Consider the following 115,343-nt stretch of genomic DNA (forward strand, 5'->3'; position numbering starts at 1 on the left):
AGATCTGGAGAGCCTGGTGCAGATAACTCTGATTTTTTTATAAGAGGCTTAAGCACCTTTGGGAGTGGTAAGCGAAATCCTTTGATCCTAATTGATAACATTGAGTCAACATCCACCGATTTGGCACGTTTGCAGCCCGATGATATAGATACCTTCTCTGTCCTTAAAGATGCGGCAGCAGCTTCAGTTTATGGAGCTCGTGGGGCTAATGGGGTGATTCTAATAACTACAAAAAGTGGGAAGGCCGGAAAAGCGAAGTTTAGTGCAAGAGCAGCATCTCGAGTTTCTACAAACACAGATAATTTTCAATTCGCAGATAATATAACTTATATGAATTTAGCTAATGAAGCAGCACTTACCCGTGATCCATTAGCAGCATTGCCCTATTCTCGAATAAAAATAGATCGAACTGCAGCAGGGGATAACCCGTATTTATATCCCAGCAATAATTGGATAGATCAGATTTTAAAAGATTATACTATTAACCAAAGTTTTAATATAAGTGCTAGTGGAGGTTCAGAACGTGCACGCTATTATGTTTCAGGTACTTATAATGTTGATAATGGAATCCTTGATGTAAATTCTATTAATAATTTCAATAGCAATATTAAACTTCAGAATTATTCGCTTAGAAGTAAATTAGATATTGATCTTACATCAACAACATCTGCAACGGTTAATATTTATGGGCAGTTTGATGATTATAATGGGCCTATTGCAAATGGGGGTGATATTATTGCTTCTACAGTAAATGCAAATCCTGTTGCTTTTCCGGCGATTTTTCCTTCAGAATTCTATCCTATTGCAGAGCATCCTTTGTTTGGTAATGCTCCGTTATCGTTATCCAGTAATGCTTTGTATGTAAACCCATATGCAGAGATGGTGAAAGGATACCGTACAACCAAAAATTCAACGGTACAGGCACAACTTTTAATAGATCAAAAACTTGATTTTATAACTGAAGGTCTAAAAATAGGTACGATGAATTACATAAGGCGCTATAATACCTATTCCATTAGTCGTGCTTACAATCCGTTCTATTATCAGGCCTCGCGTAATCCTGTAGATAACAGTGTTATGTTGAGAGTTTTGAATGATGGTACGCAGTCTTCGATAGGTTTACCAGGAACTGAGTTTCTTAATCTGGCAGGCGGAGAAAATCAATCTAACTCCAGACTTTATAATCAATTTACACTTAATTATGATAAAACTTTTAATGAGAGGCACGTGGTATCAGCTTTCTTGATAAATGTTTTACAAAGTTTTGAAACGACCGACTATAGTAACCTGCAGCAATCATTACAGTATCGTAATCATACATTTTCAGGAAGGTTTACTTACGCATTCGACAGAAGATATATCGCAGAGTTTAGTTTTGGATACAATGGTTCGGAGCGCTTTGATCGTACCAACAGATATGGTTTCTTTCCTTCCTTTGGTGTAAGTTATATATTATCTAATGAGGCATTTTTTGAAAAATGGAAGGATACCTTTACCAATCTTAAATTGAGATTTACCTATGGTAAAGCTGGTAACGATGAGATTGGAAATGAAGATGAAGACCGTTTCTTCTATTTATCAAGAGTAAACCCTAATAGTGGAAACTTCGGAGCTGTTTTTGGTCAGGATTACAATTATTACCGTCCAGGTGTTTCTATTGATCGCTATGCAAACTCAAACATAGGATGGGAGATTTCGGAGCAGTATAATTTTGGTATTGATATAGGTTTATGGAGAAATCTTAATATTACCGCTGAGGTATATAGGCAAAAGCGCACGAACATTCTTCAAAGACGTACAGAGATAGGAGATGTGATTGGTCTAACTGCTGATCCTCAGGTAAATTTTGCAGAATTAGAATCCAAGGGTATTGATTTGTCTTTAGATTACAATAAACAGATTAATCAGGATTGGTGGACGCAGGCAAGAGCGACGTTGACTTTCGCTACGAATGAAGTTAAGCAAACTAACGAGCTCAATTACCCTGATGAGTTGAGTTACCTTTCTAAGGTAGGTAACAATGCTTCTCAAATGTACGGTTATCTTGCTGAACGTTTATTTACGGATCAGGAGGAAGTGAATAATACACCTACTCAATTTGGTAATTATACGGGAGGGGATATCAAATATCGTGATGTGAATGGTGATGGAGTTATAACTCCATTGGATCAGGTCCCTATTGGTTTACCAACCACTCCTGAATTAATCTACGGTTTTGGAGGTACTGTAGGCTATAAAGATTTTGATCTGAGTATTTTCTTTCAGGGGTCAGCTCGATCCTCATTTCAAATTGATCCAAGAGCAATTTCACCATTTGTTTTAGGTACGGGGGATGATACGGGAAGACAAAATGGATTGCTTAAAGCTATTGCAGACAGTTACTGGTCTGAAGATAATAGAGATTTATATGCCTTTTGGCCCCGTCTAAGTTCTACCATCATTGAAAATAATGTTCAAAGCTCATCATGGTGGCTGCAAAACAATGATTTTTTAAGGTTAAAAAATCTTGAGCTAGGTTATCGTGCATCAGAGAAATTAACAGAGTCTTTAGGATTACGTTCACTACGTATTTATGCGAGCGGTATTAATCTTGCCGTTTGGAGTAGCTTTAAACTTTGGGATCCAGAAATGGGAGGTAATGGATTAGGATATCCTATTCAATCTACTTACAACCTCGGGGTTCAATTTGACTTTTAAAAAACTGAAAAATGAAAAATATACTATTTAAAAAATCAATGAAGCGAAAGTTAGTTCTGGTATTGCTACTGCCGATTGTAATGATTTATAATGCCTGTGATGACTACTTGGATGTAGTACCGGATGGTTTAGCAACAGTTGATAAGATTTTTAATTTAAGACAAGAAGCCGAAAAATACCTATTCACCTGTTATTCTTATATGCCAAGACTAGGTAATCTACGCCGAAACGCAGGATTTCTTGCCGGCGATGAAATGTGGGTGCCAGACAATCGTGAAAACGGGGATTATTTCGCGTTAGAAATTGCTTTAGGAAGGCAGCGTGTTGCTAATCCTTATTATGATGTATGGCAGGGAGAGTATCAGGGTGGTTTACCTTTTGATGGATCCGAAATTTGGGATGGTATAAGACACTGTAATATTTTTATACAGAACATGTCTGATCCTAGTAATGTTCCTGACATTACACCAACTGAGCGTGAGCGATGGATTGCAGAAGTTAAGTTTTTAAAAGCTTATTATCATTTTTATCTAATGCGTCATTATGGAGCTATTCCTATTATAAAAGAAAATGTTTCTGTAGATGCACCTACACCTTCTTTTGATGTGTCTCGTGATCCTTACGATGAAGGTATCACCTATATCATAGGACTTCTGGATGAGGCTGCAGCGGTATTGCCTCCAGTAATAGCAGATATAAACACAGAGTATGGGCGAATCACATCTGTGATTGCTAAATCTTTAAAAGCGAGAATTTTGGTAACTGCCGCTAGCCCTTTATATAACGGTAATCCAGACCTTTCAGTAATGATAAATAAGGATGGCACTCCTTTATACAACACTGCTTTTGAGGCAAGTAAATGGGAAATTGCCGCAGATGCAGCAAAAGAAGCTATAGATGCTGCTGAAGCAGCTGGACTTCGTTTGTATAAGTTTAATAAAGCAAGTACCGGTTTTAATCTTACAGATACCACCGTGACTAAGTTGAGTATTCGCAATGCAATTACAGACCCTGAAAGTTTTGAAGTTATATGGCCAAATACTCAAAGTTTGACCGATGGTGCAGACGGCCTTCAGGCCAGTGCTATGGCTCCCCTTGAAGTAGGTCATAATACCAGAGTGGCTCGAAAAGTTATTTCACCCACAATCACGATGGCAAAATTGTTTTATACTGATAATGGGGTACCTATTACCGAAGATAAAGCATATGATTTTAACGATATACTTGAATTAAGAGAAGCTCAACCTGATGAACGCTATAATATTGAAGAAGGATATCGTACCTCAAGATTAAATTTTGATCGTGAACCTAGGTTTTATGCCGACTTAGGTTTTGATGGAAGTATGTGGTATAAGCGTGACGCGCTAGGAGATGAGACCAAGTGGCATATAGAAGGTAAGTTTGGGCAATACTCAGGAAGCGATCATCCGTTCTTTTTTAATGAGACAGGATATTATTGTAAAAAACTAGTAAACTGGAGAATGACCTTTAGTAATGACGGCGGAACTTTTGAAAACTATGCATGGCCAGAAATGCGCCTTGCAGATTTGTATCTGCTTTATGCTGAGGCTCTCAATGAAATACAAGGTCCTACAGCCGAGGTTTACTCCTATTTAGATCAAATAAGAGAACGAGCAGGTTTAGATGGTGTCGTAGAATCCTGGGCAGCACATTCTAACAATCCAAGTAAGCCATTATCTAAGGAAGGTCTAAGAAGTATTATACAACAGGAACGTATGATAGAACTTGCCTTTGAAGGACAGCGATACTGGGATCTTTTGCGCTGGAAACGTGCTGTACAGGAATTTAATGACAACGTTCAGGGGTGGAATATTAAAGGTGATGATGAAGCTTCCTACTATCAGATACGCACTATCCATATTCAAAATTTTATTTCACCTCGTGATTATTTCTGGCCATTAAGTGAAACTTCTTTAATACGTAACACAAACTTGGTTCAAAACCCAGGTTGGTAATAAAAAATTATAATTATGAGAACAAAAATCATGAAATTATTCATTTTGTTAGGGCTCTTGTTTGTCGTTATCGCCTGCTCAGAAGAAATAGAACAAATGCCATTAGAGTCAAACAATATAGCACCAGAACCAGTAAGTGACTTGAATGTTGAAAATCTTCCAGGTAAGGTGAAATTAACTTTTACGTTACCTAAGGATCAGGATTTATTGTATGTAAAGGCTAATTATATACTTCCCACTGGAAGAGAAATGGAGGTAAAATCATCATTATATTCCAATTCGATGACATTACAGGGGTTTACGGGTAATGATGATGTAGTTGTTGATGTCGTGGCTGTAAATCGCAGCGAAGTGGAGTCTGAGCCTGTATCAATCAATGTTAATCCATTGCCTTCTCCTATTTTTGATGTTTACAAAAGCCTTAATGTGGGCAGTGCATTTGGTGGCATTTTTGTCAATGCTTCCAATCCTCAGCGAGAGGATCTAGCTATTTTGATTCTTACAAAAAATGATGAAGGCGATTATGTAGCAGACCCCAACAGTGTTTATACGTCTACAGATAACATACGTCGTACAGTTAGAGGGTACGACACTATATCAAAAGAGTTTGCCTTTACCATCCGAGACAGGTGGCTAAATTATACAGACACTTTGGTGACTTCTATAACACCACTTTTTGAACAGGCAATACCAAAGTCAAGCTATGGGGATTTGCGCTTACCTAATGATGCTCCAGGGCACAACTCTACTCCTAAATCCGGTATGTGGGATAATGATATTATCAATTGGCCTAGATGCTATCTTACTCAAGGTAATTTTATAGCAGATACCCACATTACGAGTTTTGATATAGGAGTGCTTACGAAACTTAGTCGCATAGTAATATGGGATTATCCTGAGTATTTCAATAGCGGTAATGGTACTGGTAGAGCTTATTATTATAATGTTTGCATGAAAGAATTTAAAATCTATGGTTCTGCAGAATTGGAAACTACGGGGGACTTAGATAAGTGGACTCTTCTGGGTACATACAAGCAAATTAAACCGTCTGGACTGCCTTATGGTCAAAGTACTGGTGAAGATTTCGAAACAGCAAATGCCGGTTTTAGTTGGGATATTGATGCCAGTGCCGAACCGGTACGCTATATACGCATAGAGATGATAGATAACTGGGCAGGCACTTATGCAATGGGTATTTCTGAGCTCCAGGTTTATGGCAATACAGAATTTTAATCTCAAATAAATAGAAGATGAAAAATTTACATTTTTATATATATACAGCTATATTCAGCTGTGTTATGATCCTTTGGTCTTGTTCAGACCAAGAATATGATGATTACAAGAAATTTGCCGAGGGTGGTGAAATAAATTATACTGAAAAAGTGGATTCATTGAAAGCCTTTTCTGGAAAAAATAGAGTAATGCTTCAAGGAATTATAGATGCAGATCCTAAAATAACAGAATTCCGTGTGTTTTGGAACGATGGGAGAGATTCTGTATCTGTGCCGGTTAATCGTAGTGGAGGGGTAGATACACTCAGCGTAACCATAAATGATATTCCCGAGAATATTTACAATTTTCAAGTACGCACTTATGATGCTGAGGGTAATAAATCTTTGGTTTCAAATGTGACTGGAGCAGTCTATGGAGAGCGTTATCAGAATACATTGTATAACAGACCGGTACTGGCAAACGACTTGGTTGGTGGCTTATTATCTATTTCCTATGCAAGTATGGACCTTACAACTGGTGTAATTGGAACCGAAATTCTTATGGATGGGCAATCCGACCCAATATTTATTCCCATAGACTCAGATAAATATGATATTTCAAATTATGAAGTAGGTGATAGCTACAAATACCGAACTCTCTTTTTACCTGAAGAAACCGCAATAGATACTTTTGTTACGGATTATGTTTCTTATACCCCAGTGGCTAAGCCCATTTTGGAAAATGCAGCCATCCCATTTAAAGCGTCTTCGAAGTCTGGAAGATGGGGGATTTTAGAAAACTGGACTACCACTGAACCTGTGTTGGTTCACGGTGGCTATGGTGGCTGGGATGAATGGAATGGTAATATTTTTAATATAGAGTCTGGTTGGGGGGCTTCTGCTATTAATAATGGAAAAATATATCAAACAGTTCCAGGTGTACAGGAGGCCTCCTATGTATTAAATGTCTTAATACGCAATACAAATCATCAGCTATCAGATCCAGGTGGTTCTTACTTTGTAGTAGCTAAAGGTAGCACACTTCCAGATGTGTCAGACGTTGAAACCGCAGAGGAAGTTTTAGCCTATAAAAGGATTAATGTTGATTTAGGCAGTGAGTATACCTATAGATTAGAATTTACGATTGATGAGGGAGCAACAGATATTACTGTAGGCCAGATTACCACTCAGGCAGATGGTGATCCGGGACGTTTTTGTAATGTTAGATCCTGGGATATCGTCGTAAAATAATCTCTCACAAATTTTATAAATATCTGAGGGTGAAAGTTCTTTCTCTTTTACCCTCAGTCTATAAAAGCACTCTTCTATTTTTTTTCATTAAATTATAGTAAATCACATGCTTATTACTTGCTGTAGAACTTTATTGAGTATGGAGTGAATATTTCAGTTGCATATTGTTTTACAGGATAAGCTATTTAAAGATCCCGGACTGTCCCCCTAATTAGTTTATAAACTTTTTATTTAAGGATCTAAAGGTTCTGTAGGGTTTTGTTGTAATGAATTTTTAAGCGGTTGAAATTCAATAGTAGTGTCATTAATTCTACTCATAATTAGAGCTGGTAAATACCCTAGCTCTTCTATACATCGATTCTTGAAGTTGTTGCTACTTACGTATTGACTATGACTGTTATTTGTAACGACCAGATGCGCTTTATCCAAAGGGACATCATATTTTGAGTATAATCTACTGGCATTCCTTAGGTTTGTTGTAGTATGCCTGGCATGGGGTTCTATAATAATTCTGTTTTCAGGAATCTGATATTCTTTCATTAGTTCTTTCTTCATTTCTATGGCTTCACAATATTTTGCCCTAAAAGGATGGGCATGTCCTCCAGAGACCACAATCAGTGGTGCCTTGACCTCAAGGTACGCTTTTACACCAAGCTTTATATTCAATTTTCCTAGAGCAGACAAACGATCTGTATAATTTTCAGGACCATTACCTAAAATTAAAATGGAAGCATATTTGAAATGAGCAAAATCAATATTCTTTATATGTTCCACTGTTTTTCTGTTTTCCAATTCTTCAAGAGGTTCATATCTGGCAGCTTCATCGCGATGATTCAGATAAAGTAAGGATAATGCAAAATTTAGGGAAGGATTAAACCAAAGATCTTTTTCTTTTACTTCCAGAGCCATATGATCACTCCACATCGCTATTGCCCCTTTATAATAATCAGATTTTACATTATAGGAAACCGAATCTATAGCGGCATATTGTGGATGTTCGCCCATTCCGTAGACTTTTAGAATATGGTTAATCCCTTCAGCATTAAGGCTCCATATATTTTCAATCAATTCTTTTGCTTTTAGTTTATCATATAAAATATAGGCGCCTGAATTTCGAATATCATTTTCTATAAAATTTTTAAATTTGGGAGATTCCTTATAGATACGATTTAAATGATCGCTTATTTTTTTAGAATCTTCCTCGCTTATTAAATAAGGATAGATAAGACTGTGCAGATCATTTTCTTTCTTTTCTAGAGTTTGGGCTATCTGCTTTTTTTGTTCCGATAACAATTTTGAAAGCGATCTATCCTTATTCAATACTTCTTTTACCTCTCTATTATTTTCAATAGCGTGTAAAAAGTAAAAGTTTTTTTTAGATAAAGTATGGTAAACCTCAGGATTTTCCTGAGCAAAACTACCCGTATAATTAAGTAATAAAGCTATAATTAAAATGTATTTCGTCATACCAATAAATTTAGGTAAAACATTTACTTTTTGTTAAGCATTTGTCCTACCGTTTCTAATTCTACAATAAGATTCGATGAATATAAAATAAAAACAGGGGCCTGTTAAAAACCCCTGTTCAAATCAAAAATAAATCAAACTAATACCCTTTATTCTGGGTAACTAAACCCTCTTCAATACCATCGATATACGCTTGTGGTATTGGCATATATTCATTTTTATCTGATGTAAAACTGGCATTGGATAAATGTGTTCTTCGGGTTTTTTCTACCTCAAGGTAATCGCTAATTACTTTATCGGCAATGCCCCAGCGAACAAGATTAAAAAATCGATGACCTTCTAAAGCTAGTTCTAATCTGGACTCTGTTCGTACCGCATCTCTGGCTACACTTTTATCGGTCCATGGTGTCTTATAAAGTTCAATTTCGTAATTCGCAGCATCATTAGAACCGTCTAAGGTTTTTACGTAAGCTGAGTTTTTAGCTCTTTCCCGTATTTGATTTATCAATTGGCGTGCTTCTTCGAGCTTTCCTAATTCTACCGCGGCTTCAGCTCGCCAAAGAATAACTTCTCCAAACCTAATGATGTAATAGTTTAGTGCACTAACATAAGGCCAAACTTCTAAGTGATAAGGAGAGTTGGCAGAAACAATTCTTTTTTTAGGCCCAAATGCTCCATAGGTGGCCAGATCTCTGGCCCAATCTGCCTGGTAAAGAATATCAAGATCCTTATAAGGTATATCCGGTCTACCAATTGTAATATCTATCCTCGGATCCACAGGATCGGTATCGGTTAAATTTTCGTTACTGTTTGCGGGTAAACCCTCAGCAGTAACTTTAAAAGCATTAACCAGGTTTTGTGACGGTCTGTGAAATCCGTACTGCGCATAAAACGGTCCTCCCGGAGCTAATAGACGATCACCTATACTTCCGTTATAATTGCTTGGCTGCCCATCATTAATACTCTGTTGAACTGCAAAAATTACTTCTTTATTGTTATCATTTTCAGGTAAGAATAATTCCTGAAAATCGTCCATCAGTCCATAATTACTATTCATAACAGCGGTGGTAGCATCGTAAGCTAATTGCCATTCGCCTTGAAACAAATAGGTTTTTGCTAAATAAGCCTGAGCAGCAATATTGGTAGGCCTTCCTACTTCAGTTTGAGTTTCAGGTAAAACTTTACCTGCAGCTTCAAAGTCGGCTTCAATTTTATTCCATAATTCTTCAGAAGTAAATTCGGTATTTGATTTTGCATAATCTTTTACTTCTGCTGCCGTCTCATCAATATAGGGAATATGATTGTAGATTTTTTTCAGTTCAAAATAATAATGTCCTCGCAAGAATCGTAATTCAGCTTCACGTTGAATTCTTAGGTTTTCATCAAAATCTTCTGAAGCCGCTAAAAGCCGCATGGCCTCGTTCACTCTTTTTACACCTTCATATAATGCCATCCATTTACGTTCGATATCCAGTGTGGTAGGATTGGTATTGAAAATTTCCATCTGATGAATATTGTTTTGGTCACCAGTACCTCCACCACCTTTATAAGCATCGTCCGAAATAACATCACCAAAGCTCCAATTTGAAGCCGGGGAGTTATAAGCATTTGAAGCACCATCAAATTGTCCGTTTAGGACGCTGTAGGCTGAAATGATAGCTCGCTCCACATTGTCGGGATTGGTCATTTCATCAGGGGCAACTTCCCCATAAGTTACTTCATCCAAATAATCGTCAGAGCAGGATAGGGTGCTTATACTAATAAAGACAAGCACGAGTTTTAAAATTCTAGAATTAATTTTCATTTTTTGTGCTTTTTAAAAGTTTAGGTTAAATCCGAATACGAATGTTCTTGAGGGTGGATAGATTCCGCGGTCTACCCCAATATCCAGGTTACGGCTGCTACTCGAGTAATTTTGAAGTCCGATTTCCGGGGTCATTCCACTATAGTCGGTGATTGTAAAAACATTACTTGCCTGTACGTACAATCTTAAATTCGCAACGCTTAACACATATTCAGGTAGGGTAAAGCCTAATTGTAGATTGTTTAGTTTTAAATAAGAACCATTTTCTACATAATAGGAAGATGGCCGTATATTGTTGTTAGCATCATCTAAGCTTAATCTTGCAATGTCTGAATTTGGATTTTCTGGTGTCCAGGCTCCTAGCAAAGAAGAATCTTTGTTGTAGGCTGACTGGTTAAAGAATTGTGTTTTATACTTGGTAAGATTATAGATATCATTACCAAAGCTACCATTAAAGAACATCCCCAGATCGAAGTTTTTGTAATTTAGTTTTACATTTAAACCTAAAACAAGATCGGGATGAGGTGATCCTACATAGGTACGATCTTCATCGTTAATCACACCATCGTTGTTGATGTCCCTAAATCGAATATCACCCGGTTGAGCATTTGGTTGGAGACCATAAGCATCTACTTCCTGCTGACTTCTAAATAAACCATCGGCTTTGTAGCCAAAGAAAGAAGCTATAGGTTCACCAACGGTACTTCTGGAGACTTCCTGATCAAAATTTACATTGTGTAGAGATGAGCTTGGAATTCCTAAATAAGCAACACTATGTAATTCGGTTAATTCGTTTTTATATCCAGAAAGGTTTAAACCAAAATTATAGCTAAAATCTCCCTTTCGATCACTATATTCAATATTAAGTTCGTAACCTTTGTTTTCCATTTTGCCATCATTGATCCACTGGCCATCATTGGTCCCTCCATAGGTAAGCGGTACCGCGTTGTACACAAGAATATCTTCGGTCACTTTGGTATAAACTTCAGCAGTGACATTCAGTTTATTATTAAAGAAGCCAAGATCAACACCTACTGAAGTTTGTGTAGTGGTTTCCCATTGTAAGTTAGGGTTAGGTACCCGTGTTTGTGTTAAACCGGTAGAAACTGAATTTTGTCCGCCTCCAATCGCGTAGTCACTATAATTAGTGTTATTGCTATAACTATCTACTGTAGAGTAAGATGGTACTTGCTGGTTCCCTGTTTGTCCCCAGCTGGCCCTAAGCATCATACTTGTTAAACCATTACCAAGATCAAAAAAGTCTTCTTTATCTAAGCGCCATCCGGCAGAAAATGCCGGAAACGTTCCCCAATTATTATTGGCTAGCCTTGAAGTCCCATCACGTCTTACTGTAGCGGTTAGTAAATATTTTTCATCGAAATTATACTTAACACGGCCAAAATAAGAGTTTAATTTCCATTCTCTCGCGTCACCATTATTTAGCTGGTTTTCTGTGCCAAAACTTAAGTATCTAAAATTAGGATCTTCATAGAGGAAGTTTTGGCGTGATCCTGCAAAAGCTTCCTGGTAATATTCGATAGCTTCCTGGCCTACTAAAATATCCAGGTTATGATCATCAAAAGATCTAGCATAATTTACGGTGTTCGTAAAAGTGAACTGGTAATTATAACTATTCTGTGTACTTAAGTTATTAATGGTATTTTGGGCAATGATTTCATTATAAACCGGACTAAAATTCCTGTAGTTGAAATTATTATAATCAAGACCAAAAGAAGATTTAAATTCAAAATCCCCAAAATTAAGACTGGCAAAAGCATTACCAAAAGCCCGAACATTTTTTTGATCATTATCTTTACTTCTGTACAGGCTTCCTAGTGGATTGCTAATATCGTTTATAGGATTTCCGGCAAATTTTCCATTAATATCTTTTACGGGGACGATGGAAGGAAACTGAAAAGCATTATAAACTATACTGCCCAAAGCGCTATTAGTACCCACAGCAACTTCTTTAGTATAGGAACCAGAGAAATTTTCTCCAATAGTTAGCCAGTCGGTAATATTATAACTGGAATTAAATCTGGCTGAATATCTTGCAAAATCGGTATATTCGATAACTCCTTCCTGATCGTAATAGCCAAGGGAAAAGGAGTGTTGCCCTTTTTCAGAACCTTTTTGGATCGAAATATTATAGTTTTGAATTAATGCCGGACGCATAATCTCGTTTACCCAATCTACATCACTACTGGGTATGGTTTGTTCGTTGTTTAGCCAGGTTGGTATTTCAGGCTGGTTGGGATTATTACCATAAATATCATGTGCCGGGGTTTGGCCGTCATTTCGATAAGCCTGCCATAATAAATCACCGTATTGTTGCGCATTTAGCATTCTCGGTAAGTTAAATGCCGACTGGATACCGGCATAACCATCCATACTTACCGAAAAAGAATCTTTATTAAGCCCTTTTTTTGTAGTAATCACAACCACACCGTTTGCTGCACGTGATCCATAAATCGACGATGAGGCTGCGTCTTTCAAAACCTGTAAGCTTTCGATGTCTTGGGGGTTGATACTACTTAAGCCATTTGCAGTAGGTACGCCATCAATAATTACCAAAGGATCATTGTTGTTTATAGTACTAAAACCCCTAACCCTAAGAGAAGTGCCCCCTCCGGGACGATTATCACTCATCACCTGTACCCCCGGCATTCTGCCCTGTAACATTTCGGTGACATTTGCTTTTGGTAAAGATTGGATGTCTTCAGGAGCTACTGATGAGATCGAAGCGGTAATGTTTTCTCTTTTCTCTGTACCATAACCAACTACCACGATTTCATCTAGCGTATTGGTATCTTCCTGTAGCGTAATATTGAATTCAGACTGATCTGTAATAGGGACATCTGCTCTTTGATAGCCCACAAAAGTAATACTTAAGGTTTGCGCATTTGCAGGAATAGTTAAGCTGAAGTTCCCATCAAAATCGGTTGCGGTTCCAATATTGGTACCTTTTACAAAAACACTGGCACCGGGTATGGGCATGTTATTGTTATCTTTAATAATGCCTTTGATTTCGCGCTCTTGCTGATTATTTGCAGCTGTTTCTTTTACCAAGATGCTATCGTCAGAGATTCTGAATTGCAACGCAGTAAGTCGCTCTAATTCTGCTAAAGTTTCCTCAAGATTCGCGTTATTAATATTTATGCTGATGTTTCTTTTTAAATAGGCTTGATCAGATCGATAAATAAATTTTTTCTGGGCCTGAGATTCGATAATTTTAAAGACTTTTTCTACACTAACCTTTTTAAGGTTAAGGTTTATGCTAGTTAAAACCTTGGAGCTGCTAGCCTTATTTTGTTCATTTTCACTAGCCTTTACAGGAGTAACCAGCGGAAATGTAGCAAGAGCGAGGAGTAAAATTTTGCGTTTCATTTTTTTGATTAAAGCGTTATTTATCTTGATTAGTGATTGGTTCAATGAAATTGTTTTAGCCCTTTGCTAATGTATTTCATTGCAAGAGCAATATGATTTTCTACGGTACGGGGAGATATATCCATTATTTCTGAAATCTCATGATACTTAAAACCGTCAATTCTACTTAATTCAAAAATTTGTCTTGATTTTTTAGGAATTGAGTTTAGAATAGACTGAATAATCTGAGCATTGATTTCTTTTTGTTCCTTATCTATAATCTCATCTTCAGTACTTGGGGAGAAAAGTATATTGCGTTGTTGTTGAGTATCTATTGAAAAGATTAAATGCGATTTTGCAGGTTTTTTAAGGCTGTTTTTTGCGATTACATAGATGTAAGATTTTGGTTTTTCTATTTGATTTAATTCTTTTCGTTTGTTCCATAAAAGGATAAAAACATCAGAAACTTTTTCTTCGATAATATTGATATCTTTTTGATAGCTTAGACCAAAGCGGCAAAGAGCATTATAATATTTATTAAATAATAACTCTAAAGCAGCATATTGGCCCTGGGATATCTGTTGAAACAAATCCAAATCTTCCTTAAGCGCATTAGGGTTGCTATTGGGAAGGGGTAGTGACTTTTTAATTTTCATTTGAAGCTATTATTAGGTAATGATGAGGTTTCTTTGTGATCACCTTTACATTGGTGATAAACTCCATAGAACTTATAAACTCTTCAATGTTTTGATCTTTAAAAGCTCCTGTTATTCTTTGATTTTCGAGGGTTTTATCTATAATTGAAAATTGCACTCCAAAAAAGTCATTGATCTTTGGTAGGGCATTTTTTAGCGAAAGATTATCCAATAGAAGAATGTTTTCTTTCCAGGCCATTGCCTTTTCAGGATTAAAATTCTGCTTCGTTATTTCGTGTGTTGTGGCACTGTAGGTTAACTGCTCGTTAGGAAGCAGATTTACTTCATCATTAGAAGCTTTTAAAACTACATTTACCTTTCCGGTAGCTAAAGACACGGTTTGCTTTTTGGAAAATGTATTAATACCAAAACTGGTTCCCAGCACTTTTATCTTCATATCGCTGGTGTGAACAATAAAAGGACGTTCAGCATCTTTGGTTACCTCAAAAAAGCCTTCTCCTTCCAACCACACTTCTCTGGGGTTATCAAAAATTTGAGTGTATTTTAATTTTGAACCCGAGTTTAAAACAACTTTACTGCTGTCTGGTAGTTTAAACCGTAGTCGCTGTCCAGCTTCGGCAATTTTAATATTGGTATAGTTGGATTCGCCTGAAAAAAAGAAAATACTGAATCCAGAAAGAAGTACTATGAGAAGAACAGCTGCATAAGTGTAAAGATTTTTTGAAGATGGTTTTTGTTTTATTTTACCTTCAATTTTTTGCTGTATCATTTCGTGATGCAGTTCCAGATCATTGGCAGGATATGCCTTCCAAATATTTAAATATTCAAGATATAATGCTTTTAGTTCGTTATCAATGCTAAGCTCAATTTCAAACACCGATCGGTCTTCTTTAGACATCTCGTTGGTTAGATATCTAATACATTTTAATTCTCTAGGAGTAATGTCCTGCATTTTCAATTTCCTTGTTTACTCGATAATCGAGATTTAATCTTCAAGGCTTGCCTTGAAGTAAAAAATAATATCCAAATAAATACCTCGTGGTTTTGTCTGAGGTTGTTTATTATTAGGAGTATGAAAATTGAAAAATCCCCTAGTCATGAATGTCAACAAAAGGTAAAATGAAAAATAAATTTCTTAATAGTTCTTTAACTTCTATATTCAACAAACCCAATGAGGATTTAGTTCTTTGATCCTGGTAATTACTGGGCTAAATAGGTAAAGCTTGAAATTAAAAGAACTTTCTGATTCTGGCGAGAAGTTTGCCCCATATCGAGAGATGTCAATTATTTTAAATTCCTTCGAAAGAGAATAAGGTTTTATAATAAAATAAAGCTGTATTTAGCTTTCCTATGAACCTGTAAAATCTAGGTAGAAAATAGCGGATTTTTACGGCTTTTATACCAATAGCGAAACAAGGAAAAAAAGGAAGTAAAAAACTTTGTATTGAATATTTATAAGTTACTAAACTATCGGAAGATACATAGTCACAATTTTTTGTATTTCAGCGTTAAATAATTTATAAATGAAAGAAAAATGGATCTTCCTGATTTCAGTTTTAATTATCTTCAAAATAAAATAAAAACAACCAAAGAAATGGCGATAAGAGGATCATTAATTAAGAGTTTGATTGATTTAAGAGGCACGATAGTTTCTGAACCTGATGCAGTAAAAGCACAACGCGAAGTGCTTAAAAACCTATTGGAGAAAGCTAAGGATACTGCCTTTGGTAAATTTTATAAATTTAATGAAATACTTAAAGCTGAAAATATAGAATCTGCTTTTGCTAAAGATGTTCCTTATTTTGATTATAACATATTAAATGAACGTTGGTGGAGTCAAATTCAGGAAGGAGCTGAGGATATTACCTGGCCGGGAAAACCACATTATTTTGCATTAAGTTCTGGTACTACCGGTAAATCGAGCAAAAAAATACCTGTTACCAAAGAAATGATAGAAAGTATCCGGAATGCTGGTATAAAACAGGTGGGCGCTTTATCGAATTTTGATTTGGAACCCGAATTTTTTGAAAAAGAAATTATGATGTTGGGAAGTTCTACGGATCTGCATCACGAAGGAGACCATGAAGAAGGTGAAATAAGCGGAATTAGTGCCAGTAATATTCCGTATTGGTTTCGCAGTTATTATAAACCTGGAGAAGAAATTGCTCAGATAGAAGATTGGGATGAGCGAGTAGCACGAATAGCTGAAAACGCTAAAAATTGGGATATAGGAGCGTTAAGCGGTATTCCTTCATGGATGGAGCTTATGCTTAAAAAAGTTATCGAATATCATAACGTAAAGCATATTCATGAGGTATGGCCAAATTTACAAGTTTATGCGAGTGGAGGAGTAGCGTTTGAACCTTACGAGAAAAGCTTTAATGCATTACTGGGAAAGCCCGTTACGGTAATAGATACTTACCTGGCTTCAGAAGGATTTTTGGCCATACAGGATCGTCCTGATACCCATAGCATGAAATTGATACTGGATAACGGTATTTATTTTGAATTTGTGCCTTTTGAACCAGAGTATATAAATCAGGATGGTTCCTTAACAGAAGATGCTCCGGTAGTCCCTTTAAGTGATGTTGAGGAAGAAAAAGACTATGTACTCCTTATTAGTACAGTGTCTGGTACCTGGCGTTATATTATTGGGGATACCATAAAATTTACCAATAAAGAAAAGCACGAAATTAGAATCACCGGCAGAACAAAGTTTTTCCTGAATGTTGTAGGATCCCAACTTTCTGTAAATAAAATGAATGATGCCGTACAGGAACTTGAAGAAAAATTTGACATTAAAATCCCTGAATTTACGATTGCTGCCAAGCGTTTTGAAGATGGAGAGTTTTATCATTCCTGGTACTTAGGAACAGACACTGAAACCAGTGAGGATGAATTAGCGGAAGCTTTGGACGAAAGTCTTAAGAATGCAAATAAGAATTACGACGTAGCAAGAAGTAAAGCTTTAAAAGGGGTAAAGGTAACCAAAGTGCCAGCAGCAATTTTTCCTGAATGGAGTGGTGCCAATAAAAAGAAAGGCGGACAGGTAAAAATGGAAAAAGTAATGAACGAAGAAAAATTCGCTGAATTTGAAGCCTTTGTTAAAAAAGAGCTTAAAACAAACAAATATTAGTACGAATCTTTTTCCTTAGATTCTTCTCGTAATTCTTCCAGATCATCTACAAGCTCTACGATTTCTTCCTGAGATAAGTAGAGCTTTTTTATTCTGTTTTTGTAATTCTCAGAAAGATTAGACTGGTTTAATATAAAATCTTTAGTAGCGATGATATAATCTCCAAGACCATGATTTACGGCATAGGTATCAGCCGCCCGTTCAGCCTCTCTAATATAATTATGTGAAGTAAGGTATCTCACCCCAAACCAAAAAAGGTTGATCCCACTTCGATTTCTATAATCCATCACGTGACCTAGCTCATGGCCAATCCAACCAATAATTACTTCAGATGGTGCAGAGGTTACGGTAAAAACTTCATCTTCTATTTTTATTTCTTCGTTTATGAAAATAAAATAAGCCCTCTTTTTGCGATTTTTGAAAATACCCGAAAAACTGGGTTGCGCCTGCATAAAGGACTTCTTGATATTTTTTTTGAATTTAAATGTTATTGGGGTATCCTTCAATTCGGGGTAATGAGATAAAGCGATGTAAGCTTCTCTCCATATCTCATCGGGAACCTGCTTATTGGTTAATTTTAGACTGTCTTTTTGCTTCATGTCCTGGGCTTCACAAATACTATAAAAGATACAGCATAAAAAGAATAGCGAATATGTGACCTTCGTAATTTGTGACTTCACAATTTAATTTTATGTGAATTTACATAAAGCAGCCTTTGGTTGAAAACAGACGCTGTTAAATTGCGTTTAAAATTCAATTTAAACTTTAAAATAGCCCATAAAAAAAGCAGCAAATCCAAATTGCTGCTTTAAATTATATAATTTTAAAGGAAATTATCCTTGACCCTGTTGCATCATTTTTTGCAAACGAGTTTGTAATTCCTGGTCAGATTGTAAGGCCGCCACTAATTTTTGATAACGCTCTACTGTTAATCCCTGATCCTTAATTGTAGTTTCCATTTTTTTCTGAAAATCACCTTGCATACCTTCAATCTCAGCAAGAATAGCTTTATGCTTTTTAAGCTCTTCTTCAGTAGCTTCTACTTCTTTATTAGGATCCTGGCTAGCCTGATGTATTTCATTAAATCGTTGAACTTCTAATCCGCCATCTTGTACGGTCTTCATCATCTTTTGATTTACCTGCTGGTTCATCATTCTTAATCCCTGATATGCTTTGGCAAATTTAGAAAGTTCAGCATCACTTACATCTATATCTACTGTTTGCTGCTGTGGCATAGTGGGGTTTTGAGCCATTGCAGCGGACCCCATAATAAGGGTGAAAACAAATAATAGACCTGCAATTTTCTTTGACTTAAACATAAATCTTTTCGTTTTTTCTATAATTAATATCCTGTAAACCTATCATTTAATCATTGGCCTGCAAAACATATTTTGTTAAGACTTGCTAATTTTACATGATCTTAACAGCTAACTGCTATTTGATGTTAAACCGGCCTTTGTAAACAATAAATTTATCTTTTTTAATTTGCGAATTGCAAATTGCAATTCATTATAGCTATTTCAATTTTAATGCCAGGGATTAATTTGGTGCTATAAATTTCTTATTGTCAAGCTTTACTAATTATGGGTATCAACGAATGTGGTTAATAGTGCTATACTGATAGTTGATGAATACCTGGAAAGTTTAAAAAATATTAGATTTTATAGCTCATTGGCGTATCCCGAGGTTTTTGAAGCTGAAGCTTCAGCGTTGCTAATATTTTCTTTTAATCCGCGTTGCAGTTTAAAAACACTAATAACTTCGATTACAAAAAACAGTACAATTATGATTTTTGCATATTCCCAAATCATAGTACTATACGTCATATTTTTAAATGCGGTGATTATGATCGCAGAAATAAATACAATACTGCCCAGAATAGCCAATGGAGTTTCAGGATAAAACCTGAGATTAGCTCTTTTAACCAGCTTTTCAAAATCTTCGTTATATGCTGAGCTGATTTTAAGCTTTTTCAATAGAAATTTTTCATGTTTAATCAACTGGATCTGGCTTAAGATCTTTGAGTAAAATGTAAGCGCTACTATTGCCATCATTACCAATACGCCCGCTTCCTTCCATACAAGAAGAGTAGAATTAGAAACTAAATTCATTACAATGGTGAAAAGGATGAGCGACCAGGCAAGCACGCAATAAAAAATGATAAAGTAGGACCATATTTTTAGTCTTTTTATTTTTTTATCATAATCATCAATTTGTTTTTTATTGAATCTAAAAATGTTGATGATGTCCAGTCGTTCCTGCATGTTTTTTAGGTTAAGGCGCTTATTCCAAAGATAATATTAATAAGACGATCTAAATGGAGCGTTGCTTTAAAATTTCGTAATGCGGTATGCAATCTCTTAAAAGTGGTTTTAATTGATTTGGAATTTCTTTTTCTTTAGGTTGATATTTATTAAAACCGTTTGAGTTATGCACATTACTATACCAGTGTTCTGCCCAAACACCATCTTCAGGAATTGGGCCAGCTTGCCAATTCAGCATATTTTTTTCAAAAGGTATTCCTATAAAATCACATAACTTTTTAAGTTTAGCTTCAGGATCTTTTAAAGTTTCGGTAGCATCCAAAACAATGGTTTTAGCTTTTAAATGATCTAATTTTTTTAGAATCTGGGTATGCGCCAGATACCCAACATCCTGCATTGTCGGATTTTTAATTACCTGATGAAAAGACGGAATCATATCTCTGGGATCGCGGGTAAGTAAAACATTAGTTACTTCTTTTAAAAATGAAGTATCCAGATGGAGTAAATGATGAGTCATATTTTTAAAAAACAGTACGGGTTTATCGCTAGTATTTAGCATCATGTCAATAACTTTTTCTCCGTCACATTCCATACTATCCATAATTTCTTTAGCTCCTGGATGATAGGTTGCGGCACTGGTTTCTTTTAGGTAATAGCCGTAAAGGGGTTCATCGAAAACCTTGGTGTCGCTACGTTGTGCAAAAGAATACATGGTAGCCGTAGATATATTTCTAGGGCAGGACCAAAGGCATATTCTTTTGATATTCTGCTTAGTCATAATCATTTATTATGTACACTCTTCTTCGATTAATTGCTCGTAAAGGCCACTCAGTTTTTTGGTAAAATCACCATATTTACCTTGACCAATAATTCGGCCATCGATTTTGGTAACCGGTGTTAATCCGCCAAAAGTTCCGGTCACAAAAGCTTCATCGGCGCTATAAACATCAAATAAAGAGAAGTTTTTTTGTTTGCAAACAATTCCATGTTTTTTACATACCCGTATTACATTTTGTCGCGTAATACCATTCATACAGTATTCTCCGGTAGAAGTCCATATTGCATTATCGCGAATTATAAAGAAGTTAGTAGCATTGCAGGTACTAACAAAACCGTTAATATCCAGCATTAAAGCTTCATCTGCTCCGGCTTCTATAGCTTGTATCAAGGCTTGCACTTCATGTAATTTTGAATGGCAATTTAACCGCGGATCTAAATAATCTGGGCTCCCGCGTCTTATCGTACTGGTAAATAATGTAATTCCTTTTTCTTTGCTATGCTGGCTTGCTTTTTTATGCTCAGCAATAATCACAACATTTGGTCCGCTAATGGTTAATCGCGGATCTTGCGAAGGAGTTTTTTTTATCCCACGGGTGATCATTACCCTAACATGAACGTGATCCTCCATGTGGTTAGCTTCTATCACCCTCCAAACTTTCTCCAGTAATTCTTTTTTGCTAAAGGGAAACTTCATTCCAACGCTGGCAGCGGCACTCCATAGGCGGTTTAGATGCATATCTGCAAATGCCAGGCTTCCTTTATGCAATCTAAAAGCTTCCCAAATTCCGTCGCCAACTAAATAGCCACTATCAAAAACAGAGATTTTGGCATCCTTGCGGTCATACAATGTATCATTAATCATAATTTGTATGTTCGCATTTTTGGGGTCTTCTATGGCGTTATGGGTTCCGTGGATCATATTATTCAATCTTTATATTGAAACTTTGTAAGAGTCCGTTTAAATTATCCGAAGCAAAAATAGCTTTTGAGATTTGATTTTCTGTGGGATGAATATTGAAGTTAGTAGCCGACTTAAAATCGCATTTCTGTAATACGGTATTTTGGAAAATTGCTCCCTGTAAATCGCAATTACTAAAGACTGATGCTGTAAAATCACTGTCACTAAAATCCACTTCTTTTAAAGAACAACTTTCAAAAAAAGTATTTTTTAATTTAAGCTTGTAAAAGGAAGAAAAATCTAAAGTAGATTGGAAGAACTGAAATGAAAGCAAAAAATCATTACAAGCATCAAACTGCAAGCCTATAAGTTTACAACTTTCAAATTTTACCTGATTAAATTGAGTATTGGTAAGGATTGCATTGCTAAAGTCACAGTTTAAGAATTCGCATTCTAAAAAGCTAACAGCCGATAAGTTTACAGTATTAAAATTGCAGTTTTTAAAGGTGCAGTATTCATATTCGACTTTATTGAAAACTGTCTCTTGAAAATCAATATTAATAAATTCTTCTTCCTCATGGTAATACCCCGTAATCATGGTATCTTTTATTTGGTTAGTAAGATATCCGCTAACAATCCCATCAGTATGAGTTTTACAACCTAGATGTTTTATCTAGGCTAAGGTTTACTACCTACAGATGTATAGTTAATCTGATGTGAAATTTAATAAATCTAAATTTGTAAAAGGAAAAATTATAAAACCTTTTTAAAAAGTGGGATGAAAAATAAACTAATTCCCAAACCAAGTAGAGCTCCAGACAATAATACAAGATCTCCGCTTTTATCCAATTCGAAGATTATAAAAGAGAATATAAGCGCTACAGTTCCTAATATTCGTTGTTTTTTCATACGTGGCATAGCTTGCCTGTTTGATGGTTAAGTTGTGAGGTAGGACTCACCACTACAAATTATTAGAGAGGGCTATATTCGGAATGCTTGCAATATATATTTATTTTAGGGAAAATATTTATCAAAAATGTTAATATAGGGATGTTATAAATTAGGGGGGGGGATAAAAATTATTCCATTATTCTTTCAATTTTCATATGCTGTAAAAGTATAATAGTTTTGGCATCGATTATTTGTCCGTTAAAGATCATATTGTAGGCTTCATTAAAATCGAATTCTAAAACTTCTATTTCTTCACCTTCCTCTTTTAATCCACCCCCTTTGGTTATCTTCATAGACTCATTGTATGGAGCTATAAAGAAATAAATAATCTCGGTCACCGCACCAGCTACCATATAAGAGTGAAACAATCTTTTAGGCGTTTCAATTTTGTAACCTGTTTCCTCTTCGGTTTCTTTCACTACGCACTCCTCAGGGGTAAGTCCGTCTAAAAGGCCGGCACAGGCTTCGATCATATAACCGTCATTATTGCCATTAACATAGGTAGGAATTCTAAATTGTCTTGTTAAAATAATCTTATTGGTTTCTTTGTTGTAAAGGATGATGGCAGCTCCATCCCCTTTATCGTAAACTTCACGATTTTGAATTTGGGTGGTCCCGTCATTGCGTTTAAAACTATAGGTATATTCGTTTAAAACAGCCCATTCTTTAGAAAGGACTTTCTTTTTTAATATTTCTATTTTTTTCAAAATTTAAACTTTTAGGGTAAAGTTAGTTTTTTTGATTTCAGTAAAAAACTGTTTTAAGAGGATTATAATAAAGTGAATCATTGAAGACTATTTTAAAGTTGAATTCAAATTATAAAAAATCAAAATCTGTTATCTTGCATTGCAGAATGGAATAGCACTATCAAGAACTTGAAATTATGGAAACTCAAAATAAATTTGGTTTAAAAAAAGATCACGATGCCTTATTAGTGGCCAATCTGGAAGTTTCGCTGCAGTTTTATCGTGACATATTAGGATTTAAAGAAATTTATAATGCCGGATTGGGAGAAAAATTTAAATGGATAAAAGCGGCTAACGATGTACAGATTCATTTAATTGAAAGTGAAGAGAAACCCGAAAAAAATAAAGGTGTTCATTTGGCCTTTAACACCCCTAAATTAGATGATTTTATAGCGTTTCTGCGTAATAATAATGTGGCCTTTGAAAACAGTAATGGAACTACGGATACTACAAATACAAGACCTGATGGCGTATTGCAGATTTACTTTCAGGATCCGGATGGTTACTGGATTGAAGTAAATAACAGTAAGTTGGAAGATTTTTAAAATAAGTATTGAAATTAATATGCTAAACCTGAAATTATAAAAAACTAACTTCTATTTTTGAAGGTAACCAAATTAAAAGACGAATGAGAATTGAGCAGGATTTAAAACTTGGGTTTAAAGATGTAATGATACGCCCTAAAAGGTCTACGCTAAAAAGTAGATCACAGGTTAGCTTGGAACGAGAATATACGTTTTTGCATAGTAATATGAAGTGGACAGGGGTGCCAATAATGGCTGCAAATATGGATACTGTAGGAACTTTTGAAATGGCCAAAAAACTTGCGGAAAAGACATTGTTTACCGCGGTGCACAAGCATTATTCTGTTGCAGAATGGACTACTTTTTTAAATGAAACTTCTGCAGAACTTAAAAACAGTATAGCGGTAAGTACCGGAACCGGAAAAGAAGATTCTAAAAAACTGAAAGAAATTTTTGACCTGTCTGAAGACCTTAAATTTATTTGTATTGATGTTGCCAATGGTTATTCTGAACATTTTGTGAAGTTTGTGAAAAAGACCAGAGAACAATATCCCGATAAAGTAATTATTGCGGGTAATGTGGTAACGGGAGAAATGGTTGAAGAACTGTTAATTGCAGGGGCAGACATCATTAAGGTAGGAATAGGCCCTGGATCGGTTTGTACCACCCGTGTTAAAACAGGTGTGGGATACCCGCAATTGTCTGCAATTATCGAATGTGCAGATGCCGCACATGGTTTAGGTGGGCAAATAATCAGTGACGGAGGCTGTGCCATTCCCGGCGATGTTGCAAAAGCATTTGGTGCCGGTGCGGATTTTGTAATGTTAGGAGGAATGCTTGCCGGTCATGATGAGAGTGGAGGTGATGTTATTGAAGTAAAAGGCGAAAAATTTAAACGTTTCTACGGGATGAGCTCTTCTACAGCAATGGACAAGCATGCCGGGGGGGTAGCTGAATATCGAGCCAGCGAAGGAAAAACAGTACAGGTACCCTATCGGGGGCCGGTTGAAAATACCTTACAGGATATTCTGGGAGGTATACGAAGTACCTGTACCTATGTAGGTGCGGGCAGACTAAAAGAGCTTACCAAAAGAACCACTTTTATTAGAGTGGCAGAACAGGAAAATACAGTTTACAGTAAATAAAAAAACTCTCGCTGCGAAGCGAGAGTTTTTTTATTGGTACCGCCAAAAAAGCTATAACAACATGATCCCATCAACTATTGGGATGTTTTAAAGTTTTAAGTGTTTTTGAATCAAGAACCTGGGCTCCCGCAAGGACTCTTGATTCGAAAACGATATCGTTTGTTTTAAATATTAGATTGAATTTCTGTATTTAAAGCTTGTTCTCTTCCGATTGATAGATAAAGAAATGATCCTACTATAGGAAGAAGGATAACAACTAAAGTCCACATCAACCGCATTTTCTTCTTAAATGAATTAGAATTCCTTATTATACTCATGATACAAAATGCCGGAAAAATTACTGCTAATAATCCTAAAGATTGAAGAATAAAGAACTGTAATTCTTGATCTATAAAATTCATAATACGAGGTTAAAGCGTTTGGTCTTACGAATATAATAAAATTATAGAACAAAATTAAGTTTATGTTAATTTAATTCTACGTAATTATTAAATATGCATATGTAGTGAAACCTGATTAGCTTCGAATGGAAGCAATAATGCGGGATCAAAGAAATTCATATGAAAATAACGGTGTTAAATAATTTTTAATTTAACATGAAGAACATCTGTAAGCGTTAATAAGGAACAAAAAGTTACCAAATAAAATACCTGAATTTCAATGCTTTTGTTCCTTATTCTTCTTTACTACAATAGTAATGATCTTTATATCCTATGATCAAATCTATTTTTGCTTTTTCTCTGTAAAATCTAATGCGATTTGATGTCTCAACAGATCATCAAATGTTTCTCGTTCTCTAATAAGGTGCGCTTCTCCTTTATACCATAAAACCTCGGCAGGGCGAAATCTAGAGTTAAAGTTGCTGGACATCGAGTAGCAGTAAGCCCCTGCATTGCTAAATGCAAGAATATCACCTTCTGTAATTTCTGTAATCCTGCGGTTTGAAGCGAAAGTGTCGGTTTCACAAATATAGCCAACAACAGAGTAGAAGCGTTGCTTGCCATTAGAGTTGGAGATGTTATTGATTTCGTGATGAGAACCATAAAACATTGGTCTTATCAGGTGATTGAATCCAGTGTCAATACCAGCAAAAACAGTAGAAGTAGTTTGTTTTATAACGTTTACTTTAGCCAAAAACTTTCCAGATTCACTAACGAGGTACTTCCCGGGTTCGAAAGCCAGGGTAAGTTCTTTGCCATATTCAGTACAAAATGCTTTAAATTTTTCAGATAATTTTGTGCCCAATTCTTCAATATCCGTCTCTATATCCCCTTCTTTGTAAGGCACTTTAAATCCGCTTCCAAAATCAATAAATTCAAGATTTTTGAAATTTTTCGCGGCATCAAACAAAATTTCTGAAGCCTGAATAAATACCTGTATATCCAGAATATCACTCCCGGTATGCATATGAATCCCATTAATAGTCATTCCGGTATTCTCTACGATACGCTTTAATAAAGGCATTTGATGAATGGATATTCCAAACTTAGAATCGATATGCCCTACTGAAATCTTTGAATTTCCTCCGGCCATTACATGCGGATTAATCCTAATACAAACCGGAGTTTTAGGATGTCGGCTTCCAAATTGCTCTAAAATCGAAAGATTATCAATATTAATCTGAACGCCAAGTTTTGCAACTTTTTCAATTTCTTCAAGAGAAACTCCGTTTGGCGTAAAGATAATTTTAGAAGGATCAACACCTGCTTTAATGCCTAGTTGCACCTCCTGTATACTTACCGTATCCAGACCACTTCCTAGTTTGTCTATAAATTTAAGAATAGAAATGTTAGACAATGCTTTTACAGCATAATGTATTCTTAGTTTTTTAATACTGCTAAAAGCACTGGTAAGACGCTTATATTGCGCTTCAATTTTTTCAGCATCATAAACATAAACCGGGCTGCCATATTCAGCAGCAATAGCAAGAAGATCTTGATTTGTCATTTCTATTCTATAATTTTTTCTAGAGCCAAAAATACAGGCCTATTTGTTTTCTTAACAAAAGAATACTAAAAAAATAACGAATTCAAACAAATTGTTATTTCTGTAAGTTTAGTAGAGAAATGGTATCAATTACTTTGATGCCCTTAGAGCTTTTAAACTAAGACCCCTGCAATTAAAAATCATTTCTAATATTTGCTTTTAGGTGTTTTAGGTGTGCGCTGTTGTAATAGCCTTTTTATTTTTCTTCCTGATATAAATTACAATAAAAGTAATGACAATACCGGCACTTGCCATACCCGCACCAACAAGATCTGCTGAAGTATAAGCATAACCTGCAGCAATCGGTAAGCCCGCTAAATAGGCTCCAGAGGCATTTCCCATATTAAATGCGCTTTGGTTTAGCGAAGAACCTAACATTTCAGATCCTTTTGCCGAATTGATTACTGCCATTTGTACTGGTGTAGAAAGACAAAAAGCAATGGTACCTATTAAAAAGGTCATCACTAAAACGCCAACTTTATCGTGAGCTAAATAGGTATTTGAAACTAAGGCGATAACCATTAAAATTAAAGCGATTAAAACCGCATAGATAGGAGAGAAGTTCTCAGCTAATTTTGCACCTATAAAATTACCGGTTACCATTCCCAATCCAGCTAAAATCATGGCATAACTTACTACGGTTTCAGGATGTCCGGCAACATCTGTAATTAGCGGAGCGATATAGCTATACCAGGCAAAGAAGCCTCCCGTGCCAATAGTGGTAAGTAAAATAACCATCCAAAGCTCTAATTTTTTGAGTACTTTAAAATCTTTAACGATTCCATCTGGTGAGCTTTTGGGCAGTTCGGGCATCCAGAATTTAATCCCTAATATGGCACAAATACCAACAATACCTACCAGCATAAAAGCAACATTCCAACTAAAATTATGTCCAAAATAAGTCCCAAGAGGCACCCCTATCACATTGGCCAGGGTAAGTCCCGTGAACATGGTGGCAATTGCTCTTGCTTCTTTTCCCGGTTTTGCCAGCTTACTGGCTACAACCGCACCAATTCCAAAAAACGCACCGTGAGGCAATCCAGACAAAAATCTGGAAATTAATAATAAGTGGTAACTATTGGCAAAGGCTGATAAGGAATTAAAAACCGTAAACCATAACATTAAAAAAAGTAAGGTTTTATGTGCCGGCCATTTTCCGCCAATACCAGTTAAAAGTGGGGCGCCAATAACGACCCCAAGTGCGTATGCTGAAATAAAATGACCTGCCTGCGGAATGCTAATGTCTAATGCGGTAGCTACATCTGGTAAAATACCCATAATTACAAATTCGGTCATGCCTATACCAAAGCCACCTATAGCCAATGCGACCAACCCCTTATTCATAAGCAATTATATTTTTTAGTTTCTTTCAAGGAAGTTGTTAGTGTTTTTTATAAACTCGATTTTACCAAATTATTGCTTTAAAAATAAGCATTCAATTTGGTTTGAAATAAAAAGGCAAAAATAGTGGAGAAACCTCAGAAATTAGAAAATACCAGGTATTATTTACGATAACCTTATAGCCTGATTCAAAACATAGTGTGATTTCTTAATTGATCTATGGATTTACCAGGCTTCATTTGAATGTTTAAGGAAAATTTGTTGGTCTAATACTTTTACATTTGTTACTTTTGTGTACCATAATTAAAACAGAAGAAATACCTGATTATGAACATACACGAATATCAAGGAAAAGAGATTCTAGGTAGCTTTGGAGTACGTACTCAAAGAGGGATCGTAGCCCAAACTGCAGAAGAAGCTGTAAAAGCCGCAAAAGAACTAACAGAGCAAACCGGGACCGGATGGCACGTAATCAAAGCACAGGTTCATGCAGGTGGTCGTGGTAAAGGAGGCGGCGTTAAGCTTGCAAAAAACCTTAAAGAAGTAGAGCAGATTGCCGGAGAAATCATAGGGATGAATTTGGTAACTCCTCAAACCTCTGCGGAAGGTAAAAAAGTGCACCAGGTATACGTAGCAGAAGATGTTTATTACCCAGGAGATAGCGAACCAGAAGAATATTATATGTCGGTTTTATTAAACCGTGCAACAGGTCGCAATATGATTATGTATTCTACGGAAGGTGGAATGGATATTGAAACCGTTGCGGAAGAAACACCGCATTTAATTTTTACCGAAGAGATTGATCCTGCCACAGGACTTTTACCTTTCCAGGCCAGGAAAATTGCCTTTAATCTAGGTCTTAGTGGAACAGCTTTTAAAGAAATGACAAAATTTGTCACCTCTCTTTATACTGCATTCGATAAATCTGATTCCTCTTTATTCGAGATTAACCCGGTACTTAAAACAAGTGACGACAAGATTTTAGCAGTAGATGCTAAAGTTACTTTAGATGACAATGCACTTTTCCGTCACAAAGACTACGCAGAGATGCGTGATAAGCGTGAAGAAAACCCTACTGAAGTAGAAGCAAAGGAAGTAGGTCTTAACTATGTGGATCTAGACGGTAACGTAGGTTGTATGGTTAATGGTGCTGGTCTTGCTATGGCAACCATGGATCTTATTAAACAAGCTGGTGGTGAGCCTGCAAACTTCCTTGATGTAGGAGGTACTGCAGATGCTAAACGTGTAGAAGAAGCTTTTAGATTAATTTTAAAAGATGAAAAAGTAGAAGCCATTCTTGTGAATATTTTTGGAGGTATCGTACGTTGTGACCGTGTGGCACAAGGTATTGTAGATGCTTATAAAAATATGGGAGATGCAATTAAGGTTCCTATTATTGTAAGATTACAAGGTACCAATGCCGATGTCGCGAAGAAACTGATCGACGAAAGTGGTCTGGCAGTTTCCAGTGCCGTACAATTTAAAGAAGCAGCAGATAAAGTACAGGCTGTGCTTTCTTAAGCTGTTAATCATATTTTTACTAGTAACTTTCTTCTGGGCAATCCCAGGCATTTAAGTTCAAAAAATATATTTTATAAACGAGATAAGATATTTGAATCTCGATTACAGACTAAAGCCCGCCAATTGGCGGGCTTTTTTGTTTATTATAATCATGACCTTTAATGTATAAACGTTAAAAACATCTTAAAAATCAGTGTGTTGTGTAACAATCGCTGTTTTACTACCGTCTTTTTAGTGTATTAACTTTTTAAACATTTTTTATCATGAAAAAATTCAAATCTTTATTGCTAGCTTTAGCAATCGCGTTTTGCAGTACAGTAGCTGTAAATGCAAACAATCCAGAGAAGGCTATCAAGCCAGATCCAAGAATGATGAGTATCGAAATTTCTTCTTTACTAAAGCACCACAAACTAAATCTTAAAAAAGATATCAGGGCAAATGTTCTTTTAGCGATAAATAAGGATCACGAAATCGTTGTGTTATCTGTAGAGGCAGAAAGCGAAACTGTAAAACGCTTTATTAAGGAAAAACTTAATTACAAGAAAATTCACTGTACAGTTAACCCAGATGTAGAAGAATTTAAATTACCTGTTACCCTTAAGGCAAACGCCTAACCAGCCCTTTTCTAAAGATCAATCAATAAACGTAGAAAACTACAAAGGCTGTGAGCACATCAACTCACAGCCTTATTTTTTGCTTAAAAATTAAAGTAAAACGATAAAATTACATTTCTGGATACCAGTCCAGTAAAATAACTTCAATACTATCGTTCTTTTCCTGAACTAAGGATTTAAATTTTTCAACATCTGCTAGTCCATCTTTGCCGCGATAGTGATAAGGATACACTTTTTTGGGAGCAAAGGCTAAAACACCTTCAGCAGCTTGATCTACCGGCATGGTATATGGAAGGTTCATGCAAACTAATGCTGCATCAATATTTTTAAGATTACGCATTTCAGGAATATCTTCGGTATCTCCAGAAATATATAAACGTTTACCGTTTTTCTCTAACACGTAACCATTACCACGACCTTTTATGTGCATGGCGTCATCCACTTCAGGAAGATTATACATTGGTAAGGCTTCAATAGTAAAGCCTTCTAATTGCATACGGTCTCCATTGGCCATGACCATTAGATTGGCCTGTAAAGTTTCTGGTAATTGTTCTTTAACCGCTTGTGGAACGATAATTTTTGTGTCACCAAGTTCAAGACCTTCCAGGGTTTCGGCATTCATATGATCGCCATGAATATCTGTAATTAAAATAAAATTTGGCTTATCCATTTCTGTAAACAATTCGGCACCGCCAACAGGATCGGTGTAAAACACCGCATCATCCCAATTAATTACAGCCGTCGCATGAGACACGGGTTCAATATTAATATTTGCTTCCTCCTGTTCGTTCATGTCGTCATTCAATGCGGTACTTTCTTCTGCAGGGATCATTTCTCCCGGTTCGGCATCAGACTTATTATTTTTACAGGCTGTTAAAGCCGCTATCGTAGCAAGGCTAAAAATCAGTTTTTTCATTGTTCCAAGATTTTGATTGGAGTATAAAATTACAGAAGACAAATAAAACAAAAGCTTGTTTTACAAAGATTTAAGACAAACGGAGTTTCATTTTAATATCTCCACGTGCATAAGGATTATTTTCTTCTATCGGGATTTCCTGAAAACCGAATTTTCGATAGATATGAATAGCATTTTCTAGCTTCCTGTTACTATAGATAATGAGTGATTCCCAAGGTTGGCTTTTCGCAAAATTGATGGTATGCTCCATAAGCTTTTGACCAATCTGTTTGCCACGGTGATTTGGTGAAATAGCCATTTTGGTTAATTCGAATATATTTTCTTCGATTTTCATCAGTGCTACACAACCAATAATTTCTGTGTTGTCTCTTACCAGGAAAATATGTCCGCCGGGTTTAATGATATATTTTTCAGGTTTTCCCAAAACTTCTTCATCATGAGGTTCTACCCAAAAGAAGGCTTCTAACCATTGAATATTCAGCTTTTTAAAGTCGCCACGATATTGGGGTTCAAATGCTATAATTTCCATACTTCTCTTTTTTAGCAAATGTACTATTTTACTCGATTTTCCCATAAATATCCCCTCATGTGGGTATGTTACTGCACTATTGTTTTAACTACAATTGTAAGGATCAAACCATAATCTTAAAATGAAGCTTTTTAAATCTTTAGGTATTTTAGGTATTATTCTTTTTCTGGCCTGCAGTGGAATATCAGGAGAAGAAAATATTAAGACACTTCCACAAAATCAATTTAAGAAGCAACAATTAGATTCTGTGCAGTTTTATAACCATCGCTCACACCGAATAAAAAGAGGGCAGAAAGCAATAATACGATATTAACTTTCCTAAAGTTATTGATCTTATCTATATTTATATTCCTTCTAATTGAATCGAAAAACTATGATAAGACTGTATCAAAACTTACTTTATGTTCTTATAGTGGCTTTAACTTTTGTAGCTTGTAAAGAAGAGCCAAAACAAGAAATAACCAGGGAAGAGAAAAGAATTGTCATTTTACCTCCTGAAGAATTGTATGCTGATCTTTTTTACGAAATTCAACAAAATGAGAACTTGTTTAGTGATAGCAAAACCTTTGTGGATGCTATTCCCGAAAATTCGTTGGATAGTATAAAACGGGAATATGAAAAAATTAAAAATAAAGGAGATTCAGCGATGTTTAAGTTTCTAAGGGATAATTTCCAGTTACCCGGAGAAGAAACCTCGCAGGGCTATCAAACAGATTCTTCTGATATTGCTACACATATAAAGAAGTTATGGTCGGTTTTAAAACGACCTGCTGATGAGAAGTTAAGTGGAACTTTAATTCCTTTACCGTATTCATATATAGTTCCTGGTGGGCGCTTTCGTGAAATTTATTACTGGGACAGTTATTTTACCATGCTGGGCTTACAGGTTGATGGCGAAGTAGAAACCATACAGCACATGATCGATAATTTTTCCTATTTGATTAATAAATTTGGATTTATCCCCAATGGAAACCGTACTTATTATTTAAGTAGGTCGCAACCGCCGTTTTATTCACTAATGATCGATGTCTTAGCCGAAGAAAAAGGCAACACGGTATATGCCAAATACTTACCAGAATTAGAAAAAGAATATCAATTTTGGATGGAAGGTGTTAAGAATCTTTCTGAAAGAGATTCGGTTTTAAATAGAGTGGTACGAATGCCAGATGGTAGTATCCTTAACCGGTATTATGATAACAAAAATACACCGCGACCAGAAAGTTATCGGGAAGACATCAAGACTGCTGAAGAAGCAGTGAATCACAATCAAGAACGTAGTGAAGAGGAAGTCTATCGGGATTTAAGAGCAGCAGCCGAATCGGGCTGGGACTTTTCCAGTAGATGGATAAAACCAGATAAAAGCGGAAGCTTTAATTTATCTGCCATTCATACTACAGATATATTACCTGTAGACCTAAATAGTTTGCTCTATCACTTAGAAAAAACCATTGCAAAAGCCTATCTCATCAATGAAAATCCAGATAAAGCAAAAGCATATAAAGAACTTGCTGTAAATCGCAGTGCAGCCATAGAAAAATATTTTTGGGATACTGCTACTGGTTTTTACATGGATTATGATTTTAAAATGGGGCAACATACTCCGGTAATTTCTGTAGCCGGAGTTTATCCTTTATTCTTTGAGATCGCTACAGATGATCAAGCACAAAAAGTAGCCGAAGTTATCGAATCTCGATTATTAAAAGAAGGCGGAGTAGTGAGTACTTCCAATCATACCAGGCAGCAATGGGATGCACCAAATGGCTGGGCACCCTTACAATGGATTACTTATAAAGGACTTCAACATTATCAAATTTCAGATCTGGGCAATACCATTAAAGAGCGATGGACAAGCTTAAACGAACAAGTGTATGAGCGAACCTATAAAATGACCGAGAAATATAATGTAGAAGATCTTTCTAAAGAAAGTGGAGGAGGTGAATATCCCACCCAGGACGGATTTGGGTGGAGTAATGGTGTTTATAAGAAATTAACGTCTGAATAACATATTTTAGATTACAATTCGGCTAACTTTAAAAGAAAAAAGGAAGTTATGCAGAAACCTAACCAACGATTAAAAGGTCAAACTTGTATAGTAACAGGATCTAGCTCTGGTATTGGCAAAGCTGTGGCTATTGCCATAGGTAAAGAAGGCGCCAACGTAATTATTAATTATCATTCCAGTAAAGAGGAAGCTGAAGAAGTAGCACACGAAATTAGCGAATGTAAACTTAGCGGTGATTCCATAGTGGTAAAAGCAGATGTAAGTAAGGAAGACGAAGTAAAGAAGATCTTTAAAGCTGGTATAAATAAATTCGGAACCATAGATATTTGTGTGCCTAACGCTGGAATGCAGCAGGATGCTGCACTTCACGAAATGACATTAGACCAATGGAATGCAGTTATCAATATTAATCTTACGGGCCAGTTTTTAGCATGTAGAGAAGCTATTAAAGAATTTATGCGCCGTGGGATGCGTCCGGAAGTTTCTAAGTCTTTAGGTAAAATTATTCATATGAGCTCGGTTCATGAAATAATACCATGGGCTGGTCACGCTAATTATGCAGCTTCGAAAGGTGGAATAGAAATGCTTATGAAAACTATTTGCCAGGAGTACGCTCCAAAAAAAGTACGCTGCAATAGTATCGCACCCGGAGCCATAAAAACAGATATTAATAAGGATGTTTGGGAAACTAAGGAAGGTAGAGAACAAATGAAAAAAGTGATCCCTTATAATAAAATAGGGGAACCAGAAGACATTGGTAGCGTTGCAGCATGGTTAGCTTCAGATGAATCTGAATATATTAATGGAGCAACCATTTTTGTTGATGGAGGAATGACCTGTTATCCGGGTTTTACCAATAATGGATAAATTCTAGTGTAAAATTGTATCTTTCTACTGCATTTTCAGTCTACATAGAAAACCTATGGATATGAATGATTGCGAATGTACCCAGTGTGAATGTAACAACTGCGATTGTGAGAATTGCGCAACTACAAGTTGCCCTTGCGAGAATTGTAAATGTGATTGCACTTGTTGAGTTTAGAAAGGATAATTTTATGGACACCAAAGAGATTTGGAACAAGTATCAGGAAGAGTTTTATTTCTTTATTCTGAAACGAACAAGGAATGGAGATTGCGCAAATGACATTTTACAAAGTTCATTTTTAAAAATCCATAAGAATTTGGATAAACTGAAAGATCCGGGAAAATTAAAATCCTGGGCCTTTCAGATTATTCGAAATGAGATCAATGATTATTTGAATCGTTCGATTTTTGACATAACTGATGCTAAATTGCAGTGTTTAGATGAGGATTTGAATCCATTTACTGAAGTTTGCTGTTTTGATAAATTTTTATCGGACTTGCCAAAGGAATACTGCGATGTTATGAAGCTTGTGTATATTGATGGGAAACCACAAAAAGAAGCCGCAGCATGTATGGGCATATCACTCGCAAATACAAAAGCCCGTATTCGGCGTTCAAAAATAATGATGATAGATCGCTTTAAAGAATGTTGTAAATACGAAACGAATATCGATGGGAAACTAGTAGGCCAGGCTAAATGCACGAACTGTGAATCACCAAATCTTTAGATGCTTTCCAGAACATAACGATCGCCAATTTCACTAGTCAAGATGAGTTGATCATTTTTGAAAATGAATGTCTATCAGCATTAAGAATTAAAGACCAGTTAAATTCAATGATCCAAATACGTTGGTTAGAAAAATGTAACTGTATGAAACCCTTATTTAGGAATTAAATCTCTATAATTTTTTCTTCAGAAATAAAATCACAAACCAGGTAGCTTAAGGCTTTGCCTACCTGTCCAAGGTTTTCTTTGGAAGGCGCCGCTTCGCATAAGTGCAGATACTGACAATTGCTGAAATTATAGGTTTTAAGAAAGTTTCTTATTTCTTCCAGCTTAATTCCCGAAGGTGTTTGTGCACTGCTCGGGAAATCTTTAATACTGTCACAATCAATCTCTAGTCCGCTTTGAGATTGGAAAACAAAATCTGCAGCTGATTTTAGTGATTTTTGAACGAATTTGGAATCTTTTCCCATTAAATATTCAAACAACTGAAATTGGATGTTTTTATCAGATATTATTTCTTCAAAAATATATTGAGGCGTGTAATTTTGGTGCAAACCGAAAATAAAATAGCGGTTTAGAAAACCTTCAGATTTAGCAAAACTGAATCCATTACCGCTATGCCGGTGTTCCAGTTTTCGTAAATCGGTATGCGCGTCGATATTCAATACATTTATAGCAGATTTTAGAGCTTTAGAAGCTCCTTTTATATTTCCGTAGGCATTATTATGACCGCCGCCTATGATGATCGGGATTTTTCCGGAGGCAACAATGATTTCGATCACTTCTGAAATCCTATGATCTATTTCTTCAACCAGTTTACCCAAATTTGTGAAATAATCAGGACTATTTTTATCCAAATTTGATGCTTTTTCCATCAAATCTTTTACGGTTAATTCACCTAAAATCGCAATGTTTGAAGGATAGGTATACTCGTTTACCTGAATATTTAAAAATGAATTTAGAAAAGCTTCCCAGGCTTTAGAAGTCCCGGGTTTACCATGGTTGGCGCGAACGCCAATATCTTCAGGAATTCCTAGTAGAATATACCTTTGTTTTAGATTCGATAATTCAAATACATTTTTTACAAAACCTATTTTTTCTCCGAATTTGGTTTCTCCAGGTCTACCCGAAATTTTATGTTGAATCTCATCAAAATTATAAAACTTAACCAGTAGCATTAGTCAATTGCTTTTCCGTTGATGTAAACCGTATCGATATTATTACTTCCAAAGGCATAAGGAAGAAACGTGTAGGACGGAATTTTTTTTGTCATAATCAAATTCGCTTTTTTTCCTTTGGTGATGCTTCCAACAACGTCGCTAAGTTCCATAGCGTAGGCACCGTTTATAGTTGCTGCGTTGATGGCCTCTTCTGGAGTCATTTTCATTTTTATACAAGCCAGGGAAAGTACCAGGTTCATATTTCCGCTAGGGGTGCTGCCGGGATTAAAATCTGTTGCCAAAGCGATGGGTAATTGGGCATCCAAAATTTTTCGTGCAGGGGTGTAAGGAATACTTAGAAAAAGTGAGCAGGAGGGAAGCGCCACCGGCATGGTTTCAGTATTTTTTAGGCTCTCTATATCTTCATTCGTCATCACTTCTAAATGATCTACGCTTAAGGCTTTATGTTCAACTCCCGCTTTAATTCCTCCAATAGCATGAAACTGGTTGACATGTATTTTGGGTTTCATGCCATACTTCTTGGCAGCACTTAAAAGTTTATGGGTGTCCTCGACAGAGAAATAACCTTTTTCACAAAAAATATCGATATATTCTGCTAAATTTTGATTGGCAACTTTGGGCAAAATTTCATTAATCACCAAGTCCATATATTTTTCGGGATCACTTTGGTATTCAGTAGGAATCGCATGTGCACCAAGAAATGTCGATTTTATCGGGATATCATAATGTTGCTGAAGTTTTTTAATGACGCGAAGCATTTTTAATTCGCCCTCTTCGGTTAAGCCATAACCCGATTTGATTTCTACCGCACCCGTACCTAGTTTCATGACTTCTTCTAATCGGGCAGCCGATTGTAGATACACTTCATCTTCTGGAGTTTCCTGTAATGTTTTAGCGCTATTCAATATTCCGCCACCACGATTCGCAATTTCCTCATAAGATAATCCATTTATACGATCTGCAAACTCTAATTCACGGTTACCGGCATATACAATGTGGGTATGAGAGTCGCACCAAGCGGGTAGAATAAGTTTTCCCGAGGCATCAATAATTTTAGCCGTATTGTTTTCAGGAAAACTTTCCATACTCCCAAAATCAACAATTTTATCATCTTCAATAAGTAGCCAGGCATCTTTAATAGATGGTAGTTCTTTCATTTCCAGGCCATCAACTTTTTTAATTTCAGGATCACGAATTTGTATTAATTCCTTGATATTTTTGAAAAGGGTTTTCATTGATGTATCGTTTAAAGCGAAAATAAAAAGATTATGAAGAAATCAAATTATAGTACGAAAGAGGCTAATATCTTCTGAACTTCATAAATATCGACGCTTTTATTAAAACGTTTGCTTATCGATGGTTGCTGCTCTCCTGAAATCCAGATCTTAAGCTCGGCATCAAGATCAAAACTACCCGCGGTTTCCACACTAAATCTAGAAATACTCTTGTAAGTAGCAGAAAAGTATTCTATTTTTCTGCCGGTTAATCCCTGTATATCTACAAGAATTAATCGTTTATTGGTGAAAATAAAAGTATCTCGAATTAGCTGAAAACCTGCTTCAATATTTTCAGATGGAATTAATAATTTATGATATTTCTCCTGTAATTGTTCTTTACTTATTGCTCCTGCATTTCCTAATAATGATGAAAATAGACTCATGATTTTTTGAATTTAATGAATAAAAAAGCTGCCGTTAAGTTACAAATCCGTAGAGTATAACTTAAAAGCAGCCTTAATAAATATTTGTTATAATTTATCGAATATTGATTCGATGTAGAGAAGCTTTCATTAATTTTTAAGCGATTGCATATCGATTACAAAACGGTATTTCACATCGTTACTGGTCACGCGATCGTAAGCTTCATTAATATTTTGCATGTTGATCATCTCTATATCTGAAACAATATTATGTTCGCCACAAAAATCTAACATCTCCTGCGTTTCTCTGATACCACCAATAAGCGATCCGGCCAGGCTTTTTCTTCCCATTATTAATCCACCTCCGTGAAATTCCAGTGGTTCTATTGCTCCAACCATCACCATGGTAGCATCTCTTTTTAATAAACCAATGTATGGGTTTAAGTCGTGTTTTACGGGAACGGTATTTAGAAGAAAGTCAAAACTTCCTGCATTTTCTGCCATTTGTTTTTCATCTTTGGAAATTAAGACCTCATCTGCTCCTAATTTCTTCGCGTCTTCGCTCTTACCGGGAGACGTAGTAATCATGACCACTTTAGCACCTAAAGCATGCGCAAACTTAATTCCCATATGTCCAAGACCACCAAGACCAATGACCCCAACTTTATCACCCTTTTTCACATTCCAATTTCTTAAAGGTGACCATGTAGTAATCCCCGCGCATAAAAGAGGTGCAACTGCTTTGGTATCTAAATTTTCAGGAACATTAAGAACAAATTTTTGATCGACTACAATTTTCTCTGAATATCCACCAAAAGTATGCCCACCAAGATGCTTATCTTTTCCGTTATAAGTACCTACCATACCGTTCTCGCAGTACTGCTCTAAGCCTTCTTTACAAGATTCGCATTGCTGGCAGGAATCTACCATACAACCAACGCCTACAAGCTGCCCTTCTTTAAATTTCGATACGTTTTCACCAACACTTACCACTTTACCTATAATTTCATGTCCAGGGATAACGGGGTATTTAGAACCACCCCAGTCATTTCTTACGGTATGGATATCACTATGGCATACGCCACAATATAAAATATCGATTTCAACATCTTCTGCAAGTGTTTCGCGACGATTGATTTGAAGTTGCTCTAAATCTGATTTTTCAGTTTTAGCGCCAAACGCTTTTACTTCTGTACTTTTCATATATTCACTTTTTTGACAAAATAGCTGAATTGAAACGCAATTAAATCGCGCACGTTATGTTTAACTCGTTTTTAACTGAGTTTCTTAACCTGGATCAATTTTTTAGATCTAAAATATTTCTTTGAGATATTTCATGTCTGATTTTGCGGTATCGATCACTTCAGCTGTTCTTCCGTTCAGCATCATTTTACCCATTGTTTTTGCAAAACCTTTAATTTGTTCAAAGTTAATTTCGGGTGGCATAGCAAGAGCATCGGGATCGGTAAAAATATTTACAACTGCGGGCCCGTCATGGTCAAAGGCTTCCTGTAATGCCTGTTGTATGTTTTTAGGATCTTCAACGACCCAACTATGAATATTCATGGCTTTAGCAATCAAGGCAAAATCGGGATTCACCATATCTGTTTGCCATTCTGGATAACCTTCCACCTGCATTTCTAATTTTACCATTCCCAGGGAACTATTATTGAAAATGATGATTTTTGCCGGAATTTTATATTGGCTAATTGTCATTAGATCGCCTAAAAGCATGGAGATTCCTCCGTCACCACAAAGAGCAATCACCTGTCTCTCTGGATGCCCTAAGCCTGCTCCAATAGCCATGGGCATGGCATTAGCCATAGAACCGTGATTAAATGAACCGGTTAAATATCTATTTTTCTTTCCTTTTAAATATCTGGCGGCCCAAACAGCACTCATTCCGGTATCTACCGTAAATATAGCATCGTCACTCGCTATCTCATCAATTACCGAAGCAACATATTCTGGATGAATTTTCTTAGCATCACCTTTGTCTTTAACATAACTACAGTACTTTTCTTCTACTTCTTGATGAAGCGCTCTCATTTCATCAAGAAAATCAGTTTCTGTTTTGGTTTCTAAAAGAGGTAGAAGTGCTTCTAAAGTATCTTTTATTTTGCCATTGTAACCAAAATTTACTTTCGCACGACGACCAATACGTTCTGGCTTTTCGTCTATTTGTATAATTGTATTTTTTTCGGGGAGAAAATTAGTGTAAGGAAAATCTGTTCCTAAAAGGACCAGAGCATCAGCTTCATGCATGGCTTTAAAGCCCGACTTGGTTCCTAGTAAACCGTTTAGTCCAACCGCATAGGGATTATTTTCTTTATCGAAATATATTTTTCCTCGAAAACTAAAGCCCATAGGAGCATTTAGTTTCTTAGCTAACTGCATAACTTCATCTTGAGCGTCTTTGCAGCCGTGACCACAATAAAGCATCACTTTTTTGTTTTCATTGATCACCCGGGCCAGTGTTTTCATTTCCTGATCACCTGGTTGTAATTTAGAGCTGGTAAAGTAGTTTTGTTCTGAAGTAGAAATATGGGTGGCATCTGCAGAAGCTACATCGCCCGGCAATCCAACAACACCTACACCTTTTTGATGTATGGCATGCTGAATTGCACTTTGGAAACCATGTGCGGCCTGGGCCGGGGTATTAGCCATAAAGCAGTATTTGCTGCAGTCATCAAATAATTTAGTTACATTGGTTTCCTGGAAATTTTCTGTACCTAGTTTATCCGTTTCTACGGTAGAAGCTATTGCAATCACAGGATTTCCTGCACGATTGGCATCATAAAGTCCGTTTACCAGATGAACGTGTCCCGGGCCACTACTACCCATACAACATCCAATTCCGTCTAATTCAGCATCCATTGATGCTGCGTAAGCACCAGCTTCTTCGTGCCGTACATGAATCCACTGTAACCTGCCATCACGTCTTACGGCGTCGTTAACAGGATTTAGACTGTCACCGGTAACTGCATAAACACGTTTTACACCAGCTTCAACAAGCATTGTAACCAAAAGATCTGCAACTTTTCTTCCCATAATTTTATGTTTTTTTTAAGTAGTTTAAAGATAATGCTAAAGCATTGATTTTGCTGTTAAATCAGTGGTAAAGCACTAATTAAATTTCCAAATGATTTTATAAAATTTTAAGGGTTTTAAGTGCTAATTCGATTTCGAATAAAGTTTTCTTTAAGACTTCGCAGCAGAAAGGGTTTTAATCTATAGTATTTAAAAGCTGAAGTTCTTAAATTAGTCGCACTAAATAAAAAGCTTGATGGATAAAAAATATAAAGGCATTAATACCATTTGTACACATGCCGGAGAACTGGAAGATACAAAATTTAAAGGAGCAGTTTCACCGTTATATATGGCTACTTCTTATGCATTCGAAGAGGTAGAAGTTAAACGCTATCCAAGATATTTTAATACCCCAAATCAGGTAGCTTTAGCAAAAAAGATGGCGGCATTGGAACATGGCGAGGCCGCACTTATTTTTGGGAGTGGAATGGCAGCGGTAAGTACTGCGCTGCTTTCTCATGTTCAGTCTGGTGATCATGTAGTCTTTCAAAATACATTATATGGAGGAACAAGTAATTTGATTACAGAGGAATTCGATAAATTTAAAATAGAATATAGCTTTACAAAAGATGCAAGTCCAGCGGCGTTTGAGGCTGAAATTAGAGAAAATACCAAGTTAGTTTATATCGAAACACCGTCAAACCCGTTACTTACCATTACCGATGTGAGCGCTGTTGCCCAATTGGCAAAAAAGAAAGGCCTGGTAAGCATGATCGATAATACCTTTGCCTCCCCGGTAAATCAAAATCCAATAGATTTAGGCATCGACATCGTAATTCATTCGGCCACCAAATATATGGGAGGACATAGTGATATTCTTGCCGGAGTGGTAATTTCTTCTGAAGATAAAATTAATACGGTATTCCAGATGGCCAAAAATCTGGGCGGAAATTTAAGTGATTATACGGTTTGGCTTTTAGAGCGCAGTTTAAAGACGATGGGGCTAAGGGTAAAAGCGCAAAACGAAAATGCACAGGTCCTTGCCGAATATCTATATGCAAATAATAAGGTAGCCAAAGTATATTATCCGGGTTTAACATCGCATCCTGAACATGAACTGGCAAAAGCTCAGATGAAAGGTTTTGGGGGAATGCTGTCTTTTGAACTTATAGAAGGCTTAAACGCCGACGAATTTCAGAAAAAATTACAATTGATAAAATCTTCGATGAGTTTAGCGGGAGTAGAAAGTACTATTCTTTCTCCATCAAAAACTTCTCATGGTTTGTTAACTCCTGAAGAGAGAGCAAAGCAAGGCATCAAAGACGGATTGTTAAGATTTTCTGTGGGAATAGAAGAACCAGAAGATTTGATAGCAGATATAGAGCAGGCTTTAAAAGCTATCAGTGAAAATTAAAAATAATCGGGGGAATACCCCAATTGCAATATTTGAAATAGAAAAATGATGAAGTTAGATATTTTGGCCGTGGGAGCACATCCAGATGATGTAGAATTAAGTTGTTCTGCCACTTTGGCCAAAGAGATAGATCGTGGTAAGAAAGTAGGGATTTTAGATTTAACACGTGGAGAATTAGGCACACGGGGCACTGCAGAAATAAGGGATAAGGAAGCTATCGATGCTGCTAAAATTTTAGGAGTGCATGTTCGCGAAAACCTAAGTTTTGCCGATGGATTTTTTACAAATGATAAAGAACACCAATTAGAAATTATAAAGATTCTACGAAAATATAAACCAGAGATCGTTTTTTGTAACGCGATAGACGATCGGCATATAGATCATGGTCGAGGTTCTAAACTGGTAAGTGATGCCTGTTTTTTAAGTGGATTACGCCGAATTGAAACTTCTAAAGACGGTTTAAAGCAGGAGGCATGGAGACCAAAACAGGTTTTTCACTATATCCAGTGGAAAAATATAGAACCAGATGTGGTGGTAGATGTGACCGGATATATGGATAAAAAGATGGAATCTGTAAAAGCTTATCAAAGTCAGTTTTACGATCCTGATAGCGAAGAGCCCAAAACACCCATCTCCAGCAATAACTTTTTTGACAGTATAATTTATAGAGCACGAGATTTGGGCCGAATTATCAATACCGAATATGCTGAAGGTTATACTGTAGAACGCTATGTAGCAGTGAATTCGATATTTGATTTAATTTAATTGGAATTTTTTCTTTGTGGAATTGTTTAAATAGTTTACATTTGCAACCGCAATTTGAAATGGTGGATGTAGCTCAGTTGGTTAGAGCGCTGGATTGTGGTTCCAGAGGTCGCCGGTTCGAACCCGGTCTTCCACCCTTATTTGTGAAACCCTGCTTTTTTAAGCAGGGTTTTTTGTTGTAGCCAATTTCCTAAAATTTTATTTCCCGGTTTTTAATCAAACTATTATTTTTTTAAATTTAGCTTCTCTAAGCAACCATAGATGATAACTAAAAATAAGATTAGGCGTATAGAAAATTTTCTTGCTGCTCATGAAAAAGTAAAGGCAAAACTTGAGTTTTCTTTTCCGTTGCCAAAATATGAAAGTCTTGTTATTATTTTAAATAGTTATGCCGAGTTAGAATTATTTTCTGGTTATTTTGAAGATTTTGACTTACCTACGGAAGAAGAATATGAAGAGATGTGTAATTCTAATAATTATTCGGTTTCTGCTTACCCTAAATTTAATCTTTATGCAATTTAGATAGTTGAATATGGGGAAAATCACCCTATTTTGTAAAAAATACGGTTTCAGATATAATAATATTTAAATTTAGCGGTTATCAATATAACTTTTAATGGTATGCGGAGCTACCGCACTTCATTTAAAAAGTTGTTTATAGCCACAAGAAGGATGATGCGAAGGCATCATCCTTCTTATTTTAATCGATATCTAGATTAAATGCTACAGTTCTATCCCAATAATTATGAGTATCATGATGTCTTGAAATTAAAAATAACTATTTAGAACCCTTATGGTCTTGCCTTAAGGTAGTTTACGATTGTTTTCTATTCTTCATTGAGTTCATAAATTGCTTACGCAACCTTTTTTGGTTTTTAGGATCTAATTAAAAACCTTTATACATGACAAAATATATCCTAGTATTTGCAGTATGCTTGCTTAGCCTTTATGCCTGTGACAATAATGAAGATGAGATAGAAAGTTTGCCTTTAGTAGCGATAAACAGCGATACATTAGTTGGAGAGTGGAAACTTGTAGAATCTAAAGTGAGCTCGGGCGGACAAGTATCATGGTCGCCGGTATCACAAAGTTATACCATAAAATTTTTAGCTGATGCTACTTTTATAAAAAATGACGGTAATTGTGAAAGAGGAACTTATCGTGTTGTAGCACATCCAGAATATGAGGCTAAGCAAATGATAGAACTTACTTATTCTTGTGAAGTGGATCAGGCCATTTATCCCGATAATAAATCCTATTGGGGCGTAGAGGCTTTAAATGATAGGTATTTGGTTTATCATCCTACTTATAAAGGACCAATATGTACAGAAGGCTGTTCTTATAAATTTAAGAAACAATAAATTAAGGAAATCTCCCTAGTCTTCCTAAAGCTAATATCGTATTTTGGTCTTTTAAAAAGATCATATGAATTCCAGAGAAGAGCAGCTAAAAGCTTTCGATAGATTACTTACTATAATGGATGAACTTAGGGAAGAATGTCCCTGGGATCGTAAACAAACTATGGAAAGTTTGCGACCTCTTACCATAGAAGAAACCTATGAACTTGGTGACGCTATTTTAGATAAAGATATAGAAGAGGTTAGAAAAGAGTTAGGGGATTTGTTGTTGCATCTTGTTTTTTATGCGAAAATAGGAAGCGAAAGTAATGATTTTGATATTGCTGATGTTGCGAATGGAATTTGTGAAAAGCTGATTTCAAGACATCCTCATATTTATGGGGACGTAAAAGTTGAAAACGAAGAAGACGTAAAAAAGAACTGGGAAAACCTGAAACTAAAAGAAGGGAAGAAAAGTGTTTTAGAAGGGGTTCCAGGATCTTTACCGGCCCTGGTAAAGGCCAGTAGAATACAGGATAAAGTGGCAGGTGTGGGATTTGATTGGGAAGAACCGCAACAGGTGTTTGAAAAGTTAGAGGAAGAGTTACATGAACTTCAGGAGGAAGTAAATATTGCTGATAAGGATAAAATGGAGGCGGAATTTGGAGATGTTATGTTCTCTATGATCAATTATGCCCGTTTTCTTAAAATTAATCCTGAAAATGCCTTAGAACGAACTAATAAAAAATTTATAGCTCGTTTTAAATATCTTGAACAAAAGGCTGCTGAAAAAAATATAGCTTTAAAAGATATGACTCTTGCTGAAATGGATGTCTATTGGAATGAAGCTAAGAAGTTATAGGGATAGTTGATAACAATTGTAAATAATCATGGATGATAATGTTTTTTATTGGGATATAGATCCGGTTTTGTTTTGGATTACAGATACTTTTCCATTAAAATATTATGGTCTCTTGTTTGTAACCGGCCTTATGCTAGGTTATCTAATAGTAAGAAGTATTTACAAAAAAGAGCATATTCCTACAGAAGACCTTGATAGTTTATTATCCTATATTATATTGGGAACGGTAATAGGAGCAAGATTAGGCCATTGTTTATTTTATCAGCCAGAATATTTCTTTTCACATCCTTTAGAGATCTTCTTACCTATTCAAAGGATTGAAGGAAGTTATCAATTTGTGGGATACCAGGGATTGGCAAGTCATGGTGGTGCTTTAGGTGTTTTTATAGCCATTATGTTGTACTGCAGAAAATATAAAGTAAAGCTATTATGGGTACTGGACAAAGTAGCTTTAGGAACACCAGTAACAGGTGCTTTTATCCGTTTTGGTAATTTTATGAATTCTGAAATTTACGGAAAACCTACTAATGGCGATTGGGGAGTAGTATTTGTTAGAGATGATATGATTCCCAGGCATCCAACACAGCTTTATGAAGCTATTGCCTATTTATTGATCTTTGGGATTTTATTCTATCTATACCCCAAAATGAAAGGTAAAAATGGTCAAATTTTTGGACTATTCTTAGTTTTATTATTCTTAAGCCGATTTTTTATTGAATTTTTTAAAGAAAATCAGGTAGCATTTGAGAGTGAAATGACTTTAAATATGGGGCAGTGGTTAAGCATTCCGTTTATTGTTGTTGGCTTTTTCATTATCTTTTTTTTAAATAAAAGGAAGGGGCACCTACAAATGTTTTAATCTTTTATTGGAAGTTTAAGTAATCTATAAAGAATCTCATTGGTCCAGGATTATAAAAAGTTTTTTTCTAGTAATAACGCCAGGCTTGCTTTAAGCTTCTAAGTTTTTGTACTTAAATAAACTAATCTATCCTATAGGTATTGCATTATTAGAAGATTATTTTTATTTCGATACCTCTCGATTGTAATCTGGACAGTATTGGCACAATTCATTTTGCTTGTCGATTACAATAAAAAAAACCGCCAGAAGGAAAAGCTGACGGTTTTTTATTGCATTTTAACCAGAACTAGTAAAGTGATTTTACTTTCTTCAGTTTTTCTCGCCAAACTTTTAGTTGGGCTTTGTGATCTTCAATATTTTTGTGTACTTCCTGTACCAGTGGATTATCGTCGTTTACATTAGAGAAAAACTGTAAGTTGTTTTCTAACTGCCTAATTTCAGCCTGTGTTTCTTCAATCTTCTTAGAAAGAAAAAAGTGTTCATTCCTAATCTTATGATCATCATCGGCATCATTAAGTGCCTGGATTTTATTTTCATATTTCAGCATTTCTGCTTTTGTACGATTAACATCCAGTTTTTTGAATAGTTGATCCAGAGCCTTATTAAATTTCCCCTCAATAAATCGTTTATTAAAGGGTACCCTACCCAGGGTCTTCCATTCGGCAATAAAAGATTTAATGGTTTTAAGATCTTCTTCTTTATCACCGGAATGTTCGAAAGAACGGATTTTATCAAGAAGCTCTTTTTTGTTACCAAAAGCTTCCATCTCTTCTTTATTCTCTTCACTTCGATTTTCGTGCAAGCGTTCAAAATAATAGTTACAGGCAGCTTTAAATTGTTTCCACACCTTATCACTATCCTTTCTTGGTACGTGCCCGATATTTTTCCAATCAGACTGGATTTTTTTCATCAAAGGTGTGATGGTTTTAAAATCATCACTATCCTTATTATCTTCAGCAATCTGGATCAGTTCTTTTTTCTTTTCCAGATTATCGTATTGCTGTTTTTTAAGATTCTTGTAAAATGAATTTTTCTTGCGGTTAAAACGTCTTACCGTTTCTTTAAAATCAGCCCAGGTTTCTTCGTTTTTACTTTTTGGTACTTTACCGGCTTTAAAGAATTCTTCACGTAGAGCTTCAATTTCTTTAATCTTTTGCTGCCATTTATTATGACTGCTAAAATCCTGATCAGCTATTTCCCGAATCTTTTCGATAATTTGCTGCTTCTTTTCCCAGTTTTTTTCAAATTCTTTATCCAGGTTTTCGAAATATTCCTGGCGGCGATCATGGATAACTTTCGTAGCATTGCTAAAACGTTCCCAAATTTCTTCACGATAATCCTTAGCTACAGGTCCCAACTCTTCTTTCCACATCTTATGTAGCATCTGTAGCTCTCTAAAGGCACGATTAGTGTCCTCTTCCTGTGCTAGTTCTTCAGCACGATCAATAACCTTAAGCTTTTGATCTAAATTATGCTTAAAGTCCATATCCCTAAATTCACGATTTAAGTGAAGAAAATCATAGAAATTCTCTACGTGGTGGTGATAAGTATTCCATACATTGTTGTACTTATCGCGAGGGATTGGTCCCGCCGTGCGCCATTTATCCTGAATGTCTTTAAAGTGATTGTAAGTGGTATTGATGTTTTCCTCCACATCAAGTAACCCCTTTAATTCTTCAATAATTTCAAGACGTTTATTAAGATTTGCGTTAAGATCCTGCTTTAATTGCTGATAATATTTATTTCGTTTTTCGCGATAATCGAAATACAGCGAATTAAAACGGTTTTTAAGCGGAGTAGAGTAATGAAAGTCGATGATATTACCGCCGTCGGCAAGAAAATCTTCTTTCTTTTCCTCTAACTCCTCATCGAATTTAGCGTTGAATTCTGTTCGAATTTCGATGACATGTTCTTTAATTGCCTGTATTTTCTCATTTTTGAGCAATCGCTCTAACTCATCGGTTAGTTGCTCTTTGCTCATCGAATGATAGTCTTTTTTAGGGATAGTATGGCGCTCTGTGGCACTTTCATCTTCGCTATCCTCGGCAAGCGAATCATCTACACCTTTCTTATGCTCGTCGATAATGGTCTCTTCATGATCATCATCTTCGATATCGATGTCCTCAGCCTTGGCTTTTTTATGATCTTCGGTATCCTGAACAAAAGTAGATTCGGCTACCATAGCCTCTTCAAGCTCGTTAGTTGTAGCTTTTGGATGCTCAACCTCTTCCGAAAAAGATTCTTCTACCTTCTTTTCTTCTGTTGTACTTTCTGAAGTGGTCTCCTGGTGCTGACTGTTTTGAGTAATCTCAGGAGTCTCTTTTTTGGAAAGTTCTTCTTTCTTGTTTTCGTTATCTGATTGAGACATATCTTTCAATGTTAAAGTTCTGAGTGTTATTAAAGCTGAAAGATAACAACTACACGAAAATTGGGCAAGCAAACCAAATCTTTTATGAAAAAATAAGAATGAAAATCCTCAAATTTTTAAGAATTCCATATTGCCCAGGCTGCTTCGGCTTGTAATTCGAGCATTTTATGCCCGTTTACCGCGACAGCCCCATGGTTCTTACTGTTACTCATAAATTTTGTTTCCGCCGGATTATAAATCAAATCGAAAACAAGATGATTCTTAGTCATAAACCGATACGGAATTTCAGGACAGTGATCAACGTTTGGAAATGTTCCCAGGGGGGTGGTATTAATGATCAAAGAATATTTTAGGATAATCTCTTCATTTAACTCTGAATAGGCATATTGCTCCTTACGAGGTGATCTGGAAACGAACTTGTATGAAATCCCCATGGTTTTTAAAGCATAGGCTACGGCTTTAGAAGCACCGCCGGTTCCCAAAATCAGCGCATGGGTGTGTTGCGGTCTAAGATGAGGTTTTAGAGAATCCCGAAAACCTGTAAAATCGGTATTATGACCAATTAGTTTTCCGCCGTTTTCAAACTTGATTACATTTACAGCATCAATTTCCTCAGCATCTTCAGAAAGATCGTCTAAAAATTTCATTACTTCCAGTTTATAAGGAATGGTAACATTCATTCCGGCAAGCGCAGGATTTTTAGTGATTATCATTGGGAAATCTGTGATTTCTGGAATATCAAAATTGACATATTCGGCGTTAATTTTTTCATTTTCAAATTTATCGTTGAAATATTTTCTTGAAAATGAGTATGCTATATTTTTTCCTAAAAGTCCGAATTTCTTCATTTTTTGGTCTCTTTTTGAATATTTATTCCATGTATTATCCTCAAAAAAATTTTTTAAGTTCTTATTTTGGATCTCTGGCGATCTTCTTTGCGTGTGCTCTTTTCTCGTAAAGGGCAAGCCCCAAAACAATAAAAATGCCCACCAAAATAAAGAATATGGCTAAATAGGTTTCACCATTTGTAAAGTCTGGAAAAAATCTATTATAATTATCTATAACCTTTTCACCGTGACTATCCATTAAAAAATTACCAGCTTCATCAGTCTTATAGGTTTTGATTTTCCAGGGCCAAACTACGCCCAACGAACCTGTAATAAAACCAATGATAGTTGCAAAAGTATCTTTTTTGTAATGCTTTAATACAAATCCGAGTAAGTGGGAAAGGGAAACCAGACCTGCCAGTGATCCCAACGCGAAAATGATCATAACCTGTAGCAAATGCATCCTGGATTCGTTAGTAGTAAAACTAAAGTCCAAACTAAGAATATCGGCTAAGGTATCATATAATGCATTAACAGAATCTACCAATAACAACACATAATTTCCCAGTAAAATAAGGATAAAAGAACCACTTAATCCTGGTAATGTCATCCCGGATACACCAATCATACCGCAAAAAAAGACAAACCATAAATTGTCGTTTTCCCGTGCAGGTTCTAACATACTAATAGCAACGCCAAAAGCAATTCCTAAAGTTACAAAGAGAATACTGCGTCGGCTCCATTCATCAAAATCTTTACTGATGTAATAGATCGATCCAATAATCATCCCAAAAAAAGCAGACCAAACGTAAAGTTCGTAATGAACTATTAGATAATCCAGAATTTTGGAAACACTGAAGTAACTAATAAGCATCCCCAAAATAAGTAAGCCTAAAAACTTCCCGTTTACATAATGGTACAGACTGCGAAAACGACCGGCAATTAAAAGTTTACCTGCCTTAATATTTATCTTTTGTAAGGAATAAATAAACTCTTCGTAAAAACCGGCAACAAAAGCTACAACACCACCAGAAACCCCGGGAACTTTATTGGCAGCTCCCATGGCTAGTCCTTTTAATATAAGGAATAATTTATCTGTGAATGTTCTAGTTTGTTGCATTAGACTCTTCGGGTTGGTTGCCTGCTAAGCTTTCCAGAAGAAAAATGAGTCCGAATCCCGCTAACATCAGAACCACTGAGAATAATAATTGAGAATCGCCCTCAAAATTCCATGGCAAGACGGAAGTCTCATTAATCACAATTTCTTTATCATCAAATCTAGCCACTTCTAATACCTTTTTCCATGGCCATATTTTATTTAAAGAACCGGCGATAAAACCGGTTAAGACTGCCAAAGTAATACTGGTATAATGTGTAAAAAGCCATTTTAAAATTTTGGAGAAGCTAAGCAATCCAAAAACAGCACCGGCACCAACTATAGCCAAGGTTTTAATATCAAAATTGTGGGCAGCTTCGGTTACCGGGCGGTAAGCACCAAGTAACACTAATATAAACGCTCCGGATATTCCCGGTAAAATCATCGCACAAACAGCAATGGCACCGGCAATAAACATAAAAAATGTACTTTTAGAACTTCCCATGGGCGGTAATGATGTTACATATAATGCTACGGCAGCTCCAAGAATTAGCGCGATAATGATTTTAAAATTCCATTTAGGGATTTGTTTGGCCACATACCAGATACTTGCCAGCACCAGTCCAAAAAAGAATGACCAAATCAAAACGGGATGATTTTGTAGCAAATAATTTGCCAATCGCATTAGCGTGAACACACTAATAAGAATTCCTAGAAAAAGGGAAACGATGAAACCGCCGTTTAATTGAAGCCACATGGCTTTAAAACCTTCATTTTTCCAGGTTTTTAAAAGAGAAAGATCTACACCGCTAATGGTAGAGATCAATTCTTCATAAATTCCTGAAATAAACGCGATCGTACCTCCCGATACTCCGGGCACAACATCGGCTGCTCCCATAGCCATACCCTTTAACGTAACGCTAAGGTATTCTCGTAAGCTTCTTTGCATATCCTAAAAATTAGATTTGCCCAAAGTTAGGAAATTACTATGAAGCCTTTTGATAAGAATCTATTAATTGTTTAACACTTTTTCTTTTAAAGATATCAGGGAAAAGTTCTTCAATGATAATATAATATTCCGCATCAGCTTTTAAGCCTTTTTCAAGATGCCTGTAAGCAAGATCTGCATTATTCAGCATAAAATATAATCCGCTTAATCTATATTCAATCTCAGCAATACCGGGATAAAATTCATTAGCCTGCAGTAGATTTTGTACCGCGGTTTCCCATTCCGCAAGATTGATTAAAATATCACATCGTCTAATCCAGGTTTCCAATTCGTAATTTCCCAGATCTAAAGTTTTACGATAGCCCCGTTCAGCTTCTCTGTTTAAATCTAATCGGTTATTGATTTTTGCATAACGTTTCCAGTAGAGCACGTTTTCTTCATCAATATTAATCGCTTTATTAATATAATATAGCGCTTTTTTAAAATTTTTCTTCTTGATATAAAAATCGGTAATAGCGATCCAGCCTTTGTCTAAAAGTGGATCCTCATGTACCGTTTTTTCAAAATTTGAAAGAGCAAGCTTATCGTTACCCAGTTTTTCGAAACATTTACCAATTCGTAAATAGGCGAAAGAAGTAGGATCGTCTAACTCTAAAGTGACGTTGTAATTTTCTATAGCCTCGATATAACGTTCCAGTTTTTCGAGTACTTTTCCTTTTTCCAGGTAAGCCCCTATAAAATATTCGTCACTTATGATGGCAAAATCGAAAGCGGCTAAAGCTTTTTTATAGTCCTTTAAATCAAAATACTGCTTCCCAACCTGATGCCACGCTACCTCGCAGTACGGATTTTTATCCAAATACATATTCAGGTATTCTATAGCTTCTTCTTTTTGACCGAGAAAATCGAAACAATACATTACATTATATAAGGCAGAATAATCTTCTTCATCGGCTTCAAGGCAATTCATAAAATTGATCTTGGCATTCTCAAAATCTTCAAGAAAAAGATATTCCATACCAATCATTGAGTAGATTTCAGCAGCTTCATCTGTAACATCTAAAGCTAGTTCTAGAACTTTGATTGCCTGTTGATGTTCATCCCGTTTCGAAAAGATTTGCGCCTTCTGAATATATACCTCTTCGTTGTTAGCTTCCAAATCCTGCACTTCGGCCAATAAACCATCGGCAAGATCTAATTTATCTTCAAAAACAAGAATTTCAACCTTAAGAAGTTTAAGGTTGATAGACGATGGATGCTGAGAAAGCCCTAATTTAACGGCCTTTTTAGCAAGATTTATCTTTCCGATTTCTAAATAATGATGAATAATATTTTCGAATTCGTTAGAATCAAAGAATAAAACATCATTGGTCTTAAGCATTGATTCGAAACGTGAAAGCGAGAAATTATTATCTTCGTTATGACTTAACTGCATAAGCAAGTTGTTACTGGATTGCTACTTTACTAAAGTTAAAAAAGGATTTAACCGAGTATCGCAGATGCTTTAATTGTTGTTAACAAAGTAATCAACAACCTAAGCTTTGTTTTTTATTTTATTTAAAACGTCAATTATAATGCCACAACCTTCTTCAATCTCTTCAATAGAAATAGTTAGCGGCGGCGTAATTCTTATAGCTGTTTTTTCGAATAGCAGCCAGAATAATATTAGTCCTTTTTCTTTACAATTTATGATGACCTGATTAGCTATATCCTCTGATTCGACAATAGCTGCGAGCATTAATCCTTTTCCTCTTACTGCTGTAATTAAAGGATGAATGAGCAATTCTCTAAAGCGTTTTTCTTTTTCTAAGGTTTCTGCCATTAATTCAGTTTCCAGGATGGTTTTCAAGGTGGCATGACAGGCCGCTGCCACCAATGGATTACCGCCAAAAGTGGTGATATGTCCCATCTTTGGATGATCAGCAAGTAGATCCATCAATTTTTCTGATGCTACAAAAGCACCTACCGGTAAGCCACCGCCCATTCCTTTTCCTATAGCCATTATATCTGGAACAACATCATAGTTTTCGAAACCAAATAATTTTCCGGTTCGTCCAAAACCAGGCTGAATTTCATCTAAGATCAGCAAGGCGCCTACTGCTTCGCAATGGTCTTTTACTTTTTTTAGATAATCATTCTGGGGTTCAATAAAACCAGCACCACCCTGAATGGTTTCTAAAATAACCGCAGCTGTCTTTTTTGTGATGCGGTTTAAATTATCGTCATTGTTAAATTCAATAAAATCAACATCACCAATTAGCGGTCTAAATGGTTTTTGGCGTTCCTCAAAATTCATTAAACTTAAAGAACCCATGGTATTCCCATGATAGGCATTTTTAGCCGCCAGTATTTCTGTTCTGCCCGTAGCACGTCTGGCTAATTTTAAAGCACCCTCAATTGCTTCTGTGCCAGAGTTTACCAGGTATACTTTATTTAAAGGATCAGGAAGGCTTTTTGCTAAAAGTTTCGAAAAATCTACAGCAGGAGCCTGGGCATATTCCCCATAAACCATCACATGCAAATATTTATCGGCCTGTTTTTTTATCGCAGTGATTACTGCAGGATGGCAATGTCCTAAACTTGTAGCCGAAACACCGGCTACAAAATCCAGATGTTTTTGCCCATCTGAGGTATAAATATAAGACCCCTTGGCATCAATAACCTCTAAGCCTAGAGGGTGTGGCGTTGTTTGTGCCTGATATTTTAAAAAATCTTTATTCAATTTTAGGGGAGGCATTTGGAGATTCAAGGCTATCTTTTTTAGTTTCCGATTTTATTTGAGATGCTCTGATTGTTCCTTCAGATGGGCTCGTGGAAACAGGATTTACCTGAACTCCCTGCGGAATTGTCGATTGTACAGAGGGAATGCTGTCCTGTGTCTTATCTTTTAGGTCTTGTGGTTGTAATCTGGAGTTTTCATTTAACAGCATATCACCATCTTCACGTTCATCAAAGAAATCATCAATAGGTTCAGGTAATGGGATTCCCTGAATTTTGAACAATTCAGGAGGCACCTTACCTTTAAACAAATCTTGTTTTTTTTCCAGTCTTTCGTCGCCGCGCCAGTTAAAACCTTGCAAGGTTCGATTACTTTTTAATACTTGCTCTTCAGGCTTTAAATTTCCATCAACCGCCTGATAATAATATACATCTTCGATCTGCCGTTCTTTAAAATAAACTTCAATTCTGCTCGATAGCGTTTTATTGATCCCTATAAGATCTTTATTTTCGGTGCGGCTGTAATACAAAGTTTCTGTATTTTTATCAATATTCACCTTATAGAGCTCATTTTCCTCAAATAGTCCAATCAGTAATTGGCCTTTAATTTGATTATAACCTTCAATACTATCCTTATTGATGAGGAAAGCGTTATTAAAAACTCTTAAGCTGTCTAATTGCTCTGTTTCCTTATTGCTTATAAGCTGAATGGTATCTCCAGTCATTTGATTTAGGCCAGACCATAACACCGGATTCCTTTTTACTGAGGTTGCCGAATTTTCTCCCGGATTAATATTAATGAGTCTGGTAATACCCGCTTGTTGATCTACAAAAATGGAATCACTTTTACCGCTCATATCATTTTTGTACATTCTAACATCATAAAAACCGCGAAGGATACGATTTTCAGGTTTACCGGTAACTAGTAGTGTATCACTGTGAATAAAAACCGAATCCTGATCCTGAAGACTGGCTGCTACAGGCCATTTAGTTATAATTACCGAATCTTTTTCTCGAAAAACTTCAGCATAATGTCCCGTGACTTTGCTATTATTTGCCGTATCGATTACCTGAATATTATTGGTAGCCGAAGCAAAACTTGTATTGCGATTAAAATAAAGGCTGTCTCCCAATACCGTGCGGTTATCGTAATCTATTTTTGAGTTTTTTACAAAGTAACCGGTATCACCCCGAGTGTCATAAAAACCGCGTTCGCAATAAACCGTACTTTCTTCTCCCACTATGGTTGATGGGCCATAAAGGTAGGCATGACCGCTTTCAGAATAAAAATCAATATGATCTGAATTTACGATATAATCGGGATTTGTAATTTTTACATTTGATAAAAAGGTGTATTTATCTTCTTCAAAATAATACCTTCCAATAGTGCTGGTTAGTACACTGGCAGTATCGGTAACTTTTCCCCCGCTTCTATAATAAGCTTCTTGTTTTATACGGTCAAAAAATAAAGAGTCTGTTTCTAAGGTTGTTTGTGGACGTTTCATTTTTACCGTGCCACTTGCGAAAGCAAATTGGGTATTACCGTTATATTCAGCATAATCACTATTCATACTAACGGTATCGCCCTGTTTCATTCTAACTTCGCCATAAGCTTTAAAAAAATTATCACTTTCGTAAAACACAGCATTATTACACCATACTTCTATTCCCTGATGTATAAAATGAACCTGGTTATTTACTTTACTCATTACTAAAGCACCCGGATATTTTTCTTCATCTCTATACTGCCGATCGTTCTCATAATCGATTTTTCGGCCGCTATTATTTTCTTGCGCATTTACGTACGGGAGTGTAAGTAATAAGAATACTATATATAAGAAGCTTTTCAATAGTCAAAAATTTATGCAAAAATAGCGAAAATGATTGGATCGCTTGATGCAAGTTTTATCGGTATTATAACCTTTGAAATTTACATAATCTCAAAATAGAGCGGTAAACATTGCTAAATTATTTCTTAACGGATAAGAATTATTTCTAAAAATTAGGAATAATTAAGATTTCGAAAATCGCTTTAGTAAAATATTAACGAATTAAAAAAATCCAAAGTGCAATTCGCTCCGTATGTTTAACGTAAACTAATAAGATTTAATTATGAAAAAACCAGTTGTTAAGGTGGAATTCGGAGACAAAAAAGGTCAGGGAAATTCCAGAAGAAGATTTATTAAAATGAGCGGTTTGGCATTTGCTGGATCAACTCTACTATATGCATGTAGCGAGGATGATGATTTTAATCCAGGAATGGAACCGGAACCAGAACCTACACCAGACCCAGATCCAGAAGCTTTTGATTTAGGAAGTGGAGATGTTGGTATTCTTAATTATGCTTTAGCTTTAGAACAACTAGAAGCAGCATTTTATCAAATGGTGTTAGATGGTGATTATTTTGCAGGCGCTTCTGATGAAGAAAAAACAATCATGACCGATCTTCGAAACCATGAGGTAATTCATAGAGAAGTTTTAAGAACGGCCTTGAATTCTGTTGTCGATGAGGATATGGTTATTCCTGAGTTGGAATTTGACTTCAGTGAAGCAAATGTTGATTTTAGCGACAGAACCTCAGTATTAAATACTGCATTATTACTAGAAGATACCGGAGTTTCAGCATATAATGGAGCGGGGAAATTAATTTCGAATGCTGATTATTTACTTGTAGCTGGGCAAATCGTATCTGTTGAAGCGAGACATGCTTCTGCTATTGCAGACCTGATTAATCCAGGGTCTACGGATTTTGCCAGAAATGACGTATTGGTTGATTTGGGAGGATCTGGATTAGCTTATGATAAAGCACAAGCGCCTTCTGAAATTTTAGAAGCCGTAGTTGGATTGGGTGTAGTTCAAACACCTTTCACTGCAAACAATTTACCAACTGAATAATCAACTTAAAAGAAAAAAATTATGAGTTTTATAAAATTATTAGATAAGTTATCTAACGAGGAGGTTTTAAATGCAAAAACCTCAAGAAAAGATTCGTTTAAAAAAATGAAGAACTTTGGAAAAGGAGCTGCTTTAGCTTCTATTCCATTTGGTTTAGCAGCGACAAGCAATAAAACAAAAGCAGCTACAATGAATATGGCTTCAGCTGCTTTTCAGGCGTCTCCAACAGATGTGCTTAATTTTGCTTTAACTTTAGAATATTTAGAAAGAAATTTCTATCAAATGGGGCTGGATACCGATGGATTAATTCCGGAAGAAGATAGAGATGTTTTTGGTTTAATTGCAGAGCATGAAAGTGACCATGTTGATTTTCTTGTTGCAGCTCTTGGAGATGATGCCATCGCAGAGCCAGAATTTGATTTTACAGGAAAAGGACTTAACTTAGATACTTTTAGCAATTACGCAACATTTATGGCTTTAGCTCAGGGATTTGAAGATACTGGAGTAAGAGCTTATAAAGGACAGGCCGGGGCATTAATCGATAATAATGATTTATTGACGTATGCACTTCAAATTCATTCTATAGAAGCTCGTCATGCTTCTCAGGTAAGAAGGATGAGAGGCGAAAAAGGATGGATAACCCAAAACAATAATACTTTACCTGATGCTTTTAATGCAATTTACGCAGGTGAAGAAAATCTAACTATTGGAGGATTTGATCTTTCTAGTGTAGATTTTAGTGCAGTAGGAGGCAACGATGCAGTTACTGAAGCTTTTGATGAGCCTTTAACTATGGATGAAGTAAATGCTATTGCGACTAATTTCATCGTAACCAATGATAATTAATTAAATTGGTTTTACTTATAAGTGTACGAAAAAAGGCTGTTGAAAAACAGCCTTTTTTTATATCAAAATCGATAAAATATTGATCTATTTTCTTGTAATTGTCTGGGTTCTATCAGGACCTACGGAGACTACAGAAATTGGTACATTCAGTTCTTTTTCCAAAAAGGCTACATAATCATTAAACTCTTTTGGAAGTTGCGAAGCTTCTGTCATTCCGGTAAGATCTGCAGACCATCCTTTTAGTTCGGTATAAACCGGAGATACATTTTGCTCTTCAATATTGTAAGGAAGATGTTTTATTTCTTCTCCGCGATATTTATAAGAGGTACAAACCTTTAAAGTATCAAAACCACTTAAAACATCACCTTTCATCATGATAAGCTGGGTAATCCCATTAACCTGTACGGCATATTTAAGTGCTACTAGGTCCAGCCAGCCACATCTTCTGGGTCTCCCTGTAGTTGCTCCAAATTCGTTACCAACTCGTCCCATTGTTTCTCCAACTTCGTCAAAAAGTTCGGTAGGGAACGGGCCACTACCAACACGGGTTGTATAAGCTTTAAAAATACCAAAAGCTTCACCAATTTGTCTTGGAGAAACGCCAAGTCCAGTACAGGCTCCGGCAGCTGTAGTATTTGAAGAAGTAACAAACGGATAAGTGCCAAAATCAATGTCTAAAAGAGATCCCTGTGCACCTTCAGCTAGAATAGTTTTACCGCTAGCCTGGGCTTGTTGTAAGTATTCTTCACTATCGATAAACTGAAGTGATTTTAAGGTTTTAACCGCTTCAAAAAATTCTTTCTCTAATTCACTAAGATCATATTGTACATCTGCATCGTAAAAATCGATCATTTTTACATGCTTATTTGCAAGGTTTTGGTAGCGTTCTTTCCAGTCGTCTAATTCTAAATCACCTACTCTAATTCCGTTTCTTCCGGTTTTGTCCATGTAAGTAGGACCAATTCCTTTAAGGGTAGAACCTATTTTGGCTTTACCTTTAGAAGCTTCAGAAGCTGCATCTAATAATCGATGTGTAGGTAATATTAAATGTGCTTTTCTTGAAATTAATAATCGGCTTTTATAATCTACATTATGTTTTGCCAGATTATCTAGTTCTCTTTTAAAAATTACAGGATCAATCACTACTCCGTTACCTACAAGGTTTACAGTGTTTTCGTGAAAAATTCCCGAAGGGATGGTGTGTAATACGTGTTTTTGCCCGTCGAATTCCAAAGTATGTCCTGCATTGGGACCGCCCTGAAAACGAGCAATAATATCATATTTAGTGGTGAATACGTCAACAATTTTTCCTTTGCCTTCGTCTCCCCATTGAAGCCCGAGTAGTAAATCTACCGCCATGAAAATTATACTTAATTAGTTGATTTTTTAATGCCGTAAAAATATAAAGAATGTTTGTCTATTTTGATATCAAACACTTCTTCTATGGTTTGTTTAATGGATTGAATTCTTGGATCGCAAAACTCGATCACTTCGCCAGTATCGGTAAGAATTATATGGTCGTGCTGTCTGTCGAAATAGGATTTTTCATATTGCGCCTGATTTTGCCCAAATTGATGTTTACGTACCAGTCCACATTCTAATAATAACTCGATGGTATTGTATAATGTAGCACGACTAACACGATACTTTTTATTTTTCATTTTGATATATAAAGATTCAATATCAAAATGCTCATCATTATCATAGATTTCCTGTAAAATAGCAAAACGTTCAGGGGTTTTTCGATGCCCTTTATCTTCCAAAAACTTGGTAAATACGTTTTTAACTACTGCCTGGTCGTTCTTATTTACAACTTTTTTACTCATAATTTTTTACTGCCGCACAAAGGTATGCGATTATTCACGGGTAACCTTATCTATCCCGTTAATTTTTTTCAGTCTATTTATAATTTTTGTCAAAATATCATTGTTTTTAACGACCACGGTAATACGCCCACTAAAAATTCCGTCGTCACTTTCAAAATTAATATTCTTCATATTAACATGCATATTACTCGATATTTCCCGGGTAACATCGCTAACAAGACCAATATTATCTATTCCATTTAGTTTAATGACAGCTTTAAAATCTTGCTGAGAGCTATCTACCCATTTAGCCTGAATAATACGATAAGCATAATTGCTTTGTAATTGTATAGCATTGGGGCAATCTATCTTATGTACCTTTATTCCTTCATTTACAGTTACAAAGCCAAAAACATCATCTCCCGGAATAGGGTTGCAGCAATTAGCCAGTTTATAGCCCAACTCGTCTTCTTCCTTTCCAAAAACTAACTGGTCATAATTTGCGGTAATTTCATCTTTATTAAGATCGTGGTTAACTTCTGGTTTTTTGCTTATTTTTCGTTTAATGTAACTTACCAGCGCATTGCTTCGGGAGGCTGCGAATTCTTTTAGTGCCTGGTTATCTATTTTTCCAATACCCACACGATAAAACAAATCCAGACTTGTTTTTAAATGAAAATGGGCTACCAGCTCATTTACCGTTTTTTCGCTAAAAGGAATTTTTTGCGCTCTGAGCTTCCTTGTTAAAACAGCTTTTCCTTCTTCCGCAATTTGCTTTTTCTCGTCTTTTAAAGAAGATTTTATTTTAGCCCTGGCCCTTGCGGTATTGGCATAATCCAACCAGTTGATGTTTGGTTTAGCGCTATCTGAGGTAATGATCTCTACTTGATCACCACTTTTTAAAACATGACTTAGCGGAACCAATTTGTTATTTACTCGTGCTCCACGGGTGTGTGTGCCAATTTCTGTATGAATACTAAAGGCAAAATCGAGTGGAGTAGAGCCTTTTGGCAGAGATTTTAAATCTCCTTGAGGTGTGAACACAAATATTTCTTTAGAATATAAGTTCAGTTTAAATTGTTCTACAAAATCCACAGCATTTACCGTAGGGTTTTCTAGAACTTCCTGCAGCCGGTTTAACCATTCTTCGATACCCTGTTCTTCCTTTTCGTCGGCATTTTTGTATTTATAATGTGCTGCATAACCTTTTTCGGCAATTTCGTGCATTCGCTCACTACGAATTTGCACTTCTACCCAACGACCTTTTGGTCCCATTACGGTAATGTGCAAGGCTTCGTATCCCGTAGATTTGGGCGAAGAAATCCAATCGCGCAAACGGGTGGGGTTGGGTCTAAAATGATCGGTTACTACAGAGTAGATTTTCCAGGCCAGGAATTTTTCGTTGGCCTGATCGCTTTTATAGATAATACGAATCGCAAATTTGTCGTAAACTTCATCAAAACTGATGTTTTGCGCATTCATTTTGCGACGTATCGAAAAAATGGATTTTGGTCGCCCTTTTATTTCGTAATTTAGGTTTTCCTTATCTAGAGAATCCTGAATGATTTTAGAAAACTCATTGATATAAGCATCCTGTTCTTCTTTACTTTCTTTAATTTTGGTTAAAATATCCTGATAAACTTCAGGTTCGGTATATTTTAACCCTAAGTCTTCAAGTTCGGTTTTTACGTTGTATAATCCGATTCTATGTGCTAAAGGAGCATATATATAAAGTGTTTCTGAAGCGATTTTTAACTGCTTATCCCTGCGCATGGCATCCATGGTTTGCATATTATGCAAGCGATCTGCAATTTTGATAATAATTACCCGAATATCATCATTTAGCGTAAGGAGCATTTTTCTGAAATTCTCTGCCTGTAGAGAAACATCCTTATCTTTTTTTAGACTTGAAATCTTTGTAAGCCCGTCTACGATTTTAGCAACGGTTTCCCCAAACATTCTTTCCAGGTCATCGAGGGTATAAGAGGTGTCTTCAACCACATCATGGAGTAGGGCAGCAGCGATAGATGTAGCATCCAGACCAATTTCCGAAGCTACGATTTTTGCCACTGCAATGGGGTGAAAAATATACGCTTCACCAGATTTTCGACGCTGATCTTTATGTGCATCAACAGCCGTATCAAAAGCCGATCGGATGAGTTTCTTGTCCTCATCGGTTAAGGTTTGATAGCTAATCCTTAGCAGTTCTTTGTACTGCTGTGCGATTTCTTTATTTTCCTTTTCTATAGCTGCCTCTGTCATATTTTAAAAATACATAAACAAAAATCAATTAGCAATAACCACACTGCAATTAGCACTTATCAGTAATCAGTTAGCGATGATTATTAATACTTTAGCTTCCGGTAAATTCAAAAAAATTTTTACAACTATAACAGCCATCGAACTAACTTCTAACTTTCAAATTAAAAAACATCCCTCCCGATAACTATCTGGATTGTCTAGATGACCGTAGCGTTCCAAGTTGAAAAGTTTAAGGTTTAAAGTTTTGTCCTAAGTGAAATGCAGAAGTCTTTTTTCAATATACAGTTACACTTTGCGGTTTACAATGTATAGCTATTTAAAATTAATTTCATCCTGCTTTCTGCTTGTTGCATGTTACTTCTCTTCTCTATATTCTAAAATCTCGTTCTGCAATTCTTTTCTCGCCAAAATCCCCTTTTCTTACTTAATTCGTCAAATTCCGGTAGCGCTGTAAAAGGCTGGGATGTGAATAATGCCAGAAGACATAAGTTTTATGTGGTGTTAGATTACTTAAACTGTTTTTGCTGAGTTTCTTTAAACTGCTAATTAAATCTTTGGCGTTGTAGGTTTCTTTTGCGTAATTATCTGCCTGATATTCAAATTTTCTGGAGATCAGGTTCATCATTAGTGCCGTTATTTCTGAAATGGGACTATATAAAATTCCGAAGGCGATCAAACCAATGTGAAAGCTTGGTATTTCTACGTCTAAAGCTTGTGATAATAATGGATTACCTACAAATAAACTTAGTAGCCAGAGTGTGAAACCGGTCGTTAAAACAGAAGCTACCAAATTGAAGATGATATGTTTTCTTTTATAATGCCCAACTTCGTGTGCAAGTACCGCAACAATTTCCTCTTCTTCTAAATCATTCACCAAGGTATCGAAAAGCGTAATCCTTTTTTCAGTTCCGAAACCAGAGAAATAAGCATTGGCTTTGGTACTTCTTTTAGAGCCATCGATAATAAAAATATTATCTAATTTAAAACCAACACTTTTAGCATAGTTTTCGATTTTGGTTCTTAATGAACCATCTTCAAGTGGACTTTGCTTATTAAACATTGGTACAATAAGTTTCGCATAAAACATATTTAGAAATATGGAAAAAACAGCAACTAATATCCAGGCATACCACCAAAAATCTGATCCGGCAAATTGATAAAACCAAACGATAAGGGGCAAGATGCTACCACCAAGAAGTAACATTAATAGCCATCCTTTTAATTTATCCACAAAAAAAGTAGATTTTGAAGTTTTATTAAAACCATATTTTTCTTCGATTACAAAAGTAGCGTAGTAGGAGAAAGGCGTGGTAAGGATATCGCTTCCAATCATAATAATTCCAAAGAAAATAAGGGAAATTATAGTTTCATTATCCGAAAATTCTCTGGCGATATTGTCTACCCATTCAAAACCGTCCAGAAATAGAAAGCCTAAAGTTAAAACAAGCGAAAAACCAGAAGTTAAGATTCCAAATTTATAGTTTTCTTTTTTATAGCGTTGTGATTTTTCGTACTCGTCCCGGTCGTAAACATCCGACAATTCGGCTGGAATTGGGTCATCAAAATGACGTGCATTTAGGGTATCCAATATTTTATCGAAAATAAAGTCGGCCAAAATGAGCACGACAATAATGTAAAATAAAGTTTCAGGATTCAAATTGAGAGTTTTTAAAATTGAATAGCAAATTAAATGCCGAATCTACGAAAATGATCGTTGTCTTTTTGCCTCGAAAATAAGAATTCCGGCAGCCACAGAAACGTTCATACTATCAATGGCTCCGTTCATCGGGATAATAATATTTTGTGTTGCTGCCTCCCGCCATTCCTGGTTAAGTCCGGTTGCTTCAGTGCCTACAACAATGGCCGATGCTTTTGTAAAATCTATTTTAGTATAAATTTCTGAAGCCTGTAAAGCAGCGGCATAAATAGCAATATTTTTGTGTTGAAGAAATTTGATGATTTCCGAAGTGGTTCCTATAGCGATCTTATTGGTGAAAACACAACCTACACTAGATCGAATAATATTGGGATTGTACAGATCGGTTTTTGGATTAGCAATTAAAACCGCATCAACATTCGCCGCATCAGCGGTTCTAAGTAGCGCTCCAATATTTCCAGGTTTTTCAGGGGCTTCAGCTACTAAAATAAGCGGATTATTATGGCTAAAATTCAGCTTTTGCAGAGCGTTTTCTTTTGAAGCAAATACCGTAATTACACCTTCGGTGCTTGTGCGATAGGCTAGTTTTTGATATACTTCCGAAGATATCTCGATAATTTCGGCGTCAGCATGTTCAAAATCGGGGATTGATTTAAATTCATTTTCAGAAAAAAATTCCGGACAAAAATAGACTTCCAGGAGTTTAAAACCTCCCTGAAGTGCCAGACCGGTTTCCCGTAGACCTTCAACTACAAATTGACTTTCTTTTCTACGATTTCTGGATTTATCCTGAAGCTGTAATAGGTGTTTAATGCGTTTATTTTGAGTGCTGGAAATTATTGTATTCATAAATGCAAAAATACTAAAAAAAGCTGCCCAATGTTGAGCAGCTTTTGTTTGAATTTAATGGTAGTTTTACAGGTTATTCTTCGGCTTCCTGTCTTTCATATTTTTCCATATAACGCTTCCAAAGCTTGGTTTGTCTGGTATCAAGATTAATTTTTCTTCCCTGAATAAAAGCATCAGTAAGAATATTGGTCCTCATATCCAAGGCATCGCCTTCACTAATAAAAAGTGTAGCGTCCTTACCTTCTTCTAATGTACCGGCAAACTCATCTATTCCAAGGATTTTAGCGGTGTTACTGGTGATTAGTTTTAAAGCCTCTTCTTTGTCAAGACCGTAAGCCGCTGCCGTACCGGCATAAAAAGGTAAGTTCCTGGAATTCATGCGCTCCATGCTACCGCTGCCTTCAATCCCTACAAGAATCCCTTTTTTTGATAATTCGGCTGCTAATTTGTAGGGTAAATCATAATCGTCATCATCCTGATTTGGTAAACTATGTGGTCTACCTGTTAAAACCCCAATGTTATTGGCTTTAAGTTCATCTGCAACTTTTAATGCGTTATAGGCACCAACAATCACAAGATCATCCAGTTTTTCATCTTTTTTAAATTGAATAACATCAAGTATTTCTTTTTCTCCATTTACATGAATATATACTTTTTTATCACCGTTAAAAACGCTTTCCATCGCAAGATAAGGAAGGTTGCTTTCTTTTCTATCTCCTGCCAGGTAGGCTTTAGCTTCAGCAAAAAAGCTTTTCAATTTTATGATATTTTCCTGATATTCTTTACTAGGTTTTATCCCGGGATCTTCGCCCATCCACCAGCGACCGCGGCGAACACTGTTTGGCCAGTTAATATGCAAACCATCGTCTGTTTTAACAGCGGCATCTTCCCAGTTCCAGGCATCAAACTGTACTATAGATGAAGTACCAGAAATAAATCCGCCTCTTGGTGCGATCTGCCCTAGTAAAACTCCGTTTGGCCGCATTGTTTCAGTAACCTGGCTTTCTGCATTATAAGCGATCAGGCTACGAATATGTGGCAGCATTTCACCAATTTCATCTTCATCGTCTGTAGCTCTAACGGCATCGATCTCCACCAGACCTAGCGTAGCATTAGGAGCTATAAACCCTGGATAAATATGTTTCCCTTGCGCATTAATAATTTCGCCTTTGGCCTGAGAAGCCGCTGCAGCTGCGTCACCAACTTTAGTGATTTTTCCATCTTCAAAAATAATAAGACTGTTTTCTATAATTTCGCCATTGCCTATATGTGCGGTTGCACCTAAGATGCTAACGGCTTCAGATTGCTTGGCAGCTGGCATTTGTTGTGCATTTAATCCTAAAACAGAAATAAATGCAAGTATATATGTGATATTAAATAATTTCATTTTCTGAATTTTTATCGGATTGCTTCCATGGTGTCACAGTGTGCTTCAATTTTCTCTTTCTTAACAACGGGCTGTGTTTTCATTCCCTTGTTTTTTGCCTGAAGCATTTGCGTGATAAGCTCACTTTTTTGTTTTTGTAATTTTTCTCTCATCGCTTTATCACGTTCGATATCAAAATAAACAACGCCTTCAATCATTGTTTTTTCAGGCTTAGCGTATACTGATAATGGATGATCGCTCCAAAGCACTAAATCGGCATCTTTACCTTCTTTAATACTACCAACTTTATCGTCTATATGAAGTAGTTTGGCAGGATTTAAGGTTACAAATTTCCAGGCTTCTTCTTCAGAAACCCCACCATATTTCATGGTTTTAGCTGCTTCCTGATTAAGACGACGACTCATTTCTGCATCATCACTATTAATAGCAACTGTCACCCCCTGGCTGTTCATAATTGCAGCGTTGTATGGAATGGCGTCTTCGACTTCATATTTATACGCCCACCAGTCTGAAAAGGTAGAGCCACCTATATTACGTGCAGCCATTTTGTCGGCAAGTTTATATCCTTCAAGAATATGTGTAAAAGTATTAATCCTGAAATCCATGCTATCAGCGACACTCATCAGCATATTGATTTCACTTTGCACATAAGAGTGGCAGCTAATAAATCTTTCGTCACGTAAAATTTCAGCAAGCGTTTCCATTTCGATATCCTTACGATAAGAATCGGGATTTGCTTCTTTATTTTTCATATATTCTTTAGCGCGACCAAAGTAATCTGTAAACACCTGCTCTACCCCCATTCTGGTTACCGGAAAACGATTACCGCTTCCCCAGTTGGATTGTTTTACGTTTTCACCTAAAGCAAATTTTATGAATTTAGGAGAGTCCTCGAAAATCATATCATTTGCAGAAGCTCCCCATTTTAAACGTACGATTGCGGATCTCCCACCAATAGGGTTGGCAGAACCATGCAGTAATTGAGCCGTAGTTACACCACCTGCAAGATCACGATAAAGCGCAATGTCAGATGGGTCTATTACATCTTCCATACTAACTTCAGCCGAAGAATTATGACCACCTTCATTAATGGAAGAAAGGGCGATATGTGAATGCTCGTCTATGATGCCAGAGGTTAAATGTTTTCCTGTGGCATCTACAACGCTCGCGCCACCTGACTTTAAATCTTTACCAATTTTAGCGATTTTTCCTTTTTTTACGAGAACGTCGGCATTTTCCATAATACCTTGTTCTTCATTTGTCCAAACAGTGGCATTTTTGAAGAGGATATCTTTGGCATCTGGCATTTTTTCAAAACCATAAGCCTCATTAGGAAAAGTAACCGGTAAAACCTCTGGATGTTTACTTTCTTCTTCTTCTTCTTCTTTTTTGTCTTTATCTGATTTTTCTGCTGAAGATTGTTTGGTTGCTGTAAAAACGGTAGTGTCTCCGTTTGGTAAGATTGCTTTACCGCTAATCTTATCTGATGCTGAAGGCACATTGGCCGATAATCTGATGAATTCAGTTTTAGTAGTATCCGGAGAAGAAATTAGCATACTCATCCAATTGTCTTCAAAACTTAGCTTGGAACCCAGTTTAACATCTTTGGTTTCGAGTTTTGCATTTGGCTTCTCGGCAGAACCGGAGATATCTAAAGTGTAGGTTTTGCCATCTAGCTCAAGATCGTATTTACCGGTAATGTCTGTCGTATTCATTGTATTGATAACGGCTTTTTCTCCCTGAACCCAATTTTCGAAGATTTTGGTATCTTTTTCAAAATAATCGCCAGAGGTTATAATGAAGTTGGCTAAGGCTCCTTTCTTAATCTCTCCCAGTTTTCCAGACTGGCCAATGATTTTAGCCGGGGTTATGGTTAATGCGGCAAGTGCAGCTTCCTTAGAAAGTCCGTATTCTATTGCTTTTAGCAGGTTTTCCTTAAATTCTTTTGCAGGATCCACGCCTTTTGTTGTGATGGTAAATGGCACATTGGCTTCTGCAAGCATTTTTAAATTAGCTGGCGCCTGATTCCATCTTTTCATTTCAGCAAGGCTTAAATATTCCGCCATAAAAGGATCTTCAACATCGTAAGCTGCAGGAAAGCTTATAGGGATTATGTATGTGGCACCAGATGCTTTAATTTCATCTAACTTTTCATATTCAAAACCACTACCCAGAATGGTGTATTCAATACCAAATTCATTACCTATTTTAGCAGCTCTTAACTCGTCTAAAAGATTATCTGTTGTGAAAATTTGTGTAAGGTTTTGGTTGCCGTTTACCGCTTCTAAAGCAAGATCTTTATTAGTCGCATTTCCATTTCCATACCATTTTGTATCTAAGTACACCTGTCTTATCAAAGCCATAGCTCCCATGACAGAAGAAGGATAAGATTGCTGAGATTTTACACTTTTATCGAATGATAAATATTGGGCGGAACGATCTTTTAAGATTCGATCGCCCTCGGTACCATTAGGATTTAGCGCTACTAAAACGCCACTTCCGCGAATAATACCATCCGGGATATGCGTGTTTACAACTCCAAATCCGCCACTATGATATTTACCCGCTTCTTTAGGATCATAGCTGAAGCTTTCTACCGCATTTTGCTCCGGTCTAATATGATCATTCCAATAAAAACCTTCACGGCTTGCTTCATATTGTCCCGATCGTCCAAAGCCAGATTCACGTTCTGGTTTTTTAATTCCCAGTTCGCTGTAAAGATCGATAAAAGAAGGATAAATGTCTTTGCCATCCAGATCGATAATTACGCTATTTTTAGGAATAGAGATGGATTTACCAACTGCAGTAATTTTTCCATTTTGAATTGCAAACATTCCTTTTTCGATAGTAGAGGTGGGGTCTACATGAATATTTGCATTTTTAAATACAGTGTAATTAGTGTTGGTTGTTTTAACTCCCGAGTTTGTGGGGAAATATTCCTGGGCGGGTAAATTAACAATTCCCAGAAATAAAAAACATAGTAGAAATTTATATTTCATAAATGTTAGGGGTTTGGTTAAAAATGTGATTTAATTTATAAAAAGGAGAAAATTAAGAAAAAATTAATAAAATCTTAATGCTTTTAAAATGCATTTTCTGTGTTTTTATAATAATTAACGAGAAGAGCAACCACATAACTATAACTTCGTAAACCATCCTGTTGATTATTCACAATAAGAAAGCGATTGTAAAAAGCCTGAAACAAGGGTTCTAGCGGGTTTTGATGTTGAAGCCAGAAATCTTCAACTTCCTGGTAGTTTTTTAAAATTCCGGGATGTAGCTTTTTCATTAATGCTTCGCCCACTTCTTGATCTCTTCTAAATAGTTCTGCCAAACAATAACGAAGAGCAAAGGTGAATCCGCAATACCTAAAAAAAGGGTCGGGATGGTTAATCGTTACAAGACAGGCTATAAAGTTGGCTTCGTTCTCTTTTGCAAAACCCAGCTGGTGACCAATTTCATGGCTTGCTGTAGTGGGAATTTTAAAGGGTAAGATAGTGGTGTTAACCTGAGCTTCTGCTGTAAATGGGTTTAAATAGCCATTAAATCCCATGTAGGTTAAAGGCCAACTAAAAAGCGATCTTTTTAAGCTTCGTCCCTCGTATGTTAATTCGGGAAAATCTTTTTTTATATGGTCATAACCTTGGACGGTAATGTCAAAAATTTCTTCTTTCGAATAGGGTATGTCGACTTTTACAGTGTCATTTTGGACAATTTCAAGGTGAATTTTATTGGATTTTTCAATTAGTTTTTCTGTAAGCAGCACAAGCTCTTCCTTAGAATATTCATTATCGATATCTAAAGATTGATGAAGGGGAAAACGGTAATAATTAAATCCCCAGAAAAAATGAAAGCAAAAATATACGATCGAAAGTGTTGCCAATATTTCCAGCATCCATTCTTTTGGCTTTTTTAATCGTGTTTTAATCCTTTTTGCTAACCATCGGAGTATAAAAACCGTCAATATCGTATATAACAGATCTCCAAATGAAAAAGGAAGGATACCAAGTGACCATCGCATTATTCTGGAGATGTAAGGATAAATCCCGCGACTATACCAACTTTCTATTAGCCATTCATTCCCTGCTAATAATTTGATGAGGACGATTTGAATGGGCAATAAAATAGCCAGAATTATTTGAGACTTATTTTTCACAATTTCAAAAATAGGATTTTTAACCGGGGAATATAACACTACTTTTTCTCTATATGGTAATTTAATCGAAGTATAAGTGAAGATAGTAGCAATTTTAATTTAGGTTACTTTATAATATTGGTGGTAATTATAATCTACTTAAAATTTTATTTCATGAAATTACTTAAAAAACTATGGTTATTTTTTGTTTTAACGTTATTTCTTACAAATTGCTCTACGGAGGAATCTTTTGAAGAAACGGCTAATGGAAAAGACCCACAAGATGTCCCATCTGAAGAAGTTGAGGAGAACCAATCAGCTGATGAATCAGCACTTTTAGTTTATATTCCTAATGAATTTAGCGATATGGACTTTGAAGATCCAGAAAGTACATGGTCTTATACTCGCAGCCGTGAATCTGAACATTTTATCGTTTTTTGGGGAGATGGATATGGCGATAATGATCCAGGATCAGTGAATACAGCAGCAAAATATCGTGTTGATATTGATGATCTTTTAACCCGGGCGGAAGATTTTTATGCCCTGAATATTGGAGAATTAGGTTTTGCAGAACCAAATGCAGGGAATTCTAATTTGGATCAGTATAAAATGATGATCTTTCTTTTTTATCAGGATGAATGGCTTGCCACGGGAGCGGGTTACGATGATACGATTGGCGCTTTATGGATTAGTCCCAATACTGCTCAACCCGTAGGGCACACCATCGCTCATGAAATTGGTCACAGCTTTCAGTATCAGGTGTTTGCTGATCTGGCTAACGGACACGGATTTAGATACGGTTTTGGCGGGAATGAAGGAAATACATTCTGGGAGCAAACGGCCCAATGGCAGGGTTTTCAATCTTATCCAGAACAGGTTTTTACTACTGCCGATTTTAATGTGTATGTTCAGAATTATAATAAACATATTCATCACGAAGATTATAGATATGCCAGTTATTTTATACATTATTACTGGACCTCTTTCCATGGTCAGGATTTTATTGGTCGTTTGTGGCGGGAAGCTCAGGAACCAGAAGATCCTGTGCAAGCCTATATGCGATTAACCGGGATTAGCCTAAGCGATTTTAATAATGAAATTTATGAAGCGGCTACAAAATTTGTAACCTGGGATTTCGATGAATTGAGAAATTTTGGCGAAGATTATATAGGAGCGCAACGTTATAAGTATACTACCCAGCCAGATGGCAGCCATATGGTAAGCATAGAGTATGCTCCTCAAACTACAGGTTACAACGTGATTCCGCTAAAAGTGCCCGATGCTAATACCCAAGTTAGTGTTGATTTCACAGGACTACCCAATGCAGCTGGCTTTAATAATGTAAACGCTTCTATAGCTGGTTGGCGTTATGGTTTTGTTGCTTTACAAGAAAACGGAACCAGAGTTTATGGTGAGATGAATCAGCAGAATCAAGCCACGACTTCTTTTGTTGTACCCGAAAACACCACGCATCTTTGGTTGGTGGTTACCGGTGCTCCAACTGAATATGAACCGCATGCATGGGATGATGATAATACGAATGATGAACAATGGCCATATAAGGTTTCTTTTTCTGAAACCAATATGTTAGGAGTTATAGCACTTCCTGAAGATAGTGAACCTCACAATATAATTTTAAATTATGATGTCTCTTTTCCTGTGGATAATGAAAATTATAGCGGAGCTACTATTTCTTTGAATACTGAAGAGCTAGCAGAGGCTTTTTTAATGCAGCCTAATCAAATTTTAGATGAGTTAGGTGATTCTATTCAGTTTTATGGTGTAAACAGTAATGGAGATTTGATTGCTGAAACTACGGCAAATGGTTATGGTCATTGGTTCGATGAATCTGGAGATGTTATTGGTTGGAGCGATGCGGCTATGGTATATTCCGAATTTGAAGGAACCAGTTTTAATTTTAAAATTGGTCAGTATCCAGGGCATTCAGTTGCAGGAGATAAGTATACTATACAACAGGCACTGGTATACGAGTACGAACCTGGTAACTTTGTTCAGGCCACCGTAATATTTAATATTAAGATTGAATAAATTGTTAATTTAAAATTGATAGGGGGATTCGATCGAATCCCCTTTTTTAATTTAAGTCCTAAATTAAGATATTATTATAATTCTTGTCTTTAATTCTCAGTTAAATAGCGTTATTTTTGAAAATACATCAAAAAATATAAAAATGAATGATGAGATAAGGGATTTACAACCCAAAGCGCTTTGGCATAACTTTGCAGATTTAAACGAAGTTCCCAGAGCGTCCAAAAAAGAAGACAGAGTAATCGAATTTATTAAAAACTTTGGTGAAAACTTGGGGCTGGATACTCAGGTGGATGAAACCGGTAATGTGGTTATACGTAAACCGGCAACCACCGGTTTAGAAGATCGAAAAACCATTGTTTTACAATCCCATTTAGATATGGTGCATCAAAAAAATAACGATACGAAATTCGATTTTGATACACAAGGAATAAAAATGTATGTAGATGGCGATTGGGTAAAAGCTGAAGGTACAACACTTGGAGCGGATAATGGTCTTGGCGTCGCTACAATTATGGCTATTTTGCAAAGTGATGATATCCAACATCCCGCCATCGAAGCACTTTTTACAATAGATGAAGAAACCGGAATGACCGGGGCAAAAGGTCTTTCTCCAGAGTTATTAGATGGGGACATTTTACTGAATTTGGATACCGAAGAGGATGATGAAATTGGAATAGGCTGCGCCGGTGGTATCGATATTACGGCTTTACGCGAATATGAAGAAGAAAATATCCCTGATAATAGCGTGGGTTATAAAATTGTAGTGAAAGGATTGCAAGGTGGACATTCTGGTATGGATATCATCAAAGGACTTGCAAATGCCAATAAGTTAATGGCTAGATTATTATATACGGCATATCGTGATTTTGGATTACGAGTATCTGAATTACAGGGTGGCGGATTACGTAATGCCATTCCGCGTGAAAGCGAAGCTTTTGTAGTTGTTGATAAAGAGGATACTAACTTTTTTGTGCAACAAATGCTGATGTGGATCGATGAGATTAAAAAAGAATACGCCAGTTTGGAGCCCAATATGGATATAGGTATTTCTGAAGCCGAAATTAATGGAAAGTTGATGAAGGTTGAAGATCAGATGGAGATAATAAAAGCCATTGCATCTGCCCACAATGGAGTTTATAGAATGAGTCCCGAGATTGAAGGTTTGGTTGAAGCTTCCAATAATATCGCTAATGTTGTTGTAGCTAATGGAAAAGCGAAAATTAAGTGTCTTACAAGATCTTCTGTAGAGTCTACTAGAAGTGATCTCGCGCATAGCTTACAGGCAAGTTTTGAGCTGGCGAAGTTTAAAGTAAAACAATCTGGCGAATATCCTGGTTGGGCGCCAAATCCAGCTTCCGAGATCTTAAAAGTTCTAGATGAAATTTATCAAAAGCAACACGGTGAAAAGGCTCATATTGCTGCCTGCCATGCAGGCTTGGAATGCGGAATTATAGGAAATCATTATCCTGATATGGATATGATCTCTTTTGGTCCAACAATAAAAGGGGCCCATTCTCCAGACGAGAGAGCAAGTATTTCTTCCACTCAAAAATTTTGGGATTTCACTCTCGAGATTCTAAAAAATATTCCGAAGAAATAGAGAATATTAGATTTCCTTCTGAATAAATTCGTAACAGCGATAGCTGAATTCGTTCAGAAGGTTTTTCCATACTTTGTCTAGATTAGTATTTTTATTATCGTAAGCTACATATTTTTTGATAAGCATTCCTTCTCGTGGTTGAGCTTCAAAATTAATATCAGATTCAATGACAGCTGAGGTATCTTTAGATTCTACTTTACCAATAATTTTAAATTTTACCTTATAACTTTCATAAATACCTATAAACTCTCTTTCATTATAGGTATATACATTTTCATTTTTGACAATTTCTTTAAAAATTAAAGTATCTACTGAAATTTTATATTCTGAATTTTGGGATGACAAATTGAAATTTCTTTTTTCAAGATCTTTTACTAATTCTTTATTGAATTTGTTGACTATTTCCTGTGAATCTGTTTTAAAGTATTTTTTGAGAAAATAAGAATCATCATCGTAGATTTTAATTAGTTTAGGTTTGAACTGTAGGCTAGCATTTTGAGAAGTTTTAAATTTTCTATTTTTCCACCTATAGTCGTTCTTGAAGTTATTGGTGTTTAATAGATTGCATGATGAGACAATAAAGGTAAATACAATTAAGATGAATTTTTTCATGATGAATGAAATAAAATTATCTGATTAAAACGAAAAAACTGCCGGTAAAACGGCAGTTTTTCTAGCTAACAGCTTATTTAATGTCTACCAGATCTACGATAAAAACTAAATCGGTATTCGGTTCGATTGGACCTCGACCTCTTTCGCCATAGGCTAAATGGCTTGGGATATATAAAATGGCCTGATCACCAACTTTCATTTGTTGAACTCCTTCATTAAAACCGGCGATCATAGGAGCATCTGGGCCATAACTAATATTTAGGGGAGCATAACCACCCTGCATACTTCGCATTTCATTGAAGATATCCCATTTTTTTGCTACCTCTTCTTTGCTGGTGTCAAAAATGCCACCATCGGTAAAGTAACCTTCATAATCCACACCAACGTTTTGCCCAATTTTAGGTTTTGGACCTTCGCCTTCTTTAAGAATATAAATTCCTAATCCACTATCTAATGTTTTAGCTTCGTCTTGATATTTTTCGAACATCGCTTTATTTTCAGCTTTTGCTTCTTCAAGTTTTCTGGCTTCTTCTTCTTCAGCTTCTTTAATTTTCTGAAGTTCGTTTTCAAAAACTTTAGGCGCGTCGAATTTTCTGGCAGATTTCCCTTTCCTAATAATTTCAACTGAATTAATGACTACATCTTTTACAGGTCGATCACCAGGGTCGGTTTCTACTTTGCCTATGGCATCAACAACATCCTGTCCTTTTACGACTTTTCCAAAAACGGTATGTCTTCCATCTAAATTTGTAGTAGGAGCAAGGGTAATAAAAAACTGGCTTCCATTTGTTCCTGGGCCTGCATTGGCCATAGAAAGGATACCTTTAGATTCATGGCTTAAGCTGTCGATAGTTTCGTCAGGGAAACGGTAACCCGGGCCACCACGACCTGTACCGGTAGGATCACCACCTTGTATTACAAAACCATCAATGATTCTGTGAAAAATAATTCCATCATAAAAATTTTTGTTTTTATAAGTACTGTCTACCATTGTGCTGTTTCCTTCAGCCAGTGAAACAAAGCTGGCAACAGTAATTGGGGTTTGCTCATAATATAGCTCGGCTATAAAAGGCCCCATAGAGGTATCAAACTTAGCGTACATCCCGTCTTCTAAATCTGGGTAGTCGTCTTTACAGGCTGTAAAAGCCAAAACAATAGCACTTAAAAGTAAAAGGCTAAATTTCTTCATTATATAAATTTTAATTTTAAGCAAAAATAAATAAGATTTTTTAGTTTATAGAATCCTGTTCCCGGATAGAATGTAAAGTAACTGTAGTTTTTATTGGAATATTAGTTCCAATTCGATCTTTATCGCCATAATATCCAAAAGCTTTGTAAGAAGGGAATAAGAAAGTAACCGTTTCCCCGGCTTTCATCAATTTTAAGCCATCTCTTAAACCGCTAAACAAGTTTTCCTGATCTATAGCAAATTCTTTTGTTGGCTTTTCGCCTTTACCGTATATCGTTTGGTCATTTAAGGTTTGAATATAATAATCGAAATTTACAATATCGCCAAATTCCGGTTTTGTTTTAGAAACGGAGTCGGCTACTTTTTTATTATAGAAATACCAAAATCCGCCATTACTGGCGATATAATTTTTACTACTGTCGTTTGCAATGATCTTTTTTATTAAAAATTCTTCTTCTGCCAAAAGCTTTTTATTTCTCGCTACCGATTCGTTGATATAACTTCCTGAATGTTGACTTACGGGATAGCGAGCTTCTGGAGATTTACAGGAAACCAATGCAGCGATAAATAATAAGCTAAAAATTAGTTTTTTCATGCCTGAAGTTGTTCTTTATATTCAGGAAGCAGTTTGTTAAATTCTACGATGGTGTCGTTCATGGACATTTCACTTCTTCCACCGGCAGCATTATTATGACCACCGCCATTAAAGTGAGCCCTTGCAAATGTATTTACTGAAAAATCGCCTTTAGAACGGAATGAAATTTTAATGATTCCTTCCTGTTTATTTTCAATAAAGATAGCTGCAAAAACAATTCCATCTAAAGAGAGCCCGTAATTTACAAAACCTTCAGTGTCTCCTTTTTTAAAGTTATGGGCATCTAATTCTTCCTGTGAAATGGTAATATAAGCGGTTCTAAACTGTCGGTTAACTTTTAAATTTTGCAAAGCTACCCCTAATAATTGTAAGCGACTTTCAGAATTCGTATCAAAGACATCCTGATGAATTTTGCTATTTTCGGCACCTTTTTCAATAAGATCTGCGACTACGCGGTGGGTGTTTGGTGTAGTGCTTGAAAATCTGAATGAACCGGTGTCGGTCATAATCCCAGTATACAAACAGCTGGCAATTTCAGGAGTGATTTTGTTTTTAGCACGAAGCCGTTCTATAAAATGATAGACCATCTCACAGGTAGAACTCATGCTGGTATCGCTATATGTATAATCTGCATAATTTGCTGGTTCCTGGTGGTGATCGATCATTATAAAAGTTGCTTCACTAGCTTCTAATGCCTGTTGCATATCACCACAACGAGATAGATCATTGAAATCTAAAGTAAAAATAATCTCTGCTTTTTCAATAATGTCGTCGGCCAGTTTTTTACTTTCATCATATATAATCACCTGGTCGTTACCAGGTAACCATTTAAGGAAATTAGGGTATTCATTAGGAGCGATAACATTGGCATTATGTCCTTTATCCTTTAGGAAATGCATCAAAGCCAATGTGCTTCCCATCGCATCGCCGTCTGGGCCTTTGTGAGGAACAATTACTATATTGTTCGCTTTGGATAATTCGGCCGTTATTTCTAAAATATATTGCTCTATCATAAGAGTGTAAAGATACAATTTAATGCCTCATTCAGGCTTTAATTCCATTGAAGCTTAATTCGAATTTATAAAATGTTTTCCTATTCTTACGCCTCAGCCTTGTTCCAAAATCATCAAATTCTATTAGATTCAGTACCGCTTGTAGAAGCTAAGGAGGTAAAAAGTTTAACAAGTGATAATTTATCATTACGTTAAGCCTAAGTATCCATTTAAAGATTTTTTTGGTAATGTTTATTTTTATGGAAAACAAAACAACAAAAATGATTAAAATTTTACGATTTTCACTGATTTTATTTTTGGTTGGCTGTAATTCTACTTCTGGTATAACACATAAAGAGCGACAGGAAATACCTAAAAAAGATTATGATTTTACCATTGTTTTTGGTAGTTGTAATGATCAGGATAATCCCCAACCATTATGGGAGCCTATACTGGATAATGAACCCGATGCTTTTATATGGGGTGGTGATAATATTTATGCCGATACGCCAGATATGGAAAAAATGAAAGCAATGTACGATTTTCAGCAAAATGTTGAGGCCTATCAAAAATTGGTAAATACTGCTGTGATGTTAGGTACATGGGACGATCATGATTTTGGAAAAAATAATGCAGGGAAAGAATGGGAGAAGAAAGCCGAAAGTCAGCAATTATTTCTTGATTTTATGAATGTTCCACAGGGCGATATACGTCGTGCTCGTGAAGGTGTCTATTATGCACAAGATTTAATTGCTGATGGAAACACGATAAAAGTTATATTATTGGATACCCGGTATTTTAGAGATCCAATTAATGAGAGTAGGGGAGGTAGCATTTTAGGAGATGCGCAGTGGAAGTGGTTAGAGAAGGAACTAAATAATAGCACGGCAGATTATCATATTATAATGAGTAGTATACAGGTGCTTAGCATGCAGCATCGTTTTGAGAAATGGGCGAATTTCCCAGAAGAACGTGAGCATTTGTTAGATCTGATTGCGAGTTCAGGAATTAAAAACCCTATTATAATTAGTGGAGATCGTCATATTTCAGAATTTTCAAAAATGGATATCGAAGGTTTGAAGGCGCCATTATATGATTTTACTTCTAGTGGAATGACGCATGTTTATGAGAGTTTTAGTGGGGAAGCTAATATGTATCGAGAAGGTGAGGTGATCTTTCAGCTAAGTTTTGGTGTTTTGAATTTTGATTTTGAAAATGAGGAAGTTAATATGCAAATGAGAGGCATAGAAAATGCGCTTTTGCAAGAAATCAGCGTGAAATTTTAGAAAATTGATATAAAGTTTTAATAACCTTGTATTTGGAAGAGAATTGGTTATTTTTGCTGAAAATTTAAAAAACACGAAATGGCAGGAAACAGAACTTTCACCATGATTAAGCCTGATGCTGTAGAAAAGGGGCATATTGGTGCAATTTTAGATCAGATCAATGCTTCAGGTTTTAGAATCGTAGCCATGAAGTTAACGCAAATGACAACAGCTGATGCCGAGACTTTTTACGCGGTTCATAAAGAGCGTCCGTTCTTCGGAGAATTGGTAGAATTTATGACTCGAGGTCCAATTGTTGCTGCAATCTTAGAAAAAGAAAATGCAGTTGAAGATTTTAGAACTTTGATTGGTGCAACAAACCCTGAAGATGCTGCTGAAGGAACTATTAGAAAAAAATATGCTTCTTCTGTAGGAGAGAACGCAGTACACGGTAGTGATAGCGATGAAAATGCTGCTATCGAAGGTGCTTTTCACTTTGCAGGAAGAGAAATGTTCTAAGAGCATTTTTTAATAAAACAATAGAAGCTATCCAAAATGGATAGCTTTTTTTATGCTTTTAAAAAAACGCTCTCTTTTTAACTGTGGTCTAATTTATAGATGATTATGTATTAAAAAAGGGCTAGACTTTAATAAATCTAACCCTTTCTCTATACAAACTTACACAATTTTAGGGAACTATGTCTACCCCCTTTTTAATCTAACTAAGATTACAAACGTGAAATCAGATGATGGTCATTTGACCAAAATTAAGATTTTCGTCATTGATATTATTTTCAGACTCGCTAATTAGGCCTTCCAAGAAATCTCCAACTTTTTCAGTACTGTAAGGATTATCTTTATTAATATCTTCAGTACATACATTTAGTTTGATACTGGTGGCCACTGCTTTTCTTATGACATCGCCTTCTTCGATAAGACCAAAATGATCCAGTAGCATTGCTGCAGAGAGGATCGAAGCTACAGGATTCGCAATTCCTTTACCCGTAGCTTGGGGATATGACCCGTGAATGGGCTCAAACATTGCATTATTACCACCAACTGAAGCAGAAGCTAATAAACCAATACTTCCTCCAATTACACTGGCTTCATCAGAAATGATATCACCAAACATATTTTCAGTAAGAATTACATCAAATTGCTTAGGATTCAAGATCATTTGCATAGCTGCATTATCTACGAATAAGAAATCTAATTCTACGTCCTGATATTCTTCAGCAATTTTCTTTACGGTTTTTCTCCAAAGACGGGAAGTTTCCAAAACATTGGCTTTGTCTACCAGGGTTAATTTTTTACGTCGTTGTTGGGCAGCTTTAAAAGCTAAGTGCGCCATTCTTTCGATCTCTACTACAGAATAGGTACACACATCGGTAGCGCTTTGTCCATCTTCACTCTGGCTTTTTTCACCAAAATAAATTCCTCCTGTTAACTCTCTAAAAATCGTTAAATCTGCACCCTGAATTCTTTCCGGTCTAAGCGGAGACTGATCGATAAGTTTAGGATAAGTAGTTACAGGACGGATATTGGCATAAAGACCTAATTCTTTCCTTAATTTCAATAATCCCTGTTCTGGTCTCACTTTAGCATCCGGGTTATTATCATATTTGGGATGACCTATGGCACCAAATAGTACAGCATCAGATTTTTTACAAAGGTCTAAAGTTGCTTCAGGTAATGGATTATCTAGTAAATCTATTGCAGCGGCACCAACAATCGCATCTTCGAATTCAAATTCATGATCAAAACGATCGCCAATAGCTTTAAGTATTTTTATGGATTGCTGTGTAATTTCCGGTCCAATTCCATCTCCGGCTAATACGGCTATTTTTAGTTTCATATTTTTTCCTATAAAAAAGTTTATAGACTCAGTTCCTATTCCTGAATCGCAGCTTCACGCATTTGCGTTTGTTTTTCTTCAAATTTCTTGATGGCATCCAATTTACTCACTAAAAAGTCAATATCATCAAAACCATTAATTAAACAGGTCTTTTTATAAGCATCTATAGCAAAATTTTCGGATTTACCGCTGCTTATAATTTGAATTTTTTGATTTTCGAGATCAACTTTAAAGCTTTCTTTATTATCTTTTTTAATGGCAAGGAAGAGTTCGTCCAAAAACTCAGGAGAAACCTGAACCGGTAATAAACCATTATTTAGTGCATTACCTTTAAAGATATCTGCAAAATAACTGGAAACAACTACTTTAAAACCATAGGCTTTTAATGCCCATGCAGCATGCTCTCTACTTGAACCGCAACCAAAGTTGTTTCCTGCGATTAAAATTTGTCCTGAGTATTGATCCTGGTTTAGTGAGAAATCCTCTACAGGTTTTCCATCTTTGTCAAAACGCCAGTCTTTAAAAAGATTTTCACCAAAACCTGCTTTATCTGTTGCCTTAAGGAAACGTGCAGGGATGATTTGATCTGTATCTATATTTTCGACCTCTAACGGGACGGCTGTATCTTGTAGTGTGGTGAATTTTTCCATTAATTCAAGCTTTTTGTAAAGTCGGTTATTTTTCCGGCCACGGCGGTTGCTGCAGCAGTGAGTGGGCTCGCTAAAATTGTTCTTGAACCTTGTCCTTGCCTACCCTCAAAATTTCTGTTACTGGTAGAAACACAATATTCGCCTTCTGGAATTTTATCATCGTTCATTGCCAGGCAGGCTGAGCACCCGGGTTGTCTTAATCTAAAGCCTGCTTCTTCAAAAACTTTATCGAGACCTTCTTCCTGAATTTGAGCGGCTACCTGTCTACTTCCGGGAACGATTAATGCATTTACATTTTCTGCTTTTTTCTTTCCTTTGATATAGCTCGCTGCCATTCTGAAATCCTCGATACGACTATTTGTACAACTGCCAATGAAGATATAATTAATAGGTTTGTCGATTAAACTTTCTCCAGGCTTAAAGCCCATATAGCTTAAGGCTTTAGCATCACTTTTACCTCCTTCAACAGGTATGGCGCCGGTAATTTTAATTCCCATACCAGGATTGGTACCGTAGGTGATCATTGGCTCGATATCTTCGGCATCAAAAGAATATTCCTGATCAAATTCGGCACCTTCATCGGTTTTTAAAGTTTCCCAATACGCTTTTAGCTTATCAAATTCTTCTCCTTTGGGCGCAAACTCTCTTCCTTCAACATAATCATAAGTAGTTTGATCTGGTGCAATTAGTCCGCCACGAGCTCCCATTTCAATACTCATGTTACAAACGGTCATGCGACCTTCCATCGACATATTTTCAAAAACATCACCGGCATATTCGCAAAAATAGCCCGTTCCGGAGTTTGTCCCTAGTTTACTGATCACGTAAAGAATAACATCTTTTGGAGTAACTCCTTTTCTCAGATCTCCGTTTACATTTACACGCAGCCTTTTAGGCTTTTCTACCAATAAGCATTGTGAAGCGAAAACCTGAGTTACCTGGCTGGTACCTATCCCAAAAGCAATTGCACCAAAAGCTCCATGGGTCGAAGTGTGACTATCCCCACAAACCATGGTTTTACCGGGTTGTGTGATCCCCAGTTCTGGCGCCATTACGTGAACAATCCCGTTGTAAGGATGTCCCAAACCATAAAGTGTAATATTGTTTTCTTCACAGTTCTGTGAAAGTTCTTTTAATTGTTTTCTGGATAGCAAATCCTTAACCGGTAAATGCTGATTTTCAGTTGGCGTGTTGTGATCTGCGGTGGCCACGATTTTATTAGGTCGAAAAACAGGAATTTCCCGCTCTTTTAATTCGTTAAAAGCTTGTGGACTCGTAACTTCATGAATTAAGTGCTGATCGATATATAGAATGTCCGGACCATCAGGAATCGACTCTACCACATGGGCATCCCAAATTTTATCAAAAAGGGTTTTCTTCATTTCTTTAAATTTTTAAACACAGCACGAGGGCTGTGTTATGATAAGTTTTATAAAACTTAATATGACGTCTTTACGCGATTGCTTTAATTTTCTTTTTAGAAATGGCCATGATTTCATGGATATCTTCGTCTAATACCTCTTTTTTCATATCTGCATAATTAAGAAATTCGGTATAAACAGCATCCAATTCTAATTTTGTAAGATTATAACCTACTTTTTTGGCTTTGTAAGCTAAAGCGGCACGACCGCTACGGGCAGTTAGAACAATAGCAGATTCTGTTACGCCAACATCAGCAGGATCAATAATTTCGTAAGTTTCACGGTTTTTAATAACCCCGTCCTGGTGGATCCCAGAGCTGTGAGCAAAAGCATTTGCTCCTACAATTGCTTTATTTGGCTGAACAAACATCCCCATTTCTCTAGAAACCATTTTACTTAATTCAAATAGTAATTTTGGGTTGATGTCTGTATTTAAGTTTAAAGTAGGGTGTTGGCGAAGGATCATTACTACTTCTTCTAATGCGGTATTTCCGGCACGCTCACCAATGCCATTGATGGTACACTCAATTTGTCGTGCACCATTGGCAACACCAGCAATGGCGTTAGCAGTAGCTAATCCTAAATCATTATGGCAATGACAGGAAATGATTACATTATCAATACCCGCCACATGATCTTTTAGGTACTTTATTTTTTTTCCATATTCTTCAGGAAGGCAATATCCTGTAGTATCCGGAATATTTAAAACGGTAGCCCCAGCGTTGACGACCTCCTGGCAGACCTGCGCAAGAAAAGCGTTATCGGTTCTGCCGGCATCTTCAGCGTAAAATTCGACATCATCGGCAAAGTTTTTAGCGTAAGCAACAGCTTCGACCGCACGTTCGATAATCTGCTCTGGAGTAGCATTAAATTTATATTTAATATGAGAATCTGAAGTTCCTATCCCTGTATGAATACGAGGTTTTTTTGCATATTTTAAGGCTTCAGCAGCAACTTCGATATCTTTTTTTACGGCTCTGGTGAGTCCACAAACGGCAGCGTTTTTTGCTATTTTTGATATTTCGGTCACAGATTGAAAATCACCAGGACTTGATACAGGAAATCCGGCTTCTATTACATCTACACCTAGCTCATCCAGTCTTGCCGCAATTTTTAATTTTTGTGCCGTATTCAATTTACATCCGGGAACTTGTTCACCGTCTCTCAAAGTTGTGTCAAAAATTTCTACCTTTTCTGCGCTCATAAGAGTTTTTTTTTGCTTTATCTTTAACTAAAGTATAACAAAGCCTACTGCTCACGTAGTAGACCTGTTTAAGTGTTACGATAATTAAATGAGTTATATTTTTGTAATATAACTGATTATCAGTTATTTAAAAAGTATCTTGTTACAATGACCAACGATTTAACGGATAACCTATTTTCTTTAATAAAATCACTTTCTCCTTCCGAAAAGAGACAATTTTCGTTGTATGTAGGAAGAATTGGGGTGAATTCAGATAGTAAATTTCTCAACCTGTTTAAAGTTTTAAGCAGGCAAAAAAGGTATGATGAAGAATTACTGCTTAAAAACACCAATATCACCAAGCAACAATTGTCCAATATTAAGGCACATTTGTACAAGCAGATTTTAATTAGTTTACGTCTAAACCCAGCCCATCAAAGTATTCCGATTCAGATTAGGGAACAGTTAGACTTTGCTATTATTTTATATCGAAAAGGCCTTTATAAGCAAAGTTTAAAGCTCCTGGATAAAACGAAAGCTACTGCTTTAGCTTATGAGGAGAAAAACCTGGCTTACGAGATTTTGGAGCTCGAAAAAATTATTGAATCCCAATATATCACCAGAAGTATTGAAAACAGGGCCGAAATTTTAATAAAACAAACAGAAGAACTTACCAATCTTAACCAGATTTCTAGTAAGTTATCCAATTTATCGTTGCAGTTATATGGCATTTTTCTAAAAATGGGCTATGCTCGTACAGAAGAAGAAGCTACAGCGATCCATAATTATTTTGAAACAAACTTACCTGAATACACTTTTGCAGATTTGGGATTTAAGGAGAAGTTATGGCTATTTCAGGCTCATTTGTGGTATAGTTTTATTACGCAGAACTTCCTGAATGCTTTTAAATATTCTTCTAAATGGATCGATCTTTTTAACGATAACAAGCATTTAATTCCTGTGCATCCTGTTTTCTATTTAAAAGGCAACCATTACTTGTTAGAATCATTATTTTACCTGAACCATACTTCAACTTTCGAAAAAGTTTTACATCGATTTGAGGATACGCTTAAAAACCCAAAAATTCCTGATGATGATAATATAGCCTCCCTGTCTTTCCTATATCTCTATGAAAATAAACTAAACTTAAGATTTATGAAAGGAGAGTTTCACGGTGGCGAAACTCTGGTAGAAAAGATAGATCAAAAAATCAAGCGATTTAAAGGAAAAATCGACGAGCATCACATTATGGTGTTTTATTATAAAATTGCATCGCTTTATTTTGGTGATGGTAATAACAAAAAATGTATCGAGTATTTAGGAAAAATCATTCAAAACAAATCTTTGGAAATGCGTGAAGATTTAATGTGTTTTTCGAGGATACTGAGTCTGGTTGCTCATTATGAAGCAGGCATGGATTATCATTTAGAGCGATTAATAAAATCTACTTATAAATTTTTAATCAGGATGAACGACCTACATGAGGTTCAAAAGGAAATGATTAAGTTCCTTCGAAATCTGCCTGATGTTAGTCCGCTTGATATAAAAGATGAATTCCGAAAGCTTCACGCCACACTAAAACGGTACGAAGATCATCCGTATGAACGTCGTGCTTTTTTATATCTTGATATTATTTCGTGGCTAGAAAGTAAAATCGATAATCGCCCCGTTGCCGATGTAATTAAGGAAAAAGTAAATGATTATGCACGCTAAAATGCTGTAATTTGGTTGAAGAAAAAGCCTACTTAAAACATATCTTTCAATTAAACCTGGCGGTTGTAATTATTAGTACTTCTGGGACTTTGGGTAGGTATATAGATTTGAGTCCTTTTTTAATCATTTTTCTTAGATCTTTTATTGCTGTTTGGGCGTTGCTTATTTTTTGTAAGCTTAAAGGTTTTAAGCTAAATTTTGAAAATAATAATGATCTTCTGAAAGTTTTATTTGCTGGTTTTCTAATGTGCGCGCACTGGCTCACCTATTTTCAGGCGCTAAAATTATCCAGTGTTGCTATAGGGATGCTTTCTATATATACATATCCTGTTATCACCACTTTTTTAGAACCGATAATTCGTAAAACGGGTTTCAATAAGCTACATCTGCTTTTAGGTGTTCTGGTGTTATTAGGTGTTTATTTTTTAGTGCCAGAATTTAGTTTGGATAACCAACAAACCATTGCAGTTTGTTTTGGTGTTGGTTCGGCTTTTTTATATTCACTTCGGAATATTTTAATGAAACAGCAAGCCTCAACTTACAATGGTTCGGTTCTAATGTTGTACCAGATGTTTGTAGTTAGCGGGTTATTGCTTCCGGTTTTGTTTTTCTTTGATTTATCGGTTATTCCATCGCAACTGGCACCTGTTTTAATATTGGGGTTATTCACAACATCTGTAGGCCATACTCTTTTAGTGAGTAGTTTTAAATATTTTTCGGCGACTACCGCCAGTATTATAAGCAGTGCCCAGCCTATTTATGGTATTGTATTAGGTTATTTTATTTTGAATGAAATTCCGTCAGCAAACACCATGATTGGCGGAGTATTAATTGCCGCTGCTGTTTTTACAGAAATTTTTAGAAGTTTTAAAAAGTAGTTAATTTACATAGTTAATTATTCTTTTTTCTATCCATTTTTTTATTGAGTTCCAAACAGGCATTGATGAGTGCCAAATGCGTTAAGGCTTGCGGAAAGTTACCAACCTGTTCCCCGCTTTTACTTATTTGTTCACTAAATAATCGTAGTGAATTACCATAGCCTAAAATCCTGGCAAAATTTTCAGCGGCTTCTTCGATGCGGTCACCAAGTGCCAAACATTCGATATACCAAAAAGAACACATGGTAAAGGTTCCTTCTTCGCCTTCCAGTCCGTCAGTATCGGTTTCGGCAGCACGATAACGGTATATAAGCACATCGTATTTTAATTCTCGCTCTATCGCTTGCAAGGTTTTTTTCCACTTCTCGTCGTGTTTATCAATAAAGTGAAGAATTGGCATTAATAATACCGAAGCATCCAGTTCATCTGTACCTTTATGTTGAACAAATGCCTGTTTTTCTTAGTTCCAAAAGTCGGTGTAGATACTATTCTTAATTTGTTCTCTTACTTCTTCCCATTTCTTTCGAGGAAACTCGAGATTATTTCCTTCTGCAATTTTAATTCCGCGATCCAACGCCACCCAACAGGTTAATCTGGAATGTAGAAATTCTTTTTTATCCCCTCTAATTTCCCAAATTCCACGGTCTTTATCTTTCCAATGTTCACAAACATATTCTATATGATGTTTTATATTTTTCCAGAAGTCTTTTTTGATTGGACCGTCGTGCAAATAATAAACGTAGACGGCATCGATAAGTTCGCCATAAATATCAAGTTGGGTTTGATTTTTAGCTTCGTTGCCCACCCGAACCGGTTTACTGTTTTTATACCCGTTAAAATGATCTAGTGTACGCTCATCTGGTGGTGTTTTTCCATCATAAGTATATACTAAATCCATTTTATCCTTAAAACAATACTTCTCTACCCATTTAAAAAATGAAGTTGCTTCTTCTTTAAAACCGAGTTTTAAAAAAGCATACATAGCAAAAGCGGCATCCCTTATCCAGGTATATCGATAATCCCAGTTTCTTTCACTTCCAATTTTTTCTGGCAAACCAAATGTGGGTGCCGCGATAATACTTCCTTCTTTATGAGAAGTTAGGAGCTTTAAAGTAATGGCCGATCTTATAACTGTTTCTATCCAGCGACCTTTGTACGTGCATTGACTTACCCATTTTCTCCAATATTCATTACTTTCTTCATAATATTTTTCTCCAAAGTCAGACATGTTTTGTTGTTGTTCTTCAGACAAATGGAAATCGGTTAGAATGAAATAAGCCGATTCTCTTTCGGCTAAGGTAAATTCAGAAAAACCATCGTCCATAGCGATATACAAATCCTGGCAGCTATTTAAACAAAGAATGCTTTTATCGTCTTTACAAAAAGTAATTTCATTTTCTTTTTGAGAAGCCGTATGCCTTTTCTCAGCATGATTAAATCGTGGTTTGCATTTTACGCGATAAGAAACATTACCGTAGGTAGTGGTTATTTTTCTAAGCAATTTAAACTTGTGATCCTTTTCATCGATCACCATAGTATCACAAATTTCGCCCATGCCGTCTTTGGACGAAAACCGGGTAATAAGACTGGCGGTATCAGTGATGTAAAACTGATTATATTCTAAATTTTCAATTAATGGCTCAATAGAAAAACAGCCACCTTTGTCTTCATCCAGTATGGTCGCAAAAACCGTAGGTGAATCAAAATTGGGAAAGCACATAAAATCGATATCCCCTTGTTTGGAGACTAAAGCAGTAGTTTGCAGGTTTCCTATAAAACCGTAATTATTAATTTTAATAAAATTGTTTTTTCGCATTTGTCTATCAGATCGTCATTTTTATTCAAATTACGCTAAGAAGAGGGGATCAAAAAATCTTCATCTAAGCTTTGGGAAATATTTAATAGCATGGTTGAAGATTTTAAAAAAAATGAAATATTAGAAAGCCTTAAATGGCTTTTCATCCTTGCTTTTGTAAAGTAACGGAAAGTCGATGTGGAATTAGAATCTTGAAATAAAGAAAATAGACCACTATGCTTCTGGATTCAGGAATCAAGGCAATAGCTCATAGAACAATAGACTTTTTCATTCTACATTGTTGAAAAATTTTGGATTGTAATAGAATTTGTTACCTGTAGTAGGTTCTTCGTTTTGTAAAGTGTAAAACTTGAACTTTCAACTTTTAACTTTGAATTTTACAAGCCTGCCACAAAGCTTCGTCTGGAACTTCGGCAAATACTATTATCGTTTCCTTTTTTACCGGATGAATAAACTCTAGTTTTCTGGCGTGCAGATGAATGCCAGCATCATTATTACTACGATCAAAGCCGTATTTTAAATCACCTTTTATAGGGCATCCGATGGCCGAAAGCTGACTACGGATCTGGTGATGTCTTCCCGTTTTTAAATCGACTTCCAGTAAAAAATAATTGTCTAATTCTTTTAAAATACGATATTCCAGGATTGCTTTTTTACTATCAGGCACTTCGTTTTTATGGGCAAAAGACTTGTTTTGTTTGGGGTTGCGCTTTAGATAATGCACCAATATATCCTGATCTTTTGGCGGCCTGTTTTTTACCACGGCCCAATAGGTCTTTTTAGCATCTTTTTGCTGAAATAATTTATTAAGCCTGGGTAGCGCTTTTGAAGTTTTCGAAAATAAAACAATACCGCTGGTTGGCCGGTCAAGACGGTGTACTACGCCTAAATATACATTACCCGGTTTGTTGTGCTTTTCTTTTAAATAGGCTTTAACTACTTCACTAAGCGGCTTGTCACCGGTTTTATCGCCTTGTACTATGTCGCCAACACGTTTATTGACAATGATGATATGGTTGTCTTCGTGTAATACCTGTAGGTTGTTTTTATTGGAAAGTAACTTATCTGCCAAAATTGAATTTAAAACTTAATGGTAAAATAACTAATTTCTTAGAATAGTAATTTGCATCAGATCATCGGATGAATTCCTCAATAATCTTCTTATGTTGCGGATATTTTTTAATTAAAAATTCCTGTTTAGCTAGCGTAAAATCACTAAAATCAAATCCCGGTGCGACCGTACAACCTACAAAAGAGAATGCGTTTTGTTGTATAGATTTTGCCGCAAACCAGTAATTTCTTGGAACCACATATTGTGGAACTTCACCGTTTTCCAAATCTCTCCCTATTTTTATTTCTGTAAGTTCCCCCGAAGGAGAAATGGTATATAAAAGAAGAGGAGAGCCATCATAAAAATGCCAAACCTCTTCTTGATTTATTTTATGAAATGCCGAAAAATTATCGGAAGTCAGTAAAAAGTAAATACTGGTAGAATAATTTCGTTCGGTTTTAAAAGCTTCAGGCAAAGCATCAGCCTCTATGATATCTGAACTTCGATAAACTTCTTTAAAGTAACCTCCTTCTGGATGAGGTTGTAAATTTAACCGATCGATAATTTTTTCCGCAGTATTCATTCCGTAAAAATCTTTTAAGCAAAAGAATTAATATTGTTCATCTTCAGAAGGAAAATCACCACTTTTTACATCTTCAGCATACCGCTGAAAAGCCCCTGTCATTTCAGTATAAAGATCTAAATATCTGCGTAAAAATCGTGGATGGAATTCCTTAGTCATTCCCAACATATCGTGAACCACTAAAACTTGTCCGTCACAACCATTACCGGCACCAATACCAATAATCGGGATGCTCACGCTTTTAGCAACTTCTTTAGCTAATTTTGCAGGTACTTTTTCTAAAACTACCGCAAAACATCCTAATCTTTCCAAAAGTTTAGCATCAGATTTAAGCTTTTCTGCTTCTTCTTCATCTTTGGCCCGAACGGTGTAGGTTCCAAATTTGTAAATAGATTGTGGAGTTAATCCCAAATGCCCCATTACCGGAATCCCCGCATGCAAGATTCTTTTGATAGACTCTTTAATTTCTTTACCTCCTTCAAGCTTTATGGCATGAGCACCACTTTCTTTCATAATTCTTATCGAAGATCGTAACGCCTCTTTTGGATCACTTTGATAAGAGCCAAAAGGAAGATCTACAACGACTAAGGAACGGCTAATAGCGTTTACCACACTTGTAGCATGGTAAATCATATGGTCCAGAGTCATGGGCAAGGTAGTTTCGTATCCTGCCATAACATTACTGGCAGAATCTCCTACCAGGATCACATCGATCCCGGCACCATCCATAATTTTTGCCATGGAATAATCATAGGCGGTTAACATAGAGATTTTCTCTCCACGTTTTTTCATATCGACTAAAGACTTAACCGTAATTCTTTTATATTCTTTTTTAGCAACAGACATTAATCTAAATTTTTATATGTGTAAAAATAGGGTTTTACTAATAGATTAATTAAGATATTGTCAAGAATTTGGAAAGTCAAAGTTTTAAATACTATTCTTAAAATAGAAATTTAAAGAAAAATACAGTGTATATAAAACTGTAATTAGCGTGATGAGCCAATTCCATTTTTTTAGAAAAATCTTACTGATGGCAAAAAGGAAAAACCCTGAAAGTGTTAAGATCCAGGGGAATACATAAGGAATTATACCTGCATGATTAGAACTCGGTGGCATATACGTATTGCATGCGACAAAGAACGTAACCAAAGCGGTACAAAAATAGATCCTGAAATTAAATGTCCAGGAATTGCATTTACTCTTCTTAATTTCCATTTTTTAAATTCCGGTAAAGACTTTCTAAAAGTTCACCATCATCTGCGTGATATTGCCAAAACATTGCGCCACCCAGGTTTTCTTTTTTTATGAATTCCGCTTTCTTTTCTAAAGAAACTGGATCATCATAGCTTATAAAAATTTTGTCTTTAGCATTCCATAAATAAGGTGCTTTTGCTTCCTCATCCCAGTAACGATGATATTTACCGGAACGTAAACTATCTTTTATAGCGATATAATTTAAGGCAAAAGACTGGCCTTTTGCTGGTTGGTATAATCCATTATTTACAGGAGTTACTTTTTTCCAGCCACGACCATAAAAGGCGGCACCAATAACTAATTTTTTTGGGTCGGCACCAGATTCGATATAGTTTTTAACAACAAGTGCGGTACTTTGTTTTTGATTTTTAGGCTCTGCTAGCGAAATCAGTAAATTGGTATGATGGCAAGTTGAGGTATTCCAATCATCATGGAAATCATAACACATAATATTTACAAAATCTGCAATTTTTGCAATTTGATCGATTTCGACATTTTTTAAATAAGTTGGATTAGGAGGAGTGGCCACCGTTAATAAATAGTGATTGTTCGTTTTTGCTGAAAACGAGTCTAATTTTTGTCGAATCTTGGCCAATAATAACGTGAAGTTTTCTTTGTATTCAGGGAAGAATGGAGTGCTTCCATTGTTTTTATGTGCCTCCCAGTCTAAATCGATTCCATCTAATTTATATTTTTTTTAAAAATTGAAGTGTACTATTAGCAAATCGTGTTCTGGTACTATCACTACTGGCTATCGAAGGAAAACTTGCTGTATTGGACCAACCACCAACCGAAATTAGGAGTTTTAAGGATGGGTTTATAGATTTTAATTTATTTAAAGTTTTAAAATGTTTAGGATCATCTTCATTAGTAATACTTATTTTTCCGTTTTCAATTTTAGCGAATGCATAGTTTAAGTGCGTTAGTTTTTCAGCCTGAACAGGATTTTCAGCTTTCTCCATCAGATCACCAAAAACATAACCAACTATTTTATGTTCTTCACTTGCATTTTGCTGAGCAAAAAGTAAATTTCCAAAGAAATATATCAACGAAAGGAATAGATATATAGCAATTTTCATTAAGTAGATTTTCTAGATTGTTCTAAATTTAGAAAAATTATATAGTAAGTTTGGTAAAGCTTGATAAACTTAACTTTGTTTTAAATGAAACAGATTTTATTAGTAATTATTCTTCTGTCTTTTAATGTTGTAACTGCGCAGAATGAAAAGGAAAAGGTGAAAAACACAATCGATTCTTTTTTTGAATCTTTTCATAACCAGGATTCTGTTACGATGAAAAAAAATGTTTCAGAAAAGGTAATTATCCAATCAATAGGGGAGAACCAAATAGGAGGAACGGTAGTCAATGAAACTTCATTTTCAGATTTTTTGAAGTCAATTTCAAGTATTCCCAAAGATATTAGTTTTAAAGAAGAGCTATTGGATTATCAAATTTCGATTGATGGAAGTATGGCGAATGTATGGACACCATATAAATTTTATTTTAACGACAGTTTAAGTCATTGCGGTGTAAATTCTTTTCAGTTGGTGAAGATCAACGGTAAATGGCAAATAATTTATATTATTGATACACGCAGAAAAGAAAAATGTGAATAAAAAAGCCATCAATTAAGCGATGGCTTTTAATGGTACTTCAAAAATTGTTTTTCTCTATGGTTTTAAAACCACTCTAAATCGAGCTTCATTATCCATCATTTTCTGATAAGCTTTCTTAACATCAGTAAGTGGATATTCTTCGATCATTGGTTTCGTGCCACTTAAAGCGCTAAATTTTAAAGTATCTTCACTATCCATAGCTGTTCCGCTAGCCCAACCTGCAACGGCATTTTTCCCCATGATTAATTGAAATGGAGAAACCGATAGCGGATCTCCCGTAGCACCAACAACAAGAAGTTTACCATTTGGTCCCAGTCCATCAACCACACTACTAATTGCTTTACTATTAGGTGCTGTTGCCAGAATTAAAGATGCGCCACCTAATTTTTGTAATTCATCTACGGTATCCTGTTCTTTTGCATTTATAAAATGATGCGCCCCGAGGTTTGATGCTAAGGATTTTTTATCGTCGCTGGTGGAAATAGCAACGGTACGCATTCCCATTTTTGCAGCATATTGAATGGCTAAATGCCCCAAACCACCAATTCCCTGGATAGCCACTACATTACCGGGTTTAATTCCAGAATTTCGTAAGGCATTAAAGACTGTAATCCCGGCACAAAGTAAAGGAGCAGCTTCGGCTGAAGATAATTCATCCGGAATACTGGCAATCGCTTCCTGGGGTGCCGTCATAAATTCGGCATAGCCGCCATCATAAGAAATACCACTAATTTTTGCATTCTGGCAATTGATAAAATCACCACGTCGACAGGGTTCGCATTCAAAACAATGACCACCATGCCAACCAACACCTACACGTTGTCCTTCTTTCCATTGTGTAACACGTTCTCCCACCTTTTCTATGATACCTACAACTTCGTGTCCCGGTATTCTTGGATATTCGATGGGCATCACACCTTCTTTGGTAATGGCATCGCTATGACAAATACCGCAGGCTTCAATTTTAATTAAAACTTCGTTTTCCTTTGGTGAAGGCTTGTCGACATCAACATATTCAAATTCACCACCTTTTTCTTTTACTTGTACTGCTTTCATCATTCAATTTTTTGTTTCCTTAATTTACAAAATTGAATAATGAAGATTTCTAAGTCTTTGTTAAATAAACAAATTGGTAATTTCATCAGCTTTAGAAGACAAAAGTACTACGATTCCGTTATTCATAGCATGAAGCAATATAGGCCAGTATAATTGCTGATTTTGCACCTTTAACCTTCCAAAAAAATATCCGGCGATGATTCTGGGGAAAATAAGGATGAAGAGGATAAAGTTAAACTCGAATCCTGAAACGTAATTCCATACATGCACATAGCCAAAAATTAAGGCTGATAGCATCCAGATTAACCGGTAATACTTATGAAGATAATATTGCATTTTTTTCATCTTCTTTTCCGGAATGATCGATTTCAGAAATAGGAAGATGATAAAAACGCTTAATAGAAGTAAACTGTATTTTAAAATCAAATTTGCTTTGGCAGGAATAAAAGGAAGGCTTATAAATAAAATCCACGAACAAATAAAGACGAGGATTTCATTTTGCGAAGGTTTGATGAGACTTCTAAAAAGGCATTCTTCTATTATTGGTGCGATGATTACTGCCAGGATAAAAAATACCAATGGATTGTTGGTCATCATCTCATAGATTTCTGTCTGCTGATAACGGTCGAAATCTAACTCAGGAAAAATCGTGTTTAAAATACCCATCCCCATAAAAAACAGGAAGTAGCACGCCATGGTTAAAAAATAATGACGGAAGAGATTCTTGATTTTAGATGGTAAATTTTGCTCGTACAATTATAGAAGGCGATTAACAGTCACTAAGGTTTACTTTTACGGCAAGTCCGCCTTCACTGGTTTCTTTGTATTTGGAATTCATGTCTTTTGCCGTGTCCCACATGGTAGCTATTACCTTATCTAATGGCACTTTAGCTTTGGTAGCATCACTTTCTAAGGCAATTTCGGCAGCATTAATCGCTTTAATAGCTCCCATGGCATTGCGCTCGATACATGGTACCTGTACCAATCCGGCGATAGGATCGCAAGTTAAACCTAGGTGATGTTCCATTGCAATTTCACTGGCCATTAGAACCTGCTCTGGCGTACCACCAAGCAGTTCTGTTAATCCCCCTGCGGCCATTGCCGAGGATACACCTATTTCTGCCTGGCATCCTCCCATTGCGGCAGAAATTGTTGCTCCTTTCTTAAATAGACTTCCAATTTCTCCTGCAACCAGCATAAAGCGTTTCATATCTTCAAAAGTGGCCTTATGATTTTCGATCACCATATAATACATCATAACGGCAGGAACGGTACCGGCACTACCATTTGTTGGGGCTGTAACTACACGTCCCAGACTGGCATTTACCTCGTTTACACTTAAAGCAAAACAACTTACCCATTTTAAGATTTGGCGAAATTTTACTTCAGTATTTCTAATGGCGGTGATCCAACTTTTAGGGGAATCGTATTGTTCTTCACCAATAAGACGTTGGTGCATTTCGAAAGCGCGACGTTTTACACTCAATCCGCCTGGTAAAATGCCTTCAGTATGGCAACCAATATACATTGATTCTAACATGGTATTCCATATTTGTTGCAGACCGGCGTCTATTTGTTCATCATTTCTTAGGGAACGTTCATTTTGCAATACCAGTTGTGAAATGCTCATATCTTCAGCTTTGCAATAGGCTAATAATTGATTAGCACTTTCTACCGGAAAAGGAAATTCATCAAACTTATCCTGTTTCTTTTTAGCGTTTTTTCGAGTTTTTTTTACAACAAATCCTCCGCCTATAGAAAAGAAAGACGACGAGCATTTTTTACCATTTTTAAGCGTGGCTCTAAAAATCATTCCGTTAGGATGAAAATCCAGGAATTTACGATTGAATTTTATATCAGTTTCAAAGTTAAAAGGAATGTCCAGCTCCTTATTAAAATGAATTATTTTGTGTTCTTTAATTGCAAGAATTTCCTCATCTATAATAGAGATATCCATGGTTACGGGGTCATGACCACATAGGCCCAATAGGGTTGCAACATCTGTAGCATGACCTTTACCTGTTAAAGAAAGCGAGCCATAAAGATCAATATGAATTTTTTCTACCTGATTAAAGAGTTGTTTGGCCTTAAGTTCCAGGATCCAACGTTGGGCGGCGCGCCAGGGACCTAAGGTGTGAGAACTGGACGGGCCTACGCCAACCTTTAACATGTCGAATACGCTAATACATTCCATATTGAAAATTTATGCAAACAAATGTATCATTTCAGGGACAGAATTAGAAATAAAAAATTAGCAGTACCTGCCTATTTATACACAATTTATCGAATACTCTGCAAAACTTGCATTGATTTTTGCTCAAAACGGGGATGTTTAAAAATGTCTCTGCCAACCTGTCATAAGATTTTTGCTGGCACAAAGATTGACTTTTAGAGAGCGAAACAATGAATAAAATATTAAATCAACGTATAAAGTTATGAGTAAGATAATTGGAATTGACTTAGGTACAACTAACTCCTGCGTTTCAGTTATGGAAGGTAACGAGCCTACGGTAATCCCTAATGCCGAAGGTAAAAGAACAACTCCTTCTGTAATTGCTTTTGTAGAAGGTGGTGAAATAAAAGTTGGGGACCCTGCAAAAAGACAGGCAGTAACCAATCCAGAGAAAACTATCGCTTCGATTAAAAGATTTATGGGAAATAAATTCTCTGAATCTGAAAGAGAAGCAGGCCGTGTGGCTTATAAAGTTAAAAAAGGAGATAACGACACTCCTCGTGTAGATATCGATGGTCGTCTTTACACTCCACAGGAACTTTCTGCAATGATCCTTCAGAAAATGAAGAAAACTGCTGAAGATTATTTAGGGCAGGATGTTACTGAAGCTGTTATTACAGTACCAGCTTATTTTAATGATTCTCAACGTCAGGCTACCAAAGAAGCTGGTGAGATCGCTGGTCTTAAAGTAAGACGTATTATTAACGAACCAACCGCTGCGGCACTTGCTTACGGTTTGGATAAAAAGTCTACCGAACAGAAGATTGCGGTTTATGACCTTGGTGGTGGTACTTTTGATATTTCTATCCTGGAACTAGGGGACGGTGTATTTGAAGTATTATCTACAAATGGTGATACCCACCTTGGTGGTGATGATTTTGATGAAGTAATTATTGATTGGTTAGCAGATACATTCCAGAAAGCTGAAGATATTGATCTTAGAAAAGATCCTATGGCGTTACAGCGTCTAAAAGAAGCTGCGGAAAAAGCTAAAATCGAGTTATCTTCTTCTTCTCAAACAGAGATCAATCTACCTTATGTAACTGCTACAGCTAGTGGACCAAAACACTTGGTAGAGACATTAACAAGATCTAAGTTTGAGCAGTTAGCAGCCGAATTAGTGACTAGATCTATGGAGCCAGTTAAAAAAGCGCTTCAGGATGCAGGTCTTTCTAAAAGTGATATAGATGAAGTAATTTTAGTAGGTGGGTCTACACGTATTCCTAAAATTCAGGAAGAAGTAGAAGGTTTCTTCGGAAAAAAACCTTCTAAAGGTGTTAACCCAGATGAGGTAGTATCTATTGGTGCTGCAATTCAGGGTGGTGTATTAACAGGAGATGTTAAGGATGTATTGTTATTAGATGTAACTCCACTTTCTTTAGGTATTGAAACTATGGGTGGTGTAAACACTAAGCTTATTGAAGCGAATACTACTATTCCTTCTAAAAAGTCACAAACATTCTCTACCGCAGCAGATAATCAGCCATCTGTAGAAATTCACGTATTACAGGGTGAGCGTCCAATGGCGGCAGATAATAAAACTATTGGTAGATTCCATTTAGATGGTATTCCACCAGCACCAAGAGGAACTCCTCAAATTGAAGTAACTTTCGATATCGATGCCAACGGTATTATTAAAGTAAGTGCTACAGATAAAGCAACCGGTAAATCTCAGGATATCCGTATCGAAGCTTCTTCTGGATTAACAGAGGAAGAAATTGCTAAAATGAAGCAGGAAGCTGAAGCAAATGCCGATGCCGATAAGAAAGCGAAAGAAAAAGTAGATAAGCTTAATGAAGCTGATGGAATGATTTTCCAGACTGAAAAGCAATTAAAAGAGTTTGGAGATAAACTTTCTGATGATAAGAAAAAGCCTATTGAAGATGCTTTAGCAGCACTTAAGAAAGCTTACGAAACTAAAGAAGTTGAAACTATTCAGCCAGCTTTAGACAAATTGAACGAAGCATGGAAAACAGCCTCAGAAGAAATGTATAAGGCACAAGCTGAAGCTCAGGGAGGCGCTCAACAAGGAGCAACCGGAGCTGAAGGAGGTCAAGCCGGAGGCGGAGAAGCCAAAGGTGGAGACGATGTAGAAGATGTTGACTTCGAGGAAGTGAAATAAGCTTCATCCAGATATTTTATAAAAAGCCGCTGATTTTTCAGCGGCTTTTTTTGTACGCAACCTTTTAGCATTTTTGCATCTGCTTAGAAATCAATTAAATATTATGATCAGAAAATTTTCAATCTTAGTTTTAGTCATTTTACTCTTTTCGTGCTCGGGTGATGACGAAGGTCTTAGAGCTAATTTCAATGATTTTGAAGCGATATCTGCAGCCTACCCATTTTCTGATATTCAGGCTGATGACCCAATCACTTATTTTGAATATATCCAGTCGATGCCAGATTATGAAGATCCTGGTGATCCAACTTCATTAGTATATCGCAATAATGTCCACTATTCTTTTGGTGAAATTTGTGCAGATGCCGATTGTAGAACTGCATTTTACAATCTACAAGCAGATGCTGGTTTTATTACTGGGTGTTTGCCTTCATATTGCTTTTATTACATTAAATACCAAACACAAGAGGAAAGTCATGTAGCTACTTCTAAAGAGGATGTTCTTGATTTTCTTGGAGAAATAGATACACCGGGTGAAGCCTTACTTGTTGCCAGAGCTAATGATTATTATTGGTCTGTAAATAATAAAAATAATGGTGCTATTAAAGAAATTCAGGATGGTTTCGAATTAATTGTAATGGAAACGGTAAGCTATTGTTTACCTTTTCAAACTAATCGATTTCATCTTAAAGTAGATCGACAGGGAAATATAACAATAGTTTCTGAAGAGATCGCAGAGATAGGTGAGAATTCCTGTGTATAATTCGTTTCTATATAAAGAAATTATAACCCAAATAAGCAATATTGAATACCAAGAGCATCACAAAGCATACTATTGTAAATATTCGGTAATTTTTACCGGGACGGTCGGCTTCTGGCATTTCTTTGCCGGTAACTAATTTGTAATTAAACCAAGCGAGTATAGGTGCAGATAAAAAAGATAATCCCGCGGCAAAATCTACCAGAATAGTAAATGAACCTGAGGTAAAGTATAGAATGGCTAAAGATAGTATTGGAATGATAAGGATTGATATTTTATAAAATTGCCAGCGTTTTTTTCGATTATCGGCTTCAGCTTCACTTGACTTTTCTGGATAAAATAATTCAGAAATTACCCTGGGATACGCATCAGTCACCGTAATTACAGTACTTAGCATGGTTACAAAAGCAGCTATGGCAATCACCGGTTTACTCCATTCTCCCAATGTTTTTCCGTAGAGATTAATAAGTTGCGAAGAAAATTCTACACTATTACTGCTAAAGCTTTCGCCACTTCCAAACATCACCAAAACGCCAAGTAAAAAGAACAATACTCCAATAAAACAAGCCGATAAATAACCAATATTAAAATCTAAAAAAGCACCTTTTAAACTAAGCTTCTCTCTATTTTCGTGTGCTTTTTCTTTGGTCCAGATCGAATGCCAAACGGCAGCATCTAAAGGAATAGGCATCCAGCCCATAAATGCAATGATAAAACCGAGGCTTGCGGTAGTCCACAAAGGCGGAACTTCAACAGTTTCTATCGGTTCTTTTTGAATCCCCAAAGCCATGCAGACCGCAGCTAAAGTAGCAAGTGTAAGTAAACTAACAATAATTTTCATGCTTTTATCTAACCCCGGATATTTTCCTATTAATAATAAGGCAATGCTAGCTCCAAAAATTATAAAACTCCACGTAAATGGCGAAAGTCCAAAATTAAAAAGGCGTTCTGCCAAACCAGCTGTTACGATAGTTACTGCCGCCTGAATAATAAACATGCTGGCAACTGTAATAAATATGAATAGCAAATAAGGAATCTTACCCAGCTGCTTATATCCGGTAATTAAATGTTTCCCGGTTCCGGCTACATATCTGGGACCAAACTCCAAAAAAGGATATTTAGAAATACAGGCCAATAACAACGCCCAAATAAGAATATAGCCATAATCGGCCCCGGCACGAGTAGATTGTACTAAATGGGATACACCAATGGCAGCTCCCGCCAGTAAAAATCCCGGACCGATATTCCTTAAAATTGAAGTCTTTTTTGTTTTTACTGGGCTTTTTTGTGATTTCATGATGTTTCTAAATCAGATTCAGCGAAAATATTTAAAATTTTTAAGAAAAAATTGAAATATGAAGAGTTTAAAGGTTACAGAAAAGCTTTTACGTTTTCAGCATTCAGCGAAAAACTAAATATTATTTATTAATAATTTTTTACTACTCACTAATCACTGCAAATGTGACTTTATATTGCGACTGCTAACTGTGACAGACTTCTCGATACATTTTATTTTTTCGCTGCGCTACAAAATAAAACACTCGAAGTGATATTTTTAGAATTTGTCATCTTATGTTTGTGATGATTAGATTTACGTGAAATAATGATTACATTTTAATAGAAAAAGGGAAAGCAATAGAACCTGGCTTTGTCATCTCGACCGAAGTGGAGAGATCTTTTTTGAAACAGGATAAAGATTTCTCGACTTCACTTCGTTGTGCTCGAAAAGACAAATTATAATCAAAGTTAGCAGAAAAGCTTTTAGGTTTTTCAGCATTCAGCGAAAAACTAAAAATTATTTATTAATAATTTTTTACTACTCACTAATCACTGCAAATATGACTTTATATTGCGACTGCCAACTGTGATAGACTTCTCGATACATTTTATTTTTTCGCTGCGCTTCAAAACAAAACACTCGAAGTGATATCTGATTTAATTCAAAATTCAAAATTTTTCACCTTGGCTCCAGCTTACCACATTTTCAAATTACGAAAGCATCACATCATCACATCATCACATCATCACATCCTCACATCACCAAATTTTCAAATTAACTCAGTTTTTCGATAATGTCAGTATTAAATTCGTGTCCGCCATCATAAGTTTGGAGCTCGAAATTATAAGGGAAAAGGGATTTTAGTCGTGTTTCTTCAACTTCAATAATACCTTTTTTAAGATATTCGTCTTGTGTTCCGTAGAGATAAGTGACTTTGGTATCTTTCAGGAACGCAAAGTCTTTAGCAGTTAATTCAGCAGGAACTTTTCCAGAGTGTAAAATCAGTTGGGCGCAATTTATCTTTCGTTGCGCCAAATAACGAGTGGCTACAGAAACACCTTGCGAATAGCCCAAAACGATCAAATTGGGAACTTTTGCTAAATTTTCTTCCATAAAAACTTCATCTAAATAATTTAGGACATTATCAATTTCAGCCTCTAAATTCTCCCGCGTTAGCCAGGAAGCGCCTACATGTCTATAATCAGATTTTAGATAATATTTAGACTGCGCCTGTGGCGCGATAATGTAGTTTGCATCGGCATCAAGATGATTAAAATGCCGAATAAAATATCGGCTTAAATAGCCAATGCCATGGCAAACCAGCCACACGTTTTTTGTCTTTTCCGTAAACCTGTTTAAAACACTATAGGTATTGGTGATTTGGTAAGAAACCTGTTTTTCGCGGCTCATGCTGTAGATTCAATTTTGTACTTTTACAAAGTAATTAATCGTATTGCTATGAACAAAGAAGAAATCCTGGGAATGTGTGCAATAATGTGTAAAAACACATTAATGGAAACCTTGGATATTGAATTTATCGACGTAGGTGAAGATTATTTAACCGCCAAAATGCCGGTGACGCCAAAAGTACATCAACCCGATGGAGTGTTACATGGAGGCGCGAGCGTTGCTTTGGCAGAAAGCGTAGGAAGTGCGGCATGTTATTTATTTTTAGATACCAAAGATTTTGTGATTCGCGGAATAGAGATTTCTGCTAACCACATTAAAAGTATTAAAGAAGGCCATGTTTTTGCCAAAGCTACTTTTATCCATAAAGGGAGAACCACACAGCTTTGGAATATTCATATCACCGATACCGAAGATAATTTAATTTCGCTGGTAAAATTAACCACCATAGCATTAGCAAAAAAGAAATCATGATGCAAGCGATGGCGTTTTTTAACGTACTAGAAGATCATATCCATAAAAACTTAGCATGTGTAGCTTATCGAAAACCAGATGAAAATGTGATTAAGGCATTTTTGCAAAAAGATAAGCAATCGCATAAAACCACCGATTTTTCTGAAAGTGGATTTGTTTTTTCTGATTTCTGCGGAAGTGAGAGTTTATTAATCCCTAAAGATCAATCTGATGTGATTAGTACCGAATATGAACCAGAACATTCATTAAAAGAAACTTTAGAATACGTTCCTGAAATCACGAATTCCCGCGAACAAAAAAAGCACGAAGAGCTGGTGGCTAAAGTAATTGCTGAGATTAAAATGGGAAATATGAAAAAAGTGGTCTTGGCCCGAAAAGAGCAAAGTCCATCACAACTTTCAGCACTCTCTATTTTTAAAAATCTGTTACAGCATTATCCAAAAGCATTTTGTTATGTATGGTCACATCCAGAAAGCGGACTTTGGATTGGAGCTACACCCGAAACTTTAGTTAAAGTAGAGCGAAACCGCTTTAAAACGATGGCCCTTGCAGGAACACAAGCGTATAAAGGAAAGATAGAAGATGCTGCCTGGACGCCAAAAGAAGTTGAGGAACAGAAAATTGTCTCAGATGAAATTGTACAGAAATTAAAGGATTTTAAAGTAGCTTCTGGCGTAATTAATCTTAGCGATCCTTATACCGTAAAAGCCGGAAATCTGCTTCATATTCGTACTGATATTTCAGGAACTTTAGAGAATGATAATCTCTCTAATTTGTTAGAAAGTTTACATCCAACACCTGCTGTTTGTGGTTTTCCCAGGGAAAAGGCCAGAGAATTTATTTTGGGGAATGAATATAGCGATCGTGAATTTTATTCGGGATTTCTTGGTGAAATTAACTTAAAGCAGGAAGTAAAGCGAAATTCGAATCGCCGAAATCAGGAAAATCAGGCGTATGCCAGCATTCTAAAGCAATCGCAGATTTTTGTAAACCTAAGGTGTATGAAATTAGTTGAAGGCGAAGCTGAAATTTTTATTGGTGGCGGCATCACAGCCGACTCTAATCCAACAGCCGAGTGGGAGGAAACGGTAAATAAAAGTTATACCATCAAATCTGTTTTAGTGCATCAAGACTGAACGAAAAATTAGATCCCACAGGCCCTATAGCTATACGGATAAATCTGTGAACTTTATCAAGTCTTCTATATAAAAAAATCAGTTAAATCCTTTTTAAAGAGGTATGGAAGTCTGCTTTAAATCGTAATTTTGGGATATAATTTTAATACGCGGTAGATTTTAAAACTCCCCACAAACTTCCGCTCGCAAAAAAATAAAATTTGTGAAATACTCTAAAATACCTTTAGCACGTAATGTGGTTTCCCTTTGCGTTTCAAAAAATATAAAACACGTAGTCATATCTCCCGGTTCGCGTAATGCGCCGTTAACAATAGGGTTTACGTATCATCCCGACATTAAATCTTACAGTATTGTAGACGAGCGTTGTGCGGCCTTCGTGGCATTAGGTATGGCTCAGCAATTGCAACAACCGGTAGCGCTGGTATGCAGCTCAGGCTCTGCACTACTAAATTATTATCCGGCAATCTCAGAGGCATTTTATAGCGATATTCCGCTTGTGGTCATTTCTGCAGACCGTCCCATTGAGCGTATTGATATAGGGGATGGGCAAACTATAAGACAGAAAAATGTATATGAGAATCATATTCTGTATTCCGCCAATTTATATTCTGAACTGGTTTTAGAATCTCAAATCATTGACAAAAAACTGCTACAAAAACAGTGGGAAGCGCAGAAACATAACGAGCGTGAAATTAATTTAGCACTGAACAAAGCTATAGAAGAAAAAGGCCCGGTTCATATTAACGTACCTTTTTATGAGCCGCTTTATGACACAGTGGAGAATATAGAGGTAAATCCTATCGAGATTTTTCCTGAAATAACAAAACGGCATTATTCGAAGGAAGAGCTGCTGGCATACGCCGAAATTTGGAATAAAGCCAAACGGAAAATGGTCATTGTGGGTGTAGCGCAACCTAATGCAGTTGAGCAAAAATTCCTTGAAAAACTAGCGAAAGATGATTCGGTTATCGTATTTACTGAAACCACATCTAACTTACATCACGAAGAATTTTTTACCAGGATCGACACGATGATTGGGCCGATCGAAAAAGACGAAAATATGCAGGAGCTTTTTGAAGCTTTAAGACCTGATATTTTACTGACTTTTGGAGGAATGATCGTTTCTAAAAAAATAAAAGCTTTCCTGCGGAATTATAATCCCAAACATCACTGGCATATTGATTCTAAAAAAGCTTATAATACATTCTTTTGTCTGAACAAGCATTTTGAAACATCGGTGAACGATTTCTTTCTGGAGTTTTTTCCGCTAACTACGAAAATCGATAGTGATTATGGTGAATTTTGGAAAAATATACGTCAAAAACGTCAGATAAGACATGATGCCTATATGGATGAGATTCCGTATTCCGATTTAAAAGCGATGCAACTACTTGTGTCCAAAGTCCCAGATAATTATATTATGCAACTGGCAAATAGTTCGACTATTCGCTATGCGCAATTGTTTAAATGGCCTCCTTCCTTAAGAATTTTTTGTAATCGTGGTACTAGCGGGATAGACGGAAGTATTTCTACGGCAGCGGGTTCTGCGATGGCCAGTAACGAGCCGGTGCTTATGGTTACAGGCGACCTTAGTTTCTTTTACGATAGCAATGCACTTTGGAATAAATATTTACCTTCTAATTTTAGAATAATTATTTTGAATAATTCCGGCGGCGGTATTTTTAGGATTTTGCCAGGGAATAAGAATAGCGAAAATTTCGAAAGCTTTTTTGAAACTGTTCATGATCTTAAAGCAGAACAATTAGCTAAAATGTATAATTTTGGATATAAAGCTGCATCCTCTGAAACTGAAATTAGTGAATCCTTAAACACATTTTTTGATGCTTCAGGACGCCCTAAGATTTTAGAGATTTTCACTCCTCGAAAAGTAAATGATAAGGTGCTTTTAGAGTATTTTAGTTATATGAAATAAAGACCGATGTTTGAAGAGGAATTGCAAGCTCACTATAAAAACAGAATTAACCGGGTTTTTGAATTTATAGATGAAAATTTAGAAGCCAACTTATCCTTGCAAAAACTTGCTGACATTGCCTGTTTTTCTCCTTTTCATTTTCATCGAATATTCAAATTTATAACGGGAGAGCGGCTTAACGAATATGTAAAACGAAGGCGTATCGAAAAATCGGCTCTGGAACTGTTGCATACAAATAATACCACTACGGTATTAGCACATAAATTTGGCTTTAGCGATAATTCATCGTTCTCCAAGGCTTTTAAAAACTATTATTCAGTAAGTCCAACTGAATTTAAAAAATTGAATCCACATAGACATAGCAAGATTCGACAACTTAATAGCAAAAACGGACAAGCCTATCCTGACTTCGAAAAATACATTTGCAGTATTACGAATCTTAAAAAATGGATAACGATGAATGCAAATGTTCAGATTAAAGAAATTCCTGAGATGCAGTTGGCGAATGTTTCTTGTTTAGGCTCTCAAAATCTCCAAGAAGCCTATGCAAAATTAATGCGATGGGCAACTCCTCAAGGTTTATTAAGTGAAGAAGCTAAAATGGTAACGATATATCATGATAGTTTTAAAGTTACTGCGCCAGAAAAAGTAAGAATGAGTGCCAGCATGATAATTAATTCACCTGTGGAAATAGCTGGTGAAATCAGGCTTACTTCGATTGATGCAGGAAAGTGTATTGTAGCCAATTTTACGATTGGAGTCCATGAATTTGAAAAATCATGGACCGGTTTATTTCTGTGGATGAATGAAAACGGATATAAAAAAGCCGATAGGAAACCTTTTGAGGTTTATCATAACAACTTCAATGAACATCCCCAGAAAAAAGCCATTGTTGACTTCTGCATTCCGGTTGAATAAAAGATAGGTAGGACTAAATCTGCTATTTTAATATAACGCTAAGGTTTCTTAAGAAGGTATTAGCGGTTTAAGAGAAGATGAATTGGTATCTTGTAATTAACCAAAAAACTTAATTATGAGTACTAAGACAGATGAACGCGTAGGGAAATACATTCAGGATTTTAAAGAAAAGATAGGTGAGGAGCCTGATGTTAACTTACTAAGAAAGATAACCGAGTATTTAGGCCCGGTGGTATTTAGAGATGATGCAGAGAAGATTGCTTCAAGTAGTGATAGCGAGCTAGAAACCGTAAAATCTAATTTTTTAGTAAAAAAACTTGGCCTACCAAACGATAGCAAATTAGATGTTGGCTTAAATGCCATGTTAGAAAAATATGGTAAATCCAACCGAAATAAATACAGAGCAATAGTTTATTATTTGCTTACCAAATACTTTGATAAAGAGTCTGTATTTGCCTAGTCCTGTGGATTAGTCAAGATTGAATCCGCTTTCTATTTTCAGGAAGCGGATTCTTTTTTTGTATTCCCCTAAAATTATAAAGTATCTTTGTTGTCTAAATTTATGTTATGCTGAATATTGGCGAAAACCATCGTTTAATTATTGATCGTGAAACCGAACCCGGTTTATTTCTAAAAAATGCGGAAGGGGATGAGGTATTATTACCTAACAAGTACATTCCTGAAAACTTTCAGTTAGAAGATGAAATCGAGGTTTTTGTGTATTTGGATCATTCAGAACGTCCCGTGGCGACAACTTTGGAGCCATATGTGAAGTTGGATGAATTCGCTTTTTTAGAATGTGTCGAGACCACCGATTTTGGTGCTTTTTTAGATTGGGGGTTAGAGAAGCATTTATTTGTGCCATTTAAAGAGCAGGTATATCCAATGCAAAAAGGGCATCGCTATCTTATTTTTTGCTATTTAGACGAAGACACTAATCGATTGGTAGCCTCTAGTAAAGTACATGCATTTTTAGATAATTCAGATTTAACTATAAAACCTTTTGAAGAGGTGGATTTAATTATAAGTAATAAAACAGATCTTGGTTACAATGTGATCATAAATGAAATTCATCTTGGTTTAATTTACAATGATGATGTCTTCCAGCCCATAGAAATTGGGGATCGCATCAAGGGCTTTATAAAGAAAACACGTAAAGACGGAAAAATTGATGTTACTTTACAGCGCCCCGGTTACCGAAGTATCGAGCCTAATGCCCAGGTGATTTTAGATAAGTTACAAGAAAATAAAGGATTTTTAAATATCACAGATAAATCTTCACCAGATCAAATAAAATCAGTGCTTAAAATGAGCAAAAAAAGCTTTAAACGAGCCGCTGGAAATCTTTATAAACAACGCCAAATTGATATAAAAGACGATGGTATTTATTTAAAACAGTAAATGTTTAGTAATAATAGCGATTAGTGCGGCGATAAGAATAAGGCGTGGTATAGAAGTTATTCATCTGGCTATTGTATAGGGAATTGTGGTAGCGATGAAATGGGTTATTGCTAAAGTTATTGTTATTAAAATTATTTATACCGCTATTCAATTGATCCTGTTGGTTGTTGCCGGTAAGCTGAATGGCTTTTTTTTCTCTTGGAGCACTTTGTGGTAAGTTGATACTGGCCAGGCGTTTAGCTTTAGCCAGTTCACGTTGGCGATTCTCTTCTTGAATCACCCCAACCATATCAAATTCTTCACGTTCATTTTGCACACCAATAAACCTTCCACTGGGTAAATTAGGATCATATACCAAAAATTGATTAGGGCGTAAGTCGGTTAAAACAGGAGCTAAGAATTGATCCTGATCAAGTTTAAGATGAACCGTTTCGGTAGCAGGTATTTCCTGGGCACATAATCCTGTGCTTAAAGTAAAAAGAAAAAGGATGCTAAGAAGATTTTTCATTTAACTGGAAATTTCCATAAAACTGTTCAAAAATTATGCTAAACTTAAAACAGACTTGTGTAAATTCAAAATTATTGTATTTAATTTTTATAACAGGTACTATTAATCATGTTTAGTTCATTTTTGGGATTGTAAAATTACTGTTATCATTTATCTTGGTTTTAAGGTAGTTATCGTTAAATGTTTTTACATTTAGGTTTTATGAAGCCAAACCATAAGCTCATTATGAAAAAATCATACTATTTTATAATATCTTTAGTTTTATTATCTGTTGTAAATTCCTTGTTCGCTCAACAAACTTCTGGGATCGTAAAATATAAAGGAGCCATTAATGAAGAATTCAGAAAGAGTTTTATTGAAGATTTCAAGAATAAAGATGTTGCTCCTGATATTAGAAAAGGGGTCGTAGAGATGTACCTTAATGCCCAGGAAGATACATATGAACTTCATTTTAAAAACCAGGAGTCTTATTTTCATTATATGAAGGAGTTAGAAAATGAAACAGGAAAAGGCCTAAAGATGGGAAGCAAAGCAGGAACTAATGAGTTTTATGTCAATTTAACCGACAAAAAAATTATTGAAAAAAACTCAGTTTTGGGTTTTTTGGAATACTCTGGGATACAATGGGATGTAAAGAATGTTACTAAAAATATTGGGGATTATAAATGTTTTAAAGCTGTTGGAACCGAAAAAAATTTTACCAGAAGTGGAGCGATTAAAGAGGAACAGGTGGTCGCCTGGTTTACTCCTGATATTCCTTTACAATTTGGGCCTAAAAATTATAACGGCCTGCCTGGGTTAATCCTGCAGATCGATAAAGAAAAATTTTCTATCCTTGCTACCCAAGTTATACTTAATCCCGACGAAAAAATTGAAATTGAAGCAATTAAAAAAGATGAAAAAATACGTTCAAGACGGGAGGCTTATCAGATAGCAAATGAGTATTATAAAGATGCCTACGGTAATTGATGGGTGATTTATTAAAATATCATTACAAACCAGCGAATTTTAAAAAATAGGGCTACTTTAGTCGAAAATATAAAACCAAATCTAATCATGAGAAAACTAATTTTCATCCTATTTGTAATTATAGGAACCAGCACTTTTGCACAGGAAACTGAAGGAGATTCTTTTCAGAAAAAAGCAGTGAAATTAATAGAATTGACTTCAGGGCAGCAGTTTGAAATCATTAGCGAACCAATAGTCAATCAGATTCCTGAAGAAAATCGTGTAGAGTTTAAGAAAGAACTTAAAGCAAGCCTGAAAGGACTTTATGTAAAACTAGCCGAAATTTATCGTGAAGAGTTTACGGAAGATGAATTAGATGAAATTCTTGCTTTTTACGATACACCGGTAGGTAAGAAGATGGTAGAGACGACACCAAAAGTAATGGAAAAAGCAATGACTGTGGGCCAACAATGGGGAATGGAACTTCAATCAATTATGGCCAAATACATGCAGTAAGCCATAGCTATAACGTATTTAAAAGCCTGGTTTATAAACCGGGTTTTTTTGTACAAGAGTTTTAAAGTTGGGAGATTAGAAAGTTAGAAATTGGGGTTTGAATATGAGCGATTTATGCCGGATTTAGGAAGCAAGAACCAGGAAACTAGAACCAAGATAATAGACTAAAAAATATTTTAAATTCTAAATCTTGAGAATGTCATTTCGATTGAAGCGCAGCGGAACAGAGAAATCTAGTGCTTCAATCCACATTTTCACTTTATAAACTGCTTACAATACCTTATTTTTACTTCTTAAAATTTACAATATGAAAAAAGCTGACTGGGAAACAGTTAAGGAATACGATGATATCACTTATAAAAAAAGCAATGGTGTTGCCAGGATTGCATTTAACCGCCCAGAGGTACGTAATGCTTTTCGACCAAAAACAACCACCGAATTATTAGATGCTTTTCACGATGCGCACGAAGATACTTCGATTGGAGTAGTTTTACTTTCTGCAGAGGGCCCTTCACCAAAAGACGGTGTGTATTCGTTTTGTAGTGGCGGCGATCAAAAAGCCAGAGGTCATCAGGGGTATGTAGGTGAAGACGGTTATCACCGACTTAATATTTTAGAAGTTCAGCGTTTAATTCGCTTTATGCCAAAAGCGGTTATTTGCGTGGTACCCGGTTGGGCTGTAGGCGGCGGACATAGCTTACATGTGGTTTGCGATATTACTTTGGCGAGTAAAGAACATGCAATTTTTAAACAAACCGATGCAGATGTTACCAGCTTTGATGCCGGTTACGGATCGGCTTATTTAGCGAAAATGGTAGGGCAGAAAAAAGCTCGCGAAATTTTCTTTTTAGGTAGAAATTACTCCGCACAGCAAGCTTACGACATGGGGATGGTGAATGCCGTGATTCCACATGAAGAACTGGAAGATACCGCTTACGAATGGGCTCAGGAAATTTTAGCAAAATCGCCAACATCCATTAAAATGCTGAAGTTCGCCATGAACTTAACCGATGACGGAATGGTAGGACAGCAGGTTTTTGCCGGGGAAGCTACCCGATTAGCCTATATGACCGATGAAGCGAAAGAGGGACGTAATGCATTTCTGGAAAAAAGAAAACCAAATTTTGAGAAAAAATGGATTCCATAGAGGCGCCATTCAGTAATAAGCCGATCGATATTACCACACTGCCAGCTTTTGAGCAGGTGGTATTAAATCCGGTCTGTAAAAAACTATTGACCAAGCATCTGCTGCAAACAGGTGTTTGGTTTTTAATAGTTATTGCTTTTGGTGTTTTTATGTATTTCCAGGAAGAAATTTTAGTAGGAAGCTTAATTAGCGGATTTCTGCTGCTATTTTTAATATTTCTGGTTTTCGATTTAATTAAAAAACAACCAAGGTACGGCTACGCTATAAGAGAGAAAGATCTTATTTACAAACGTGGATTTTTAGTGAGCAAGTCTACCGTAGTTTCTTTTAACAGAATTCAGCATGTTTCTATAAACCGTAGTGTTCTGGATAAATGGCTCGATTTGTCAACTTTAAAGGTCTTTACTGCTGGTGGCAGTGGTAGCGATATGAAAATTCCTGGTTTAGAACCAAAAGTAGCCGAAAAACTTAAAGAAGCATTAGCAGGAAAAATTGCTAACGAAGATGTCTAAGCCTTTTAGTATACCGCAACGGCAATCTGCTGTGGGAATTTTACTAATTTTCACTTCTACACTTTATAAATTTCTAAGGGGTTTTTGGGCAGCCTTAGCCTATTTTGTGTTTAAAAAACCAGATGGTGAAGTGTTTATTTACATCATTTTAGCAGTTGTGGTACTCTTCGTACTTATCGCAGTTTACAGTTATTTTGATTACCGAAAATTCCTCTTTCATATCGATTATAAAGCCGAAGAATTTATTCTGAGAAAAGGTGTTTTTAGTTCAGACTTTGTGTCGATTCCCTTTGATAAAATTCAGCAGGTAAATTTTAAGCGTGGAATACTGCAGCGAGTGGCCGGAGTTTACAGTTTGGTAATCGATACTGCCGGAAGTAATCAAAAAGAAGTCGAAATAAAAGCGGTTAATACAGAAGATGCTAATCAATTAGCTGACATTTTAAATAGACTGAAAGAGACTAACACTACGTCCCTCGAAACTTTAGATGAGGTAATAGATAGCGAAACAAAAACTGAAAAAAATAATGAAGAAAAATGGACGTACAGGCTAAGTCTGGCCACTTTAATAAAAACCGGTTTAAGTAGTAATTTTTTTAGGGGCTTTGGTCTTATTTTCGTGTTTATTTCCACGATTTTTAATGAACTCAATCAGTTTTTTAAAGAAGAAACATCCCAGTGGGAAACGCAGCTTACTGAAGATATGGGAGGAATTGCTACCGGCTCTATATTGTTTATATCAGGGTTTATTATTTTATTGCTGGTGCTTAGTATTCTTATCACTACAGTCGAGGTTTTTATTAAATACTTCAATCTTAATCTTACGCAAACCAAAAACAGTTTAGATCTGCAAATGGGGCTACGTACCAATACCAGGGTTTCTTTGAAACCAATTCGGGTTCAGATTTTAAAGATTATCACCAATCCTATTCAGAAACGCCTAAATTTATACAAAGCTAGTCTATGGGTAGCCAGTAGCGAGGATAACGATAAGAAAAGTGTTATTCAGATTCCAGGTTTAGAAAAAGATACCATTCAGAATATAAAATCATTTCTATATCAATCTTCTCAAAACGAATCGGGTACTACCTTTAAACCCCATTGGGTCGAGTTGTCTCGCAGATTGATAATCGGTGCTATACCAGTGATCGCTACAGGAATGCTACAATACTTTACCAATTTTATCCAATTTGTATGGTGGGTTATTGTCGCTTCGATTTATTTATTGCTGTATGCGATCATTCAATTTAGGATCTATAATTCTTTAAATTTAAAAATAGGGGAGGAGTTTATAAGTAAATCTTATGCCGCCTGGGATGAAAGTACTGAAATTATTGAAATCTATAAGCTTCAGGGAATTACGATAAAGCAACCTTTATGGTATAAAAGGCGAAATCTAGTACATATCGTTTTTCATAATGCTGCCGGTGATATTACGTTTAGAGCTGTGGATAATGCCATTTTACAAAAAGTGAATTATTGTCTATACGCGATAGAGCGAACAAATAAAGCCTGGATGTAAGTTATACTGGTTTTGTTTTATAGAGAGTGATCAATAAGTTTTAAAGCCTCTTCAATATAAAAATCGTCCTTATAATTTTTAGTGTTTTTCTTGAGGTAATGATCTATTTTTAATCCTTTTCGTTGGACTGATGTATCATCTGGATAAAAGGCTCTAAATCCGGTTGTATCGATGCTGGTACCATCTTTAAGCGGAACTGCCATACGATTCATTACGGCACCAAAGGTTTGTTCGCTAAGTGTTGTGCAATTAAGTGAATTTTGGATTGGCATAGCAAAAAATTCGCTCATACTAGTGGTGCTACTATTTACAAGTAAAATAATTTTATCCTTGTAATAATCTTTGTTTTTTTTATCGATTTTGAATGGATTTTTAATCAATTTTAAAGCCGAATCGATATTATATTCGGCATAAGAAGGGTATTTGGCTGCCATTACTTTTATAAAAGTACTATTCTCTGGATACAGCAAATTAGAAAGGTGTCAGTACTAATATTCTTTGGATAATTTCTAAGATCTAAGATAATTTCTAAGATCTAAGATAATTGCTTTCTTGTTTTGGTAATTTTCAAAAGCCTCTTTTAATGCTTTTGCCTGAATTTTCCCAAGATTTATATATCTGGTTTCGTTGTTTAAAGCATAAAATGTTTTCTCATTTTTTTGCGCTGCTGCTTTTTTTACAAAATAGGGCTTTAGTTCAGAAAATTCATATCGTTCAATCCCAGTTTCGATAATTTCTCCTGAATTTTTTACAATCTCTACATCTAAACCATCAGCAGACTTGCCACCTAACACATAAAAGCGTTGGACAATTGATTCTAGATAATTTTCATTAGAAGTACTTATTTATTGCGAAAACTCATCAATTATTTCGGCAATACTTTTAGCGTTGACCTTGAAAATCACATCACCTATTTCAAGATTACTTTCTTTAACTTTTTCGGGATCAAGGATTTCAGTAATCACTAATGAGTTATTGATAATTTTCCCCGAAATGGGAGCAAAATATTTGAAATTTCTATTACTGAAAAAAGTGCTTGCCGTTTAGTTAGCATGAGAATCGTCCAGTTTTGCAAAAAGCCGATCATTAGTCAAACTAAAATTTTTAGTTTCTGAGAATTGCGGAATCATTTACTGTAACACCTTTTTCCAAGTATCTTTAGTCAGGTAAATATTTACGTTTCAATAGCGTATAGCATTCCAAAAACCAGCCAGGAAAAGTAAACGATAGGTTTCATTTTCAGCATCAAAATTGTTTAGCCTTTCATCTTTACTAAAATCCACGGTATTTCCTAATAATTTAACCTTAGCGTAGTGATCAGCAATATTCGCATTATTCTGTATTTTTTTTTGAATTAACTCGGGCGTAAAACCAGATTTTTCTATCGATGTATAATCAGGATTTTTTTGAAGATGTTATCATTTTGAAGATTCGCATTGTTGGATTTATACTTAGCGTCGATATTATTTAATTTATTAATCCATTTTGTAAAAAACTCATTAACTCCTTCAGTACAGGTAATAGTGTTTAATTTTGCTAAGAGTTCCAGAAATTCAGCGTCCATATCTACTTCACCGTCACTAGCAGCGGGATGTAGGTATTTGGTCATTCCCCAAATATGAATAAGCTGAGCTGTTTTTTCTGTTTTAGGAGATCTCTGATGCAAAAATTGATGAAAATTGAAATAAAATAGAGAGTAGAATGAGTTTACGAAACATTATTGTTGATTGAAGAATTAACACAATACCGTTTAGATATTAAGATAATTGCTTGAAAAAAACAAAAGCCGCTATACATTAGCGGCTCTTTTAATCGTTAAAAATCGTCGATTTTTACATCAATTTTGGAAATTTATCGGGATTGCTCTCATGCATAATGGCATAAATTTTTTCAAAAACATCTTCGTGGGATGGTTTCGAAAAATAATCCCCATCACTACCGTAAGCAGGGCGATGTTCTTTAGCGGTTAATGTTTGCGGTTTGCTGTCCAGATATCTCCATGCATTTTGATTTTCTAAAACTTTCTGTAGAATGTAAGAAGAAGCTCCACCAGGAACATCTTCATCGATCACTAATAGTCGATTTGTTTTCTTTACACTCTCTACGATATCATGGGCTGTATCAAAAGGAAGTAAAGACTGAACGTCGATAATTTCAACATCGATTCCTATTTCAGCCAGTTCCTCAGCAGTTTGTTCAATGACTCTAAGCGTAGAACCATACGAAACCAGTGTAATATCTTTTCCTTCCCTTAAGGTTTCTACCTTACCAATAGGGGTTTTAAACGCTGCCAGGTTTTCCGGTAAACGCTCTTTTAATCGATATCCGTTCAAACATTCAATAACCAAGGCTGGATTATCCAGATCCAGAAGGTTATTATAAAAACCAGCCGCTTTGGTCATATTTCTGGGAACTAAAACAAACACACCGCGTATTAGGTTTAAAATACCACCAAGTTGCGAACCGCTGTGCCATATACCTTCTAAACGGTGACCGCGTGTTCTTACAATAAGCGGGTTTTTTTGTTTTCCTTTGGTACGGTAATGTAATGTAGACAAATCATCACTTATCGTTTGTAGTGCATACATTACGTAGTCTAAATACTGAATTTCAGCAATAGGGCGTAATCCTCTAAGCGATAATCCAATTCCTTGTCCCAAGATTGTTGTCTCTCTAATTCCGGTATCAGCAACACGATAAGCACCATATTTTTTCTGCAGACCTTCTAATCCCTGATTGACGTCACCAATTTCGCCGGCATCCTCCCCAAAGATCATGGTTTCCGGACGGGTTTCAAAAATCTTATCAAAGTTATCCCTAATCACGATACGTGCATCAACCATCTTAGGTTCGTCTGCATATACAGGTAAGATTTCCTGATCGATCGGTTTAT

At 36.0% G+C, this 115,343-nt stretch carries 102 protein-coding genes, 1 tRNA gene and 1 pseudogene (2 of these 104 cut by a window edge); 42 read left to right on the forward strand and 62 right to left on the reverse strand.

Annotated features, from left to right (window positions below; translation table 11 throughout):
* The 4 genes in view from ZPR_RS07690 to ZPR_RS07705 are tightly spaced (at most 17 nt apart) and all read left to right on the forward strand, a layout consistent with a single transcriptional unit that may run on beyond the window.
* A protein-coding gene (locus ZPR_RS07690; RefSeq protein ID WP_148211687.1) for a SusC/RagA family TonB-linked outer membrane protein crosses the window boundary here: on the forward strand, window positions 1-2,697 show its 3' portion. It extends 528 nt beyond the left edge of the window; the window shows 2,697 of its 3,225 coding nt (coding positions 529-3,225); its start codon lies off the left edge, out of view; it ends in the stop codon at window positions 2,695-2,697.
* 11 nt (window positions 2,698-2,708) lie between these two features.
* Complete coding sequence (locus ZPR_RS07695) at window positions 2,709-4,673, forward strand: RagB/SusD family nutrient uptake outer membrane protein (RefSeq protein ID WP_041578776.1); 1,965 nt, start codon at window positions 2,709-2,711, stop codon at window positions 4,671-4,673.
* 15 nt (window positions 4,674-4,688) lie between these two features.
* Window positions 4,689-5,906, forward strand: coding sequence for a DUF4959 domain-containing protein (locus tag ZPR_RS07700; RefSeq protein WP_013071103.1), 1,218 nt, complete (start codon window positions 4,689-4,691; stop codon window positions 5,904-5,906).
* A gap of 17 nt (window positions 5,907-5,923) precedes the next feature.
* Window positions 5,924-7,135: a DUF4998 domain-containing protein gene (locus ZPR_RS07705; RefSeq protein ID WP_041578777.1), complete on the forward strand. Its 1,212-nt coding sequence runs from the start codon at window positions 5,924-5,926 to the stop codon at window positions 7,133-7,135.
* A 231-nt stretch (window positions 7,136-7,366) separates the two neighbouring features.
* Here the strand turns inward: ZPR_RS07705 and ZPR_RS07710 are convergent, their stop codons facing one another.
* The 5 genes from ZPR_RS07710 to ZPR_RS07730 form a co-directional block, all read right to left on the reverse strand.
* A complete protein-coding gene (locus ZPR_RS07710) occupies window positions 7,367-8,602 on the reverse strand; it encodes a YdcF family protein (RefSeq protein WP_013071105.1) in 1,236 nt (411 codons plus the stop codon).
* 139 nt (window positions 8,603-8,741) lie between these two features.
* Window positions 8,742-10,406, reverse strand: coding sequence for a RagB/SusD family nutrient uptake outer membrane protein (locus tag ZPR_RS07715; protein WP_041578778.1), 1,665 nt, complete (start codon window positions 10,404-10,406; stop codon window positions 8,742-8,744).
* 12 nt (window positions 10,407-10,418) lie between these two features.
* Complete coding sequence (locus ZPR_RS07720; protein ID WP_013071107.1) at window positions 10,419-13,793, reverse strand: SusC/RagA family TonB-linked outer membrane protein; 3,375 nt, start codon at window positions 13,791-13,793, stop codon at window positions 10,419-10,421.
* Between the two features lie 41 nt (window positions 13,794-13,834).
* Entirely contained in the window at window positions 13,835-14,428 is a 594-nt protein-coding gene (locus ZPR_RS07725; RefSeq protein ID WP_013071108.1) for an RNA polymerase sigma factor, read from the reverse strand.
* Window positions 14,418-15,380 carry a FecR family protein gene (locus ZPR_RS07730; RefSeq protein ID WP_041578779.1) on the reverse strand — a complete coding sequence of 321 codons (963 nt, stop codon included), beginning with the start codon at window positions 15,378-15,380 and terminating at the stop codon, window positions 14,418-14,420. The genes ZPR_RS07725 and ZPR_RS07730 overlap by 11 nt, the downstream gene beginning before the upstream one ends.
* A 642-nt stretch (window positions 15,381-16,022) precedes the next feature.
* On the opposite strand from ZPR_RS07730, the gene ZPR_RS07735 reads away from it, so the two are divergent.
* Window positions 16,023-17,564, forward strand: a complete 1,542-nt coding sequence (locus ZPR_RS07735) for a GH3 family acyl-acid amido synthetase (RefSeq protein WP_041579834.1) — start codon at window positions 16,023-16,025, stop codon at window positions 17,562-17,564.
* On the opposite strand, the gene ZPR_RS07740 is transcribed toward ZPR_RS07735, so the two are convergent.
* The 8 genes from ZPR_RS07740 to ZPR_RS07770 form a co-directional block, all read right to left on the reverse strand.
* Entirely contained in the window at window positions 17,561-18,163 is a 603-nt protein-coding gene (locus tag ZPR_RS07740) for a hypothetical protein (RefSeq protein ID WP_013071111.1), read from the reverse strand. The two genes, ZPR_RS07735 and ZPR_RS07740, sit on opposite strands and share 4 nt — an antisense overlap.
* Before the next feature lie 234 nt (window positions 18,164-18,397).
* Window positions 18,398-18,883 carry a DUF4168 domain-containing protein gene (locus ZPR_RS07745; protein ID WP_013071112.1) on the reverse strand — a complete coding sequence of 162 codons (486 nt, stop codon included), beginning with the start codon at window positions 18,881-18,883 and terminating at the stop codon, window positions 18,398-18,400.
* 342 nt (window positions 18,884-19,225) lie between these two features.
* Entirely contained in the window at window positions 19,226-19,828 is a 603-nt protein-coding gene (locus tag ZPR_RS07750) for a hypothetical protein (RefSeq protein WP_013071113.1), read from the reverse strand.
* Between the two features lie 49 nt (window positions 19,829-19,877).
* A complete protein-coding gene (locus ZPR_RS07755) occupies window positions 19,878-20,606 on the reverse strand; it encodes a sulfotransferase-like domain-containing protein (RefSeq protein WP_201765808.1) in 729 nt (242 codons plus the stop codon).
* Between the two features lie 9 nt (window positions 20,607-20,615).
* On the reverse strand, window positions 20,616-21,527 hold the full coding sequence (locus tag ZPR_RS07760; protein WP_041578780.1) for an aminotransferase class IV: 912 nt from the start codon (window positions 21,525-21,527) through the stop codon (window positions 20,616-20,618).
* Between the two features lies 1 nt (window position 21,528).
* The gene (locus tag ZPR_RS07765) at window positions 21,529-22,104 is read right to left on the reverse strand and encodes a pentapeptide repeat-containing protein (RefSeq protein ID WP_013071116.1); all 576 of its coding nucleotides are present in this window, start codon (window positions 22,102-22,104) and stop codon (window positions 21,529-21,531) included.
* A gap of 155 nt (window positions 22,105-22,259) precedes the next feature.
* Window positions 22,260-22,424 carry a hypothetical protein gene (locus ZPR_RS23370; RefSeq protein WP_187288267.1) on the reverse strand — a complete coding sequence of 55 codons (165 nt, stop codon included), beginning with the start codon at window positions 22,422-22,424 and terminating at the stop codon, window positions 22,260-22,262.
* A gap of 161 nt (window positions 22,425-22,585) precedes the next feature.
* Window positions 22,586-23,164 (reverse strand): NUDIX domain-containing protein, encoded by a 579-nt coding sequence (locus ZPR_RS07770; protein WP_013071118.1) that lies wholly within the window; start codon window positions 23,162-23,164, stop codon window positions 22,586-22,588.
* 176 nt (window positions 23,165-23,340) lie between these two features.
* Between ZPR_RS07770 and ZPR_RS07775 the strand changes: the two genes are divergently transcribed.
* Window positions 23,341-23,748 (forward strand): VOC family protein, encoded by a 408-nt coding sequence (locus tag ZPR_RS07775; protein ID WP_013071119.1) that lies wholly within the window; start codon window positions 23,341-23,343, stop codon window positions 23,746-23,748.
* Window positions 23,749-23,831: 83 nt separating this feature from the next.
* Window positions 23,832-24,872: a GMP reductase gene (locus ZPR_RS07780; protein WP_013071120.1), complete on the forward strand. Its 1,041-nt coding sequence runs from the start codon at window positions 23,832-23,834 to the stop codon at window positions 24,870-24,872.
* A gap of 164 nt (window positions 24,873-25,036) precedes the next feature.
* On the opposite strand, the gene ZPR_RS24020 is transcribed toward ZPR_RS07780, so the two are convergent.
* The 3 genes from ZPR_RS24020 to ZPR_RS07795 all read right to left on the reverse strand — a co-directional run bounded on the left by ZPR_RS24020 (window position 25,037) and on the right by ZPR_RS07795 (window position 28,202).
* Complete coding sequence (locus ZPR_RS24020) at window positions 25,037-25,273, reverse strand: PLD nuclease N-terminal domain-containing protein (protein WP_049771435.1); 237 nt, start codon at window positions 25,271-25,273, stop codon at window positions 25,037-25,039.
* Between the two features lie 322 nt (window positions 25,274-25,595).
* Complete coding sequence (gene lysA / locus ZPR_RS07790; protein WP_262507688.1) at window positions 25,596-26,825, reverse strand: diaminopimelate decarboxylase; 1,230 nt, start codon at window positions 26,823-26,825, stop codon at window positions 25,596-25,598.
* 201 nt (window positions 26,826-27,026) lie between these two features.
* The gene (locus ZPR_RS07795; protein WP_013071122.1) at window positions 27,027-28,202 is read right to left on the reverse strand and encodes an MFS transporter; all 1,176 of its coding nucleotides are present in this window, start codon (window positions 28,200-28,202) and stop codon (window positions 27,027-27,029) included.
* 324 nt (window positions 28,203-28,526) lie between these two features.
* Between ZPR_RS07795 and sucC the strand changes: the two genes are divergently transcribed.
* Window positions 28,527-29,720, forward strand: coding sequence for an ADP-forming succinate--CoA ligase subunit beta (gene sucC, locus ZPR_RS07800; RefSeq protein WP_013071123.1), 1,194 nt, complete (start codon window positions 28,527-28,529; stop codon window positions 29,718-29,720).
* A 263-nt stretch (window positions 29,721-29,983) separates the two neighbouring features.
* On the forward strand, window positions 29,984-30,334 hold the full coding sequence (locus ZPR_RS07805; protein ID WP_013071124.1) for a hypothetical protein: 351 nt from the start codon (window positions 29,984-29,986) through the stop codon (window positions 30,332-30,334).
* Between the two features lie 109 nt (window positions 30,335-30,443).
* On the opposite strand, the gene ZPR_RS07810 is transcribed toward ZPR_RS07805, so the two are convergent.
* On the reverse strand, window positions 30,444-31,250 hold the full coding sequence (locus ZPR_RS07810; RefSeq protein ID WP_041578782.1) for an MBL fold metallo-hydrolase: 807 nt from the start codon (window positions 31,248-31,250) through the stop codon (window positions 30,444-30,446).
* 70 nt (window positions 31,251-31,320) lie between these two features.
* Window positions 31,321-31,779, reverse strand: a complete 459-nt coding sequence (locus ZPR_RS07815) for a GNAT family N-acetyltransferase (protein WP_041578783.1) — start codon at window positions 31,777-31,779, stop codon at window positions 31,321-31,323.
* A gap of 121 nt (window positions 31,780-31,900) precedes the next feature.
* Here ZPR_RS07815 and ZPR_RS07820 point away from each other — a divergent pair, with 121 nt between their 5' ends.
* The 4 genes from ZPR_RS07820 to ZPR_RS07835 all read left to right on the forward strand — a co-directional run bounded on the left by ZPR_RS07820 (window position 31,901) and on the right by ZPR_RS07835 (window position 35,373).
* Entirely contained in the window at window positions 31,901-32,092 is a 192-nt protein-coding gene (locus ZPR_RS07820; protein ID WP_013071127.1) for a hypothetical protein, read from the forward strand.
* Between the two features lie 60 nt (window positions 32,093-32,152).
* Entirely contained in the window at window positions 32,153-33,781 is a 1,629-nt protein-coding gene (treF, locus tag ZPR_RS07825; protein ID WP_083759751.1) for an alpha,alpha-trehalase TreF, read from the forward strand.
* Between the two features lie 48 nt (window positions 33,782-33,829).
* Window positions 33,830-34,648 (forward strand): SDR family oxidoreductase, encoded by an 819-nt coding sequence (locus ZPR_RS07830; RefSeq protein WP_013071129.1) that lies wholly within the window; start codon window positions 33,830-33,832, stop codon window positions 34,646-34,648.
* Window positions 34,649-34,713: 65 nt separating this feature from the next.
* On the forward strand, window positions 34,714-35,373 hold the full coding sequence (locus ZPR_RS07835) for a sigma-70 family RNA polymerase sigma factor (protein WP_233421382.1): 660 nt from the start codon (window positions 34,714-34,716) through the stop codon (window positions 35,371-35,373).
* Window positions 35,374-35,536: 163 nt separating this feature from the next.
* Here the strand turns inward: ZPR_RS07835 and ZPR_RS07840 are convergent, their stop codons facing one another.
* The 5 genes from ZPR_RS07840 to ZPR_RS07860 form a co-directional block, all read right to left on the reverse strand.
* On the reverse strand, window positions 35,537-36,550 hold the full coding sequence (locus tag ZPR_RS07840) for a formimidoylglutamase (protein ID WP_013071131.1): 1,014 nt from the start codon (window positions 36,548-36,550) through the stop codon (window positions 35,537-35,539).
* A complete protein-coding gene (gene hutI, locus ZPR_RS07845; protein ID WP_013071132.1) occupies window positions 36,550-37,788 on the reverse strand; it encodes an imidazolonepropionase in 1,239 nt (412 codons plus the stop codon). The genes ZPR_RS07840 and hutI overlap by 1 nt, the downstream gene beginning before the upstream one ends.
* 47 nt (window positions 37,789-37,835) lie before the next feature.
* Window positions 37,836-38,213, reverse strand: a complete 378-nt coding sequence (locus tag ZPR_RS07850) for a PH domain-containing protein (RefSeq protein WP_013071133.1) — start codon at window positions 38,211-38,213, stop codon at window positions 37,836-37,838.
* Window positions 38,214-38,342: 129 nt separating this feature from the next.
* Window positions 38,343-39,395 carry an NAD(P)-dependent alcohol dehydrogenase gene (locus ZPR_RS07855; protein ID WP_013071134.1) on the reverse strand — a complete coding sequence of 351 codons (1,053 nt, stop codon included), beginning with the start codon at window positions 39,393-39,395 and terminating at the stop codon, window positions 38,343-38,345.
* Between the two features lie 108 nt (window positions 39,396-39,503).
* Window positions 39,504-41,243 carry a thiamine pyrophosphate-dependent enzyme gene (locus ZPR_RS07860; protein WP_013071135.1) on the reverse strand — a complete coding sequence of 580 codons (1,740 nt, stop codon included), beginning with the start codon at window positions 41,241-41,243 and terminating at the stop codon, window positions 39,504-39,506.
* A gap of 235 nt (window positions 41,244-41,478) precedes the next feature.
* Between ZPR_RS07860 and ZPR_RS07865 the strand changes: the two genes are divergently transcribed.
* The 7 genes from ZPR_RS07865 (at window position 41,479) to lgt (ending at window position 46,459) form a co-directional block, all read left to right on the forward strand.
* Window positions 41,479-42,636, forward strand: coding sequence for a trans-sulfuration enzyme family protein (locus tag ZPR_RS07865; RefSeq protein WP_013071136.1), 1,158 nt, complete (start codon window positions 41,479-41,481; stop codon window positions 42,634-42,636).
* A gap of 48 nt (window positions 42,637-42,684) precedes the next feature.
* Window positions 42,685-43,401, forward strand: a complete 717-nt coding sequence (bshB1, locus tag ZPR_RS07870) for a bacillithiol biosynthesis deacetylase BshB1 (RefSeq protein ID WP_041578784.1) — start codon at window positions 42,685-42,687, stop codon at window positions 43,399-43,401.
* A 61-nt stretch (window positions 43,402-43,462) separates the two neighbouring features.
* Window positions 43,463-43,538 (forward strand) — tRNA-His (locus tag ZPR_RS07875).
* A gap of 124 nt (window positions 43,539-43,662) precedes the next feature.
* Window positions 43,663-43,923 carry a hypothetical protein gene (locus ZPR_RS07880; protein ID WP_013071138.1) on the forward strand — a complete coding sequence of 87 codons (261 nt, stop codon included), beginning with the start codon at window positions 43,663-43,665 and terminating at the stop codon, window positions 43,921-43,923.
* Between the two features lie 380 nt (window positions 43,924-44,303).
* Complete coding sequence (locus tag ZPR_RS07885; RefSeq protein WP_041578785.1) at window positions 44,304-44,762, forward strand: hypothetical protein; 459 nt, start codon at window positions 44,304-44,306, stop codon at window positions 44,760-44,762.
* A gap of 64 nt (window positions 44,763-44,826) precedes the next feature.
* Complete coding sequence (mazG, locus tag ZPR_RS07890) at window positions 44,827-45,600, forward strand: nucleoside triphosphate pyrophosphohydrolase (RefSeq protein ID WP_013071140.1); 774 nt, start codon at window positions 44,827-44,829, stop codon at window positions 45,598-45,600.
* A gap of 28 nt (window positions 45,601-45,628) precedes the next feature.
* Window positions 45,629-46,459, forward strand: coding sequence for a prolipoprotein diacylglyceryl transferase (gene lgt / locus ZPR_RS07895; RefSeq protein ID WP_013071141.1), 831 nt, complete (start codon window positions 45,629-45,631; stop codon window positions 46,457-46,459).
* Window positions 46,460-46,745: 286 nt separating this feature from the next.
* On the opposite strand, the gene ZPR_RS07900 is transcribed toward lgt, so the two are convergent.
* The 7 genes from ZPR_RS07900 to ZPR_RS07930 all read right to left on the reverse strand — a co-directional run bounded on the left by ZPR_RS07900 (window position 46,746) and on the right by ZPR_RS07930 (window position 56,267).
* Window positions 46,746-48,827 carry a DUF349 domain-containing protein gene (locus ZPR_RS07900; protein WP_013071142.1) on the reverse strand — a complete coding sequence of 694 codons (2,082 nt, stop codon included), beginning with the start codon at window positions 48,825-48,827 and terminating at the stop codon, window positions 46,746-46,748.
* 116 nt (window positions 48,828-48,943) lie between these two features.
* Window positions 48,944-49,675, reverse strand: a complete 732-nt coding sequence (locus ZPR_RS07905; protein WP_013071143.1) for a shikimate dehydrogenase family protein — start codon at window positions 49,673-49,675, stop codon at window positions 48,944-48,946.
* A gap of 61 nt (window positions 49,676-49,736) precedes the next feature.
* Window positions 49,737-50,774, reverse strand: coding sequence for a DUF368 domain-containing protein (locus ZPR_RS07910; RefSeq protein WP_041578786.1), 1,038 nt, complete (start codon window positions 50,772-50,774; stop codon window positions 49,737-49,739).
* On the reverse strand, window positions 50,761-51,699 hold the full coding sequence (locus ZPR_RS07915; RefSeq protein ID WP_041578787.1) for a DUF368 domain-containing protein: 939 nt from the start codon (window positions 51,697-51,699) through the stop codon (window positions 50,761-50,763). Before ZPR_RS07915 ends, ZPR_RS07910 begins: the two co-directional genes overlap by 14 nt.
* A 37-nt stretch (window positions 51,700-51,736) precedes the next feature.
* Window positions 51,737-53,134 carry a tetratricopeptide repeat protein gene (locus tag ZPR_RS07920; protein ID WP_013071146.1) on the reverse strand — a complete coding sequence of 466 codons (1,398 nt, stop codon included), beginning with the start codon at window positions 53,132-53,134 and terminating at the stop codon, window positions 51,737-51,739.
* A gap of 99 nt (window positions 53,135-53,233) precedes the next feature.
* Window positions 53,234-54,421 carry an aspartate aminotransferase family protein gene (locus ZPR_RS07925; protein WP_013071147.1) on the reverse strand — a complete coding sequence of 396 codons (1,188 nt, stop codon included), beginning with the start codon at window positions 54,419-54,421 and terminating at the stop codon, window positions 53,234-53,236.
* Window positions 54,414-56,267: an OstA-like protein gene (locus tag ZPR_RS07930; protein ID WP_013071148.1), complete on the reverse strand. Its 1,854-nt coding sequence runs from the start codon at window positions 56,265-56,267 to the stop codon at window positions 54,414-54,416. The genes ZPR_RS07925 and ZPR_RS07930 overlap by 8 nt, the downstream gene beginning before the upstream one ends.
* 262 nt (window positions 56,268-56,529) lie before the next feature.
* Here ZPR_RS07930 and ZPR_RS07935 point away from each other — a divergent pair, with 262 nt between their 5' ends.
* Both ZPR_RS07935 and ZPR_RS07940 read left to right on the forward strand, forming a co-directional pair.
* On the forward strand, window positions 56,530-57,312 hold the full coding sequence (locus ZPR_RS07935) for a ferritin-like domain-containing protein (protein WP_013071149.1): 783 nt from the start codon (window positions 56,530-56,532) through the stop codon (window positions 57,310-57,312).
* Between the two features lie 21 nt (window positions 57,313-57,333).
* Window positions 57,334-58,158 (forward strand): ferritin-like domain-containing protein, encoded by an 825-nt coding sequence (locus tag ZPR_RS07940; protein WP_013071150.1) that lies wholly within the window; start codon window positions 57,334-57,336, stop codon window positions 58,156-58,158.
* Window positions 58,159-58,242: 84 nt separating this feature from the next.
* Here ZPR_RS07940 and ZPR_RS07945 read toward each other — a convergent pair whose 3' ends face one another.
* From ZPR_RS07945 to ZPR_RS07980, 8 genes are all read right to left on the reverse strand, one after another.
* On the reverse strand, window positions 58,243-59,517 hold the full coding sequence (locus ZPR_RS07945; RefSeq protein WP_013071151.1) for an adenylosuccinate synthase: 1,275 nt from the start codon (window positions 59,515-59,517) through the stop codon (window positions 58,243-58,245).
* An 11-nt stretch (window positions 59,518-59,528) separates the two neighbouring features.
* Window positions 59,529-59,984, reverse strand: a complete 456-nt coding sequence (locus tag ZPR_RS07950) for a Fur family transcriptional regulator (protein WP_013071152.1) — start codon at window positions 59,982-59,984, stop codon at window positions 59,529-59,531.
* Between the two features lie 30 nt (window positions 59,985-60,014).
* Window positions 60,015-62,225, reverse strand: coding sequence for a RelA/SpoT family protein (locus tag ZPR_RS07955; protein ID WP_013071153.1), 2,211 nt, complete (start codon window positions 62,223-62,225; stop codon window positions 60,015-60,017).
* Window positions 62,226-62,649: 424 nt separating this feature from the next.
* Window positions 62,650-63,882: a M48 family metallopeptidase gene (locus ZPR_RS07960; RefSeq protein ID WP_041578788.1), complete on the reverse strand. Its 1,233-nt coding sequence runs from the start codon at window positions 63,880-63,882 to the stop codon at window positions 62,650-62,652.
* A gap of 42 nt (window positions 63,883-63,924) precedes the next feature.
* Window positions 63,925-64,731 carry a TrmH family RNA methyltransferase gene (locus tag ZPR_RS07965; RefSeq protein ID WP_013071156.1) on the reverse strand — a complete coding sequence of 269 codons (807 nt, stop codon included), beginning with the start codon at window positions 64,729-64,731 and terminating at the stop codon, window positions 63,925-63,927.
* A gap of 73 nt (window positions 64,732-64,804) precedes the next feature.
* On the reverse strand, window positions 64,805-66,118 hold the full coding sequence (locus tag ZPR_RS07970; protein WP_013071157.1) for an amidohydrolase family protein: 1,314 nt from the start codon (window positions 66,116-66,118) through the stop codon (window positions 64,805-64,807).
* 11 nt (window positions 66,119-66,129) lie between these two features.
* The gene (locus ZPR_RS07975) at window positions 66,130-69,117 is read right to left on the reverse strand and encodes an amidohydrolase family protein (protein WP_013071158.1); all 2,988 of its coding nucleotides are present in this window, start codon (window positions 69,115-69,117) and stop codon (window positions 66,130-66,132) included.
* 83 nt (window positions 69,118-69,200) lie between these two features.
* Window positions 69,201-70,274: a DUF3810 domain-containing protein gene (locus ZPR_RS07980; protein WP_041579841.1), complete on the reverse strand. Its 1,074-nt coding sequence runs from the start codon at window positions 70,272-70,274 to the stop codon at window positions 69,201-69,203.
* A 153-nt stretch (window positions 70,275-70,427) separates the two neighbouring features.
* On the opposite strand from ZPR_RS07980, the gene ZPR_RS07985 reads away from it, so the two are divergent.
* Both ZPR_RS07985 and ZPR_RS07990 read left to right on the forward strand, forming a co-directional pair.
* Window positions 70,428-72,302, forward strand: a complete 1,875-nt coding sequence (locus ZPR_RS07985) for a DUF4859 domain-containing protein (RefSeq protein WP_013071160.1) — start codon at window positions 70,428-70,430, stop codon at window positions 72,300-72,302.
* A 142-nt stretch (window positions 72,303-72,444) separates the two neighbouring features.
* Window positions 72,445-73,905 (forward strand): aminoacyl-histidine dipeptidase, encoded by a 1,461-nt coding sequence (locus tag ZPR_RS07990; protein WP_013071161.1) that lies wholly within the window; start codon window positions 72,445-72,447, stop codon window positions 73,903-73,905.
* Between the two features lie 6 nt (window positions 73,906-73,911).
* Here ZPR_RS07990 and ZPR_RS07995 read toward each other — a convergent pair whose 3' ends face one another.
* From ZPR_RS07995 to ZPR_RS08010, 4 genes are all read right to left on the reverse strand, one after another.
* Complete coding sequence (locus ZPR_RS07995) at window positions 73,912-74,517, reverse strand: hypothetical protein (protein WP_013071162.1); 606 nt, start codon at window positions 74,515-74,517, stop codon at window positions 73,912-73,914.
* Window positions 74,518-74,590: 73 nt separating this feature from the next.
* The gene (locus tag ZPR_RS08000) at window positions 74,591-75,706 is read right to left on the reverse strand and encodes a peptidylprolyl isomerase (protein ID WP_013071163.1); all 1,116 of its coding nucleotides are present in this window, start codon (window positions 75,704-75,706) and stop codon (window positions 74,591-74,593) included.
* A gap of 40 nt (window positions 75,707-75,746) precedes the next feature.
* Window positions 75,747-76,301, reverse strand: coding sequence for a gliding motility-associated peptidyl-prolyl isomerase GldI (gldI, locus tag ZPR_RS08005; protein ID WP_013071164.1), 555 nt, complete (start codon window positions 76,299-76,301; stop codon window positions 75,747-75,749).
* The gene (locus tag ZPR_RS08010; protein ID WP_013071165.1) at window positions 76,298-77,314 is read right to left on the reverse strand and encodes a DHH family phosphoesterase; all 1,017 of its coding nucleotides are present in this window, start codon (window positions 77,312-77,314) and stop codon (window positions 76,298-76,300) included. The genes gldI and ZPR_RS08010 overlap by 4 nt, the downstream gene beginning before the upstream one ends.
* Window positions 77,315-77,574: 260 nt before the next feature.
* Between ZPR_RS08010 and ZPR_RS08015 the strand changes: the two genes are divergently transcribed.
* Window positions 77,575-78,579 carry an alkaline phosphatase D family protein gene (locus ZPR_RS08015; protein ID WP_041579843.1) on the forward strand — a complete coding sequence of 335 codons (1,005 nt, stop codon included), beginning with the start codon at window positions 77,575-77,577 and terminating at the stop codon, window positions 78,577-78,579.
* Window positions 78,580-78,657: 78 nt separating this feature from the next.
* Window positions 78,658-79,077 carry a nucleoside-diphosphate kinase gene (locus tag ZPR_RS08020; RefSeq protein ID WP_013071167.1) on the forward strand — a complete coding sequence of 140 codons (420 nt, stop codon included), beginning with the start codon at window positions 78,658-78,660 and terminating at the stop codon, window positions 79,075-79,077.
* A 223-nt stretch (window positions 79,078-79,300) separates the two neighbouring features.
* On the opposite strand, the gene leuB is transcribed toward ZPR_RS08020, so the two are convergent.
* From leuB to ZPR_RS08040, 4 genes are all read right to left on the reverse strand, one after another.
* The gene (leuB, locus tag ZPR_RS08025; protein WP_013071168.1) at window positions 79,301-80,413 is read right to left on the reverse strand and encodes a 3-isopropylmalate dehydrogenase; all 1,113 of its coding nucleotides are present in this window, start codon (window positions 80,411-80,413) and stop codon (window positions 79,301-79,303) included.
* Window positions 80,414-80,448: 35 nt separating this feature from the next.
* Window positions 80,449-81,063 carry a 3-isopropylmalate dehydratase small subunit gene (gene leuD, locus ZPR_RS08030; RefSeq protein WP_013071169.1) on the reverse strand — a complete coding sequence of 205 codons (615 nt, stop codon included), beginning with the start codon at window positions 81,061-81,063 and terminating at the stop codon, window positions 80,449-80,451.
* Window positions 81,063-82,445 (reverse strand): 3-isopropylmalate dehydratase large subunit, encoded by a 1,383-nt coding sequence (gene leuC, locus ZPR_RS08035; RefSeq protein ID WP_013071170.1) that lies wholly within the window; start codon window positions 82,443-82,445, stop codon window positions 81,063-81,065. The genes leuD and leuC overlap by 1 nt, the downstream gene beginning before the upstream one ends.
* Before the next feature lie 70 nt (window positions 82,446-82,515).
* Window positions 82,516-83,688: a 2-isopropylmalate synthase gene (locus tag ZPR_RS08040; RefSeq protein ID WP_013071171.1), complete on the reverse strand. Its 1,173-nt coding sequence runs from the start codon at window positions 83,686-83,688 to the stop codon at window positions 82,516-82,518.
* Between the two features lie 147 nt (window positions 83,689-83,835).
* Between ZPR_RS08040 and ZPR_RS08045 the strand changes: the two genes are divergently transcribed.
* Both ZPR_RS08045 and ZPR_RS08050 read left to right on the forward strand, forming a co-directional pair.
* Window positions 83,836-85,380, forward strand: coding sequence for a hypothetical protein (locus tag ZPR_RS08045; protein ID WP_013071172.1), 1,545 nt, complete (start codon window positions 83,836-83,838; stop codon window positions 85,378-85,380).
* Between the two features lie 11 nt (window positions 85,381-85,391).
* Window positions 85,392-86,258, forward strand: coding sequence for a DMT family transporter (locus ZPR_RS08050; RefSeq protein WP_013071173.1), 867 nt, complete (start codon window positions 85,392-85,394; stop codon window positions 86,256-86,258).
* 13 nt (window positions 86,259-86,271) lie between these two features.
* Here ZPR_RS08050 and ZPR_RS08055 read toward each other — a convergent pair.
* From ZPR_RS08055 to ZPR_RS22480, 6 genes and pseudogenes are all read right to left on the reverse strand, one after another.
* Window positions 86,272-88,074, reverse strand: a pseudogene (locus ZPR_RS08055) (glycoside hydrolase family 15 protein).
* Window positions 88,075-88,438: 364 nt separating this feature from the next.
* Window positions 88,439-89,146 carry an RluA family pseudouridine synthase gene (locus ZPR_RS08060; protein ID WP_013071176.1) on the reverse strand — a complete coding sequence of 236 codons (708 nt, stop codon included), beginning with the start codon at window positions 89,144-89,146 and terminating at the stop codon, window positions 88,439-88,441.
* Window positions 89,147-89,207: 61 nt separating this feature from the next.
* Window positions 89,208-89,708 (reverse strand): cupin domain-containing protein, encoded by a 501-nt coding sequence (locus ZPR_RS08065; RefSeq protein ID WP_013071177.1) that lies wholly within the window; start codon window positions 89,706-89,708, stop codon window positions 89,208-89,210.
* A 27-nt stretch (window positions 89,709-89,735) separates the two neighbouring features.
* Entirely contained in the window at window positions 89,736-90,554 is an 819-nt protein-coding gene (panB, locus tag ZPR_RS08070; RefSeq protein WP_013071178.1) for a 3-methyl-2-oxobutanoate hydroxymethyltransferase, read from the reverse strand.
* A gap of 361 nt (window positions 90,555-90,915) precedes the next feature.
* On the reverse strand, window positions 90,916-91,641 hold the full coding sequence (locus ZPR_RS22475) for a glycoside hydrolase family 18 protein (RefSeq protein WP_083759752.1): 726 nt from the start codon (window positions 91,639-91,641) through the stop codon (window positions 90,916-90,918).
* 10 nt (window positions 91,642-91,651) lie between these two features.
* On the reverse strand, window positions 91,652-92,044 hold the full coding sequence (locus ZPR_RS22480; RefSeq protein WP_013071180.1) for a glycosyl hydrolase family 18 protein: 393 nt from the start codon (window positions 92,042-92,044) through the stop codon (window positions 91,652-91,654).
* An 84-nt stretch (window positions 92,045-92,128) separates the two neighbouring features.
* Here ZPR_RS22480 and ZPR_RS08080 point away from each other — a divergent pair, with 84 nt between their 5' ends.
* Window positions 92,129-92,581 carry a nuclear transport factor 2 family protein gene (locus tag ZPR_RS08080; RefSeq protein ID WP_013071181.1) on the forward strand — a complete coding sequence of 151 codons (453 nt, stop codon included), beginning with the start codon at window positions 92,129-92,131 and terminating at the stop codon, window positions 92,579-92,581.
* Between the two features lie 54 nt (window positions 92,582-92,635).
* On the opposite strand, the gene ZPR_RS08085 is transcribed toward ZPR_RS08080, so the two are convergent.
* The 3 genes from ZPR_RS08085 to ZPR_RS08095 form a co-directional block, all read right to left on the reverse strand.
* The gene (locus ZPR_RS08085; RefSeq protein WP_013071182.1) at window positions 92,636-93,640 is read right to left on the reverse strand and encodes an alcohol dehydrogenase; all 1,005 of its coding nucleotides are present in this window, start codon (window positions 93,638-93,640) and stop codon (window positions 92,636-92,638) included.
* A gap of 57 nt (window positions 93,641-93,697) precedes the next feature.
* Complete coding sequence (locus ZPR_RS08090; protein ID WP_148211690.1) at window positions 93,698-94,333, reverse strand: CPBP family glutamic-type intramembrane protease; 636 nt, start codon at window positions 94,331-94,333, stop codon at window positions 93,698-93,700.
* Between the two features lie 73 nt (window positions 94,334-94,406).
* Window positions 94,407-95,840: an L-serine ammonia-lyase gene (locus ZPR_RS08095; protein WP_086026155.1), complete on the reverse strand. Its 1,434-nt coding sequence runs from the start codon at window positions 95,838-95,840 to the stop codon at window positions 94,407-94,409.
* Between the two features lie 232 nt (window positions 95,841-96,072).
* Here ZPR_RS08095 and dnaK point away from each other — a divergent pair, with 232 nt between their 5' ends.
* Window positions 96,073-97,992, forward strand: a complete 1,920-nt coding sequence (dnaK, locus tag ZPR_RS08100) for a molecular chaperone DnaK (RefSeq protein ID WP_041578791.1) — start codon at window positions 96,073-96,075, stop codon at window positions 97,990-97,992.
* 103 nt (window positions 97,993-98,095) lie between these two features.
* On the forward strand, window positions 98,096-98,752 hold the full coding sequence (locus ZPR_RS08105; RefSeq protein WP_013071186.1) for a hypothetical protein: 657 nt from the start codon (window positions 98,096-98,098) through the stop codon (window positions 98,750-98,752).
* Between the two features lie 7 nt (window positions 98,753-98,759).
* On the opposite strand, the gene ZPR_RS08110 is transcribed toward ZPR_RS08105, so the two are convergent.
* The gene (locus ZPR_RS08110) at window positions 98,760-100,046 is read right to left on the reverse strand and encodes an NRAMP family divalent metal transporter (protein ID WP_013071187.1); all 1,287 of its coding nucleotides are present in this window, start codon (window positions 100,044-100,046) and stop codon (window positions 98,760-98,762) included.
* A 756-nt stretch (window positions 100,047-100,802) separates the two neighbouring features.
* Window positions 100,803-101,438 carry an alpha/beta hydrolase gene (locus ZPR_RS08115; RefSeq protein ID WP_013071189.1) on the reverse strand — a complete coding sequence of 212 codons (636 nt, stop codon included), beginning with the start codon at window positions 101,436-101,438 and terminating at the stop codon, window positions 100,803-100,805.
* A gap of 48 nt (window positions 101,439-101,486) precedes the next feature.
* On the opposite strand from ZPR_RS08115, the gene ZPR_RS08120 reads away from it, so the two are divergent.
* From ZPR_RS08120 to ZPR_RS08145, 6 genes are all read left to right on the forward strand, one after another.
* Window positions 101,487-101,909: a PaaI family thioesterase gene (locus ZPR_RS08120; RefSeq protein WP_013071190.1), complete on the forward strand. Its 423-nt coding sequence runs from the start codon at window positions 101,487-101,489 to the stop codon at window positions 101,907-101,909.
* A complete protein-coding gene (locus tag ZPR_RS08125) occupies window positions 101,906-103,045 on the forward strand; it encodes a chorismate-binding protein (protein WP_013071191.1) in 1,140 nt (379 codons plus the stop codon). Before ZPR_RS08120 ends, ZPR_RS08125 begins: the two co-directional genes overlap by 4 nt.
* A 202-nt stretch (window positions 103,046-103,247) precedes the next feature.
* The gene (gene menD, locus ZPR_RS08130) at window positions 103,248-104,978 is read left to right on the forward strand and encodes a 2-succinyl-5-enolpyruvyl-6-hydroxy-3-cyclohexene-1-carboxylic-acid synthase (protein ID WP_013071192.1); all 1,731 of its coding nucleotides are present in this window, start codon (window positions 103,248-103,250) and stop codon (window positions 104,976-104,978) included.
* 6 nt (window positions 104,979-104,984) lie between these two features.
* Complete coding sequence (locus ZPR_RS08135) at window positions 104,985-105,896, forward strand: AraC family transcriptional regulator (protein ID WP_013071193.1); 912 nt, start codon at window positions 104,985-104,987, stop codon at window positions 105,894-105,896.
* A gap of 115 nt (window positions 105,897-106,011) precedes the next feature.
* Window positions 106,012-106,356 (forward strand): DUF2853 family protein, encoded by a 345-nt coding sequence (locus ZPR_RS08140; RefSeq protein WP_013071194.1) that lies wholly within the window; start codon window positions 106,012-106,014, stop codon window positions 106,354-106,356.
* 107 nt (window positions 106,357-106,463) lie between these two features.
* Entirely contained in the window at window positions 106,464-107,297 is an 834-nt protein-coding gene (locus ZPR_RS08145; protein WP_013071195.1) for a CvfB family protein, read from the forward strand.
* Window positions 107,298-107,301: 4 nt separating this feature from the next.
* Here the strand turns inward: ZPR_RS08145 and ZPR_RS08150 are convergent, their stop codons facing one another.
* Window positions 107,302-107,805 (reverse strand): hypothetical protein, encoded by a 504-nt coding sequence (locus tag ZPR_RS08150; RefSeq protein ID WP_013071196.1) that lies wholly within the window; start codon window positions 107,803-107,805, stop codon window positions 107,302-107,304.
* A gap of 225 nt (window positions 107,806-108,030) precedes the next feature.
* Between ZPR_RS08150 and ZPR_RS08155 the strand changes: the two genes are divergently transcribed.
* From ZPR_RS08155 to ZPR_RS08175, 5 genes are all read left to right on the forward strand, one after another.
* Window positions 108,031-108,774 (forward strand): GLPGLI family protein, encoded by a 744-nt coding sequence (locus ZPR_RS08155; protein WP_187288268.1) that lies wholly within the window; start codon window positions 108,031-108,033, stop codon window positions 108,772-108,774.
* Window positions 108,775-108,861: 87 nt separating this feature from the next.
* On the forward strand, window positions 108,862-109,269 hold the full coding sequence (locus ZPR_RS08160; RefSeq protein ID WP_013071198.1) for a DUF2059 domain-containing protein: 408 nt from the start codon (window positions 108,862-108,864) through the stop codon (window positions 109,267-109,269).
* A gap of 307 nt (window positions 109,270-109,576) precedes the next feature.
* Window positions 109,577-110,416, forward strand: a complete 840-nt coding sequence (locus ZPR_RS08165) for a 1,4-dihydroxy-2-naphthoyl-CoA synthase (protein WP_013071199.1) — start codon at window positions 109,577-109,579, stop codon at window positions 110,414-110,416.
* Window positions 110,404-110,928 (forward strand): PH domain-containing protein, encoded by a 525-nt coding sequence (locus ZPR_RS08170; protein WP_013071200.1) that lies wholly within the window; start codon window positions 110,404-110,406, stop codon window positions 110,926-110,928. Before ZPR_RS08165 ends, ZPR_RS08170 begins: the two co-directional genes overlap by 13 nt.
* Window positions 110,921-112,450, forward strand: a complete 1,530-nt coding sequence (locus tag ZPR_RS08175) for a PH domain-containing protein (protein ID WP_013071201.1) — start codon at window positions 110,921-110,923, stop codon at window positions 112,448-112,450. Before ZPR_RS08170 ends, ZPR_RS08175 begins: the two co-directional genes overlap by 8 nt.
* Window positions 112,451-112,467: 17 nt before the next feature.
* Here ZPR_RS08175 and ZPR_RS08180 read toward each other — a convergent pair whose 3' ends face one another.
* From ZPR_RS08180 to ZPR_RS08195, 4 genes are all read right to left on the reverse strand, one after another.
* Window positions 112,468-112,884 carry a S41 family peptidase gene (locus tag ZPR_RS08180; RefSeq protein WP_041578792.1) on the reverse strand — a complete coding sequence of 139 codons (417 nt, stop codon included), beginning with the start codon at window positions 112,882-112,884 and terminating at the stop codon, window positions 112,468-112,470.
* Between the two features lie 75 nt (window positions 112,885-112,959).
* Window positions 112,960-113,244 carry a S41 family peptidase gene (locus ZPR_RS08185; protein WP_013071203.1) on the reverse strand — a complete coding sequence of 95 codons (285 nt, stop codon included), beginning with the start codon at window positions 113,242-113,244 and terminating at the stop codon, window positions 112,960-112,962.
* 587 nt (window positions 113,245-113,831) lie between these two features.
* The gene (locus ZPR_RS08190) at window positions 113,832-114,116 is read right to left on the reverse strand and encodes a hypothetical protein (RefSeq protein WP_013071206.1); all 285 of its coding nucleotides are present in this window, start codon (window positions 114,114-114,116) and stop codon (window positions 113,832-113,834) included.
* A gap of 166 nt (window positions 114,117-114,282) precedes the next feature.
* Window positions 114,283-115,343 carry the end of an alpha-ketoacid dehydrogenase subunit alpha/beta gene (locus ZPR_RS08195; protein ID WP_013071207.1) on the reverse strand. It continues 1,345 nt past the right edge of the window, so the window shows 1,061 of its 2,406 coding nt (coding positions 1,346-2,406); the start codon falls outside the window, past its right edge — the gene reads right to left on this strand; the stop codon is at window positions 114,283-114,285.

The organism is Zunongwangia profunda SM-A87 (assembly GCF_000023465.1).
GTDB classification, from domain to species: Bacteria; Bacteroidota; Bacteroidia; order Flavobacteriales; family Flavobacteriaceae; genus Zunongwangia; species Zunongwangia profunda.

Coding starts and splice junctions, on each gene's coding strand:
- ZPR_RS07695 (WP_041578776.1), top strand. CDS start 2,709: ATGAAAAATATACTATTTAAAAAATCAATGAAGCGAAAGTTAGTTCTG.
- ZPR_RS07700 (WP_013071103.1), top strand. CDS start 4,689: ATGAGAACAAAAATCATGAAATTATTCATTTTGTTAGGGCTCTTGTTT.
- ZPR_RS07705 (WP_041578777.1), top strand. CDS start 5,924: ATGAAAAATTTACATTTTTATATATATACAGCTATATTCAGCTGTGTT.
- ZPR_RS07710 (WP_013071105.1), bottom strand. CDS start 8,602: ATGACGAAATACATTTTAATTATAGCTTTATTACTTAATTATACGGGT.
- ZPR_RS07715 (WP_041578778.1), bottom strand. CDS start 10,406: ATGAAAATTAATTCTAGAATTTTAAAACTCGTGCTTGTCTTTATTAGT.
- ZPR_RS07720 (WP_013071107.1), bottom strand. CDS start 13,793: ATGAAACGCAAAATTTTACTCCTCGCTCTTGCTACATTTCCGCTGGTT.
- ZPR_RS07725 (WP_013071108.1), bottom strand. CDS start 14,428: ATGAAAATTAAAAAGTCACTACCCCTTCCCAATAGCAACCCTAATGCG.
- ZPR_RS07730 (WP_041578779.1), bottom strand. CDS start 15,380: ATGCAGGACATTACTCCTAGAGAATTAAAATGTATTAGATATCTAACC.
- ZPR_RS07735 (WP_041579834.1), top strand. CDS start 16,023: ATGGCGATAAGAGGATCATTAATTAAGAGTTTGATTGATTTAAGAGGC.
- ZPR_RS07740 (WP_013071111.1), bottom strand. CDS start 18,163: ATGAAGCAAAAAGACAGTCTAAAATTAACCAATAAGCAGGTTCCCGAT.
- ZPR_RS07745 (WP_013071112.1), bottom strand. CDS start 18,883: ATGTTTAAGTCAAAGAAAATTGCAGGTCTATTATTTGTTTTCACCCTT.
- ZPR_RS07750 (WP_013071113.1), bottom strand. CDS start 19,828: ATGCAGGAACGACTGGACATCATCAACATTTTTAGATTCAATAAAAAA.
- ZPR_RS07755 (WP_201765808.1), bottom strand. CDS start 20,606: ATGACTAAGCAGAATATCAAAAGAATATGCCTTTGGTCCTGCCCTAGA.
- ZPR_RS07760 (WP_041578780.1), bottom strand. CDS start 21,527: ATGATCCACGGAACCCATAACGCCATAGAAGACCCCAAAAATGCGAAC.
- ZPR_RS07765 (WP_013071116.1), bottom strand. CDS start 22,104: ATGATTACGGGGTATTACCATGAGGAAGAAGAATTTATTAATATTGAT.
- ZPR_RS23370 (WP_187288267.1), bottom strand. CDS start 22,424: ATGCCACGTATGAAAAAACAACGAATATTAGGAACTGTAGCGCTTATA.
- ZPR_RS07775 (WP_013071119.1), top strand. CDS start 23,341: ATGGAAACTCAAAATAAATTTGGTTTAAAAAAAGATCACGATGCCTTA.
- ZPR_RS07780 (WP_013071120.1), top strand. CDS start 23,832: ATGAGAATTGAGCAGGATTTAAAACTTGGGTTTAAAGATGTAATGATA.
- ZPR_RS24020 (WP_049771435.1), bottom strand. CDS start 25,273: ATGAATTTTATAGATCAAGAATTACAGTTCTTTATTCTTCAATCTTTA.
- ZPR_RS07795 (WP_013071122.1), bottom strand. CDS start 28,202: ATGAATAAGGGGTTGGTCGCATTGGCTATAGGTGGCTTTGGTATAGGC.
- sucC (WP_013071123.1), top strand. CDS start 28,527: ATGAACATACACGAATATCAAGGAAAAGAGATTCTAGGTAGCTTTGGA.
- ZPR_RS07805 (WP_013071124.1), top strand. CDS start 29,984: ATGAAAAAATTCAAATCTTTATTGCTAGCTTTAGCAATCGCGTTTTGC.
- ZPR_RS07810 (WP_041578782.1), bottom strand. CDS start 31,250: ATGAAAAAACTGATTTTTAGCCTTGCTACGATAGCGGCTTTAACAGCC.
- ZPR_RS07815 (WP_041578783.1), bottom strand. CDS start 31,779: ATGGAAATTATAGCATTTGAACCCCAATATCGTGGCGACTTTAAAAAG.
- ZPR_RS07820 (WP_013071127.1), top strand. CDS start 31,901: ATGAAGCTTTTTAAATCTTTAGGTATTTTAGGTATTATTCTTTTTCTG.
- treF (WP_083759751.1), top strand. CDS start 32,153: ATGATAAGACTGTATCAAAACTTACTTTATGTTCTTATAGTGGCTTTA.
- ZPR_RS07830 (WP_013071129.1), top strand. CDS start 33,830: ATGCAGAAACCTAACCAACGATTAAAAGGTCAAACTTGTATAGTAACA.
- ZPR_RS07835 (WP_233421382.1), top strand. CDS start 34,714: ATGATTGCGAATGTACCCAGTGTGAATGTAACAACTGCGATTGTGAGA.
- ZPR_RS07840 (WP_013071131.1), bottom strand. CDS start 36,550: ATGCTACTGGTTAAGTTTTATAATTTTGATGAGATTCAACATAAAATT.
- hutI (WP_013071132.1), bottom strand. CDS start 37,788: ATGAAAACCCTTTTCAAAAATATCAAGGAATTAATACAAATTCGTGAT.
- ZPR_RS07850 (WP_013071133.1), bottom strand. CDS start 38,213: ATGAGTCTATTTTCATCATTATTAGGAAATGCAGGAGCAATAAGTAAA.
- ZPR_RS07855 (WP_013071134.1), bottom strand. CDS start 39,395: ATGAAAAGTACAGAAGTAAAAGCGTTTGGCGCTAAAACTGAAAAATCA.
- ZPR_RS07860 (WP_013071135.1), bottom strand. CDS start 41,243: ATGGGAAGAAAAGTTGCAGATCTTTTGGTTACAATGCTTGTTGAAGCT.
- ZPR_RS07865 (WP_013071136.1), top strand. CDS start 41,479: ATGGATAAAAAATATAAAGGCATTAATACCATTTGTACACATGCCGGA.
- bshB1 (WP_041578784.1), top strand. CDS start 42,685: ATGAAGTTAGATATTTTGGCCGTGGGAGCACATCCAGATGATGTAGAA.
- ZPR_RS07880 (WP_013071138.1), top strand. CDS start 43,663: ATGATAACTAAAAATAAGATTAGGCGTATAGAAAATTTTCTTGCTGCT.
- ZPR_RS07885 (WP_041578785.1), top strand. CDS start 44,304: ATGACAAAATATATCCTAGTATTTGCAGTATGCTTGCTTAGCCTTTAT.
- mazG (WP_013071140.1), top strand. CDS start 44,827: ATGAATTCCAGAGAAGAGCAGCTAAAAGCTTTCGATAGATTACTTACT.
- lgt (WP_013071141.1), top strand. CDS start 45,629: ATGGATGATAATGTTTTTTATTGGGATATAGATCCGGTTTTGTTTTGG.
- ZPR_RS07900 (WP_013071142.1), bottom strand. CDS start 48,827: ATGTCTCAATCAGATAACGAAAACAAGAAAGAAGAACTTTCCAAAAAA.
- ZPR_RS07905 (WP_013071143.1), bottom strand. CDS start 49,675: ATGAAGAAATTCGGACTTTTAGGAAAAAATATAGCATACTCATTTTCA.
- ZPR_RS07910 (WP_041578786.1), bottom strand. CDS start 50,774: ATGCAACAAACTAGAACATTCACAGATAAATTATTCCTTATATTAAAA.
- ZPR_RS07915 (WP_041578787.1), bottom strand. CDS start 51,699: ATGCAAAGAAGCTTACGAGAATACCTTAGCGTTACGTTAAAGGGTATG.
- ZPR_RS07920 (WP_013071146.1), bottom strand. CDS start 53,134: ATGCAGTTAAGTCATAACGAAGATAATAATTTCTCGCTTTCACGTTTC.
- ZPR_RS07935 (WP_013071149.1), top strand. CDS start 56,530: ATGAAAAAACCAGTTGTTAAGGTGGAATTCGGAGACAAAAAAGGTCAG.
- ZPR_RS07940 (WP_013071150.1), top strand. CDS start 57,334: ATGAGTTTTATAAAATTATTAGATAAGTTATCTAACGAGGAGGTTTTA.
- ZPR_RS07945 (WP_013071151.1), bottom strand. CDS start 59,517: ATGGCGGTAGATTTACTACTCGGGCTTCAATGGGGAGACGAAGGCAAA.
- ZPR_RS07950 (WP_013071152.1), bottom strand. CDS start 59,984: ATGAGTAAAAAAGTTGTAAATAAGAACGACCAGGCAGTAGTTAAAAAC.
- ZPR_RS07955 (WP_013071153.1), bottom strand. CDS start 62,225: ATGACAGAGGCAGCTATAGAAAAGGAAAATAAAGAAATCGCACAGCAG.
- ZPR_RS07965 (WP_013071156.1), bottom strand. CDS start 64,731: ATGAATACAATAATTTCCAGCACTCAAAATAAACGCATTAAACACCTA.
- ZPR_RS07970 (WP_013071157.1), bottom strand. CDS start 66,118: ATGAAATTATTTAATATCACATATATACTTGCATTTATTTCTGTTTTA.
- ZPR_RS07975 (WP_013071158.1), bottom strand. CDS start 69,117: ATGAAATATAAATTTCTACTATGTTTTTTATTTCTGGGAATTGTTAAT.
- ZPR_RS07985 (WP_013071160.1), top strand. CDS start 70,428: ATGAAATTACTTAAAAAACTATGGTTATTTTTTGTTTTAACGTTATTT.
- ZPR_RS07990 (WP_013071161.1), top strand. CDS start 72,445: ATGAATGATGAGATAAGGGATTTACAACCCAAAGCGCTTTGGCATAAC.
- ZPR_RS07995 (WP_013071162.1), bottom strand. CDS start 74,517: ATGAAAAAATTCATCTTAATTGTATTTACCTTTATTGTCTCATCATGC.
- ZPR_RS08000 (WP_013071163.1), bottom strand. CDS start 75,706: ATGAAGAAATTTAGCCTTTTACTTTTAAGTGCTATTGTTTTGGCTTTT.
- gldI (WP_013071164.1), bottom strand. CDS start 76,301: ATGAAAAAACTAATTTTTAGCTTATTATTTATCGCTGCATTGGTTTCC.
- ZPR_RS08010 (WP_013071165.1), bottom strand. CDS start 77,314: ATGATAGAGCAATATATTTTAGAAATAACGGCCGAATTATCCAAAGCG.
- ZPR_RS08015 (WP_041579843.1), top strand. CDS start 77,575: ATGATTAAAATTTTACGATTTTCACTGATTTTATTTTTGGTTGGCTGT.
- ZPR_RS08020 (WP_013071167.1), top strand. CDS start 78,658: ATGGCAGGAAACAGAACTTTCACCATGATTAAGCCTGATGCTGTAGAA.
- leuB (WP_013071168.1), bottom strand. CDS start 80,413: ATGAAACTAAAAATAGCCGTATTAGCCGGAGATGGAATTGGACCGGAA.
- leuD (WP_013071169.1), bottom strand. CDS start 81,063: ATGGAAAAATTCACCACACTACAAGATACAGCCGTCCCGTTAGAGGTC.
- leuC (WP_013071170.1), bottom strand. CDS start 82,445: ATGAAGAAAACCCTTTTTGATAAAATTTGGGATGCCCATGTGGTAGAG.
- ZPR_RS08040 (WP_013071171.1), bottom strand. CDS start 83,688: ATGAGCGCAGAAAAGGTAGAAATTTTTGACACAACTTTGAGAGACGGT.
- ZPR_RS08045 (WP_013071172.1), top strand. CDS start 83,836: ATGACCAACGATTTAACGGATAACCTATTTTCTTTAATAAAATCACTT.
- ZPR_RS08065 (WP_013071177.1), bottom strand. CDS start 89,708: ATGAATACTGCGGAAAAAATTATCGATCGGTTAAATTTACAACCTCAT.
- panB (WP_013071178.1), bottom strand. CDS start 90,554: ATGTCTGTTGCTAAAAAAGAATATAAAAGAATTACGGTTAAGTCTTTA.
- ZPR_RS22480 (WP_013071180.1), bottom strand. CDS start 92,044: ATGAAAATTGCTATATATCTATTCCTTTCGTTGATATATTTCTTTGGA.
- ZPR_RS08080 (WP_013071181.1), top strand. CDS start 92,129: ATGAAACAGATTTTATTAGTAATTATTCTTCTGTCTTTTAATGTTGTA.
- ZPR_RS08085 (WP_013071182.1), bottom strand. CDS start 93,640: ATGATGAAAGCAGTACAAGTAAAAGAAAAAGGTGGTGAATTTGAATAT.
- ZPR_RS08090 (WP_148211690.1), bottom strand. CDS start 94,333: ATGGCGTGCTACTTCCTGTTTTTTATGGGGATGGGTATTTTAAACACG.
- dnaK (WP_041578791.1), top strand. CDS start 96,073: ATGAGTAAGATAATTGGAATTGACTTAGGTACAACTAACTCCTGCGTT.
- ZPR_RS08105 (WP_013071186.1), top strand. CDS start 98,096: ATGATCAGAAAATTTTCAATCTTAGTTTTAGTCATTTTACTCTTTTCG.
- ZPR_RS08110 (WP_013071187.1), bottom strand. CDS start 100,046: ATGAAATCACAAAAAAGCCCAGTAAAAACAAAAAAGACTTCAATTTTA.
- ZPR_RS08115 (WP_013071189.1), bottom strand. CDS start 101,438: ATGAGCCGCGAAAAACAGGTTTCTTACCAAATCACCAATACCTATAGT.
- ZPR_RS08120 (WP_013071190.1), top strand. CDS start 101,487: ATGAACAAAGAAGAAATCCTGGGAATGTGTGCAATAATGTGTAAAAAC.
- ZPR_RS08125 (WP_013071191.1), top strand. CDS start 101,906: ATGATGCAAGCGATGGCGTTTTTTAACGTACTAGAAGATCATATCCAT.
- ZPR_RS08135 (WP_013071193.1), top strand. CDS start 104,985: ATGTTTGAAGAGGAATTGCAAGCTCACTATAAAAACAGAATTAACCGG.
- ZPR_RS08140 (WP_013071194.1), top strand. CDS start 106,012: ATGAGTACTAAGACAGATGAACGCGTAGGGAAATACATTCAGGATTTT.
- ZPR_RS08145 (WP_013071195.1), top strand. CDS start 106,464: ATGCTGAATATTGGCGAAAACCATCGTTTAATTATTGATCGTGAAACC.
- ZPR_RS08150 (WP_013071196.1), bottom strand. CDS start 107,805: ATGAAAAATCTTCTTAGCATCCTTTTTCTTTTTACTTTAAGCACAGGA.
- ZPR_RS08155 (WP_187288268.1), top strand. CDS start 108,031: ATGAAAAAATCATACTATTTTATAATATCTTTAGTTTTATTATCTGTT.
- ZPR_RS08160 (WP_013071198.1), top strand. CDS start 108,862: ATGAGAAAACTAATTTTCATCCTATTTGTAATTATAGGAACCAGCACT.
- ZPR_RS08165 (WP_013071199.1), top strand. CDS start 109,577: ATGAAAAAAGCTGACTGGGAAACAGTTAAGGAATACGATGATATCACT.
- ZPR_RS08170 (WP_013071200.1), top strand. CDS start 110,404: ATGGATTCCATAGAGGCGCCATTCAGTAATAAGCCGATCGATATTACC.
- ZPR_RS08175 (WP_013071201.1), top strand. CDS start 110,921: ATGTCTAAGCCTTTTAGTATACCGCAACGGCAATCTGCTGTGGGAATT.
- ZPR_RS08180 (WP_041578792.1), bottom strand. CDS start 112,884: ATGGCAGCCAAATACCCTTCTTATGCCGAATATAATATCGATTCGGCT.